This window comes from Mariniflexile sp. HMF6888 (assembly GCF_044335535.1).
Taxonomy (GTDB): domain Bacteria; phylum Bacteroidota; class Bacteroidia; order Flavobacteriales; family Flavobacteriaceae; genus Mariniflexile.
Window position 1 is genome coordinate 403698 of the sequence record NZ_JBIQVZ010000002.1, and the last position, 115343, is coordinate 519040.

93 protein-coding genes, 1 tRNA gene and 2 pseudogenes (2 of these 96 cut by a window edge) are annotated in these 115343 nt (G+C 34.7%); 42 read left to right on the forward strand and 54 right to left on the reverse strand.

The features are described from left to right. From mnmE to ACGLWY_RS07040, 6 genes are all read right to left on the reverse strand, one after another. Window positions 1–608, reverse strand: partial view of a tRNA uridine-5-carboxymethylaminomethyl(34) synthesis GTPase MnmE gene (gene mnmE / locus ACGLWY_RS07015; RefSeq protein WP_396618965.1) — the start only. It extends 784 nt beyond the left edge of the window; only the first 608 of its 1392 coding nucleotides appear in the window; its start codon is at window positions 606–608; its stop codon lies beyond the left edge, outside the window. Window positions 609–611: 3 nt separating this feature from the next. Continuing rightward, entirely contained in the window at window positions 612–1442 is an 831-nt protein-coding gene (locus tag ACGLWY_RS07020) for a S1 RNA-binding domain-containing protein (protein WP_396618966.1), read from the reverse strand. A 367-nt stretch (window positions 1443–1809) separates the two neighbouring features. Then, complete coding sequence (locus ACGLWY_RS07025) at window positions 1810–2148, reverse strand: DUF2853 family protein (RefSeq protein ID WP_396618967.1); 339 nt, start codon at window positions 2146–2148, stop codon at window positions 1810–1812. A 353-nt stretch (window positions 2149–2501) separates the two neighbouring features. Further along, on the reverse strand, window positions 2502–4262 hold the full coding sequence (gene menD / locus ACGLWY_RS07030) for a 2-succinyl-5-enolpyruvyl-6-hydroxy-3-cyclohexene-1-carboxylate synthase (RefSeq protein WP_396618968.1): 1761 nt from the start codon (window positions 4260–4262) through the stop codon (window positions 2502–2504). 50 nt (window positions 4263–4312) lie between these two features. Beyond that, the gene (locus tag ACGLWY_RS07035) at window positions 4313–5425 is read right to left on the reverse strand and encodes a chorismate-binding protein (protein WP_396618969.1); all 1113 of its coding nucleotides are present in this window, start codon (window positions 5423–5425) and stop codon (window positions 4313–4315) included. 3 nt (window positions 5426–5428) lie between these two features. Continuing rightward, complete coding sequence (locus ACGLWY_RS07040; protein ID WP_396618970.1) at window positions 5429–5854, reverse strand: PaaI family thioesterase; 426 nt, start codon at window positions 5852–5854, stop codon at window positions 5429–5431. 112 nt (window positions 5855–5966) lie between these two features. On the opposite strand from ACGLWY_RS07040, the gene ACGLWY_RS07045 reads away from it, so the two are divergent. Together ACGLWY_RS07045 and ACGLWY_RS07050 are read left to right on the forward strand one after the other, a co-directional pair. After that, window positions 5967–6539 (forward strand): GNAT family N-acetyltransferase, encoded by a 573-nt coding sequence (locus ACGLWY_RS07045; protein WP_396618971.1) that lies wholly within the window; start codon window positions 5967–5969, stop codon window positions 6537–6539. 120 nt (window positions 6540–6659) lie between these two features. Then, window positions 6660–8723 (forward strand): DUF3857 domain-containing transglutaminase family protein, encoded by a 2064-nt coding sequence (locus ACGLWY_RS07050; protein WP_396618972.1) that lies wholly within the window; start codon window positions 6660–6662, stop codon window positions 8721–8723. 57 nt (window positions 8724–8780) lie between these two features. Here the strand turns inward: ACGLWY_RS07050 and ACGLWY_RS07055 are convergent, their stop codons facing one another. Next, window positions 8781–9767 carry an aldo/keto reductase gene (locus ACGLWY_RS07055; RefSeq protein ID WP_396618973.1) on the reverse strand — a complete coding sequence of 329 codons (987 nt, stop codon included), beginning with the start codon at window positions 9765–9767 and terminating at the stop codon, window positions 8781–8783. Between the two features lie 157 nt (window positions 9768–9924). Here ACGLWY_RS07055 and ACGLWY_RS07060 point away from each other — a divergent pair, with 157 nt between their 5' ends. After that, window positions 9925–10299 (forward strand): hypothetical protein, encoded by a 375-nt coding sequence (locus ACGLWY_RS07060; protein WP_396618974.1) that lies wholly within the window; start codon window positions 9925–9927, stop codon window positions 10297–10299. Window positions 10300–10528: 229 nt separating this feature from the next. Here the strand turns inward: ACGLWY_RS07060 and ACGLWY_RS07065 are convergent, their stop codons facing one another. The 3 genes from ACGLWY_RS07065 to dnaK all read right to left on the reverse strand — a co-directional run bounded on the left by ACGLWY_RS07065 (window position 10529) and on the right by dnaK (window position 14411). Next, on the reverse strand, window positions 10529–11476 hold the full coding sequence (locus tag ACGLWY_RS07065) for an NAD(P)H-dependent flavin oxidoreductase (RefSeq protein WP_396618975.1): 948 nt from the start codon (window positions 11474–11476) through the stop codon (window positions 10529–10531). Between the two features lie 136 nt (window positions 11477–11612). Then, complete coding sequence (locus tag ACGLWY_RS07070) at window positions 11613–12131, reverse strand: hypothetical protein (RefSeq protein ID WP_396618976.1); 519 nt, start codon at window positions 12129–12131, stop codon at window positions 11613–11615. Between the two features lie 372 nt (window positions 12132–12503). Continuing rightward, window positions 12504–14411 (reverse strand): molecular chaperone DnaK, encoded by a 1908-nt coding sequence (gene dnaK, locus ACGLWY_RS07075; RefSeq protein ID WP_396618977.1) that lies wholly within the window; start codon window positions 14409–14411, stop codon window positions 12504–12506. 429 nt (window positions 14412–14840) lie between these two features. On the opposite strand from dnaK, the gene ACGLWY_RS07080 reads away from it, so the two are divergent. From ACGLWY_RS07080 to ACGLWY_RS07105, 6 genes are all read left to right on the forward strand, one after another. Beyond that, window positions 14841–16265: an L-serine ammonia-lyase gene (locus tag ACGLWY_RS07080; protein WP_396618978.1), complete on the forward strand. Its 1425-nt coding sequence runs from the start codon at window positions 14841–14843 to the stop codon at window positions 16263–16265. 151 nt (window positions 16266–16416) lie between these two features. Beyond that, a complete protein-coding gene (locus tag ACGLWY_RS07085) occupies window positions 16417–17745 on the forward strand; it encodes a glycoside hydrolase family 28 protein (protein ID WP_396618979.1) in 1329 nt (442 codons plus the stop codon). Between the two features lie 516 nt (window positions 17746–18261). After that, window positions 18262–19080, forward strand: coding sequence for a 3-methyl-2-oxobutanoate hydroxymethyltransferase (panB, locus tag ACGLWY_RS07090; RefSeq protein ID WP_396618980.1), 819 nt, complete (start codon window positions 18262–18264; stop codon window positions 19078–19080). A gap of 78 nt (window positions 19081–19158) precedes the next feature. Then, window positions 19159–19512, forward strand: a complete 354-nt coding sequence (locus ACGLWY_RS07095; protein WP_396618981.1) for a four helix bundle protein — start codon at window positions 19159–19161, stop codon at window positions 19510–19512. A 27-nt stretch (window positions 19513–19539) separates the two neighbouring features. Beyond that, complete coding sequence (locus ACGLWY_RS07100) at window positions 19540–20235, forward strand: RluA family pseudouridine synthase (RefSeq protein WP_396618982.1); 696 nt, start codon at window positions 19540–19542, stop codon at window positions 20233–20235. A 196-nt stretch (window positions 20236–20431) separates the two neighbouring features. Then, entirely contained in the window at window positions 20432–21811 is a 1380-nt protein-coding gene (locus tag ACGLWY_RS07105) for an aldehyde dehydrogenase (protein ID WP_396618983.1), read from the forward strand. 103 nt (window positions 21812–21914) lie between these two features. On the opposite strand, the gene ACGLWY_RS07110 is transcribed toward ACGLWY_RS07105, so the two are convergent. The 5 genes from ACGLWY_RS07110 to ACGLWY_RS07130 form a co-directional block, all read right to left on the reverse strand. Then, on the reverse strand, window positions 21915–22292 hold the full coding sequence (locus ACGLWY_RS07110; protein WP_396618984.1) for a GxxExxY protein: 378 nt from the start codon (window positions 22290–22292) through the stop codon (window positions 21915–21917). A 92-nt stretch (window positions 22293–22384) separates the two neighbouring features. After that, entirely contained in the window at window positions 22385–23224 is an 840-nt protein-coding gene (locus ACGLWY_RS07115) for a sensor histidine kinase (protein WP_396618985.1), read from the reverse strand. 6 nt (window positions 23225–23230) lie between these two features. Next, window positions 23231–23941, reverse strand: a complete 711-nt coding sequence (locus ACGLWY_RS07120; RefSeq protein ID WP_396618986.1) for a hypothetical protein — start codon at window positions 23939–23941, stop codon at window positions 23231–23233. Window positions 23942–23947: 6 nt separating this feature from the next. Continuing rightward, window positions 23948–24454 (reverse strand): hypothetical protein, encoded by a 507-nt coding sequence (locus tag ACGLWY_RS07125; RefSeq protein ID WP_396618987.1) that lies wholly within the window; start codon window positions 24452–24454, stop codon window positions 23948–23950. Window positions 24455–24684: 230 nt separating this feature from the next. Next, window positions 24685–25149, reverse strand: coding sequence for an Lrp/AsnC family transcriptional regulator (locus ACGLWY_RS07130; RefSeq protein ID WP_396618988.1), 465 nt, complete (start codon window positions 25147–25149; stop codon window positions 24685–24687). A 159-nt stretch (window positions 25150–25308) separates the two neighbouring features. Between ACGLWY_RS07130 and ACGLWY_RS07135 the strand changes: the two genes are divergently transcribed. Then, entirely contained in the window at window positions 25309–26508 is a 1200-nt protein-coding gene (locus ACGLWY_RS07135) for an aminotransferase class I/II-fold pyridoxal phosphate-dependent enzyme (RefSeq protein WP_396618989.1), read from the forward strand. Window position 26509: 1 nt separating this feature from the next. On the opposite strand, the gene ACGLWY_RS07140 is transcribed toward ACGLWY_RS07135, so the two are convergent. Beyond that, on the reverse strand, window positions 26510–27532 hold the full coding sequence (locus ACGLWY_RS07140; protein WP_396618990.1) for a metal-dependent hydrolase: 1023 nt from the start codon (window positions 27530–27532) through the stop codon (window positions 26510–26512). 100 nt (window positions 27533–27632) lie between these two features. Here ACGLWY_RS07140 and nhaC point away from each other — a divergent pair, with 100 nt between their 5' ends. The 4 genes from nhaC (at window position 27633) to ACGLWY_RS07160 (ending at window position 30510) form a co-directional block, all read left to right on the forward strand. Next, the gene (gene nhaC / locus ACGLWY_RS07145; RefSeq protein WP_396618991.1) at window positions 27633–29102 is read left to right on the forward strand and encodes a Na+/H+ antiporter NhaC; all 1470 of its coding nucleotides are present in this window, start codon (window positions 27633–27635) and stop codon (window positions 29100–29102) included. Window positions 29103–29306: 204 nt separating this feature from the next. After that, window positions 29307–29951, forward strand: coding sequence for a peroxiredoxin (locus ACGLWY_RS07150; RefSeq protein WP_396618992.1), 645 nt, complete (start codon window positions 29307–29309; stop codon window positions 29949–29951). A gap of 6 nt (window positions 29952–29957) precedes the next feature. Continuing rightward, complete coding sequence (locus ACGLWY_RS07155) at window positions 29958–30272, forward strand: thioredoxin family protein (protein ID WP_396618993.1); 315 nt, start codon at window positions 29958–29960, stop codon at window positions 30270–30272. Beyond that, complete coding sequence (locus ACGLWY_RS07160) at window positions 30253–30510, forward strand: DUF6952 family protein (RefSeq protein ID WP_396618994.1); 258 nt, start codon at window positions 30253–30255, stop codon at window positions 30508–30510. Before ACGLWY_RS07155 ends, ACGLWY_RS07160 begins: the two co-directional genes overlap by 20 nt. A gap of 82 nt (window positions 30511–30592) precedes the next feature. Here the strand turns inward: ACGLWY_RS07160 and katG are convergent, their stop codons facing one another. Then, entirely contained in the window at window positions 30593–32797 is a 2205-nt protein-coding gene (gene katG / locus ACGLWY_RS07165) for a catalase/peroxidase HPI (RefSeq protein ID WP_396618995.1), read from the reverse strand. A 502-nt stretch (window positions 32798–33299) separates the two neighbouring features. Here katG and tpx point away from each other — a divergent pair. The 6 genes from tpx (at window position 33300) to ribB (ending at window position 40533) form a co-directional block, all read left to right on the forward strand. After that, window positions 33300–33803 (forward strand): thiol peroxidase, encoded by a 504-nt coding sequence (gene tpx, locus ACGLWY_RS07170; protein ID WP_396618996.1) that lies wholly within the window; start codon window positions 33300–33302, stop codon window positions 33801–33803. 14 nt (window positions 33804–33817) lie between these two features. Further along, the gene (locus tag ACGLWY_RS07175) at window positions 33818–34189 is read left to right on the forward strand and encodes a diacylglycerol kinase family protein (RefSeq protein WP_396618997.1); all 372 of its coding nucleotides are present in this window, start codon (window positions 33818–33820) and stop codon (window positions 34187–34189) included. A gap of 63 nt (window positions 34190–34252) precedes the next feature. Then, on the forward strand, window positions 34253–36652 hold the full coding sequence (locus ACGLWY_RS07180; protein ID WP_396618998.1) for a DNA translocase FtsK: 2400 nt from the start codon (window positions 34253–34255) through the stop codon (window positions 36650–36652). A gap of 10 nt (window positions 36653–36662) precedes the next feature. Beyond that, a complete protein-coding gene (locus ACGLWY_RS07185; RefSeq protein ID WP_396618999.1) occupies window positions 36663–37307 on the forward strand; it encodes an outer membrane lipoprotein carrier protein LolA in 645 nt (214 codons plus the stop codon). A gap of 81 nt (window positions 37308–37388) precedes the next feature. Continuing rightward, entirely contained in the window at window positions 37389–39356 is a 1968-nt protein-coding gene (locus ACGLWY_RS07190) for an LptF/LptG family permease (protein ID WP_396619000.1), read from the forward strand. 31 nt (window positions 39357–39387) lie between these two features. Continuing rightward, a complete protein-coding gene (ribB, locus tag ACGLWY_RS07195; RefSeq protein WP_396619001.1) occupies window positions 39388–40533 on the forward strand; it encodes a 3,4-dihydroxy-2-butanone-4-phosphate synthase in 1146 nt (381 codons plus the stop codon). A 2-nt stretch (window positions 40534–40535) separates the two neighbouring features. Here ribB and ACGLWY_RS07200 read toward each other — a convergent pair whose 3' ends face one another. Further along, complete coding sequence (locus tag ACGLWY_RS07200; protein ID WP_396619002.1) at window positions 40536–41729, reverse strand: DegT/DnrJ/EryC1/StrS family aminotransferase; 1194 nt, start codon at window positions 41727–41729, stop codon at window positions 40536–40538. Between the two features lie 199 nt (window positions 41730–41928). Next, window positions 41929–42558 (reverse strand): NAD(P)H-dependent oxidoreductase, encoded by a 630-nt coding sequence (locus ACGLWY_RS07205; protein WP_396619003.1) that lies wholly within the window; start codon window positions 42556–42558, stop codon window positions 41929–41931. Window positions 42559–42702: 144 nt separating this feature from the next. On the opposite strand from ACGLWY_RS07205, the gene ACGLWY_RS07210 reads away from it, so the two are divergent. Next, a tRNA-Ser gene (locus ACGLWY_RS07210) sits at window positions 42703–42787 on the forward strand. Between the two features lie 112 nt (window positions 42788–42899). On the opposite strand, the gene ACGLWY_RS07215 is transcribed toward ACGLWY_RS07210, so the two are convergent. Further along, complete coding sequence (locus ACGLWY_RS07215; RefSeq protein WP_396619004.1) at window positions 42900–43112, reverse strand: transposase; 213 nt, start codon at window positions 43110–43112, stop codon at window positions 42900–42902. Between the two features lie 47 nt (window positions 43113–43159). Between ACGLWY_RS07215 and ACGLWY_RS07220 the strand changes: the two are divergent. After that, window positions 43160–43528: pseudogene (locus ACGLWY_RS07220) on the forward strand (DUF2461 family protein); the annotation flags it as partial. A gap of 184 nt (window positions 43529–43712) precedes the next feature. Here ACGLWY_RS07220 and ACGLWY_RS07225 read toward each other — a convergent pair. From ACGLWY_RS07225 to ACGLWY_RS07390, 34 genes and pseudogenes are all read right to left on the reverse strand, one after another. After that, window positions 43713–45938: a tetratricopeptide repeat protein gene (locus tag ACGLWY_RS07225; protein WP_396619005.1), complete on the reverse strand. Its 2226-nt coding sequence runs from the start codon at window positions 45936–45938 to the stop codon at window positions 43713–43715. A 166-nt stretch (window positions 45939–46104) separates the two neighbouring features. Continuing rightward, window positions 46105–46233 (reverse strand): annotated as a pseudogene (locus tag ACGLWY_RS07230) (galactose-1-phosphate uridylyltransferase); the annotation flags it as partial. 148 nt (window positions 46234–46381) lie between these two features. Then, a complete protein-coding gene (locus tag ACGLWY_RS07235; protein ID WP_396619006.1) occupies window positions 46382–47842 on the reverse strand; it encodes an arylsulfatase in 1461 nt (486 codons plus the stop codon). A 51-nt stretch (window positions 47843–47893) separates the two neighbouring features. After that, window positions 47894–49054, reverse strand: a complete 1161-nt coding sequence (locus tag ACGLWY_RS07240; RefSeq protein ID WP_396619007.1) for a hypothetical protein — start codon at window positions 49052–49054, stop codon at window positions 47894–47896. Between the two features lie 178 nt (window positions 49055–49232). Beyond that, window positions 49233–50729: a glycoside hydrolase family 28 protein gene (locus ACGLWY_RS07245; protein ID WP_396619008.1), complete on the reverse strand. Its 1497-nt coding sequence runs from the start codon at window positions 50727–50729 to the stop codon at window positions 49233–49235. Window positions 50730–50789: 60 nt separating this feature from the next. After that, on the reverse strand, window positions 50790–52373 hold the full coding sequence (locus tag ACGLWY_RS07250; protein WP_396619009.1) for a glycoside hydrolase family 28 protein: 1584 nt from the start codon (window positions 52371–52373) through the stop codon (window positions 50790–50792). Window positions 52374–52395: 22 nt separating this feature from the next. Further along, on the reverse strand, window positions 52396–54648 hold the full coding sequence (locus ACGLWY_RS07255) for a glycoside hydrolase family 3 N-terminal domain-containing protein (RefSeq protein ID WP_396619010.1): 2253 nt from the start codon (window positions 54646–54648) through the stop codon (window positions 52396–52398). Between the two features lie 28 nt (window positions 54649–54676). Further along, window positions 54677–57067 (reverse strand): glycoside hydrolase family 2 TIM barrel-domain containing protein, encoded by a 2391-nt coding sequence (locus ACGLWY_RS07260; protein WP_396619011.1) that lies wholly within the window; start codon window positions 57065–57067, stop codon window positions 54677–54679. 13 nt (window positions 57068–57080) lie between these two features. Next, window positions 57081–58682: a glycoside hydrolase family 28 protein gene (locus tag ACGLWY_RS07265; RefSeq protein WP_396619012.1), complete on the reverse strand. Its 1602-nt coding sequence runs from the start codon at window positions 58680–58682 to the stop codon at window positions 57081–57083. Window positions 58683–58688: 6 nt separating this feature from the next. Beyond that, window positions 58689–59984, reverse strand: coding sequence for an acetylxylan esterase (locus tag ACGLWY_RS07270; protein WP_396619013.1), 1296 nt, complete (start codon window positions 59982–59984; stop codon window positions 58689–58691). 66 nt (window positions 59985–60050) lie between these two features. Beyond that, window positions 60051–60806, reverse strand: a complete 756-nt coding sequence (locus tag ACGLWY_RS07275; protein ID WP_396619014.1) for an alpha/beta fold hydrolase — start codon at window positions 60804–60806, stop codon at window positions 60051–60053. Between the two features lie 2 nt (window positions 60807–60808). After that, complete coding sequence (locus ACGLWY_RS07280; RefSeq protein WP_396619015.1) at window positions 60809–61774, reverse strand: hypothetical protein; 966 nt, start codon at window positions 61772–61774, stop codon at window positions 60809–60811. Further along, entirely contained in the window at window positions 61758–62957 is a 1200-nt protein-coding gene (locus ACGLWY_RS07285; RefSeq protein WP_396619016.1) for a glycoside hydrolase family 88 protein, read from the reverse strand. Before ACGLWY_RS07285 ends, ACGLWY_RS07280 begins: the two co-directional genes overlap by 17 nt. Before the next feature lie 8 nt (window positions 62958–62965). After that, window positions 62966–64465 carry a sulfatase-like hydrolase/transferase gene (locus ACGLWY_RS07290; protein WP_396619017.1) on the reverse strand — a complete coding sequence of 500 codons (1500 nt, stop codon included), beginning with the start codon at window positions 64463–64465 and terminating at the stop codon, window positions 62966–62968. A gap of 73 nt (window positions 64466–64538) precedes the next feature. Continuing rightward, the gene (locus tag ACGLWY_RS07295) at window positions 64539–65936 is read right to left on the reverse strand and encodes a sialate O-acetylesterase (RefSeq protein ID WP_396619018.1); all 1398 of its coding nucleotides are present in this window, start codon (window positions 65934–65936) and stop codon (window positions 64539–64541) included. Window positions 65937–65986: 50 nt separating this feature from the next. Next, complete coding sequence (locus ACGLWY_RS07300) at window positions 65987–67507, reverse strand: arylsulfatase (RefSeq protein ID WP_396619019.1); 1521 nt, start codon at window positions 67505–67507, stop codon at window positions 65987–65989. A 21-nt stretch (window positions 67508–67528) separates the two neighbouring features. Continuing rightward, the gene (locus tag ACGLWY_RS07305; RefSeq protein ID WP_396619020.1) at window positions 67529–69466 is read right to left on the reverse strand and encodes a sulfatase; all 1938 of its coding nucleotides are present in this window, start codon (window positions 69464–69466) and stop codon (window positions 67529–67531) included. 12 nt (window positions 69467–69478) lie between these two features. After that, window positions 69479–70948, reverse strand: coding sequence for a nucleoside hydrolase-like domain-containing protein (locus tag ACGLWY_RS07310; RefSeq protein WP_396619021.1), 1470 nt, complete (start codon window positions 70946–70948; stop codon window positions 69479–69481). Window positions 70949–70991: 43 nt separating this feature from the next. Beyond that, window positions 70992–71708: an SGNH/GDSL hydrolase family protein gene (locus ACGLWY_RS07315; protein ID WP_396619022.1), complete on the reverse strand. Its 717-nt coding sequence runs from the start codon at window positions 71706–71708 to the stop codon at window positions 70992–70994. A gap of 224 nt (window positions 71709–71932) precedes the next feature. After that, window positions 71933–72637 carry an SGNH/GDSL hydrolase family protein gene (locus ACGLWY_RS07320; RefSeq protein WP_396619023.1) on the reverse strand — a complete coding sequence of 235 codons (705 nt, stop codon included), beginning with the start codon at window positions 72635–72637 and terminating at the stop codon, window positions 71933–71935. Window positions 72638–72644: 7 nt separating this feature from the next. Further along, a complete protein-coding gene (locus tag ACGLWY_RS07325; protein ID WP_396619024.1) occupies window positions 72645–74153 on the reverse strand; it encodes a glycosyl hydrolase family 28 protein in 1509 nt (502 codons plus the stop codon). Between the two features lie 48 nt (window positions 74154–74201). Continuing rightward, complete coding sequence (locus tag ACGLWY_RS07330) at window positions 74202–75506, reverse strand: polysaccharide pyruvyl transferase family protein (RefSeq protein WP_396619025.1); 1305 nt, start codon at window positions 75504–75506, stop codon at window positions 74202–74204. 311 nt (window positions 75507–75817) lie between these two features. Further along, entirely contained in the window at window positions 75818–77839 is a 2022-nt protein-coding gene (locus ACGLWY_RS07335) for a chitobiase/beta-hexosaminidase C-terminal domain-containing protein (RefSeq protein WP_396619026.1), read from the reverse strand. A gap of 944 nt (window positions 77840–78783) precedes the next feature. Beyond that, window positions 78784–80595 carry a RagB/SusD family nutrient uptake outer membrane protein gene (locus ACGLWY_RS07340; protein ID WP_396619027.1) on the reverse strand — a complete coding sequence of 604 codons (1812 nt, stop codon included), beginning with the start codon at window positions 80593–80595 and terminating at the stop codon, window positions 78784–78786. 10 nt (window positions 80596–80605) lie between these two features. Continuing rightward, a complete protein-coding gene (locus ACGLWY_RS07345; protein WP_396619028.1) occupies window positions 80606–84064 on the reverse strand; it encodes a TonB-dependent receptor in 3459 nt (1152 codons plus the stop codon). A 241-nt stretch (window positions 84065–84305) separates the two neighbouring features. Beyond that, on the reverse strand, window positions 84306–85502 hold the full coding sequence (locus ACGLWY_RS07350; RefSeq protein WP_396619029.1) for a FecR family protein: 1197 nt from the start codon (window positions 85500–85502) through the stop codon (window positions 84306–84308). Between the two features lie 82 nt (window positions 85503–85584). Further along, window positions 85585–86139: an RNA polymerase sigma factor gene (locus ACGLWY_RS07355; protein ID WP_396619030.1), complete on the reverse strand. Its 555-nt coding sequence runs from the start codon at window positions 86137–86139 to the stop codon at window positions 85585–85587. A 345-nt stretch (window positions 86140–86484) separates the two neighbouring features. Then, the gene (locus tag ACGLWY_RS07360) at window positions 86485–87945 is read right to left on the reverse strand and encodes a sulfatase (RefSeq protein ID WP_396619031.1); all 1461 of its coding nucleotides are present in this window, start codon (window positions 87943–87945) and stop codon (window positions 86485–86487) included. A 129-nt stretch (window positions 87946–88074) separates the two neighbouring features. Then, on the reverse strand, window positions 88075–89484 hold the full coding sequence (locus tag ACGLWY_RS07365; RefSeq protein ID WP_396619032.1) for a hypothetical protein: 1410 nt from the start codon (window positions 89482–89484) through the stop codon (window positions 88075–88077). Window positions 89485–89584: 100 nt separating this feature from the next. Continuing rightward, a complete protein-coding gene (locus ACGLWY_RS07370; protein ID WP_396619033.1) occupies window positions 89585–90664 on the reverse strand; it encodes a sugar phosphate isomerase/epimerase family protein in 1080 nt (359 codons plus the stop codon). Then, complete coding sequence (locus ACGLWY_RS07375) at window positions 90651–91808, reverse strand: Gfo/Idh/MocA family protein (protein WP_396619034.1); 1158 nt, start codon at window positions 91806–91808, stop codon at window positions 90651–90653. The genes ACGLWY_RS07370 and ACGLWY_RS07375 overlap by 14 nt, the downstream gene beginning before the upstream one ends. 9 nt (window positions 91809–91817) lie before the next feature. After that, window positions 91818–93044, reverse strand: a complete 1227-nt coding sequence (locus ACGLWY_RS07380) for a nucleoside permease (protein WP_396619035.1) — start codon at window positions 93042–93044, stop codon at window positions 91818–91820. A 42-nt stretch (window positions 93045–93086) separates the two neighbouring features. Continuing rightward, window positions 93087–93989, reverse strand: a complete 903-nt coding sequence (locus ACGLWY_RS07385; RefSeq protein WP_396619036.1) for a sugar phosphate isomerase/epimerase family protein — start codon at window positions 93987–93989, stop codon at window positions 93087–93089. A gap of 123 nt (window positions 93990–94112) precedes the next feature. Beyond that, on the reverse strand, window positions 94113–95576 hold the full coding sequence (locus ACGLWY_RS07390; protein ID WP_396619037.1) for a carbon starvation protein A: 1464 nt from the start codon (window positions 95574–95576) through the stop codon (window positions 94113–94115). A 929-nt stretch (window positions 95577–96505) separates the two neighbouring features. Between ACGLWY_RS07390 and ACGLWY_RS07395 the strand changes: the two genes are divergently transcribed. The 20 genes from ACGLWY_RS07395 to ACGLWY_RS07490 form a co-directional block, all read left to right on the forward strand. Beyond that, the gene (locus tag ACGLWY_RS07395; RefSeq protein ID WP_396619038.1) at window positions 96506–98230 is read left to right on the forward strand and encodes a GMC oxidoreductase; all 1725 of its coding nucleotides are present in this window, start codon (window positions 96506–96508) and stop codon (window positions 98228–98230) included. A gap of 11 nt (window positions 98231–98241) precedes the next feature. Next, the gene (locus ACGLWY_RS07400) at window positions 98242–98838 is read left to right on the forward strand and encodes a gluconate 2-dehydrogenase subunit 3 family protein (RefSeq protein ID WP_396619039.1); all 597 of its coding nucleotides are present in this window, start codon (window positions 98242–98244) and stop codon (window positions 98836–98838) included. 240 nt (window positions 98839–99078) lie between these two features. Next, on the forward strand, window positions 99079–100524 hold the full coding sequence (locus tag ACGLWY_RS07405) for a sulfatase (RefSeq protein ID WP_396619040.1): 1446 nt from the start codon (window positions 99079–99081) through the stop codon (window positions 100522–100524). A gap of 256 nt (window positions 100525–100780) precedes the next feature. After that, window positions 100781–101554, forward strand: a complete 774-nt coding sequence (locus ACGLWY_RS07410) for a DeoR/GlpR family DNA-binding transcription regulator (protein ID WP_396619041.1) — start codon at window positions 100781–100783, stop codon at window positions 101552–101554. A 74-nt stretch (window positions 101555–101628) separates the two neighbouring features. Then, window positions 101629–103044 (forward strand): L-fucose/L-arabinose isomerase family protein, encoded by a 1416-nt coding sequence (locus tag ACGLWY_RS07415; protein ID WP_396619042.1) that lies wholly within the window; start codon window positions 101629–101631, stop codon window positions 103042–103044. A gap of 38 nt (window positions 103045–103082) precedes the next feature. Continuing rightward, a complete protein-coding gene (locus ACGLWY_RS07420; RefSeq protein WP_396619043.1) occupies window positions 103083–103907 on the forward strand; it encodes a transketolase in 825 nt (274 codons plus the stop codon). Between the two features lie 4 nt (window positions 103908–103911). Further along, complete coding sequence (locus ACGLWY_RS07425; protein WP_396619044.1) at window positions 103912–104883, forward strand: transketolase family protein; 972 nt, start codon at window positions 103912–103914, stop codon at window positions 104881–104883. Window positions 104884–104910: 27 nt separating this feature from the next. Beyond that, on the forward strand, window positions 104911–105870 hold the full coding sequence (locus tag ACGLWY_RS07430; RefSeq protein ID WP_396619045.1) for a D-ribose ABC transporter substrate-binding protein: 960 nt from the start codon (window positions 104911–104913) through the stop codon (window positions 105868–105870). Window positions 105871–105890: 20 nt separating this feature from the next. Continuing rightward, on the forward strand, window positions 105891–106514 hold the full coding sequence (locus ACGLWY_RS07435) for a DUF2291 family protein (RefSeq protein ID WP_396619046.1): 624 nt from the start codon (window positions 105891–105893) through the stop codon (window positions 106512–106514). A 3-nt stretch (window positions 106515–106517) separates the two neighbouring features. After that, entirely contained in the window at window positions 106518–108038 is a 1521-nt protein-coding gene (locus ACGLWY_RS07440; protein WP_396619047.1) for a sugar ABC transporter ATP-binding protein, read from the forward strand. A gap of 35 nt (window positions 108039–108073) precedes the next feature. Beyond that, window positions 108074–109045, forward strand: a complete 972-nt coding sequence (locus ACGLWY_RS07445) for an ABC transporter permease (RefSeq protein ID WP_396619048.1) — start codon at window positions 108074–108076, stop codon at window positions 109043–109045. After that, a complete protein-coding gene (locus ACGLWY_RS07450) occupies window positions 109035–110537 on the forward strand; it encodes an FGGY family carbohydrate kinase (RefSeq protein WP_396619049.1) in 1503 nt (500 codons plus the stop codon). Before ACGLWY_RS07445 ends, ACGLWY_RS07450 begins: the two co-directional genes overlap by 11 nt. Before the next feature lie 59 nt (window positions 110538–110596). Further along, complete coding sequence (locus ACGLWY_RS07455; RefSeq protein ID WP_396619050.1) at window positions 110597–111187, forward strand: sigma-70 family RNA polymerase sigma factor; 591 nt, start codon at window positions 110597–110599, stop codon at window positions 111185–111187. A gap of 49 nt (window positions 111188–111236) precedes the next feature. Further along, window positions 111237–112145 (forward strand): sterol desaturase family protein, encoded by a 909-nt coding sequence (locus tag ACGLWY_RS07460; protein ID WP_396619051.1) that lies wholly within the window; start codon window positions 111237–111239, stop codon window positions 112143–112145. A 47-nt stretch (window positions 112146–112192) separates the two neighbouring features. Then, entirely contained in the window at window positions 112193–112762 is a 570-nt protein-coding gene (locus ACGLWY_RS07465; protein WP_396619052.1) for a Crp/Fnr family transcriptional regulator, read from the forward strand. 89 nt (window positions 112763–112851) lie between these two features. Beyond that, window positions 112852–113715, forward strand: coding sequence for a DMT family transporter (locus ACGLWY_RS07470; RefSeq protein ID WP_396619053.1), 864 nt, complete (start codon window positions 112852–112854; stop codon window positions 113713–113715). Further along, window positions 113702–113980: a hypothetical protein gene (locus tag ACGLWY_RS07475; RefSeq protein ID WP_396619054.1), complete on the forward strand. Its 279-nt coding sequence runs from the start codon at window positions 113702–113704 to the stop codon at window positions 113978–113980. Before ACGLWY_RS07470 ends, ACGLWY_RS07475 begins: the two co-directional genes overlap by 14 nt. Before the next feature lie 89 nt (window positions 113981–114069). Beyond that, window positions 114070–114468, forward strand: coding sequence for a DUF1348 family protein (locus ACGLWY_RS07480; protein WP_396619055.1), 399 nt, complete (start codon window positions 114070–114072; stop codon window positions 114466–114468). A 123-nt stretch (window positions 114469–114591) separates the two neighbouring features. Continuing rightward, entirely contained in the window at window positions 114592–115134 is a 543-nt protein-coding gene (locus ACGLWY_RS07485) for a 4-oxalocrotonate tautomerase family protein (RefSeq protein ID WP_396619056.1), read from the forward strand. A gap of 110 nt (window positions 115135–115244) precedes the next feature. Beyond that, window positions 115245–115343: the 5' end (the start) of a hypothetical protein gene (locus ACGLWY_RS07490; protein ID WP_396619057.1), read on the forward strand. The gene runs 288 nt beyond the window's last position; 99 of the gene's 387 nt are visible here — the first part of the coding sequence; it begins with the start codon at window positions 115245–115247; its stop codon lies beyond the right edge, outside the window.

The following is a 115343-nucleotide window of genomic DNA, read 5'->3' on the forward strand; positions in this document are numbered from 1 at the left end:
CTAATGCGTTCTACCAATTCCTTAAACTGTGTTCTATCGGCAAATTCGACATCTTCTTCAGCAAAGTCTAATTCCAATTCTATTAAGGAAGCAAAATTTAAAAGTTCTTCACGAAGTTTTGCTATTTCAGACGAGAAACCGCCACGCATTTGTTGCATGGCTATTTGGTGGGATGCTTCGTTTTCACTAGAAATTAAATCGGCAACCGCTTCGGCTTGGCTTAAATCCAATTTCCCATTTAAAAAAGCCCGCAAGGTAAATTCGCCTGCTGTTGCCATACGGCAGCCTTTCCTAAGGAATAACTGTATAATTTCCTGCTGAATGTAGTTGGAACCATGACAAGACACTTCAACCACATCTTCCCCTGTATAAGAATTTGGGTTTTTAAATACCGAAACCAACACCTCATCAATCGTTTTATTACCGTCAATAATATGACCTAAATGAATGGTATGTGTTTTTTGGGCGCTAAGTGTCTTTTTACTTTTTATGGATCGAAAACAACTGTCTGCTATAGAAATAGCATCGTTACCAGATAAACGAATAACAGCAATGGCACCGGCACCAGATGGGGTAGCTAAGGCTACTATGGTATCTTGATCGATCATAATTTAAACTAAGTAAATACCGTCTGGTTTAATCTCAATCTGTTTCTGCTTATACAGAGTACCTACGGCTTTCTTAAAGTTCTTTTTACTCATTTGAAGCATGTCTTTTATAACTTCTGGATCAGATTTATCGGTAAGGTTTAAATACCCACTATTATCGTGAAGTTCATGCATAATACGTTCGGCATTAGGTTCTATGTTTCTATAGCCTATTTGCCCTAACGAAATATCTAATTTATTACCGGGACGAATCTTTTTTACGATGCCCTTTAACTTATCACCAACACTTAAATCGGTAAAAATTTGGTCTTTGTATATGAGTCCTGTATGTACTTTATTAACGATCACATTCATACCAATATCAGATGGATGGGATACGATGATATCTACTTCATCAAACTGATTCACGGTAAGTACTTTATTATCTAAAAAACTATTGGTTTTACTGGAAGCTACCAATCTTCCCGTTTTTTCATCTAGATAACAATATACCAAATACCAGCCTTTTGGTTTCATTTTAAACGCTTGTTCTTTAAACGGACAAAACAATTCTTTTACCAAGCCCCAATCTAAAAAGGCACCATATTCTGTCACAGCATTGCAACGCAACAAGGCAAACTCACCGACCTTAATGTACGGCATATCGGTAGTTGCCACAGGACGTTCTTCGTTGTCCAAATACACAAATACGTCTAACTTATCCCAAATCTTGAACGATTCCGGCACATACCTATTTGGTAATAAAACTTCATTATCTTCTGTGTCTACCAAATACGCGCCATGCTCTGTTTCGCGTAGTATTTCTAATGTATTTACTTCCCCAATTCTTATCATGCTGCAAAGGTAATCATATTAGTTTTTAGACAATGAACTCATTTAAAGTTTTTCAATTGGCTGAAAAATTGCTGATTTCAGCTCTGTTCTTGCCTTTTCTTCCTTCCGTAGCGCTACTACAATGTTATTAAGTTAAGCTTTTTTTATGTCATTTCGACGAAGGAGAAATCACATAACGTGAGCAAAAAGTGTGATTCCTCATGCTTCGGAATGACAAAACAGAATCTGTTTTCCCTTAATGACATTGAGCGCTGCTATGCAACTCAAAAAAGCGTTACAATTTTAATTTGCAACGCTCTATAATTATAAACTCTATTTTTAAATAAACAATTTCTTGAAACGAACAATCCCCGAGGAATTCTTTATATTAATAAACAGATTCTTTTTTGAAATGCTTAGTCAACAAATAATAAACAACTGCTCTGTATTTATTACGATTAGTCTTACCATATTGCTCCATAACAGCATAGATTCCTTTATCTAAATCGGCACTGTCTTTCAGTCCTAATTTTTTAATTAAGAAATTGTTTTTTACGGTTGTAAGTTCAGATTCGTCTGTTCCGGAAACAGCTGAAGAGTCCGCATTGTAAATTGAGGGGCCACAGCCAATTGTTACTTTAGTTAATAAATCCATGTCTGCTGTTATGCCACATTTTTCCTTTAAATCAGCAGCATACTTAGCAATAAGTTCGTCACGTTTATTCATAATAAATTTTTGTTTTAATGGCTTTAAAGATAACTTTTTTTACAAATTAAACTCATTTAAACTCTTCAAAATTGGCTAAAAAATAGTCCTTTTCACTCACTTCAATCTAAAAAGTTTAAATAAACCATGGACTTGAAGTCCATAGTTTTATTTGCAGACTAAAAGTCTCCAAGGTTAGTTTGCGAAATTAATCGGTGAAATTTTACCGCAAATTCGCAAATTTTTAGCGTTTTTGGTAATCTGCGAATTTGCGGTAAAAATTTTTAGACCCTAAAAGGTAAATGCACTAAAGTGCATAGTTTTAACTATTTCTGTGACCAATAAATTCTGAAAAAAGAAAGTCACAACGTCTTCTATTTTAAATATTCAAAATATTGAAGAAGTACTTCGTCATTAATATCTTTGGGTGTGAATATTTCTAAAAGTTTAGGACGTCCGTCTTCCACAAAAAATTCTTTTAAATAATATTCTAATGGTTTTTCTTTTGAAACACTTTTGTAGGTAAACCCATACATCCTGCACAAATGTCTTGCATTCAAATTGTGGGTGGTTTCAAAAAAAGTTTCAAAATTATCAGAGTTTTTGTGTCCCGGAAGAATTCTAAATATCCCACCTCCCTGGTTGTTTATAACAATAATCCTGAAATTCTTAGGGATGTAGTTATTCCATAGCCCATTGCTATCGTATAAAAAGCTTAAATCTCCCGTTATTAAGGTGGTTGGTTTAGCGTTCACTACCGCACAACCAATAGCGGTTGATGTACTACCGTCTATTCCACTAGTACCTCTATTACAAAATATCGTGTTGTTTTTGTTAATATCGAACAACTGCGAATAACGAATCGCCGAACTATTGCCTATTTGTAAAATATGGTTACTGGGTATATTTTTAAACAGTATATCAAAAACTTTTAAATCGGAAAAAGGAATCGTTTTTAAATATGCGTTGTGTTTTTTTAAACGGTGCTTTTTTACAGCAGTCCAATGAGCATTATAATTGCTTTTTACATAATGCGTTATTTTTGGTAAAAAGGCCGAAAAAAACTGATTAGGCGTCACATCAATATGATTGCTTAAACAGAAAAACGTGTCGTTGGCACTTTTTTCATCAACATGCCAATGATATTTAGGCTGAAATTTTCGTAATAATGTTTTTATTTTTTTTGAAACAATTAAACCACCAAAGGTTAATAAAATCTCTGGTTGAAGTGCTTTTTTTTCTTCTTCAGTTAAAGGTGCAATGATTTGGTCGATGGACGGAAAAAAACTTTCATGATATAAATTTGACGTTGTTTCGGTAAACACAACCACACTGTCATCATCTGCCAATTCATTCAACCATTTCTTATCAATTTCATTTGGATAATTAGCACCCACAAGTACCATTTTCTTAGAAGCCGTATTCCAGTCTTCCAAACACTCATTAAGCACATAATCTTCAATAACTTTGGCCTTTAAAGTTGATTTTGTCGACTTCGGGGTCACCCGTAATTTATCAACGGTTTCATAAAGTGGTTCGTCAAAAGGAATATTAATATGTACAGGCCCTTTTTTTACCAATGCAAAATTTAAAGCTTCATTGATTTCTTCTTCGTTATGCGTTTGAATATCTTTTTGCAAACCTAAAAAACGTTCTAATTTGCCTTCAAGGTTTTTCAACATGGGCAATTCTTCGTTTTCAGGAATATTATTTTCGTCTTTTATATCCAGTTTTAAGTTTACGGAATATAAAATATGGTTTTGAAAAACATTCTTCTGGTTAATGGTTTGCCCATCTCCAATTCCAATTAAATGTTTTGGTCTATCTGCAGATACCACAACCAATGGAATATCGCTATAATAAGCCTCTGTAACCGCTGGATAATAGTTTACCAAAGCACTACCCGATGTACAAACCACCGCGGTAGGCACTTTTAATTGTTGTGCGATACCCAAAGCAAAAAAGGCGGCACAACGCTCGTCTACAATACTGTAACAAGTAAAATATGGATTGTTGGTAAAACCAATGGTTAATGGCGCACTTCTACTGCCTGGAGAAATAACAATATGTTTTATACCCTTAACTTTAAAAAGCTCTATAACGGTTTGTGCGAGAGGGATTTTTGGATAAATCATATAATTGAATCAATGTGTAAAAGTAATAAATAGGGCTTAAATTAAGCCAATTACAAAATGTTTTTAATAATTAAAGATTTTGATACGGTTTCTTCCCATTCACTTTCAGGGTTAGAGTTGGCGGTTATGCCACCTCCAACATATATAATGGCTGTATTGTTCTTTAGTTTCATACACCGTAAATTCACATACAATTGCGTGCTTTTTTTGGTAACGGCATAGGCTCTGTTTTCTATGTTTCGCTTACTGGAACGTGGTGCAGTAGTGGTTTCAAAATTTAACTCACCTAAAAAACCTGTATAAAACTCCCGGTTGTAATGTTCATTCTTTAAAATGAATTGCTTTGCTTCTTCCTTTGGAAACCCACAGACTGCCGGTGTTGGATGTATGGTACAAATAACATCTTTTAATGTGGAATCTGGTTTTAAACGTGCCGAAACCATGGTTTTTAAATGTACCAAATTACCTGCTTTTACAGTTTCTGTCTCTGAAACATTTAAGCTTTCTATGGAAGGTTGTAAACTATCAACAATAAAATCCGTTACAAATTTTTGTTCCTGTTTTTCTTTGTCTTGCCAAACCACATCTAAATTTCCTTTGTAAACCTGTGTGCCTGCCAGCGCCATAATAGAAAACTGGCTGCCTTCAATCTTTATAAGTGTTTCAGGTGTTGCCCCCAACCATAATCCTACTTTGGGGTGGTACCAACAATAAATAAAAGACGATGTGTACATGCTTAAAAGTCTTTTAAAAATAACAATAGGATTGGTCTCTGTTATTGAAACATGTTCTTGTCTTGACAACACAACCTTTTTAAAATCCTTAGCCTCGATAGCTTCGACTCCTTTTTTTACAAGCTGTATGTGTTGTTGCTTTTCCTGTTCGTCTATATTTTTTTTGTTTTCAGTAATTTCAATGTCATTTGGCATTGATGACAAAGAAATAACTTGAGAATCATCAAAAGGCATCAATACCGAGGTTTTTGCGTTATCAAATGGGGCAAAGACAAAGCCCTTTTCAGTAAAATTCTTTGTGGAAATTAATTCATTATGAGACTGAAGCAATCCATTAACGTCACTTTTATTAGGCTTTCTGTAAACAACAAAGGGCAGTTCATTGTGGTATTGTTGTTCAATACGTTTAAAAAAATCTTCCGAAGTCATTAATTAGTTCTTTTTTGGCAACGAAATGGTGGTTAATTTACAAACCGCTATCAAATTATTAGCATCGTCTGTTACTTTAATATCCAATAATTGTGTGGTTCTGCCTTTATGCATAAACGTTGCTTTAGCATATACAAACCCTTCTTTAACGCTTTTTAAATGATTGGCAGTAATTTCGATGCCCCGTACAAAAAACTGTTCAGTATCTATAAAAATATGGGAAGCAAAACTACCTACGCTTTCAGCCAAAGCTGCGGTTGCACCACCATGCAGCACGCCATCAGGCTGATATACTCTAGAATTTACGGGCATACGTGCTACTAAAAAATCATCACCATAATCTACAACCTCAATATGTAAGGTTGCCATTAAGGTATTTTTACAAGCTTCATTGGCATTTGCTATAATGACTTCTTTGGTTAATTGCATAGAAATATTGTATTTTTATTCGCGCCTGTAAAAGTACAAAATACACTTGTAACAGATATAAAATTTAAGGTTCAATTTAATATATTCCTGCCTACACAAAATTAACAAAACGATGCTAGTACCAACTTTAGAAAACGACCATGTAAAACTCACTTTATTGGGTTTAAGCAATTATAAATATTTAATAGAAATTGCCCAACAACCCAACCTAGTGCAATACTCCCCTAGTAAAATTGATACACCAGAAAATTTAAAAGAGTATGTGCAAGATGCTGTAGATTGCTATTACCAAAAAGCAGCCATTCCTTTTATTGTTTTTGATAAACGAACAAGTAGTTACGCCGGTTGTACACGTTTTGGACATATCAATTGGCATAATAAAGTGTTGCATATTGGATGGACATGGATAGGCACCCAATTTCAAGGTACTGGATTAAACAAACACATAAAATTTTTAATGCTACAGTATGCTTTTGAAACCTTGAATTTTGATAAAGTTGAATTTCGGATTGATGAACGCAACATAAAATCTAGAAAAGCGGTTGAAAAATTAGGTGCTAAACTTGAAGGTATATTGCGAAAAGACACCTTGATGCTTGATGGTTTTAAACGAAATACTTGTTGCTATGGAATTTTGAATGAGGAATGGATTGGTATAAAAAATGATGTTTTTAAAGGATTTTAGAAGCCGTATTAGCAAATCGATAACCGATTGGGTTAAACGGATGAAAATGATTTTCAGCATAATAAATTTGTAAGCAAATTACAAACGATTACATTTGTTCATGATAAAATACTACAGTTTATGAGAAACATTTTTATTGGTTTATTTGTTGTTTTCTGTTTTTCTTCAAAAATTTTCGCTCAAGTAACAAAAGAAACCGAACCCTCTTGGATTGATAACATAAGCTATTCCAAATCTAAAATAGAAAAGAGCGACGTTGCAGCAGGCACACACATTTTGCTATTCGACACCCAAATAAATATTCCCAAACAAATAGCTTTTAATAGATTAACGATTAAAGTTACTGATAATGTTGGTATTCAAAATGCATCAACCATAAATGTGAGCTACGACCCTAGTTATCAAAAATTAAAGTTCCATAAAATAAATATTATCCGAAATAATGACGTGATTGATAAATTGAATATTTCAGACATTCAAGTCATGCGACGTGAGTTAAATGCCGAAAACCACCTATATGACGGCTCTTTATCTGCAGTAATGAATATTTCTGATGTAAGAACAGATGATATTATTGATTACTCCTACTCCATTATTGGTTTTAATCCGATACATAAAAATATTTTTTCCAGTCATTTTTATTTGAATGATGTTGAATCCACCGGAAAAATAAATGTGACGCTCCTATCTCAAAACAAACTAAAATATAAATCTTTCAATACATCTGTAAAACCTATAATTTCTAAATCAGGTAATCTACATAAATACACTTGGACTGCCCATAATACTAAAAAGTTAGATTATGAAGAAAACATCCCTGTATGGAAACTCGTTTACGAGTCGGTTTTTGTAAGCGAATTTGACTCATGGAAAGACGTTATAAATTGGGGAGTCGATGTTTTTAAGACCAATGAACCTATAGACCCGGAATTACAAGCAAAGATTGATGAAATTAACAATTCCAATGCATCTAATGGTGAAAAAATTAAAACTACTTTAGATTTTGTACAAAATGACATTAGATATTTAGGTTTGGAATCTGGAATTGGAAGTTATAAACCATTTTCTCCAAATCAAGTTTTTAAACAACGGTTTGGCGATTGTAAAGATAAAAGTCTGTTAATGACAGTTATGCTAAACAAAATGAATATTGAAGCATACCCCATGCTTGTAAATACCTCATTAAAACAAAGCATTAAAGACTTGTTACCATCCCCCAAGCTTTTTGACCATTGTGTTGTTAAAGTTGTAGATGGCAACACGCATTGGTACGATCCTACTATAACAAATCAAGGTGGCGAATATAACAGCACCCATTTCCCTGATTACGCTTTGGGATTGGTTCTAAAAAAGGACAATGATGCTTTTGATGAAATTAAGCCTTATTCTGAAAATAAAATAGAAATATTTGAAGAGTACACCATCAAAGAAATAGGAAAGGGAGCTACTTTAAAAGTGGTTTCAACCTATTATGAATCTGAAGCAGATAATATGCGGCATTATTTCAAAAATAATAGCATCAATTCAATAGAAAAAGAATATGAAAAATTCTATTCAAACTATTACTATAATGTGTCCTCAGTAAAGTCACCACACTTTGAAGATAAATTAGTCAGTAACATTTTCAAAGTTTACGAAGAATACCAATTGGATAGTATTTGGGAACCAATGATTGAAAAAGAAAACTATATTTCTGCAACCTTTATCCCTAGCAGTCTTTTAAATTCATTGTACTTGCCTACTAAGGACAAAAGAGATTCTGAATTATCCATAATATACCCCATAATTAGAGAACATCAAATTAAAATAAACCTTCCAATGGATTGGGGCATTGAAAACGAAAAGCTATACGTTAATTCCCCTGGATTTTATTATGAATGGAAAGTAGATTATAATAGAAAACAAAAAGCAGTAAACCTTTATTACTATCTAAAAACACAAAAAGACAACATAACTAAAGGTGAATACAAACAGTATATTCAAGATGTTAAAAAAATAGGCCAAACTACTTCCTATCTTATCTACACGCCCAAAAATTACTCAAAATCGCTGGTTGCAACAGGTAATAATAATTTATTATCAAGTGTGGCTACCATTGTTAAATTTTCATTGGCGCTTTGTGCCCTTGTCGTTTTAGTTTTATTTGTGTTTTGGTATTTTGGAAAGAAAAATACTAAAGTGTAATGCTTTTAATATTACTGTTAGTTATCAACAAAACCCAATAGGTTATTTACAAAATCATTAATAACCACCACGTATGCTATCATGTATTTCAGACTTATATAACTGTGCCAAAGCTAAATGCGTTTCAGGTGATAATGCTTTAATATTTGAAACTTCGGCATTTGAAATGACTTGCTTTGTAGAACTTGCTCCCGGAATAATACAACTAACAGCTTGGTGGTCTAAAATCCATCGTAAAGCCAGTTGAACCATGGTTAAATTATCTGGCAATATGCTATTTTTAATAGTATCAACAAACTCTAATCCTTTTTCAAATGGCAAACCAGCAAAAGTTTCCCCTACGTTAAAAACATCGCCGTTTCTGTTATAATTTCTATGATCGTTTTCTGGAAAGCGTGTATTCTTATCAAATTTTCCTGAAAGCAACCCACTTGCCAATGGCAAGCGCACAATAATGCCAACGCCCTTTGCTTCCGCTTGCGGAAATAGTTCGGTTACCAATTTTTGTCTGAAAACGTTAAAAATGACTTGTAACGATAGCAACCCTTCTTGTTGCATACATATTAAACCTTCTTCAACCGTTTCTACACTGGCACCAAAATGTTTAATGAGTCCTTCTTGCTGTAAGTCGCGCAACCAATCAAAAATCCTTCCTTCTTTTAAATAGTGTGTTGGAATGCAGTGTAATTGTAACAAATCTAACGACTCTACGCCTAAACGTTGTAAAGAACCTTCAACAGATTTTCGTAAAACGTCTTTTGAGTATTTATCTGGATACGCATCCCCTGCTCTACCAAATTTTGTAGCCACACGTATAGAAACATCACACGTTTTTAAAAATTCACCTATAACCGTTTCACTTTTTCCATTGCCATACACATCTGCAGTATCAAAAAACGTGATACCATTTTTAACAGATTCATTTAAAATATTTAAAGCAGTTTCATTTGAAATGTCTTTACCCCAATCGGCTCCTAGTTGCCAGCAACCTAAACCTACTTCACTAATATTAAATCCGTTAACTCCTAATTTTCTGTTTTTCATTGAATGTACTTGTATTAATTTCAAAATTGAGTGCAAATAACACCTGCCTGTGTTAAAAAAAGACTCTTTACCGTATAAATATTATAAAAAACGAATATATAACATTTTTAAAGTTTTAATCTATAGATTTAATCAAACCAACTTTAAACTAAGTATTATGAAAACTACAAACAATTCTTTAATTATATTTTTTTTGAGTTCGAGTATTGGTCATGCACAGTTTATTTCGACCGATGACAAGTTACACTTTGGTGCGGGTGCTTTAATTTCCGCAACCACTTATGCCGTTGTTTATACAACCACTAAAAATAAGAAAAAGGCTTTTTGGTATAGTCTTGGAGCCTCTGTGCTTGCTGGAGCTACTAAAGAACTCTATGATAGTGTAAGAAAAGGTAAAGAAGGCTATTCTTATTATTGGGATACCGGTGAATTGATAGCCTCTTCTTTAGGTGGGTTAACAGCCAGTACGACTATTAGTCTATTTGTTGGAAAAAAAAATAAGGAACGAAAAAAAATAGCGTTGGTGAATTAATATTCATGTTATCCGATAAAACTTTTACAATTCACTGCAAACACAGTGATAATGACTTTTTAAAGATTACTGATTTGTAGCCTTGCCTTTTGTAATAATAAGTTACTCAGTGATTATAAAAAACAGAAAAGTAAATCAATTTGTTGGCATTTAGTCTATTTGTCAATCATTCTCTCTTTGTCAATTTTCTATTTGTCTCTTATCTCTTATTTCTTGTCTTTTGTCTTTATTATTCTATTAACCGTTTTACTATAGCTTTTACAGGTAATATACTATGTGTATGCTCAATACTAGGACCTGCAACCCAAACCGTTTTATAGGTGACTTTGGTTGCGGCATTTTTGGTAGCATTCATTCCTATCGAAAAACGAATCATCTTCACCCATTTTTTAAGTTTTTTATGCTTGTTTAAAACAGATTCTAACCAAGTAGCCTTAGTTCCTATTTTTTGAACATAGGGTGTATTGATAACAGTACATGGTGTCCCCGAAATACGCTCGGTCATTACAATGTCTTCTGCTCCGTATTCCACACATGCTTGTTTATATTCGTCTGTGACATTAGCTTCAACCGATGCGATAAACGGACTCCCAACAGAAACGCCAGCAGCTCCATAACTTAACATGGTATCAATATCTGCTTTGCGGCCCACACCGCCTGCCGAAATAATCGGAATCTGGCAATTGGAAACCAACTCTTTTATAAGATTCTCTGGTGACAGATTTCCTCTGTGCCCACCGGCTTGATTATTAACAGCAATGACAGCATCGGCTCCCAATCCCTCTACTTTTTGCGCAAACTTTAAATCGACCACATCACAAAACACTTTTATACCTACTCGATGTGCTTGATTTATGGTTTCCTCCGGGCTTCCTAAAGAGGTTATTATAAAATCGCAACCTTCCTCACAAAGTATGCGTAATTGTTCCTTATATTTAATATTCGATTTATTTACTATAAGATTAAATCCAAACGAACCGCCTGCTACTTTTGCCTTTTTCAACTCAATAATAGCTGCTCTTAGTTCTTCCAAGGTTCTATAATTAAGTGCAGGAATACATCCAGCAATACCACATTTCATAGCTTCAATAACCATGGCGGTATTTGATACCAAGAACATAGGCGCCTGAATTATTGGGTATTTAATTTCTAAAAGTTGAGTAAGTTTCGTTGACATTTCTAAAATTGATTTCGACAAATATAACAAATATTATGCATGCATAGTATATTGTTTTGTTTTGAAATTAATCAAATGAAAACAACTTTCTGACAGGAATTAGAAAGTTGTTTTTAAATAAAATTAAACTGTATTTTTATTTTTTCCGTGTAAACGTCACTTTAACTACTATTGTACTTGTAATAGTTGCCCCTTGTTCTGATAAATCTTCAATGGATTCTACAAATAGAACAAATTCATCTTGTGTTAATTTTTCAATTGTCCCTTCAGTTTCTTCACCTTGCGATTCAATTATAAGCCTATTACCATTTTGTTCCCAAGAGCCATTTTCCAGAAACTCAACATTCTCAACATCTTCAGTAAAAGTTTGTCCAAGAACAGTATTAGTTAAATGAATACTATAACTTCCATCTGAAATATATGTTTTTGGAGAATCATTAAAAGTAACTGTAAAATCAATATCATATCCTTCTCCAGTGAAAGTGTTTGTTAAAGATTCTCCTGAAACTTCAGTAACGGTTTGTCCTCCATAATCTACAGAGGTAGCAATCCAAGTACCAATAATATCAGAAGATATTTCGGGGGCAACATCCTCAGTTGAACAAGAACATAAAACAAAAAATGTTGCAATAATAAATAAATTGATTTTTTTCATTTGTATATGGAATTATTAGTTTTTTTTAATATGCGATTTAGCATTTATAAATATTTGAGCGAAAATACATTATTATTTTTATAAAACAACTATATAACGTTTTTTGGTTTCATCGACATAAAATATTAAACAAAAGCGCAACCTTTTTGTGAATCATTCATCCTATGAAAATCAAACATATCCTTATAGTTTCTTTTATCCTTTTAAGTTTTTCATGTTCTAATGATACTGAGGTAAGAAAACAACTTGTTGAATAAAAAAACGCAACCATTTCTGGTTGCGTTTTTAGTTTTATTTGGATTCCTGCCTTCGCAGGAATGACCGTTTATTTCACTTCTTCGAAATCTATACTTCGACTTCGCTCAGCACAGGCTACTTGACTTCTTCGAAGTCTACGTCTTCAACATCGCTAGATTCTGCTTGTCCATTTTGACCTGCAGCATCTGGTCCTGGTTGTGCACCACCTTGTTGTGCTTCGGCTTGTGCTTTGTACATTTCTTCACTAGCAACTTTCCAAGCTTCATTTATTTTCTCTAAAGCTGGGTCTATAACCGCTACGTCTTTAGTTTCAAAAGCTTTCTTAAGTTCTTCTAATGCTTCTTCAATTGGTTTCTTTTTATCATCAGATAATTTATCACCAAATTCCTTTAACTGACTTTCGGTTTGGAAAATCATGGCATCAGCAGCATTTAATTTTTCTGCTTTCTCTTTGGCTTGTTTATCTGCCTCAGCATTAGCTTCTGCATCTGCTTTCATTTTTTTGATTTCTTCTTCAGTTAAACCAGAAGATGCTTCTATACGAATATCTTGTGTTTTATTTGTAGCTTTATCTGTTGCAGTCACATGAATAATACCATTGGCATCAATATCAAACGTTACTTCAATTTGTGGCGTTCCTCTTCTTGCTGGTGGAATACCATCTAAGTGAAAACGGCCAATGGTCTTGTTATCGGCAGCCATAGCTCTTTCACCTTGTAATACGTGAATTTCTACAGATGGTTGATTATCGGCAGCTGTTGAGAATACTTGGGATTTCTTAGTAGGAATCGTGGTATTAGCCTCAATCAACTTCGTCATAACATTACCCATAGTTTCAATACCTAATGATAATGGCGTTACGTCCAATAACAATACATCTTTTACATCACCAGTTAATACACCACCTTGAATACCAGCACCTAAAGATACAACTTCGTCTGGGTTCACACCTTTACTTGGAGATTTTCCAAAGAATTTCTCAACAGCAGCTTGAACTGCAGGGATACGTGTAGAACCACCTACTAAAATAATTTCGTCAATATCGTTTTTACTTAAACCTGCTGCTTTTAATGCAGATTCACATGGTGCAATGGTACGTTTTACTAAATCGTCAATTAATTGCTCAAATTTAGATCTTGTTAATGTACGTACTAAGTGTTTTGGTCCACTTGCAGTAGCCGTAATATATGGTAAGTTGATTTCTGTTTGTGCAGAAGATGATAATTCAATCTTAGCTTTTTCAGCAGCTTCTTTTAAACGTTGTAAAGACATCGGGTCTTTACGTAAATCCATACCTTCTTCAGCATTAAACTCATCTGCTAACCAGTTGATGATTTTTTCATCTACGTCATCACCACCTAAGTGGGTATCACCATCAGTAGATAATACTTCAAATACACCATCTCCTAATTCTAAAATAGAAACGTCGTGTGTACCTCCACCAAAGTCAAATACCACAATTTTTTGGTCTTTACCTTTTTTGTCCAAACCATAAGCCAATGCAGCAGCTGTAGGCTCATTTATAATACGTCTTACCTTTAAGCCTGCAATTTCACCAGCTTCTTTAGTAGCTTGACGTTGACTGTCGTTGAAGTACGCAGGTACCGTAATAACTGCTTCTGTAACTGTAGTTCCTAAATAATCTTCAGCAGTTTTCTTCATTTTTTGAAGAATCATAGCAGATAATTCTTGAGGTGTGTATAAACGCCCGTCTATATCTACACGAGGCGTATCGTTATCACCTTTTACTACCTTATATGGTACACGTTCTGCTTCTTTTTTAGATTCAGAATATTTATTACCCATAAAACGTTTAATAGAATAAACAGTTTTTGTAGGGTTTGTTACTGCTTGTCTTTTTGCTGGGTCACCAACTTTAATTTCGCCGCCTTCAACAAAAGCAATAACCGATGGCGTTGTTCTTTTACCTTCTGCGTTTGGGATAACAACGGGTTCGTTACCTTCCATAACAGAAACGCAAGAGTTGGTTGTACCTAAATCGATTCCAATAATTTTACTCATAATATATTTTTTATTTGTGTTGAATGTTCATTTTTGAATTCGATATGTAAAAGTCAATGATTATGCCAATAAATGAATGCTGACATGATGTCATATTGATAAATTTAATGATTGTGTTTCTTAATTATAAGATCCTTCTTTCAGCAGGACTATGGAAGGAAGAAAAGACAGGACAGAACGTTAAGAAACCGTAAGGTTCACGAACACGTATTTTTCAAATAATTAAGTGTCGTGAGTAAACAGTCAGCAGACTGTTTTAGTGAAATCGAAGATTCGGCATAGCCAATGAGCCGGGTGGCATATGGCCAAAAAAAGAATCATTTTTAGCCAATTATAAAAAGTTTAAACGAGTTCTTTTTAAAGGCTGTCAAAAATCAATAGGCAGCCTTTTTATTTAAACTATATTTGCTTCTCTTATTTTCTATAAAAATGGAATGTATCTCTGTATTTGATATGCTTAAAATAGGTATTGGACCTTCAAGTTCCCACACATTAGGTCCTTGGCGTGCCACCCAGCGTTGGATAAAAGAACTAAAAGACCAAAATAATTTTGATAAAGTTGAAACCATCACTGTTGATTTATACGGTTCATTATCTTTAACAGGAAAAGGACATGCTACCGATTATGCCATTATGTTAGGCTTAAGTGGAGAAAATCCTGAAACCATTCCAACGGAAGCAATACCTTCCCTTATTTCAGAAATTAATAACACCAACACCGTTTGTTTTAACGCTGAAAAAAACATAACATTCAACCCAAAAACGGACATTATATTTAATAGAAAATTTTTGCCATTTCATGCCAATGCGTTACAATTCTCTGCTACAGTCAACGGAAAAAAAATAAAATCCATTTACTACTCCATTGGAGGTGGTTTTGTGGTTCAAGAAGCACGAAAAATTTCAGAAGCCAATAAAATCATTTTTTACTGTACGTTTCCTTATCCTATTGAAACAGGAACCGATTTATTACAGTATTGTAAACAATTAAATAAATCGATATCTGAAGTTGTTTTAGAAAACGAAAAATCAATAAGACCCATTGAAACCATTGATTTTGAACTGCAACGTATATGGAACACCATGCTAGAATGCATCTACACAGGTTGCCATACCGAAGGATACCTACCCGGAGGCTTAAACGTTAGGCGTCGTGCTTTCGATACGTACCAAACATTAAAAGGGAATTCACCGTATAATTCGCCACAAGAATGGATAAAAACCATTCGAAAAACCAAAGTTAAGTTTAGGCAAATATTAAAGTGGGTTAGCTGTTTTGCTTTAAGTGTAAATGAAGTGAATGCCTCCTTAGGTCGTGTAGTTACAGCACCAACTAACGGAAGTGCTGGAGTTATTCCTGCTGTTTTAATGTACTACATGGTTATTGAAAATCATAAAGCAAATTTTAATCATATAAAACAATTTTTACTGGTATCCGGAGAAATTGGCAGCATTTTTAAAAAAGGAGCTACTATTTCTGCCGCTATGGGTGGCTGTCAAGCTGAAATTGGCGTATCGTCTGCCATGGCCGCTGCTGCTTTATGTGAATTAATGGGTGGCACGCCCGAACAGGTTTTAGTAGCTGCCGAAATTGCCATGGAACACCACTTAGGCCTAACTTGCGATCCCATTGGGGGCTTGGTGCAAATACCATGTATAGAACGCAATGCCATGGGGGCCATAAAAGCAATAAATGCTGCTGAAATGGCTTTAGACACCGACCCGAAAAACGTAAAAGTGCCACTAGATAAAGTAGTTGCAACTATGTGGGAAACCGCAAAAGATATGAATACAAAATACAAAGAAACCTCTAAAGGTGGTTTGGCTGTTAGTGTAAACTTATCCGATTGCTAATCAAATTATTAACAGAAAAAGCGTCTAAATAAAAGACCATTAATACTACTAAGCGGTAAAATAACTTCTGTTTTTAGTATTTTTACACCTATTGCACAAAAAGCGACGGTTAACTTGGTTAAACACCGCACTAAAAAAATCAACTTTACCAATGAAAAACATTTATTTACTAATTATTACAGTAATACTCGTATCATGCAATCAAGAAACTAAAATAGTAGAAACCAACCTTTTTCCTGACGGAACTAAAATTCCTGATTGGTTTTTTGACTATTCTAAAATAAACCCTGCCGATTTAGGAACTTTTTATACCATTACCGATTATGGTGTTAGTAACGACAGTACCATAATACAAACAGAAGCCATTCAAAATACTATAGATGAAGCTTACAGAAATGGTGGCGGTGTTATTGTAATTCCTAAGGGAACTTTTTTAAGTGGTGCACTGTTTTTTAAACCGAATACCCATTTACATGTCGCCGAAGGTGGTGTTTTAAAAGGTTCTGATAATATTGCCGATTATCCTTTTAAACCTTCTAGAATTGAAGGGCAAAGTATTGAATATTTCTCGGCCTTAGTAAATGCCTTTGGTATAGACGGGTTTACCATTACTGGAAAAGGTACTATTGACGGAAACGGTTTAAAATATTGGGAAGCTTTCTGGCAACGTAGAAAAGAAAACCCTAAATGCACCAATTTAGAAGTATCAAGACCACGATTGGTATTTATTTGGAAATGCAATAACGTACAAGTACAAGATGTGACATTACGAAACTCTGGTTTTTGGACCAGTCATTATTATCAATGTAATAACGTAAAAATTTTAGATTTACGCATTACTTCGCCACATGAACCAGTAAAAGCTCCAAGTACCGATGCTATTGATATAGATGTATGTAGTAACATGCTAATTAAAGGTTGCTACATGGCAGTAAACGACGATGCCATTGCATTAAAAGGTGGTAAAGGCCCTTGGGCAGATAAAGACCCTAGCAATGGCGAAAACACCAATATTATAATTGAAGATTGCGAATTCGGATTTTGTCATGCCGCTTTAACAAACGGAAGCGAAGCCATACACAACAAAAATATAGTGATGCGGAATTGTACCGTAAAAGAAGCCAAGCGTTTATTATGGCTAAAAATGCGCCCGGATACAGCTCAAAAATACGAATACATAACCGTTGAAAATATTACAGGTGAAGCCCACAGCTTTATTTATATTAAGCCTTGGACGCAGTTTTTCGATTTAAAAGGAAGAAAGGATGTGCCTTTATCATATTCAAATCATATTACCATGAGAAATATTGACTTAAAATGCGATATTTTTTATGATATGAAGATTACCGAATATGACAAGCTTTCCAATTTCACATTTGAAAACATAAAAGTTGAAGCCAAAGATGGTACTTACGATAAAAGCATCATTAATGGCGTTACTTTTAAAAATGTTGAAGTAAATGGCGAACTCATTAAATAACCTGTTTCTACCTTAAAAAATGTTTGACATAAGTAGATTCAGGGCAAACGCACACTTTTTCTCCACGAATTTGCTTCGCCTGTTCGCTGTCGCTCGGGTCACGAATTAACACAAATCTGTATCTGCCAACAGGTGAATTTTAATGATTTTCAAAAATAAATGACACTAATTTTTCGCTTTTAGCGAATTTGGATAATATTAAAAGATCTCTATTAGTGTGGATTGGTGTAATTAGTCAGGGCAAACTCATACTTTTATTAGAGAATTAATTAGCCACGAATACACGAATAAAACTTAGCGTTATGTGAAAATATTATCATCACGAATAAAAAATCTATAGATTTTTTTAAGAAATTAGTGATAATCCTTTTTGTTTTACCAAAAAATAGAAAAATTTGTGAATTCGTGGCTTTCCTTTCTATTAAAGTATGAGTTTGCCCTGATAAGTAGATTTCATTTTTTATTTCTTACGAATTTGTTTTACTACTTTTGCTATCTATTAGAAAAAACAAAAATATGTCCACTGCAAAAAAAGAATATAAACGTGTTACCGTAAAAACACTGGTTGATATGAAAGCCAATGGTGAAAAAATATCCATGCTGACAGCCTACGATTACACCATGGCAAAAATAGTAGATGGCGCCGGTATAGATGTTATTCTTGTTGGTGATTCGGCTAGCAACGTTATGGCAGGGCACGAAACCACATTGCCTATTACTTTAGATCAAATGATATACCATGCATCTTCAGTAATTCGTGCTATAGACCGTGCTTTAGTGGTGGTAGATTTGCCTTTTGGAAGCTATCAAAGTGACCCGAAAGAAGCCCTGCGTTCTGCCATTAGAATTATGAAAGAAAGTGGCGGACATGCTGTAAAACTGGAAGGCGGAAAAGAAATTAAAGAGTCTATAAAACGTATTTTAAATGCTGGCATCCCTGTAATGGGTCATTTAGGTTTAACACCACAATCTATCTACAAATTTGGAACTTACACCGTTCGTGCTAAAGAAGAAGAAGAAGCGCTACGCCTCATAGAAGATGCCAAAATGCTTGAACGCATTGGTTGTTTTGCTATTGTTCTCGAAAAAATACCTGCCAAACTTGCTAAAGAAGTTGCCGAAAGTGTTAGTATCCCCATTATTGGTATTGGCGCTGGTAATGGTGTAGATGGTCAAGTTTTGGTTTTACATGATATGCTAGGGATGACACACGAATTTCATCCACGTTTTTTACGCCGCTATATGAATTTGTATGAAGACATGACCAGTGCTATTTCCCAATATGTTGATGATGTAAAAACATTAGACTTCCCAAATGATAATGAGCAGTATTAATTTAGATTGTTAGACTTGTTAGATTGTTGGACTTGTTAGATTGATGGAGGTTTTAGATAATTAGACTTATTTAGTTTTATGCATAGATTTAAAGAATTAGAAATATGGAAAAGAGGTCGACATTTTTGTACTGGAATATATTCTTTAACTTCTAAGTTTCCTGAATCGGAAAAGTTCGGATTATCAAATCAACTTCGAAGAGCCTCTGTTTCAATTCCTTCTAATATTGCCGAAGGTTCATCTAGAAAATCAAATAAAGATTTTTCTAGATTTTTAGAGATTACTTTAGGTTCTTGCTATGAAATTGAAACGCAATTGCTTATTGCTTTCGATTTAAAATTTATTTCTTTTGAAGAACTAAATCTTATTTCAAAAGAATTAGAAGAAATAATAAAAATGATTTCTAAATTCAAATCAACACTAAAAATCTAAATAGTCTAAGTAGTCTAATAATCTAATATGTCCAAATTGTCCAATAAAAACAACCTACAGGTTTTATATGAAGATAACCATATCATCATTATAAACAAACGTGCAGGTGATATTGTGCAAGGTGATAAAACAGGTGACAAACCATTAAGCGATATTGTTAAAGCATACATAAAAGACAAATACAGCAAACCTGGGGATGTCTATTTAGGGGTTGTGCACCGTTTAGACCGCCCCACGACAGGTCTTGTTATTTTTGCAAAAACCAGCAAAGTATTACCCAGATTAAATGCCCTGTTTGTTTCAAAAGATATTGATAAAACCTATTGGGCTATTGTAAAAAACGAACCACCAAAAGCAAAAGACACTTTGGTAAATTGGCTAAAAAAAAATCCAAAGAACAATAAATCCACAGCTTATCCAAAAGAAGTCAAAGACAGTAAAAAAGCCATTCTTCATTATAAAACATTAAAGAAATTAGACCATTATTTCTTGCTTGAAATTAATTTAGAAACGGGCAGACACCATCAAATACGTTCGCAATTATCAACTATTGGTTGCCCCATAAAAGGCGATTTAAAGTACGGATTCGATAGAAGCAATAAAGATGCCAGCATCCATTTACACGCAAGACATATTACCTTTATACATCCTGTAAAATTAGTTCCTATAAGTATTACTGCACCATTGCCAAATGATCCAATTTGGGATGCTTGTAATGGTTAGAAGTTGCAAAGCTTCAAAGCCTCAAAGTTTCTGATATTCAGACTAAGTATCTCTTCTATTTCCCCTATTCTCTATTGCCTATTTGCCTATTTGCCTACTGCCTACTTCTATTTTCTATTGTCTATTTTTTTAAATCGCTTCGTATTATGTGATTAGAATAAATCAAGGATGTTCCATATCTTTATGAAAAAACATTTTGGATAGTATTAGTCACATTATTTTGTCTCAAAAGGCATTTTTTAATTCACAAAAAACAAAATCGGTAGCAACCAGATTGATTTATTTAAAGGCTTTGAAAAATGAAATCATTTCAAAAGAACAAGCTATTTATGATGCATTAAATAAAGACTTTAAAAAGCCGGAATTAGAGACTTTTCTTAGTGAATATGGACTTGTCATGTCCCAATTAAATTTGGTTATTAAAAACCTTAAGAAATGGTCAAAACCAAAACGGATTAAGTCGTCTATCCTAACATTCCCCTCTAAAGATTATATTTATAAAGAACCCTACGGAAACGTGTTGGTCATTGCTCCTTGGAATTATCCTTTTTTACTAGCTTTTGAACCTGTTATCATGGCAATTGCCGCAGGAAATACGGTCATTTTAAAACCAAGCGAACTTACCAAACACACCTCACAATTAGTAACCGATATATTAACGACTGTTTTTCCAGAAGCGTATGCTAAATCGATACAAGGTGATGCTAATGTAGCAACAGAATTATTGACCCAAAAATGGGATTATATTTTCTTTACAGGAAGTGTATCTGTTGGTAAAATAATCGCACAAGCAGCCGCAAAACATTTAACACCAGTTACTTTAGAATTAGGCGGTAAATCACCCTGTATTGTTGATGATACGGTAAACTTAAAGCTTGCAGCAACAAGAATAGCTTGGGGTAAATTTTTCAATGGTGGACAAACATGTATCGCACCCGATTATATTATTGTTAAACGCAATGTTAAACAGGCATTTATGGTGTTTTTAAAAGATGAAATAACTAGGTTTTATGGTGAGAACCCTAAAGAATCGGTAGATTTCCCAAGAATTATAAATACTAAAAATACCTTGCGAATCGCTAATATGCTAAAAGACGCTCCCGTTGTTTTTGGCGGTACTATTGATGAAACGAACAATTACATAGCCCCTACTTTAATTGATGAACCTTCTTTAGAAAGCGAGGTGATGAACAATGAAATTTTTGGTCCTATTTTACCAATTCTAACTTATGATACCGAAAAAGACATAGACCGTATTATTACAAATTTTGAAAAACCTTTGGCATTGTACACCTTTTCGAATAACAAAACCTTTGTAGAATATATATTAAACACTTACAGTTTTGGCGGTGGCGTGGTTAATGATGTTTTAATTCATTTTGGAAATCACAGACTCCCTTTTGGTGGCGTTGGAGCTAGCGGTATGGGCATTTACCACGGAAAATATGGATTTGACACCTTTACGCATAGTAAAGCCATTATAAAGCGGGGGAATTGGATGGACCCTTCGTTAAGGTATCCGCCATATAATGGCAAACGCAATCTTATAAAAAAACTTTTTAAATTCTTTTCGTAATTATAATATTGAGTGTTATTTATCAGTCTGTTTTTTAACCGCAAAAACGCAAAGGTTTCCGCAAAGTACAGCAAAGTATGACCTGAGCAAAACCGAAGGGAACTCACAGATTATTTACTACTCTTTTTATTCCGTTTTTCAACAATGCAACATTGAAGTTGATCAACAATCCAAGTTTGAAATTGCCAAGCTTCATATAAGTTAGTGTTTGTGCCAAATGAACATCATTTAATGCTTCCACACTTTTTATTTCAATAACCAGTTTATGCTCTACCAATATGTCAATTCTGTAACCACAATCTAATTTAACCTCTTCAAAAACTAAAGGCATGGGCTTTTCCTTTTCTGCAAACATTCCAGATTGAATGATTTTGTACATTAAACATTCTTTATACGCGCTCTCAAGTAACCCAGGCCCTAGTGCCTTATGAACTTCAATGGCCAAACCTATTATCTTATTAGCGATTTCGTTTTCTGTCATACTATTTTTTTAACGATTACGGTTTCGCAAAGAATTCAAAGTAAACTTTTGCGAACTTTGCGATTTTTCTTTGCGTTCATTGCGGTTGTTATTTAATACTGATTAGTTGCCATTGGATAATTTAAAATTAATTTTACACCTTCACCTGGTTGGGATGTTAATTCTAATTGAGCATTTATTAACGACGCTCTACTTTTCATATTAATTAAACCAGCCCCCTTTTCGATTTCATCTAAATTAAACCCTTTACCATCATCTTTTGCGGTAATCACTAAATTATCAGGTTGATAATCTAAAACAATAAGTATGTTTTTTGCTTCAGAATATTTTACTGAGTTTGATAAAAACTCTTGAAGAATTCTAAAAAGAATTATTTCATGCTTTCTTTCTTTAAAATCGATACTTTCCCCTATTGTTTTAAGTTCTGCCGATTCGAATGTCATTTTTTTCATTCGGTTCAATTCGTTAGTAATGGATTTTTCAAAACCAACGTTTAGTACCACCTCATTGTTTAGGGTTTTTGAAAGTGCCCGTACTTCGGCCAAGCTTTCTTTTAGCGCATCGGCAGTGTCTTTAAATTTTTCTTTCACATCGTCCGCCACCTGCATTTTTAAAATACTTAACTGCATATTCGCAAACGATAGCAACTGCCCAATATTATCGTGCAACTCCCATCCAATATTTTTCAAGGTTTGCTCTTGGGTTTCGGTTTGTGCCTGTGTAATTTCTGCTTCAAAAGCTTGTTCTTGTCTTATTTTATCGAATAATAATTTATTCTTTCTTCTTAAAAAAACCACAAAAAATACAATAACCAATGTGGTTACAATAACCAAAACAGCAATCATATACACTAATAAATAGCGTTCAGAAGCGGTGCTAGCCAACCGTTCGGTTTGTTGTATTAAAGTCGTATTAAGTAAGAGTTCGGTCATTGCTATTTATTGTTTGGCTGCTTCGGGTTTACAAAAAATTAATGCAAATGTGAATGTCAAGTACATCACTATGTTTGCAAACAAATAGATTTGCCATTTTAGGAATATAAAATTCCAATCGTAATGGGAATTATAAATATCGTAAAATACCAAAGGCGTAATAATAAGCCACCAAATAAATATGGCAGCACTTATGTAAAAATTAATGGATTTGTAAAACGTTAATATTTTTTCGCTGCTTAATATTTCAAAAAAATAAAATGCCGTACATAAAAAAATAATGACCGCTCCTAGAATGCTTATTATTGGGAAAAACTGAACAAAATAATCATCCCAATTGAATAGTATGTAAATAATTGAAAAAGCTAAAAAGCAACAACTACTGTATTTTACAATTCTTTTAAATCTTCTATTAATTAAAATGCCATAATAATAGAAAGAAAAAAATAGAATAGCGCCTATTTTCCAATACAAGGTTGACCACCAAAAATTTCTAATAAAAACAGTGTCTTCTAAAAAACTTAAAAAACCACCGTTCTTTATATAATGTACATAGCTGGCAAGAAAATCACAAACAGACAAATACACTAAAAACCATATAAAATATTTAGCAGCTGTTTGTTTATACTTGTTATAAAACAATAAACCTGTAACAGCTGCTAAAAATTCTATGCTGGAAGTAATAGTACTATTATATTCTAATAAAAATCCATTCATTAATTATTATTGTGGATAGCCCCCTTGTCCTCCATTTCCATCATTTAAAGGATCCCCTCCAGGAATATCTCCATCATTCCCTCTAAAATTAAGGTTTAAACTACTTGCTGTAGATTTTTTCCCTGTGGGCACTATAAACATGGTGGTTAAATCTTTTTTGGTTTGCCCTGCATTTTTTCCGTAAACACCTAAATAAACACGCACACCAGTCATTTGGTAGCCCAAACTATCTGCTTGGTTTTTTGCATAACCTAAATAATTTTCAATATCTTCTAATGACCAATATGTAGAGCGGTCATCCTGGTTTCTTCCTTGTTTCTGTGCTGCCGAATCTACCGCAGCTTTTCGATGTAAAGTCCAATTAGCATTCAATTCTTTAGCCTTTTCAACAGAAATGACACCTTTTGGTTTTACTATTGTTACTGAATTCTCACTGATTTGTTTCGGACAAAAAAAATAGGTTGCCAAAGCACCTATAATGATCCCTAAAATAATGTAGCTTAATTTTTTCATAATAAAAAGTTTAGTTAGTGAACTCATCTCGACTTTTTTTGCTTCAAAGCAAAAAAAGTCGAGATGAGTTCAGGTTATAATAGCAGTTTAAAAGTAGTAAAAAAAGTTTTAATTATAAGAAATAAGAGTCACTATATTAAAAAGCCTTACATGGTTCACCCCTTCCAAGTACTCAGACTCAAGATTCAAGATTCAAGACCCAAGACCATCAACCTTTCACATCTCACTATTCACGAATTAAAATTAATAGCCGTGCTATGTTTTACTTCATTAATTACAAACATACTATGAGTACTACCAATATGGTTGATAGATGTTAACTTTTTTACCAAAAACTCCCTAAAAGCAGCCATATCTTTTACCAATACTTTTAATAAGTAATCGTAATCGCCACTAATATGGTAACACTCCAACACTTCGGGCAAATTAGCAACTTCTTTTTCAAATTTAACCACATATTCTTGTGCATGTTGAATGAGCTTAATATGGCAAAAAGCTACAAACGATTTTTCTACATGATCTTTATTGACCAATGCCACATAACTATTAATAAACCCTTCTTTCTCAAGTTTTTTAATCCGTTCGTAGACTGCCGTAACAGAAAGATTTAGCTTATTTGAGAGCTCTTTATTGGTCTGTTTGCTATCTATCTGCAAATATTCCAATAGCTTTTTATCAATATCGTCAAATATCATAACTGAATAAAATTCGTTAAACTACCGTTTCTTTTATGTTTTACAAATACATAATCTATAAAAATACATAAATATAGTTTTATTTACTGATATAAATCATATATATTGTTTTTTAATCTATTAATACTGAAATTTGTTAGATAACCAATATTTAACATCATGGGCTTTAAACCTGCAAACCGCATACAGGATCTACAGTACTTTGGAGAATTTGGAGGTGTAAACCCGTCTATTTCCGATTCTTCTACCTATACGTTTTTATCAGCAAAAACCATGTTTGATACCTTTGAAGGTAATGCTGATGGATGCTATTTATACTCACGCCACTCCTCACCTTCTAATCTGTATTTAGGTGAAGCGCTTGCGGCTATGGAAGGTACCGAAACCGCCAACGTTTCAGCATCGGGTATGGGAGCCATTACCCCTGTTTTAATGCAGCTATGTGGTGCTGGCGATCATATTGTTTCTAGCCGAACTATTTATGGCGGTACCTATGCGTTCTTAAAAAATTTCATCTCCAGATTCCACGTTGAAACATCTTTCGTTGATATTACAAAATTAGATGCTGTTGAAGCTGCCATTACCAAAAACACCAAAGTGTTGTACTGTGAAACTGTCAGTAACCCGCTTTTAGAAGTAGCCGATATAAAAGGATTAGCTGCTATAGCTAAAAAACATAAGCTAAAATTGGTGGTAGATAACACGTTTTCTCCGTTATCCATTTCGCCAGCTATATGGGGTGCCGATATAATAATTCACAGTTTAACCAAATTTATTAACGGTTCCAGCGATACAGTTGGTGGTGTCGTTTGCAGTACACAAAAATTTATTAATGATTTACGTAACGTAAACCAGGGGGCGTCGATGTTGTTGGGTTCTACCATGGATAGTTTAAGAGCCGCTTCCATATTGAAAAACCTGCGTACACTTCATATAAGAATGCAGCAACACAGCAAAAACGGCTTATTTTTAGCTCAAAAGTTTGAAGCCGATGGTTTAAAAACCGTCTATCCCGGACTAAAATCACATCCTTCGCACGAACTGTTTAAAAGTATGATGAATGCTCAATATGGTTATGGCGGAATGCTCACTATTGATGTAGGCACTTTAGAAAAGGCCAATGAATTGATGGAACTTATGCAAAACAGAAACTTAGGCTATCTTGCTGTTAGTTTGGGTTTTTACAAAACGCTGTTTAGCGCTCCAGGAACTTCTACATCGTCTGAAATACCTGAGCATGAACAAAAAGCGATGGGCATAAGTGATGGTTTAATTCGTTTCTCAATTGGGTTGGATGATGATATTGAACGCACCTACCACATGATGAATGCCTGCATGAAAGAACTTGGTATTCTATAAACTAAATCCCTTGTAGTCGTTTCCAAATACGAACCATTACCTTGTTAAAATCATTGGTATTTGGCTCAAAAGGCTTCATGTTTAAGCGACCTTTTTCTTTAAAAAGCAACATGTGAAACACAGAAGAATTAGGTTTTTTTCCATCTAATAAGGGATAGCGCAAATCATTATATTGGTATTGGTTATTGCCTATTTTATAAACACTGTAGTATTGATTGCTAAACCTCGCTAAATTTTTAATATCGTCAAACGCTTCAGGTTGTAAATCGCGTTGTTTTGGCAATTCAACAAAGTCTAAAAACCTATTTTCCGTATCTAATAATGAGTAATATGAAACATAATAAGATGTTTCCGTTTCTGCAATTCCGTACCACAAAACATTATTAAATAGAGTTGGTTGCGTACTAAATCTAATCATCTTCAAATTACTTTCTGCTATTGATTTTCTAAAAACAGCATCAACATATAGTTTGTTTGCAATAGTTAAAACCATATAAATAGAACTAATACCCAACCCCAACTTCAACCAAAACCGTCTTCTAATATCTTTTCTGTTGAAAAACATTAAAACTATCATACAAATTAGAAATGGTAAGGTATAAAAAGGGTCAACCACTGCTATATTATTAAAAGCAAACCTATAATCACTAAATGGTGCAAAAAGCTGTGTTCCGTAAGGTGTAAAACAATCTAATATGATATGCGTAAACAGCGACCAGAAAAACAATGATATCCAATCTTTTGAGGGGGTAGTGCCAATTCGATTTCCAGAATTATATAATTTGAAAACACCCCAACCCAAAATGAAAGCTGCTAAAATCGAAAACAAAATAGAATGCATAAACCCTCTATGAAAAAGCATGGCATCAATTTCATGGTTATAAATTATATTACCAAAATAAACATCCAAGTCTGGTATAGTGCCTCCAATGGCGCCAAATAACAATGCTTTATTGCCTATTTTCTTCCCTAAAACAGCTTCACCACAAGCAGCTCCTAAAACAATTTGAGTTAATGAGTCCATTAATTTTTATAAATAATAAATAGAAGAAACAAAAGTACACATTAAATCCATTTGCATACATTCATCTAAAATTGTAACATTACAGAACTAATTATACACAATGCAAGACGACAAAAATATTTCCAAAATAGAAATCGAGAATCAACACATTATAGAAAACAAAGAACTCAACATTTGGGAAGCTATAATTCCAGTAGTTATTTTAATGGGAATGCTTGCCTACAATATCTTTTTTGTTGAAGATCAAGAATGGTTTGGCACGTACACCAACCAAATTATTTTACTTCTTGGTGGATTAGTTGCTGCTACTGTTGGTTTGTTCAACAAAGTAACTGTAGAACGTATGTTAAAAGAAATTTGGGAAAACCTAAAAAGTGTTTTTATCCCAATCATGATTTTGTTTTTAGTGGGTGCTTTGGCAGGAACTTGGTTAATTAGTGGTGTTATTCCCGCCATGGTGTATTATGGTTTACAAGTTTTAAGTCCGTCTATATTTTTACCCGCATCGGTAATAATTTGTGCCGTTATTTCAATAGCAACAGGAAGCTCTTGGACTACTTCGGCAACTGTAGGTATTGCACTAGTTGGCATTGGTACTGCATTAGGTATAAACACGGGTATGATCGCTGGAGCGGTGGTTTCTGGTGCCTATTTTGGTGATAAAATGTCACCTTTAAGTGATACTACCAACTTAGCCCCTGCAATGGCTGGCACCGATTTGTTTACCCATATCAGATACATGACTATTACAACGGTTCCTACGCTTATTGTAACACTAATTGTTTTTGGTATTATAAGTATGAATATTGAACCATCGGGAAGCGCCGACTTAAGTAGTCTTCTATCAACCATCAACACAACGTTTAATACTTCGCCTTGGCTTTTTATAGTGCCTCTGGTTGTAATAGCGTTAATTCTTTTAAAAACAAAACCATTAATTGCTTTGGGTACAGGCGTTTTGTTAGCTGCTATTTTTGCCTTTATATTTCAACCCGAAATTTTAGCCCATTTGTCTAATTCAAAATTAAAATCCATAACCACCTCTATATTAACAGATACACAAATCACTACCAACAACGAAAAATTAAACGCCCTGTTTTCCTCAGGCGGCATGAAAGGTATGCTCTGGACCATCTATTTAATTATTTGTGCCATGGTTTTTGGTGGTATTATGGATGGCATTGGTGCGTTATCAAGAATTACAAAAGCTTTACTTTCTGTTGCTACTACTATTTTCGGACTCTTTGCAAGTACCGTTATAAGTTGCTTGGGTTTAAATGCTATAGCATCCGACCAATATTTAGCTATTGTGATCCCAGGAAAAATGTTTAAAAAAGCCTATGAAGACCGAGGTTTGGCTCCTGAAAATTTAAGCAGAACATTGGAAGATTCAGGTACAGTTACTTCTGTTTTAATTCCTTGGAACACCTGTGGTGCTTACCAAAGCGGTGTTTTAGGAGTTGATACACTTCACTATGCAGGTTATGCCGTATTTAATTGGTTAAGCCCGTTTACAACACTACTTTTTGCCGCCCTAAGAATAAAAATAAAAGAATTGTCAAAAAAGTAACTTACAAAGTGTACTGTATTTGTCAATTCATTGTGAAGTTGACAATATAATACCAGCTATTTTGTCAAATTAACAAAAATAGCCCTACAATTTTAAATCCATTTTTATTAGCTATTACTCCATAAGTTTTACTAATTGAAAAACGATTGAAATCGCCATAACGAGTCTTAAGTTTGCATCAAATAAATTATTAAAAATTTCAATATGGCATTAGTAGGAAAAAAATTCCCGAATTTAAGCGTTAACGCAATGAACGACATGGGCGATACTTTTAAAGTAAACGTTCTTGAAGAAGCAGTTAACAATAAGAAAAAAGTAGTTTTATTTTGGTATCCAAAAGATTTCACCTTTGTTTGTCCAACCGAGTTACATGCGTTTCAAGCTGCATTAGGTGAATTTGAAAAAAGAAACACATTAGTTATTGGGGCTTCTTGTGATACAGCCGAAGTTCACTTTGCATGGCTAAGCACTCCTAAAGACAATGGAGGTATTGAAGGTATAACGTATCCATTATTGGCAGATTCCAATAGAAACTTAGCATCTAATTTAGGCATTTTAGACATCATAAACGAACAATTCAACGAAGAAACGGGTATCATAACTGTTGAAGGTGATAATGTAACTTACAGAGCTACCTATATTATAGATGAAGAAGGTATCGTACAACACGAAAGCATTAATAACATGCCACTTGGTAGAAATGTAAATGAGTATTTACGTTTAGTTGATGCCCTAACACATGTTCAAGAAAAAGGTGAAGTGTGCCCAGCAAACTGGGAAGAAGGCAAACAAGCGATGCAAGCGAATGCTAAAGGAACTGCTGAGTACCTTAAAACGCACTTAAACTAAGTTAATATGCTTAAAGAATTAGAACAAGATAACTTAACCGAATTGGTATCAAATAACGGTACCGTAATTGTTCAGTATTCTGCTAGTTGGTGTGGTAATTGCCGCATTATGAAGCCAAAATTTAAAAAGCTAGCAACAGAAAATGAAACCATTACATTTGTTATGGCCGATGCCGAAAAGTTTCCGGAATCTAGAAAATTAGCGACTGTGGATAATTTACCTACGTTTGCAACATTCAAAAACGGTGCTTTTGTAAATCAAGTTCAAACAAATAAATTCGAAGTTTTAAAAGAATTAGTTGATGAAGTTACCAGTAATTAAGCATTTAACACAGTTTATTGAAGACAATGATGAAGATTTCATCATAGAAACCATTGAAACTTTAGAAGCATTAACAGAAGTACCATCGTTAAAAGATGAAGAATTGGACGTTATTGGAGAGCTTATTTCCAATATGTATGGTGCTGTTGAAGTTAATAAAATGATTAAAGACGGTACCCCTAAAAAAGATGCTCTTAATAACTTTATGAGTAGGGTTTTAGGTTCTATAGATAAATAATGTAAATTATTTTAAGCATTTAAAAAGCCACTTTTCGTAATTTAAAAAGTGGCTTTTATATTTCTTTAAATGATCTCTGATGTTAATCTAAATCAAAACGATCCAGATTCATTACTTTATTCCAAGCAGTAACAAAATCATTTACAAATTTTTCTTTTGAATCTTCACAAGCGTAAACCTCGGCAATAGCACGTAACTCAGAGTTTGATCCGAAAATTAAATCGGCTCTCGTTCCCGTCCATTTCAGGGTCCCTGTTTTTCTATCACGTCCTTCAAAAACTTCATCAGATTCTGAAGATTTTTTCCATTCAGTACCCATACTTAATAAATTCACAAAGAAATCGTTAGTAAGCGTTTCTGGTTTATTTGTAAATACACCGTTTTTAGATTGATTAAAGTTTGTACCCAATACACGCATACCACCGACAAGAACCGTCATTTCAGGTGCGGTTAATGTTAAAAGTTGTGCTTTATCAATCAATAATTCCTCGGTTGACACATCAAACTTTGTTTTACGATAGTTTCTAAATCCATCAGCATAAGGTTCTAAGTATTTAAAGGAATCTACCTCTGTTTGCTCTTGCGATGCGTCCATACGTCCTGGTGTAAAAGGCACTTCTATAGTATATCCTGCATTTTGTGCCGCTTTTTCAACGCCTGCACAACCTGCCAGTACAATTAAATCGGCTATAGATACTTTTTTATCACCATTGGTAAATTCTTTTTGTATGCCTTCAATCACCCCTAAAACTTTTGCTAACTGAGAAGGATTATTCACTTCCCAATCTTTTTGAGGTACTAAACGGATACGTGCACCATTGGCACCACCACGTTTATCAGAACCACGAAACGTTGATGCCGATGCCCAAGCTGTAGATACCAACTCAGATACCGATAAACCTGAATTTAATATTTTAGCTTTCAAACTGGCGACATCATTTTTATCTATCAATTTATGGTTAACAGCAGGAATAGGATCTTGCCAAATAAGTTCTTCTTTAGGTACTTCTGGTCCCAAATAACGTGCTATTGGTCCCATATCACGATGTGTTAACTTGTACCAAGCCTTTGCAAAAGCATCTGCAAATTCATCAGGATTTTCATAAAAACGTCTCGATATCTTTTCATAAGCAGGGTCAAAACGCAAAGATAAATCGGTAGTTAACATAGTAGGCAGATGCTTTTTAGATGCATCAAAAGCATCTGGAATGGTCGCTTCTGCATTTTTAGCTACCCATTGTATGGCTCCTGCTGGACTTTTTGTTTGTTCCCATTCATAACCAAACAAGTTTTCAAAAAAGAGATTGCTCCATTTTGTTGGGGTTTGTGTCCAAATAACTTCAGGCCCACCTGTAATAGCGTCAGGCCCCTTTCCAGATTTATAAGTATTTTTCCAACCAAAACCTTGCTCTTCAATAGCTGCTGCTTCCGGTTCAACACCTACATACTGCCCAGGATCTGCTGCACCATGGGTCTTACCAAACGAATGGCCTCCTGCAATAAGAGCCACGGTTTCTTCGTCATTCATAGCCATACGCTTAAAGGTTTCTCTAATGTCTACAGCAGCCGAAAGTGGATCACCATTACCGTTAGGTCCTTCGGGATTCACATAAATCAATCCCATTTGCACAGCGGCAAGGGGATCTTCCAAATCACGTTCACCAGTATACCTTTTATCATCCAACCAAGTATTTTCGGAACCCCAATATACATCTTCTTCCGGTTCCCAAACATCTTCACGACCACCTGCAAAACCAAACGTTTTAAATCCCATCGATTCCAAAGCTACATTGCCCGATAATACCATAAGGTCTGCCCATGATATTTTTTTACCATACTTCTGTTTTATTGGCCAAAGTAGTCTCCGTGCTTTATCGAGACTCGCATTATCTGGCCAACTGTTGAGCGGTGCAAAACGTTGTTGACCTGCACCTGCACCTCCACGACCATCACCTATACGATACGTACCGGCACTATGCCAAGCTAAACGGATAAATAGCCCTCCGTAATGGCCATAATCTGCTGGCCACCAATCTTGTGAATCAGTCATTAAATCTGTTAAGTCTTTCTTTAACGCGTTAAAATCTATTTTTTTAAACGCTTCGGCGTAACTAAATCCATCTCCCATAGGATTAGATAAGGCTGAATGCTGACGCAGTATGTTTAATTTCAATCTATTGGGCCACCAGTCTAGATTTTTCGCACCACCTCCAGCAGCTTGCTTCGGAGCAGCCCCTGAAAACGGACACTTTTCTCCAGATACACTTGAATGCTTACTATTTTCCATTTTTAAAATTTTTATATTATTCTGAATACCCTAAAGTTAAGAATTACCAAATAAAAAACAGCATAACCTTATCTATATAAATTATGTAATAATTGACAAAATTTATTTGTGATAATTATCAACCCTATAAAAACAAAAAAACAACTTCAAATAAATGAAGCAGATTTTAACTAATCTAACTTAGGTACTTAGTAGTACATACCAGCCATTTTAATATCTCCTTTCATCATTTTATTTTGAGTTGTTAAACCTTAACCAACAAAGAGTATGATTGCAAAAACAGTAGCAGTAAATAAATTTGATTTTTTATGACAATATTTTTTATTTATCCCCACGAAGGTGAGAATCTCATTCAAAATAAGTGTAAAATCTTAATAAGTGTAGGTTTTCAAAAACCAATCCTTTAACAGAATATTAACAAATGAATTTAAAAATTATAAGCCCTATTTCAACTTAAGACTTAATAATTACTATTTTTATACCATAATTTAAAAACAATAGAATGGCTACAGTAACATTAAAAGGAAACCCTATAAAAACCTCTGGAGAACTACCTAAAGTTGGAGCAAAAGCACCTGATTTCACATTAACAGCAACCGATTTATCTTCAAAAAGTTTAAGTGATTTTGCTGGAAGTAAATTAGTTTTGAACATTTTCCCAAGTGTTGATACTGGTACTTGTGCACAATCTGTAAGACAGTTTAATCAAGAAGCCAGTGAACTGGAAAACACAAAAGTGCTTTGTATATCCCATGATTTACCTTTCGCTCTAAATCGTTTTTGTGGTGCTGAAGGATTAAATAATGTTATAAGCCTATCTGATTACAAAGACGGAAGCTTTGGAAAAGCATACGGATTAAACTTTATTACAGGTCCTCTAGAAGCATTACACTCGAGATGCGTCGTTGTTTTAGATGAAAATGGTACTGTTTTATATTCCGAACAAGTTGCTGAAATCGTAGACGAACCTAATTACAAGGCGGCATTAGAAGCTTTACACGCTTAATTGAATAAGATTAAATGACCAAAAAAGAATCCCCCTTTGTTGTTAACCGAATAAAAAGTGTTGGTTACGCTTTTAAAGGTGCTATCATGCTTTTAAGGAATGAAGCTAGCGTAAAAGTTCAGTTTACAATAGCCTTACTTGTTACAGCTGCAGGATTCTTTTTTGACATTTCTTTAAACGAATGGATTTCGCAACTACTGGCAATAGGTTTGGTTATGAGTATGGAAGGCATTAATACGGCAATAGAAGAAATGGCTAATTTTATTCATCCAGAGCATCATAACAAAATCGGCTTAATAAAAGATATAGCTGCTGGTGCGGTATTTTTTTCTTCTATTTTTGCTATTATTATCGGATTTATTATCTATTTACCAAAGATTTTTTAAATACTATAACCTATAGGTTAACCGTTAGTAATTTGTATTTTTGTTTAAACTAACAGTGCATTAATGGCGAAGAAAAAAAACGACACCAACAAACAACCAAGAAAAAAATTTAAAATGCCAAGTTTTAAGTTATCGAGCCAGCAAAGACTGGTATTTGGTAGCTTTTTAGTCATCTTTGGCTTTATACTTTTCATGGCATTTCTTTCGTTTCTTTTTACTGGTGAGGCAGACCAAAGTAGTTTATCTAATTTTGCATCACGCGGTGTGAAAACAGAAAATTGGGTGAGTAAATCTGGTGCTTGGTTAAGTGACTTCTTCATTCAGCGTGGGTTTGGGGTTGCTTCATTCATAATTTCTGGACTTATATTTTTATCGGGGATTTATGTTTTAATGAATCTTAGTAAAGCCAAACTAAGAACACACTGGTTTTGGGGTATGTTTATTGTCATTTGGCTATCCATTTTATTCGGTTTTTTTGGAAACACAAACGATGTGCTTGGTGGTACCATTGGTTTTGAAGTTAATATGTTCCTTCAAGATTACATAGGAAAAATAGGTACTTCACTCCTGCTCTTATTTGGATTGATTACCTATTTAGCTATTCGATTTAAAGTCACTTTCGAAAGTTTTACAACTATTTTCAAATCGGCAAAAAGTAAGATCAAAGATGATTTTTACAATCCAGATGGTGATGAATCAATTATTGCTTTAGATAATAACCTGTCAGAAGAAGCTACTGCTATTAAATCGGCTTTCAAAATTCCTTTAGAAGATACTGAATCTGCTCCAAAAAAAGAAGCAAATCTTGTTACTGAAACAGCACCTTTAGTAGTTAAAACCCCCATAAAAGAAGATCTTGAAGATGATAATTTAGACTTAGAAATAGAAGTTGAGAAAGTAGCCGAAGAGCAATCTGAAACCAACAACCTTTCGGATAAATTAGTTGAAGATTTTGGGCTATTCGACCCCACACTCGAATTATCAAAATACCAATTCCCTCCGTTAGACCTTCTTAAAAAATATGATTCCGAAGGTATTACTATCAACCAAGAAGAATTAGAAGAAAATAAAAATAAAATTGTAGAAACCTTAAAAAACTACAATATTGGCATTGCGAGTATAAAGGCAACTATTGGACCAACAGTCACCCTATATGAAATTGTACCCGATGCTGGTATTCGAATTTCAAAAATAAAAAATTTAGAAGACGATATTGCCTTATCACTTTCTGCACTAGGTATTCGTATCATTGCGCCAATTCCTGGAAAAGGAACTATTGGTATTGAAGTACCTAATAAGAATGCTACTATTGTATCCATGCGTTCAGTAATTGCCTCGAAAAAGTTTCAAACATCTGATATGCAATTGCCTATTGCTTTAGGAAAAACCATTAGCAACGAAACTTTTGTGGTTGATTTAGCTAAAATGCCCCACTTGCTTATGGCAGGTGCAACCGGACAAGGAAAATCCGTAGGATTGAATGCAGTACTTACCTCATTACTTTACAAAAAGCATCCAGCCGAAGTAAAATTTGTTTTAGTAGATCCTAAAAAAGTTGAGTTAACCCTTTTTAATAAAATTGAGCGTCATTATTTAGCTAAACTGCCCGATAGTGAAGATGCTATTATAACCGATAATACCAAAGTAATCAATACATTAAATTCATTATGTATTGAAATGGATAACCGCTACGAGTTATTAAAAAATGCTTTATGTAGAAACATTGCCGAATACAATGTAAAATTCAAAGCTCGTAAATTAAACCCTAACGATGGTCATCAATTTTTACCATACATTGTTTTAGTGGTCGATGAGTTTGCCGATTTAATTATGACAGCCGGTAAAGAGGTTGAAACCCCTATTGCTCGTTTAGCGCAATTAGCACGTGCCATTGGTATTCACTTAATTATTGCTACGCAACGTCCGTCGGTAAACGTTATTACAGGTATTATTAAAGCCAATTTCCCGGCACGTATCGCATTTAGAGTAACCTCAAAAATAGATTCTAGAACTATTTTGGATGGTTCAGGTGCCGACCAACTTATAGGTCGTGGTGATATGTTATTCACACAAGGCAACGATTTAATTCGTGTACAATGTGCTTTTGTTGACACACCCGAAGTTGAAAAAATTACCGATTATATCGGGTCACAAAAAGCATACCCAGAAGCCTATTTGCTTCCTGAATTTGTTGGTGAGGAAAATGGCACAAGTCTTGATATAGATATAGAAGACCGAGATAAATTATTTAGGGAAGCTGCCGAAGTTATAGTTACAGCACAACAAGGTTCTGCCTCTTTATTGCAACGAAAATTGAAATTAGGCTATAATCGTGCCGGTAGATTAATTGACCAATTAGAAGCCGCAGGTATCGTAGGGCCGTTTGAAGGCAGTAAAGCAAGACAGGTGTTAATAACCGACTTAACGGCTTTGGATAAACATTTAGAAAATGAAACTTTATAATAAAAATAAAATGAGAATTAAGAATATCCTATTGGCTTTAATAATAACAGCAGCATCGCTTAATGGTTTTGCCCAAAATAAAGCTAAAACACTTTTAAATCAAGTCTCTCAAAAAGTAAAAAGCTATGATAATATTTCTATAGAATTCAAATATGTTTTAGAAAATACTGCCGAAAAAATAAAACAAGAAACTAAAGGGGATGTTATTATGCAAGGTGAAAAGTATAAACTGAATATACTTGGTGTAACACGCCTTTTTGATGGAAAAAAACTTTACAGTATTAGCATTGAAGATGAAGAAGTTACTATTTCATCTGAAAGTGAAACTGATGAAGGCGCCATAACACCTAGCAAAATGTTATCTTTTTATGAAGATGGCTATACCTACGCCATGGATATTGTGCAAAATATAAACGGTAGAAAAATACAATTGGTAAAACTGACCCCAATTGATTCTAAATCTGAAATAAAATACATTCTTTTAGGGATAGACAACCAAACAAAACACATTTACAACTTAATGCAAATTGGCAAAAACGGCACAAAAACCACATTAACCGTTAATTCTTTTAAAACAAACGAGCCTTTATCAAAAACCTTATTTACCTTTGATGCCAATAAATACAAAGGCTATTATATTAATAAGCTTAATTAAACTCAAGTTATTGTATTTACTTGGCATATAATCTGCTTAAAATAAAGCCGATTTGATAATTATATTATTGAAATTCAAAGGGTGAAAATACTAGACCGATACATACTAACCACTTACCTTAAAACTTTTTTCAGCGTGTTTATTATACTCATGCTGATTTTTGTTTTACAAACCATCTGGCTATATATTAGAGAACTATCTGGCAAAGATTTAGACATAGTCGTCATCTTTAAGTTTTTGTTTTATTTCATGCCCAAACTTATACCGCTAGTATTACCACTAACCATCCTTTTGGCTTCTATTATGGTATTTGGCAGTTTTGCTGAAAACTACGAGTTTGCTGCTATGAAATCTACAGGTATTTCGCTTCAACGTGCTATGTCTGGTCTTAGTATTTTTATTGTTATACTGGGAATCGTTACCTTTTTCTTTTCCAATAACGTTATTCCTTGGGCAGAACTTAATTCTTTTAACTTACGCACCAACATAGCCAAACTAAAACCTGCTATGTTACTTGCTAAAGGACAGTTTAATGAAGTTGAAGGAACCTCATACAATATTAAGTTTGAAGATAAGCATGGTGATAGAGACCAATATCTTGATAATGTAACCATTCATGTTAAAGGCAGTGATGGCAGAACCAATGCCACAACCATAAAATCCAAAAGCGGTGAACTTGCCAATGAAAAAGATTCCAATGTTTTAAAGCTTATTTTATTAGACGGGAATTATTATACCGATGTATCTACCAATAACATAAAATCCAGAAACAAAAAGCCTTTTGCTAAAAGCTCTTTTGAAAAGTATATTATAAATATCGATTTGTCACAAATGAACAATGTCGATTTTGATGAACAATCCCAAACAGATAAATACAATATGCTCGATGTGGTTGGTTTACATAAAACCATCGATTCTTTATCTAAAAAAGAAATAACATCCCACGAAATACTATCAAAAAATTTGTTTCAACGCTCTAACGTTATTGCAATCAAGAGAAAAGAAAAAAAAGTTGCCGATTCTACATACTTAGGTCCTATTTTAGATATTTTCAACACTAAAGAAAAATACGAGTTGGTTGATGCTTCCTTAAAAACCGTAACAAGCTCTAAACAAGTTATTAAAACAAATGAAGCTACTAGAAAAAGTTCTAAAGAATGGTTAAATAAACATATCATTTCTTTACACGAAAAATTTGCCCTAGGCTTTGCCTGTATTATTTTATTCTTTGTAGGCGCTCCACTTGGTGCTTTGATACGTAAAGGTGGTATAGGCCTACCCATGGTTATAGCCATTATACTCTTTTTAACCTACCATTTTATAGGTATTTTTGCAACAAACAGTGCAAAAAATGGAAGTTTCAACCCTATATTGGCGAGTTGGTTTTCTACACTCGTAATGTTGCCTCTCGGTATCTTTTTAACACGACGTGCTACTGCCGACAAAGGCTTGTTTGATTTTGATGGCCTTATTGAACCCATTAAGAAAATGCTCAATATAAAAGAAAAAGATAGTATTGATTATAAGTTTCTTTCATCTTATAAAAATGACGAATTAATTGATGTTATCAATAACTATGAAACTCTTGGGCATTTAGAAGATAGCCGGTATGAAGCTTTAAAAATATTAAATGAGCGAGGCCTAACCAAAAAACAATTGCGAGACGAAGGTTTGGAAATAAATACTATTTATGATGATTCTGAACGTATTGCAAAAGATTATAAAGATCATGCTAAATTAGCTATCGTATTATATAGTATTGGTGTAGTTTTACTTATCCTCCACTTTGTTTTTAAAAACAATAAAATGCCATCATTAGCATCGGCTTCCATACAACTTAGTATGACATCGCTATTGTTGTATTTGGTTTATTACGTAAAATCGTTAATTAATGCCTCTAAGTTTTACAAGCACATTAACAAAAAAGAGAAAAGGCCAAACCCAATACTTATAATTATAGGAATCCCTTTATATTTTATTGCCTATCTGTTTTTAGGCGATAAAGTGAAGGAAGACTTAAAGCAAAATTGCTTAGAATCTTTAAAATAAGCAATATCTTTACAAAATGATTAATGATACCATGACAAAAAACACGAGTCCTAAGTTTAAACTTGATACCATTCACGATGCCATTGAAGCCATTAGAAATGGTAAAGTAATTATAGTTGTAGATGATGCCAACCGCGAAAATGAAGGCGATTTTGTAGCTGCTGCCGATAAAGTAACCCCTGAAATGATAAACTTTATGGCCACTGAAGGTCGAGGTTTAATATGTGCACCACTTACCGAAAACCGTTGTAAAGAATTAGAATTAGGCATGATGGTGCGCAACAATACCGACCATATGGAAACGGCCTTTACCGTTTCGGTAGATTTAAGAGGTCAGGGTGTTTCAACAGGAATTTCAGCGAGTGATAGAGCCAAAACCGTAAAAGCACTTACAGACCCGAATACCAAATCCTTTGATTTAGCCAGACCAGGACATATTTTCCCTTTAGTCGCTAAAGAAGGTGGTGTATTAAGACGTACAGGGCATACTGAAGCTGCTATAGATTTTGCAAGACTTGCAGGTTTAAAACCTGCTGGTGTTATTGTTGAAATCATGAATGAAGATGGTACCATGGCGCGTTTGCCAGAACTCATGAAAGTTGCTAAAAAGCTGGATGTTAAAATAGTCTCCATTGAAGATTTAGTGGCCTACAGAATGCAACACGACTCATTGATTGAGAAAAAAGAAGATTTTGAAATAGAAACCCGGTTTGGAAGTTTTAGATTAAGAGCCTACAAACAAACAACTAATAATCAAATACATATAGCTTTAACAAAAGGGTCTTGGAAAGATAATGAAGAGGTACTTACAAGAATAAATTCAACATTAATAAATAATGATATTTTAGGTACGCTTACCAATAATGTTGATGCCCAATTAAATAATATGTTTCAGGTGATTAATAATGAAGGTAAAGGTGCTATCATCTTTATTAATCAAGAATCACAATCCATGAACATACTAAACAGGTTATCTGTAATAAAAGAAAACCAAAAACCTAATATCGTATATAAAGCACCAAAAATAGATATGGATGCCCGCGATTTTGGTATTGGCGCTCAAATATTACACGATCTAAACATTCATAAACTGCGTTTAATTTCTAATACAAAACAAACCAAACGTGTTGGTTTGATTGGTTATAGTTTAGAAATTGTAGAGTATGTAAATTACTAAAACTACAAAGATGCTTTAATAATTTCAACCATTTTAGACGCTCTGGCTTTTACTTCGGCTTCTGTCCATGATAGTTTTATTAAACAGGACAGATTTCTACCAATATAATGGTCAGATTGTGGAAATTCCTTGATTTTAAGAGATTCCAGTCCGTTTTTCACCTCTGTAGGTATTGGGAATAATGATTTTATCTCTTTTAAATGATCCCATTTCCGAATGTAATGCCAATTGTTATTATAGTATTGAAAACAAGCATCTATGCCTTGGGTTTTAAATGCTTCTGAAACTTTTAGCGAGGTTTCTAAATCTGGTAAAAAGAAATTTAAGAAGCTATAGTTTTCTTCTCCACCTTCAGGAACTGTTCTAAAAGTTACTTCAGGAATTTGGGACAATGCATCTCGTAAAATGGTATAATTTAACTTTTGGACTTTTAAAATTTCAGATAAGCGTTTTATTTGTGCTAAACCAACCGCTGCATGAAGTTCTGAAATTCTGAAATTGTACCCTAAAAATGGGTGTGATTCCAATCCCCTATCATTACCAATATGATCGTGTCCATGATCGCTGTAATGGTCGGAATTAATATAATAATCTTTATTATTTGTTATTACCGCACCTCCTTCACCACAGGTAATGGTTTTTACAAAATCGAACGAGAAACACCCCAAATCGCCGATACTCCCCAGAGCTTTGTTTTTATAAGTAGCACCAATGGCTTGACAGGCGTCTTCTACCAATAACAGGTTGTGTTTACTACAAATATCTTGAAGTGCGTCTATATGTCCCATACTACCACACATATGGACTACCATTACCGCTTTTGTTTTTGGCGTGATGGCATCTTCTACTGCTTTTGGGCTAAGTGTTAAGGTATCGTCTATCTCCACCAAAACAGGGATGGCACCAAGCATCATAACAGCTTCAAAACTGGCTACAAAGGTAAAGGTTGGTAAAATAACCTCATCACCTGCTCCAACGCCAGCTACTGCCAAGGCTACCGATATGGCTGCGGTACCACTTGATACTAATTGTGCATGGTTTACTTTAAAAGTAGTTTCTAATGCCCTTTCCAATTCTTTGGCTTTCCAATGGCCATTACGCATCCCATCGAATCCGTAGCGCATGAGCACGCCATTTTCTAATACATCGTTTACTTCGTTTCTTTCTAAATCTCCAAATAATTCAAATCCTGGCATATTTATTTTCTTTAGTGTTTGGTGTGTTTGCGTTAGGGGTTGCAGCGGCATCTTTTTTTGCGAAACGTAGGAACAATACACATTTATTGAACCGAACGTATATGGATAGCGAGATCCTGAAACAAGTTCGGGACTGCTTCGCAGAAAGATATAGCGGAAAACCCGACCCTTGCGGTAACGCCCAAATATTTTGTATTAATTATAATTCTATTACTGCTTCGTTTATTGATTTTCTAACTTTAATAAAGTTGGCAAAAATATCGGTTTCGTCTCTATAACCTACAGGCAGCAATAATACCGATTTTAAACCCATTTTGCTTAATTGTAATGTCTTATCTATAGCTTCTGGCAAAAAACCCTCCATTGGGCAGGAATCGATTCCCTCTATAGCACAAACTGTCATTAAATTACCTAGCGCAATGTAAGCTTGGTTTTTGGACCATTGTAGACGTTCTGTGACTGACATGTTTTGCATCATTTTAATGAGGTCTTCTCTATAAGGTCGTAAAATGGTCTCAGGGGTGTTCCTTGTGGTTTTTATATTATTATAATAAGCAACAACGTCTGTGTCCAAAATGTCTTCCTGCATGCAAATAACCAATAAATGTGAGGCTTCTAAAACTTGCTTTTGGTTATATGCATGTGCGACTAAGGATTGCCTTAATGACTCATCCTCTACAATTATTAATTTGATGGTTTGTAACCCGAATGATGTTGCTGTTAAATTGAACGCTTGCTTTAAAATATCCAGTTTTTCTGAAGATAGTTTTTTGGTTGCATCGAACTTCTTTGTTGCATAGCGCCACTTAAGCTGCTTGATAATATCCATTTATTGATTTTAGTTTTTACAAAAATAAGCTAATAGTAAAAGCATGGAAATTTATTTTTAAAAAAATAGAATTTTATTTGAAAGAATTAAAAAAGGGTTCTATATTTGCACCCGCATTCAGGGAATACCTGATGAGGCACTCAAGGAGAAATGGCAGAGTGGTCGAATGCGGCAGTCTTGAAAACTGTTGAGGGTCACACCTCCGGGGGTTCGAATCCCTCTTTCTCCGCTAGGAAATAATCAAATTCCTATAAAACCCTGTAAATTAAATGTTTACAGGGTTTTTAATTTTCAATAATGTCAAATATCACCATTAAATAGGATTTAAGCATAAATTCTGGTTAATCTAAAAAAAATTCTACATTTTTAACCCCTCTAAACTGCGCTCTAAAGGCTTTAATTTTGGCATTAAAAGATTCAGCCGACGCATTTGTGCTTCGATTTATGAAGTAGTTCAGTATTGACCTGTAGTTTATTGTTATTGTATTTGCAATAGTATTAAAAGCCTTGAACCTTGTTAGTTCTACATCTTTAAAACGCCTTATAAAAACCACGTTTCTGCAATGATAGTACTGGTGGACGGTATGATAAAACAACCCCAGGTCTCTACTTTGAATTATCGGGAGAAGAATTTAGAATTTACAGCGGTTGCTTTAATTTAACTACTAATCAAATTGAAAAAATAAGGTCACACATCCACAACAATTTAAGCAAGTTTGATGCTCTAATAAATGACACTGATTTCAAAAATACCTTTGGTGAAATCAAAGGAGAAAAATATAAACGTATTCCAGTCAAATATCAAGATTCAATAGAAATACAACCATTACTATTAAATAAAACGTTTTCTTTTTATAAAAAATATGAAACTGATTTAGCATTAAAGTCTGAACTTTTGGAAACCATATTAAACGATTATAATAAATGCTTAGACATAAATAAGTTTTTGTTGGAAGCATTGGAGAACTAATGCCAGTGTACAACACAGAACTGAGTTTAAATTTCTTTATTCTACAATGTTAATTATGATTTTCTTAAAATTTTAAACCCTTGTAATACAATATCTTAAACACTATTACTCAAGTATGGTTCACCTAATTGCATACTAAAGTCTATAAGAACATGTTATTATTTTTTACACCAAAGAACCTTTCTTAATTTAAACTTTGCAAAAAACTTTTATACTGTGCATTATTTGGATACAATTGAACTAATTTCATCAATATGTTTTTAGCCTTTTCTATTTCTCCCATCTTATAATAATGAAATGCTAATGCATACAACAGACTTTCGTTGTTTGAATCAATTTTCAATCCATTAATGAGTGTTTTTTCTGCTTTGGATGACTCTTGGATTTTGTCATATAGCAAGCCTAAATTGTAATAAACCCTGATGTTTTCAGGCATTAAACGATTTGCTTTTTGCATCTGATCAATTGCTTCATCAGTTCGTTCCAATTCAGCATATAATAGCCCTAACGAATAATAAGCAGGCCCATATTTTGGTTCTTGTAATATAACCATTTTATAGGCCTCTTCAGATTTTTTGAATTCTTGGTTACTGTAATACAGGTTTGCCAAATCCAATCGTACATTATTGTTGATATTGTCTATTTGCAATGCTTTCTCATAACCTTCTATTCCTTTTTGGAGATTCCCTTGTTTTAAATAATATTTAGCTCTTCTTGCTTGTCCTCCTACAAAATCTGAATTTGTTTTTAGGTAATCATAAAATTCCCTTTTCACCTTTTGATAATTGGTTTTATATTTTTCTGGCACTTGTGTTTCTGGCAAACCACCAAGGCTATAAAATGCTTTAATGCGAACCGTCCTCTTGTTATCATTTAAAAGAGGGAGAAGGTAGTTGTTGTAATCTGTAGTATTTATTTCACCCAATACATCTAAGGCAGTTCCACGTACCAGTGCAGACTCATCATTTAAATACGATATAAACTTGTCAATCAACACTTTTGCTTCGTAATGGGATAATGCCTTGACTGCCGAAGCCCTTACAAAATCAGATTGTTTTTTGTCATTTATTAATTCTGATAAGCCTACAGCTCCATTATGCTCGCCTAAAATTCCAGGGACTAATTTATCAGAAAAATGGGTGGAGTCAACTTGCCCGAACAAATTCTTAAACTCAGCCCAAGCCCATTCGTCTGTTTTATCCTTGTGGCAGCCTGAACAAGCATTGGGAGTTCCATATTTTAAACTTAAGTCCGGTCTGGGTATTCTAAAACTATGGTCCCTTCTAAAATCATTCCCCATATAATATTTGCCAGGCATATGGCAATTTACACACTTGGCACCTTCTGTGTTTTCTTCATGAAAATGGTGTTTAGGTGTATTGAATTTTTCTGGCAAATGGCATTGTAAGCACAGGGCATTTCCTTCAAACCGTAACTTTAGGGAATGGGAATTGTGGCAATTATTGCAGGCAACATTGTTTTGGTACATTTTGCTCTGAACAAAAGATCCATATACATAATCCTCGTCCAAGATTTGTCCATCTGAATGGTAAATAGGTTCTTCTATTAATTGCGGGAAATAATGGTCTAATAAAGTCCCTGCAAAGTTGAAATTCGAAGAAAACTGTTCTCGTCTCATATGGCACCTGGCACATTGGTCTACCAGTTCTTTTGGTGCCATTCCTACGGTCATATGCATGGTGCCTGAGCTTTTATACTTATCACCAAATTTTTTGACATCGTCTACATGTTGTTTTCCAGGTCCATGGCAAGCTTCACAGCTTACATTGATGAGAGCGTATTTTGTGTTATAACTGGTTGTTTGCTCATCATAGTTCTCCCTTACATTGGTAGAATGGCAATCAGAACACATATTATTCCAGTTTAAGCCTCCTCTGGACCAATGAAGCCATTCTGAATGCACCACTTTAAAATCCGGATACAGGTCAAACCATTTCTTCTTAACCACATCCCAAGCTGTTCTAAGGCATTGGTAATGTCCATCAGGAAATTTTACAATATATTGTTGTAATGGTCTTACCCCAAAAGTATAAACAATCCTATAATCATGGTTTTTGCCATCAGGGCCTTCCGTGTTAACAAAAAAACCTCCATCTTTTTTAAAAAAATGAGAAGTGATTCCTTGGCTTGTAAATTTTTCTCCATTAAAATGGGCTAAAACAGATTTGCTATCTGCTATTTGCATGGCCTTATCATGATCGGAACCTTGCCAGTCCTTAAACTCTTTTTGGTGGCATTCCTTGCATTTTTGGTCTCCTAAAAAATGACTATCTGGAATTGCCTTTGCAGATATAAATGAATTGTCCTTTGTTATTTTCTCATATCTTTCTTCTTTTTTACATGAAAAAATAGTGCATATAAATAATAAATAAAATATTCGAAGTTGCATAAATTTGATAAAAAAATGAATGATAAAACTACAAATAACGTCTATTATTTTTACACTCCCAGACTGATAATAAAAACATCATTTAATTTGGCTTGCTCTAATAAAAAATATAATTCTTCACAACTCACTTGTATTGTTTTTGATGTCCGTCATGTTTGGGTCGTTACTCATTTAACACAGCTTCATTCTGCCCTTGCCAAGGTTTTTTTACGCGATGCGGTGAGACCAACACCCATTCCCGGGTAAGTATATTTAATCGCTTATGTGGGTAATCATCGTATAAATCCGTATTCATATTGATAATCTATGGTACTTTTAATGGTTTATAACCCCTGTTCCATTTAATAATTTAACGTAATAAATCTAGCATTCTTTATTAAACTCCTTTTGTAAGCTTCAGAAATAAAAGTTTTGAACGACTAGGTCTCTGATTTATGAATTTATTATCTGAAGACCCCTCCAGAATATTGAAAATGCTCACTTTCTTCACTTTCACTCTTAAAAAGTGCATTTGCTTTTTCTACTATTTCAGGGTGCTGTGATGATATATCATTTTTCTCGAATAAATCTTCTGTTAAATTATAAAGTTCTGTATGATAATTATCCCCTCGTCGAACGGCTTTCCATTTGCCCTTTCGAACGGCTTGACTAAACCCTTCTATGGAAGGTCCTTCTTGTATTTCCCAATATAAAAAATCGTGTTGCTTTTGAGGTTTGCCTATTAATTCTGGCATGAACGAGATGCCATCTATTCTGTGAGGGATGGTAGTATTGGCAACCTCAGCCAAAGTTGGCATGACATCATAGAACGTTGCTTGATGGTCGCTCACTGCGTTTTTACTAATTTTTCCTTTCCAATAAGCAATCATCGGAACACGTATGCCTCCCTCATACATGTCACGTTTTTTTCCTTTCAAACCTCCCGAACTTTTAAAAAATAAATCATCGTGGTAGTTTTCTTTATGGGGACCGTTATCACTACTAAAGATAATAAGGGTGTTATCCAACTCACCTATCTCAATTAATTTGTTAAACAGCCTTCGTATCTGTGAGTCCAACATTGTAATTCTAGCAGCATGGCGACGTTCAATTTCAGGCCACTCTTGTATTTTATCAGCATATAAATCTGTTTCGCTCAAGAAAAATTCATGGGCGTGCGGTATACGGTAAGACATATAAAGAAAAAACGGCTTGTCAGTGCTTTTATCGTCTAAATAATCAAGAGCAAAATTTGTTCTAAATTCATCAAGGCATTTATAGTTATTATAATTGTAAAAAACCGAATCCCGATTATTGTTAACCCAATGAACACGCTCATCAATTTCATCACCTTTATTATTTGTTCCCCACTGCTCTTGTACTGCATAATCAAATCCCCTGCTTTTGGCCCAAGTGGATATATCTTCAGGCACACCTAAATGCCATTTACCAATCATTGCTGTTTGGTAACCTGCTTCTTGTAGCATTTCACCAATTGTTTTTTCAGACTTCTTTAAAGGCACTCTATTCCATGAACCATTTATTCTACCTGCATTGCCACGAATAGTTACGTGACCCGTGTGTAAACCCGTCATTAATACGGCTCTTGAAGGTGAACATACGGAGGTTCCCGCATAAAAATCCGTAAACCGCATGCCTTGAGACGCTAGGGAATCCAAGAATGGTGTTCTAATTATTTTTTGACCATAGGAGCCTAATTCCCCATAGCCCATGTCATCAGCTAAAAGAAAAACAATATTAGGTTTCTTCTCTGAATTGGATTCTTTATAAAGAACTTTTTGAGCGAAGGTACTCGATTCCTTACATGATAAAGCATTAAAAGATATAATGAATATTATTAAAGTATGAAATGTTACTGAAATACAATTAAATCTTGAATTGAAAATGTTGTTTATTTTTAACATACTATAATTTATTTAATAATTTACTTTTCTAAATCCTTTCATTTGAAAATTCTAATCATTAGGTATTGAGAATGTCCCCATATTCAGTTTTCCTTCATCAGAATAAAACAAATAAAAAGTATTATTTAGTGCTATTAATTTAGGAATAGACCTACCTTCTCCTGCATTGGTATATCTTTCTGTACTTTTTGTTTCTGTCCAATGATTTCCACCATCTATAGAGTATTTATAAACTATTTCCCCTTTATTCATTTTGGCAATACATGATTCATCATCATCACACAAGTCTGGTCTGCTCTTTAAAGCTATAGCCATTATAACCTCGCCTCCAGAAAGGGTAAAAACGGCTGATAAGCCACTAGATAAATGCCATTCTCCTAAATCTGAAAACAATAGCTTATCGTCAGTATATAATCTATTTCCATTCTTTATTAAGTTGTAATAAACGGACTGAAAAGCACCATATGAATAAATACCGATACCGTCTTCATTAAAAGTTATATCTGGATTAGATTTTCTACCTATTCCTTGAGATATATTATTTTTGGAATTCTCCAGTTGGTTTATAAAATCCGTTCCTTCCAAGGCATTAAAATACCAAATACTTCCATCTGGCCAAGGGTTACCCGACAGCATATATACTTTCCCATTATTATATCGCATTTGAAAATTAGCATCCAATCTACTATAACTTGTCTCAAACTTTCCTAAGCGTTGAATTCCTTTAGGTGTGACCTCATAAAAGCTAAAAAGATTTTTTATATCTTCTTGTCCTGTTGGGTCAGTATGTACCAAATACGCATCTCCATTATCCAATGCTGCAAGTCCTACAACATAATTTCTTTTTACAGGCTCAGAAACCTGCATATTTCTTATAAGCCAATTACCAGTAGAATCCTTTTTACTATAATTTAGAATATGACCTTCATTCCAATTACCTCCTTCTCTTGTTAAGGTATGAACTGTTCCATTTTTACTTACTCCTATAGCGGGTTCATAATCCATTGGTTGCTGTCTTGAATCTGCAATCCTATTATCTTCAAAGACAATATTACCCACAGTATCTAGCTCATAGTAATGGGCAGCGATGATATGTATTTTATTTTTAAAGGAAACTACATCAAATTGATTCCCTTCAACAACACTGTTAGTAAACTTCCATTCTTCCTGTCCAAATGTGACGTTTAATCCAAAAAAAAATACAAGAAGCATACAAGTTGTTTTATATTTTAAACAGTTGAAATCATTAGATGTTATTTTAATATATGTTTTCATCATTTTATTAAATATTTTATAATTAATTTTTCAATTAATTTTTATTTACAATTGAATTTAGCTTGCTATTAGATTTATTTCTGAACCCTAAACTTATCTGAAGTATTTATTTTGATTATTTTTCATTAACAACAGAAGCACCGTATAACCAATTATTGTCCAACTTTAAATTCTCTGTGTTTTTTGATTGCAAAAATATTTCTGTTGATTCTTTGGTATTACAATTATGAATATAAATGTCATTACTATTGCTTAATTTTATAATTGCCTCATTGTTCTCTATATTTTCAGATTTAAAACCATCAATATCAACAGTTTCTCCATTGTCAATAGTTAAAGGATTTCCGTTTTCACAGTTAACAGTGACATCTATGAATTTGGCATTTTCTATAAAACTAGTTTGAAATCCGTTTTTGGAAGTAAAGTTTGAGTTTACTATAGATAAACCCTCAACAGGAGCCTCTGGTAAGCCTTTTACAATAAGAGCATTTTCAACATTAACAGCAGTAATATTACTTAACTGAATATTCTTAAAAAACGGTGTTTCAATGGTAACCGGTAATTTAGCCGTATCCTTATTCCCATAATACATGTCAATGGAAATAGCAGTTGTAACATTATTCATTATAATATTATCAGCCCTATAATTTTCAACAACACCTCCTCTTCCTCGACCTGTTTTAATTCTAATACCACGTAAAGTTCCGTTAAAAACACAATTAGAAATAGTTACATTTCTAACATCCCCGGACATTTCACTTCCTATGCCTATTGCACTATGCCCATGGGCAAAAGTGCAATTGCTAATAACGATATTCTCACACGGTTTTGCCACCCTTCTTCCATCTTCATTATATCCCGATTTAATTGTAATACAATCATCCCCACAATCAACAAAACAATTTAATATCCGTACATTTTTACACGATTCCGGATTGATCCCATCTGTATTTGGCGAATCATAAGGTTGAATTATTGATATTTTTTCTATGGTTACATTTTCACAGTACACAGGGTGAATGGTCCATGAAGGTGAATTCACTATAGTCAATTCAGAAATCAAAACGTTGGTACAATTATAAAGATTTATCATTCTTGGTCGTGGTACTCTTAATGGACTTCCGACAGGATTGTCAGGTTCCCTTTCTGTTATTCCATTTTTTGCTCTAATATCTCGGGTTTTATAAAATGCTTCCCACCAAGCTTCACCTTGTCCGTTAAGCATTCCTCTTCCGGTAATGGTAACATTTTGTAAATCATGTCCCGTAAATAAGGAGGCATACACTTTCCTTTCAATCCCTTCCCATCGTCCATCAACAATGGGGCAGTTTTCAATAGTATCATCAAATAGAAGGGTAGCGCCAGAATAAACCTCAAAATAGATATTGCTCTTTAAAAACAATGCCCCTGTTACATAATTTCCCGGAGGCACTATAACTTTTCCACCTCCATTGGCATTACAACTGTCTATGGCTGTTTGAATGGCATGGGTAGATAAGGTTGAACCATCACCTACGGCCCCATAATCCTTTATGTTATATATTCCATTTTCTTGCGAAAAACCTAATACTGGAAGACATATAATTTGAATAAGTAGTATGAATCTTTTCATAGTTTAAATAATTTTAAATAAAAGTGTATATGCTATTAAATCTTGTTTGTTTAATTATTTTTATTGCTTTATAAAAACCTCATCCTTAGGCACCTCCTCACTAACATCTACATGAATAGGATTGTCTAAATAATTATAAAGAATTATGTTTTTTGTAGTTTCTCCGAGAATTTTATACCGTTTTGGAGATGTAGAATTTACTATAACATCTACATCTATAGCGTCTTCTAAATTTATAATCTTGTTGTCGCTATCTCTTACTGTTAATCCTTCAATACTCAAATTTTTAATATACTTTCCATTTAAAATATCTGTAGCTTCTGAGCGTATCAAAATATTTTTCAATGAAAGTCCATCCACATTTTTGATTTTCATCCCCTCAACGGAGCTAATGTCCATATTGCTAAAACTAATGTCCTTAAAATTGCTTTCTCCCAATCCATACAAAAAAGCAGGATACTTAATATTGGACATGGTTATGTTTGAAAAATGAATGTTTTCAAGTTTTGGTGTACTCTTGTTTATGGGCATATACTGAATGGAATCTTTATCGTAATACATGGCATTAATATGTATCGCTGCCGGAACCCCATCATAACAATAGAGAATATCCTTGATAATAACATTGTTTACCCTTACATTTTTGATATAGCCCCCACGATCCCTGTTGGTTTTAATATGAATTCCTTTTCCCGTATTTTCCATAAAGCAATTACTAATTACCACGTCTTCAATACCTGCAGACATTTCACTGCCTATTGCCACGCCCGCGGCGCCGTGTTTCATGGTACAATTACTTATCTGAATGTTTTTTGAGGGTTTATAATTTTCGCGAGCCTCAGGTCCTTTTCCCGATTTAATGGCAATGCAATCATCACCAACATCGATGACACAATTGGTGATTTTTACATTTCTACTGGATTCTGGATTAATACCATCTGTATTTGAAGATTCTTCAGGGTTTTTAATATAAACACCGTCTACGGTCACATTTTCACAATCTACAAAATGAACGGTCCAAAATGGAGCGTTTATTATTTTGATATCTTTTATCTTAATACGGGAGCTGTTTAAAAATTGAATAAAAAGTGGTCGTTGAAATCCGGACTGGTCTAAACTCTTTTTCTCAGGATTGTTTTTGGCAAAAATCCTCTGCCATTTATTTGGTTCTCTTTTAATTCCTTGTTTTTTGTCTTTTCGTATGTCCATAATAGCCTTTTGCCATACCGCTCCTTGTCCATCAACAGTGCCCATACCTATAATTGAAACATTTTGAAGATTGTTCCCATAAATCAAAGGTGAAAACCCCATACCATTTGCTCCCTGAAACCTCGTTGGAACCATGGGAAGGTAATCATCAAAATCCTCACTGAATTTTACAATTGCCCCTGCATCAATGTGAAGCGTGATATTGTTTTTTAAATGGATTGGTCCAGTGAGATAATCACCCGCGGGAAAATAAACCGTTCCTCCTCCTTGTGATGAAGCTTTTTCTATAGCGGCTTTTATCGCCAATGTATTTTTATATACACCATCATTTTTGGCTCCATAGTCAAGTACATTTATAACATTTTGTGCATGTCCTATCGTTACAACAAAAAACAGAATCATTCCAAGTAATAGGTTAAAAAAAATCTTATTCATAGTTACTTATTAAATTAAATTGTTATTTTAATTGAGTTGCAGCCTTCATCTCATCTACCATTATTGTAAAGCTTCCCTTTTCTACAACGCGTTCCATTTTTTGGTTCCATAATGAAAATGTTTTATATGGAATTTTAATTTCAATGGGCCTTGTTTCATTTGGTAATAATTTAACTTTATAAAAAGCCGCTAAGGACTTCACAGGTGTTGTCACTGATGCATAGTCATCACTTACATAAACAAGTATAGTCTCTTCGACAGGCATATTGCCGCTATTAGATACATTAAACTTAACGCTTACTGGCTGTTCATTCGTAATCTCATCATCTACAACTAGATTATTATATGTAACTGTAGTATAATGCATACCTGAGCCAAATTCATATAAAAATTCGGTTGGCTCATCGTTATATTCCCTGAAATATGCTGCGGGCCTATAATTATAAAACGCAGGCAACTGACCTGAGCTTAACGGAAAGGTTATAGGTAGTTTGCCAGAAGGATTATAACGACCAAAAATAATATCGGCCAAAGCTTGCCCACCAAACTCTCCTGGTTCCCATGCGTAAATTACGGCACTGGCCAACTCTTTTGCTTTTTTAATAGCTCTCGGTTTACCTGAAATAATAATAACTACAACAGGTTTGCCTGCATCATAAGCTGCCTGTATCAGTTCTTCTTGTCTACCAAATAAATTTAAATTTGCACTATCTGAGTTTTCTCCACTAGTTCGGACAACTTCTGTACTACGAGTAGGATTATCACCCAAGACCAAAACGGTAATATCCGATTCTGATGCCCGTAATTTGGTCTCTTCAATATCCTTATCAGAAATGTTACTATGGTCTCCACTTGCATAGTAATCTAAAGTTATTTGTTCATTTTTAAAGGCTTCCAAAATCGTGATAATTTGATCATCCTCCTGGCTTGCCGACCAATCTCCAAGTATGGTTTGGTTGTTGGCATTAGGGCCTGTTAAAAAAATACGGGTTTGTTTTAAACTCTTTAATGGTAATAGATTTCTTTTGTTTTCCAGTAATACCATAGACTTTTGTGCCGCTTCCAATGCTATTGCCTTTGCTGTATCTGATCTTAAATTAACTTTAGAGGGATCCACCAATACGTTCTCAAAAAGGCCTAACTTAAACTTATAAGCTAAAATACTTTTTACAGCTTGCTCAATTCGTTTTTCCGGAATTTCACCTTTCTCTACTTGTGATACTACAGTTTCGAAAAAACCTGGACCATGCATGTTCATATCAATTCCTGCATTCACGGCCAGCCTATTAGCTTCCTCTTGTGAAGACGCTATTCTATGTAATGAATGAAGTCGTTTCACATCCATCCAATCACTGACTATAAATCCATTGAAACCTAATTCATCCCGAAGTCGTGTTTTAAGCAAGTATTCGTTAGCGTGACAAGGAATGCCATTCAAATCATGGTGAGCAGCCATTATGGTTGCACATCCCTCATTAACAATGCTCTCAAACGGAGGTAGCCAAATTTCATTAAGAGCTCTTTCTGAAGCATCCATAGGACTAAAATTGAGACCTCGCAAAGGTTGGCTTCCAGCCACAAAATGTTTTCCACAAGCTAGAACACTTGTTTCTAATTCATTATTTTGATATCCTTTAACCATAGCACGTCCCATTTCTCCAACCAAAAACGGATCTTCTCCAAAGGTTTCTCCGATACGTCCCCAACGTGCATCTCGACCAACATCTACATTTGGAGAAAACGTCCAGTGACAACCCGTTTGCCTCATTTCTATAGCCGTAATAGTTGCTATTTTTTTTACCAATAAGGTATCAAATGTACTGGCCATACCAATTGGTGTAGGAAAAACGGTTGCGCCTTCATATCGGGCGTGACCATGTATGGCATCTTCTGCAATAAGTAATGGGATTTTAAGTCTAGATTGCAATGCAATACTTTGAAGAAAATTAGCTTCATCCACTCCTTTAACAAGTAAAAAAGACCCAATCTCCCCATTTTTTATCCGAGCTTTTACATCATTAACACCTAGACCTGGATAGAACTCTTTTTTACCTTGGTTCTCTATATCATCCAATTGATCTGCACTTGTTAAACCTTGCATGTACTTCAATCCTACATACTGCGTCATCTGACCAACTTTTTCTTTTAGTGTCATCCGACTATAGAGGTCATCAACACGTTCTTCAACCGGAAGCTGAGGGTTGAGATACTCTTGGGAAAACGATAAGAAAACGTTTCCTGTTAAAATGATAAAAATTATAGCTTTTCGAACCATTTGTTTTCTATTTAAATTGGTGTTTTTATTATTCAGTTGACATTTTAGATTGAACGATTAAAGTCCCTTGAGCCTGTATATTCTTGTAATGAGCCACTATTTTAAATTCTGTTTTATTATTACCTGTCTTTAAGATAATTGATGATATGCCAGCTTTAATTTCAGCAGGATTATCGCCTATCAACTTGCCATCATTACCTGAAATAATCGTAAACTGAACTAGCCCTTTTTCATAAGGAAGTATGGTTCCGTTTCCATCCTTAACCACTGCCCTAACAAAAATTTCATCGTTGGTAGAGGCTTGAATGCCACTCTCATCAAACTCAATAGTCATATTTTTGAACTCATTTGGCGTACTTACAGAATCACGGGCAACAGGTTCTCCTTGTATATAACCAATAGCTTCAAGAGTGCCTGCTTGAAATTCTTCTATTTTGAATGTAAATGGTGGATTTTTAAGATTTGTTGAAATTCTGTTGACATCTGGCTTTTGTTTGGCTATTTGCTCACCATTTAAAAGCAAGGCAACTTCATCACAATTACTAAACACCCTAACATCTAATGACGATTCTGGAGTCCAATAACTAGCAATAGAAACCATTGGTGACGCCTTCTCTTCTAGAGTACGTTGACTTCTATAAAAATCGTAACTGAATTTTGGAAGTCTATCGATACTCATAATTCCGGAAGCTTCCAAATCATCATGATAGCCTCTATTATAATCAAACATTACCCAATAACCATCAGCATGCGCTGGTGTATAAAGGTTGTCGTTATGTGCTTCTTGAATGTTTGTAGCCTGTTGCAAAAGTGCCTTTTCTCCAAATTCCAGCAATTGCCTACTGGTTCGGTCAGATTCGTTAAGATCGTTCCAACTATCTTGATTTAAACCTGCGTTTTGAGCATAGTATTCCCAGTCTCCATATTCTGATACATTATATGGTTTCTTAGTTTCAACAGTATTATCATGTCTATGTTGTCTAGCTTGCAAATAAATATCATATCCATATTCCATCCATCCAGCAGTCAGTGGCTTATCATTAGGATATTCCTCTTGTACTGCTTTAATTAATCTATCTATAAACGCTTTTGGCATTTGGGTCTCATTTAAAGATGCTTCCCAAGCTAATACGCAGGGGTTGTTGCGATCTCTTCTAATCATATCTCTTGTTGTTTGTTCTATTTGGTCTGCGAATTTTGGGTCTTCATTAAAATATTGCCAACCAGGTATGGCATCCAAAACAAACAACCCTAACGAGTTACATGCCTCCATAAATGCAGGGGCATGTGGATAATGGGACAGCCTAACATAGTCGAAACCGCCTTCTTTTATTTTTACTGCATCGCGCCATTGGCTATTATCACTTATAGCATAGCCTAAATAGGGATAATCTTGGTGCCGGTTAACACCACGTAGAAACATTGGTTCTCCGTTTACGTAAAGCTTTTGCTCTTTAAATTCTATCTTTCTAAAACCTATGGTGTGGGATTCTTTATCAATAATTTGACCCGATTTAGAAATGATGCTCGTTACTAAACTATAGGTTTTGGGGTCCATTGGGCTCCATAAATCTGGAGATGGCACACTCATTTTAAGAATAACCTCTTTATCTTGGGAGGGGTCAAGGTGTTCTTCCGTCGAAAGCGTTTTTACTATTAGTTTATCTTCTTTATATAACTCGGATAGAACTATAAACTGCTTATCTACATCATACTCATTTCTTACATGAACTTTTATTGAAGCCAATGCCTCATCTTTTGATATCTTGGGATAGGTTACAAATACACCTCCAGATGCCGGCTTATTTTCTAAAATGGGATCTGTAATGTATAATTTATCTTTCACAATAAGCCATGCATTTCTATACAAACCACCATAGGTATTAAAATCTAAAATTTTTAAAGGTTTTGGCCCTGTTATTGGGCTATCCTCATTATTAAGTTTAACAGATACTACATTTTTCCCTTCATTAAGAAATTTGGACATATCTACAACAACGGGTAAAAAACCACCTAAATGTTGAGTCACATGACTGTTATTTATCCAAACATCCGCCACATTCATGGCGCCATCAAGTTTTAACCAAAATGTTTTGCCCAATTGATCTTTAGTGAGATCAATGGTCTTTCTATACCAACAAATGCCCTGCCATTGTTCTAAGGTAACATAAGGTTCGAGGTTAGCCGTATGCGGTAAAGTAACTGTTTTCCAATCTTCATCAGGAAAATCAACCCCTATTGGAAGCATTTTATTATTTTGATCTTGTGCCTCCAATCTTATAAACTTCCAATCTTGATTAAAAAGGAACGTCGTTTCGATTTCCGACCCCTTTTTAACATTGGACGTTGAATTACAGGAAAAAACCAGCACTAAAATTAAATTGGCTAAAACTGATAAAAAATTGGACTTAAGTTTCATATTGATTTATTTTTCAATCTTGTTGCGTAACTAACTCTACTTTAACATTTTGCATTGATATATCTTGAACATTCTGAATACTAAAACCGTCTAGAGACTTGACCATCATATCAGTGAATGAAACCTGTTGAATTGGAAGTTCAGCAAATCCAGCAATATAGATACCTCTCCCAACAGGATTATTTATCCTGATATTCTTAAATTGGATATTTCTAAAGAAAGGTGTTTCTGGCGTAAGTGGCTGAAACACTTTTGGACCTTTATCTTCTGGAGCATAATAATACTGATCTAGAGCTATTGGGGCATGATTCCATTTTCTATCTATATGTTTGGTGTTTATATAGGTAATATTTTCCACCCTTACATCTTCTACAAAAGTGTACGAGGCGTCTTTTTTTGTTTTGATGTTTGCTATACTGGCGGCATCAATAAACGTACAATTCTTTACCAAAACACCTTTAACCTTACATCCACTCCCTATAGCAAAGCCAAGAGGTGATGCTCCTGGAGCTGCATTACCATCAAAGACACAATCCAACACTTTAATATTTTCACAAAAGCGGCTTTTACCATCTCCTTTTAACGCAATACTATCATCTTGATTCCCAAAGAGACAGCCCACAATGGTTACATTTCTTGAACCATACGGATCTAGCCCATCACCATTACGTCCTTCTACTGTTGAATATTTTAAAATTTTAACATCTGAATAAATGACATTATCGATATAAATAAGAACATTATTAAACTTTGGTGAATCTTGAAATGTCACACCCTGAACGAGAATATTTGACCCTTTTACCAATTCTAGAAAACGTGGACGCGTTTCACCATTTACTTTTTCTAGACCTACTGGAAAATGTGGCCACCAAGTTTCTCCATTGGCATCTAAAACACCTTCTCCAGTTATGGTTAAATCATGAATGTTTGATCCATAAATCAAACTTTTTCCCGTATGGATTTTGTCTCCATCAGTGTGAGCCAATGTGGTTTTGAACCTCTTCAAAACCCCGATATCGTCATAACCAATAAATGTAAGAAATGCCCCTTTTTCGATCTCAAACGTCATATCACTCTTTAGTTCGATTTGACCAATAAGGTAAGAACCGGATGGAACTAAAACCGTTCCTCCTTTATCACAACTATTAATGGCATTTTGTATGGCTTCGGTGTCCTCTACTTTTCCATTGCCAACTGCTCCAAAATCTTTTACATTAAAAATTTTCCCTGCCTTTTTTGTAGTAACATTAATAGCATTTTCTTCCAGAAATTTATGTGCTTTACTTTTTGTAACACATACTGAAAAACTATAGTTGTGTTCGGGTGAAAGGTCTTTTACCGTATAGGTATGCTTATTTGCCGTTGCTATTTTTACACCATCTTGATAAATATCATAAGACAATTTGGAGTTAGAATAATCTTCAAGCATAACGTTTGGCTCGTATTGGTCATCCCAAAGAAGTAACACCGTAGACGAGGTAACACCCAGTGAAGGGGCCCTTAGGTTCTTAATAAAGTTTGAAGTATTTTGTCCCCATCCTTGAAATCCAATGCATAGAAAAACAAGTAATAATTTATTGATACTAATTTTTATGTTCTTGATTTCTGCGATCATAAGTCTTTACTTTTTTAGGTTTTTATAAAACCATTCATTCGCCTTGTCCCATTGTTCTGGAAATGTCCAATGTCCTGTTTCTAAATAGATATTCAGTTCTTTCGGTGCATCTATTATATTATAAGCAGCAAACATGGACGTTGGTGGGCATGTCGGGTCATTATAACCCCACGAATACCATCCTGGAACTTTTATCCTTTTGGCAAAATTCACCGCATCGTAATAAGGGGCTACCTTTATCCAGTTTGGACGTTTTGCCTCGTTATAATTTTTGAACATGTGGGGCCATCCTCCTGCTCTTCCTTCTAAATACCCCGTTAAATCACATAGCGCGGGGTAAAAGGCAGCTAAATATTTTATTCGTGGATCTAAACCTGCAGTAATAAGGGACAATCCTCCACCTTGGCTAGCACCATTAACGGCTATATTTTCCCCATCAAATTCTTCCATGGAAAAAATATAGTCAACAGCCCGAACACAGCCCAAATAGACCCGTTTATAATAATAATCGTCTAAATCATCTAATTTACTGGTCCAATATGCTTTAAGCGCTCCATTCTTTAAATCACTATAAACCCCATCATCCAGTCTCACCGGAATACCATGTATCCCTATTTTTAGGGTAATAAAACCATCCTCTGCCCGAAGGTCCGCATCATATGATCGAACACCGGCTCCCGGCACTCTTAATATTGCTGGATATTTACCAGAGGCTTTAGGTATTGATAAAATACCATATATTCTACTGTTCTTAATATTACCTATATTGAGTTGATATACATTTATTTTTGAGGTACATAACTCTGGAAGCAGTGTTAGCTTCGGATCTATAGGCACCTTTGCTAATTCTGCCTTTGCTTGTGACCAAAATGCATCAAAATCGGAAGGGTTTTTTACGGTTGGTAAAATATTTTGTGGTTCATAAGCAGCTCTTCCCCTTCCTTTATAGATTCTGTCATTCACTTCTATAGATACCTCACATTCAAGAAAACCAGGAGTATTGATTTTCATTCCATCTATATGAGCCCGTCCAGATTCAGACATAATATCATCTTCTTTCGTATGGGTCATTTTTTCCAATCCGAATGCATAATGGATTTTAACATTAGGTACTAGCTGCCCATCTTGCAAAACTTGAACATTAAAATTGGCTTTTTCTCCTAATTTATAGTTCCAATTGGTATGGTCTGGTGTTACTATAACTTGTACTCTTGATTGGCTTGGCTGGGCATAAAGTGTGTTGATACTTTTAAAAAAAAGTATGGCAACGACACAAAATATTCTTATTAACTTTAGTTTCATTTCTTAAGAATTTTATAATAGTATCTGTGTCATTAATGGAGCATATAAAAAATACTATCTGTTAGTTTATTGGTTTTCTATTTCTTTCAGCATTTTAACAAACTCCTCTGGAGCCGACCATTGCGCATTATGATCTGCTTCTAGTTGTATCATATTCCACCCTTTTTTGTTCGCTCTTTCAGCATGTGGTGCAAAATCATCTAACTTAGGATCAGCACCTTTATCTACAGTAAGAATATATGTTGTTGGTATGTTAAGTCTTTCGGAATTTTTTAAAGAAATTTTGTCTGTCCAAGTTTTTAAAGCATGCGGAACATCCGTAGGAGGTAATTTCCCTTCTAAAACCCACGTTGGAATTACAAAGCCATTTACAGCTTCATAATTTTTAATACTTTTCCCTTTAATTAACTCAATGCTTTCATTATCATTAGGAACGAAAGCATCAATGTAAATTAGCTTTTTAATTCTTTCAGGTATACTATCTGCGACACCAGTAACAACCATACCAGAATAGCTATGACCTACTAAAATAACATCATGCAAATCTTCATAGAGAATTGTGTTCACAATATCCTTAATATGTGTATCTAATCCAACCTCCAAAGACGCCAAATGCACGCGCTCTCCCTGACCTGTTAAAGTAGGCCTATAAACCACACTCCCAGTTGCTGTAAGTAGCGAATCTACTTTTTTAAAAGCCCATCCACCACCCCATGCGCCATGAACAATTACAAATACAGATTTATTATTTGCTTGAGAAAATAAAGGTTGAAATGAAATGCTTGAAATAACAAACAACAAAATAATTTTATACTGTTTCATATTTATTGTTTATTAGAATTATCCCAAACTTCGTAGTCATCCCAATACACATGCGTAGACTTTCCTTTAGAGTTCATATAATTTATAATTTCTCCTGATGTATAAAGCTTAAAAGGATTATGATGAGTAAGCCCATCTGGATTAGGATTCTCAGGGTTGTATGTATAGTTGTGGATATTAAAAATTTCAATCTCTTTTCCATCAACGACAGCTATAAGTTGGAATATACCATGAACCTCATCACCTTCAACAAAATTTACTTTAAGTGTCATCCATTTACCTGTAGGTACAGCAAAATTATTTTGGGTTTCATCCCATATTACTTTACCATGTTTTTTAGTTTCCGGATTGTAAACCTGACCATGTATTGCAAATCTTAAAGAGTCAATGCCTTTGTTCGGCTTATGCAACCCAACTGATATTCGGAACCCCGTTTCTGGTTTTTCCCAAGGTGCATCGTTCCAAAACTCCATAAGTGTAAACCATGTAAAGGCATCTGGATAGGACTTTAGAACGTCCAAGTCTTTAGGTAAGAACAAACGAATGGAATAGGTTAAATTCTTAAATCCTTCTTTACAATTATACATATTGGCCTGGATACGACCTTTCTTCCCATTGAATACATTAGGCTTGTCAATTTTAAAATGAGCCACCTTGTTTTCTGGATTTATGGGGTCTGGGACAATCTTGGCAATACGCATGGATTCATCTCCATCCTGATAATAAATTTTAAACTCACAGTTATTGGGGTCGCCTTCAAGATTGGCTTCCCAATTTCCTTTCGAGGTATTTAAGGTATCTATGCCTTTTAATTCGGCATCTTTACGATCAATTTGAGTAACAGTGGTTCCTTCTTCAAAACCCGACCTGAAAATTAACTCACGCGATTGACCAAAGACAGACGTCCCAAAAAAAATGCATATCGCTATACAAACAAAATTGATCTTAATATTACTGTGTTTCATCATTATTCAATTTTAGTAATGCCTCTAAAAAATAATAGTCAGCATAAATTAATGGAGTATCTATTTCAGAATTCTTCGGAAAATGACCTACACTGTGCTTTAAAAGAAATCCACTGTTTGTTCCTTTTTCAGCCAAATATTCTGGACTCGATAATGTAGAAAGCATTTTCTTTGCAGATTCCACATACCGCAAAGCATCTTCTTCATTTACATAATCTTTCAGCTCTAAAAATGCGGAAGCCATAACGGCTGCTGCGGATGCATCACGTTTTGCCGTTGGAATATCGGGGGCATTAAAATCCCAATATGGCACCATATCATTTGGCATATTAGGATGGGTAAGAATATAATTGGCTATACCTTTGGCATGATTTAAATAACTTTGATCTTTCGTAAACCTATACATCATCGTAAATCCATAGAGTCCCCAACCTTGTCCTCTAGCCCATGCAGATTCATCTGCATAGCCTTGAAACGTGGTTTTCTTTTCAACTGCGCCAGTAATCGTATCGTAAGACACCACATGGTAACTACTAAAATCATCCCTAAAATGGTTTTGCATCGTCTTATCAGCATGAGAGATGGCAATCTTGGTCAAGGTGGAATCCGCAAATTCTTTTCCAGCCCACATGAGCATTTCCAGATTCATCATATTGTCGATAATAACTGGATACTCCCATTTATTGTTCCATGTTGAAAAATCCCAAGATCGGATACAGCCTACCACAGAATCAAAACGTGTAGCAAGTGAATAAGCAGATTCTTTTACTACATTTTTATAAGCTTCATTGCCAGTTATTCTATAAGCATTGCCAAAGCTACAAAACATCATAAAACCAAGATCATGGGTCGCTTTGTTCGTTTTTTCCTTTTCTAAAACCTTTAAACTTTTTTCAGCCTCTAAAAGTAATAGAGAGTCTTTTGTTTTTTCATAAACATAGAATAAACAACCTGGGTAAAAACCACTGCACCAATCATTTGATTTACGTGCAATTAACTTATTATCTTCAAAACTTCTGGGAAACTTATTATATGGAAGTAACCCTGCCAAGTCTTTGTATTGTGAGTTTGCACGCTCAAAAACAGAATCAATACCTAATCTGCTTGGGATACTCTTTTCTTTGTTCTGACACCCATAAACTACAAATAGTAATACTGTAAAGCATGTCAATCTTAATGTATTCATAATGGTTCTCAATTAAATCTCATTTTCATTTCTTTTGCACTTTCAACTCTGTCTATATTCACATCTTCATACATTTCTTCCAATTTGGAAACTAATTCTTCAAATAAAGAAGGGTTATTTTTGGACAAGTCATTTGTCATTAAAGGATCCGTCTCAATATCATACAATTTATAGCTGTTAGGTTTTAAATATAGCTTATCACTATAACCGTATAGCACAAAGTTGTCCTGCCTAATAACAACCTGTGGAGGAATCCCCTCTTTTATAGGTATATTCCCTATATACCTTTGGTTATAACCTTCTCCCTTCAATTCCCAATTCTGTCTACGTTTTTCAAACTGCCAGTATAAAGGATTTTCACGTTCAATTGGTTTATTGTTCACCAAATAATGGTACATACTAACACCGTCCGTTTTTACTTTAGAATTTAGGTTGATATCTGCAATATCACATATTGTTGGTAGTACATCATAGTTGACATTTGGGATGTCACATATTCTATGAGCTATTTTTCCCTTCCATGAGATCAATCCTGGCACTTTAATACCACCTTCATACAATTGCCTCTTTTGCCCCCGTAGAGGATAACTCGTCCCAAATGATCTGCCAGACGCGGGGTTAGTTCTCCACACTTCTGGACCATTATCTGATGAGAAAAAAATTATCGTATTTTCTCGTAACCCCATAGAATCCAAAGCTTCCATTAACCTTCCTATTTGATGATCCAGATAGGTTACATTTGCATAGTATTGGTCTTTATCAGGGTCCCCAGTAGAATACATATTGTTGTATTCATCTGGATTGGAAATAAATTCATGAACCGCATCATAAGACAGAAACAAAAAGAAAGGATTACTCTTATCTGTAGTTTTAGACAACCATCTTAAAGCATTATCAGTAATAATTTTACTTGAATACCCCTCTATTACACCAAGTGGATGTCCATCTAAATCAAAGAAATCTCCTGGATTTTTTTGTGAATTTTTCTCTAAAGCTGTTGTTAAATGAGGATTTTCTTTGGTTACCATTCCATAATCAAAACCCTGTTGTTTCGGAAAAGATCCTGTCCTACCTGTCCAAGCATTAGGGTCATTCCAATCAGCACCATTTAAATGCCATTTACCAAAGATGGCAGTACTATAATTTTTTTCCTTAAGAAGTTCTGCAATTGTAATCTCTTTTCCACTTAGAAAAATGCGATCATTATCTTTCTTATCACTTATAAACAAATCAATATTAACTCTATTCGGTATTTTTCCTGTCAAAAGACCTGCCCTTGATGGGGAACATACTGGAGAGGAGGCGTACTGTTGGGTAAAAACCACAGATTGATGTGCAAGTTGGGCTAAATTCGGGGTTTTTATATATGGATTGCTAAATTCACTAAGTCCTTGAATACCAAAATTAACATCCCCATACCCTAAATCATCGGCTAATATATATATAATATTGGGGCTAGGAGTAACGTCATCATTTGATGGAATCTTAAACGAATAAAAACTCGTCACTACCAGTGCAGTTATACCAATGACAATTAAAAATTTGTATTTATATTTATTAAACATACCTATCTTTTTTACTTTAATTCTTCCAATTATCCACCTGAAAAGATGACGCTGGCAATCCCTCTGTATTAAAAAGTTCGCCAACCACCCAATCTTGGTAAGCATAACGTACCGCTACAGGATGATCGACTCTATCAGCGAACAGAACGATTCCCTCTTTTGTTAAAAACCCCTTAGCTCTAAAAAATTTCTTGTTTTCACCTGCTATTTCAAAGTTCTCTAGAGGTTTACCGTAGGTTGTCAGTCCGTTCTGGGCATGATCAAAAGTCAATTTTAAAAATTTCCCTTCTGTTTTCATTTCCTTTAATACAGGACCAGAATATTCAATACCCTCTATACCATAAGTTTTATTTAAGGCAATGTATGCCAATCGTTCTCCTACAACTTTCTTGTTTGCTGGATGGATATTATCTTTTTCTCCCACATCCATTAAACAGGCCATACCGATTCCTTCTATATTTGACAGAGATACATCTAACATAGACTGTCTTATTTCAGCAGAATTAATAGTATCCATATAATCAAAAGGTGCAATTTGTGCGTAATAAAAATTCAAATCTTGATTATCCCATTGGTTTCTCCAATCCTTGATTAACCCAGATAAAAGTTTCTTGTAATTATCTGGTTCCTTTCTATTCGCCTCTCCTTGATACCAAAGAAATCCTTTGATACCATATCCCGCCATAGGATTTATCATCCCATTAAAAAGATACGTCGGGCGTCGGTGTTTACCTTCTTTTTCCATATCTTTTTGTTCTATAAATTTAAATTCTGAAATAGTATTAGCACTTATCCAAGGCTCTATTCGAGTACCGCCCCAACTGGATGATATAAGTCCTACGGGGACATTAAGCACTTTGTTAATCATACGCCCAAAGTAGTATGCTGCTGCACTAAAATTGGCTACATTTTTAGGAATACTTTCTTGCCATTCGCCTTTAAAATCACCTTGAGGCGTTTCACTAGTTACCTTATCAACCGTAAACAAACGTATGCTATTATTGGATGACATCACGATATCATTAAGTGCTCCCAATACGGGTTGGTTCGTGTAACCGCTCATGGGCATATACATGTTTGATTGCCCGGAGCATACCCATACCTCACCTATCAATACATCTTGTAATATTAATTCTTGGCCATCGTTTATTATAATTTCATAAGGCCCTCCTGCTTTTGGGGTAGATACCTTTAGACTCCAATTTCCATTCTTGTCTGAGTTGGCCGTATATTGATTATTATTCCATGAGGTAATAACCTCAATTATCTTTTTGGAATTCGACTTCCCCCAAATCTTAACATTGGATTGCTGTTGAAGTACCATACCATCTCCAAATATGGCTGGTAACTGCACTTGTGCAAAGCCTACAAATGAAAGTAGGAATACACAAAAACTTATGATGATTGATTTCATTTTATACTTTTTATTCATCTCAATAAATTTTATTAACTGCTACTTACTAGTTACTTTCTAAGTTTTATTTTGTTTAATGCGTCTTTCATTTCCTCTACCTTCTCTGGAAATTCACTAGTAACATTTTTAGTTTCTTCAGGATCATCATCTAAATTGAACAGTTGTGGTGTGGTCATTAATCCTGTTTCAACGTCTTTATTTAGCAACCAATCTGGTGTTGGTCGTTCTTGAGGCTCTATATACTTCCAGTTTCCCTTCCTTAATGCCAATGTAAAAGCTTCTTCAACCATAATCTCGCGCCCTTTTTCACTCTTTCCCAACCAAGCATCCAAATGGTTTTGGCTATCAGGAGCAAACTCTTCTGAAAATTTTCCTCCAGTTAAACTTGCCAACGAAGCATATAAATCAACCTGATTAAGCATTGCGGAACTTTGCCCCGATTCAACATTATTAGGCCAAAATACAATTGTGGGCATTCGGGTACCTGCCTCATAAATCGAGTATTTCGCCCCTCTATAAATACCTGCTGGTTTATGGCTTCCTAGCAACTCTACGGCCTTGTCAGCATACCCATCATCTAATATGGGACCATTATCACTTGTGAAAATCACCAAAGTGTTTTCGAGAAGCTTGGACTTCTTTAAATGATTAATTAACTCCCCAACGCACCAATCCATCTGAGCAATGGCATCACCACGTGGGCCCATAGAAGACTTTCCTACAAACTTTTCGTTTGGTGCACGGGGTACATGAATATCATGAAATGCGAAATAGAGAAAAAATGGATTTTCTTTATTATCAGTAATAAAGTGTTTGGCCTTATCTGTAAGTACAAATGGAAAACTTTCATCTGTCCATAATGCTTCCTCACCGCCATTCATGTAACCAATTCTACTGATGCCATTAATAATTGTTTGGCTATGCTGAGGATCAGCCAACTGTTTCAGTTTATCTGGGTTTTCAAGTCCTATTGGGTAGCCTTCTAATTTATGAGAATAATTGACTTCTATGGGGTTATCAGGATTCAAGCCCACTACCTTCTGATTTTCAACAAATACACAAGGCACACGGTCTCCCGTAGCTGGAATCAAAAAACTATAATCAAATCCTATTTCTTTTGGTCCTGGTGTAATTTCCTTGTTCCAGTCTACTTTTCCAAGACCCAAACCTAAATGCCACTTACCTATAACAGCTGTTTTATATCCAACTTTTTGAAGCATTGCGGGTAACGTTTCCTTATCTGGATTGATTATCAAAGGAGCATCTCCAGGTAGTACTTCAGCCTTATTACGAAATGCATAACTACCTGTTAGTAAAGAGTAACGCGATGGTGTACATGTTGCAGCAGAACAATGTGCATCCTGATGGTTTATTCCGTTTTGAGCTAAAAAATCAATGTTTGGGGTTTCCACGCCTTTCGCCCCATTAATTCCAATATCACCAAAACCAAGATCATCGGCATAAATAATAATGATATTAGGTTTAGAAACAGGTACTTCCTTTTTGTGTTGTTTAGATATACAACTGAAATTGAATATTAATAAAATTAGGTATATCGTGTATGCTTTCATTTTCATTTGTTCATAAAAGGTTTATTGTCTATAATTTGTATTATTGGGCACCAAATCCAAGCTTCCCAAAAAGTCCATACAGGCGGCCTTAACATCATAGGATCTTCCTTCTTTATCGTGCGCCAGTTTTATGGTCTCTATAAATGCTTCTTTTTCATCTACATATAAAAGAAAGTTCACCGCCATGAGCGCTAAATCCAGATTGTCGCCCAAACAATATGATTGCAATAATTGTTTTGCTTTGGCGTCTTTAAACTGCTGATAAGCTATGGCAGATGCAATCACAGAAACAGGAGCATAATCATCATCCATAGCATCTCGGATGTCTGAAGCATACTTTTGCATTATCTGTGTGCTTTGAGAACGCAGCCCCATTGCTGCCCAGTAGCGTACAATTTTGTTTTCGTCTTTTAAATATGTTATCTGTTTTTCGGCTACTTTACTATTCTGGTACCCCGATAAGGAAGCTACTTTGTATATTTCAGCAATGGGATATTTGGTGCCATCCAATCGATATTCATAGGGTGCAACAGCTTTCTTTACTAAGTTTAATTCATATTCGGGTAAGAACATGATGTCCTTGGATTGTAACACCTCATCTCTCAACTGAGCATCCATTTTATCTAATATTTCTTTATAGTCTGGGTTATTTGCTAAATTTTGGGTTTCCCAGGGATCTGATTCCAAATCAAAAAGAAAAACAGGTGGGCGCCGTTCAAAAAGGCTATTTTGAAGACTATCCAATATACCTGCTTTATAATCTTGACGCATTTGTTGTTTTATTTCACCTATTTCCATATAACGGATGTACTTAAGTTCTGGCATGTAAGGCATAAAATTTCTTGAGTACACATAACGTCCATCGGTTACGGTCCGTACCATATCTATTCCATTGTCTGAGCGGTCCGAGGAAATCACCAAATGGTCCGTTGGCTTTTGCCGTCCTTCCCCTAGAAGAATCCGCCCTGTTAAATGTTCCGGAACCTGTCCACCTACCAGACTAATTAACGTTGGGGCCAAATCGGTAAAATCGACCAACTCATTCGTGACAACCTCTGTACCCCAAGGAGAAAGTTCTTTATATTTTTCTGGAAACCATATCACAAAAGGTACTCGATATCCATAGTTAATCCCATTGGTTTTTCCTCTTGGCATTCCCTCTCCATGATCGGCGTAGAAGAAAATTATAGTTTCGTCCATGAGTCCATCATCCTTTAATCTTTGAAGCAATTGTGCGATTTTTTTATCGGTCAATCTTAAGGCATTGTAAACTCTTGCAAACTGTTTTCGCATCTCTGGACTGTCATGATAAAAGGGAGGCATTTCAAATTCATCATCTTTTATGATTTCTTCTTCATCTAAATTGGCTAAAATGTTTCCTTTATACCATTCAAAACTTTCTGTCATGGTACGTGACTGGTGCGACTCCGTAAAGTTAAAGACTGAAAAGAATGGCTGGCCTGTTCCTCTGTTCCACCAACCAGCTTTACTAGAACTTTCATCCCAAGCCTCAGCGATAAAACGCTCTTCGTCTTTTACATTATAGTCTGTTTTTTTATTGTTGGATGTATAATATCCTGCTTCCTGCAAATACGCAGGGAATCCCTTTATGTAACTTGGCATTTCAATATCACTGCGATGGTTTCCTGTACCTGTTTTATAGGTCTTAACACCTGTAATAATTGCCGTTCTACTAGGAGAACAGACCGTGCCGGTAGAAAAAGCATTCGTAAACCGCACACCGCCATTTGCCAATTTATCCATAGTTGGGGTTCGCGCATCCTGGTTACCATAAACCCCCAAAAACTGTGGCGATGTATCTTCAAAGGTAATCCAAAGGATATTTGGTCTAAGCTTTTCTTCTTTAGTACAGGCAGTGATAAACAACACCAAAGAAGCTAAAACATATACCTTAGCATTTTGGACTAATTCAACAAACAAACTATAACGCTTTTTCATTTTTTCATTTAATTAAACAACATTAACAATTAGCCTCCTATAAGAAACTAAATTAGGACTACCATTATCCTTAACTTCTATGATAATATGTATCTCTCCCTTTGGTGCTTGCTTGGGTATATTAACTTTTATTTTGGCTTTATTCTTGTTACTTATAATTCCATATGTTGTGGAGGCATCATGATATATCCACCAATTGAACAATAGTCTATTTCCATCTGGATCTGAACTGGCATTGGCATCAACACTAATGGTCTCTCCGGATTTTGCTTTTAGAAAAATGATTTTTTTGCTCGAATCACCATTGATTGAAACCTCTGGATTGTGGTTAGCTTCTTCAAAAGAAGACACACACCACTGCATTCGGGCGGCAAAGTCGTTCTGATAAGCTTCTCTCCAACGAGCGACCGTCCATTTTCTGCATAATGCGCCATCATGTTCGCCCGACCAATGATCATCTTGGGCATCAATAAAGTGGTTGCCAGAAAAGTGCTCAAACCGGCCACCCCATCCACCCCATTCTGGATGGTCAGGCTCACTTAATCCATTATGCAAAAAATAAAACCAAGATGGCGTATCCCCTTCCTTGATTCCTTTGGTATTTCTAGAAGTATTAGGGTTTTGGTTGACGATTGGATAACCTTCTCCCAATGTCCCTTTATTAAGAATATTGGACTCTAGCCATTCTTCAGAATTATAGGTTTCAACACCCGGCTTTACGAGAGGCAATGTTACATAATCCCCTCCTTTACTATCATTTTGGTACATCCCACGAAATGAAGCAGCCTTTGTGTCTATAAAAGAAGGACCACTTTCTACATAAAAAACTGATGGAAAGTTTCTATAGATCCATTCACCTGTTCCTATATTAAATCCATTAGGATATTGATCTGCAATGGCATATACACGAATTTTTGAAATAAATGTTTTTAAATCTTTTTCGGGTCTAGTGTCTTTTACATTTAATAGTGCTTGCGCCAAATCATGCGAACCACCCCATACCACAATATTGAGTTTTTCGTTACTGCTATCTACCGTTTTAATAATATGTTCTGTTCCTGGCGTACTTTTACCTGATTGTAAATTACCACTACCGGCATTGGCTTCTCCTTCAAAAACCAACGCTCTTAAAAACTCTGCTTTTGGATACCCAGATGCATGCTGACTAAGCTTTTTTTGAACCAGTTGATAGTCATCAATAATCGAATCAATTAAATATTTATTTATTTTAAGTTTGGGTTGGTGTCTATTACCTGATGCTGTTGCAATAATACCAGTTAATCTGAATTCATTGGCATAAAGCAATAAACGTCTTAAAGACTGTATATCATCAGGATCGGCACCAATATCAGTTAGTACCAATAAACGTGGTTTGTCCTCTTTAAAAAACTGCTGTGCTGAAGCACAATTTACCGTCATAAAGATCATTAAAAGAAAGTAACCATAGCTCCAAATCATATTTAAAAGACTTTTTTTAATCATTATTTCAAACATTTGCTGTACTACAAATAAGACACATTCTAGCTTAATCAGTTTTTTTCTTTCCGTAAATAGCTCTTAATGAACCTGCTATGTATGCTGCCTGAAGTTCACGAACTTTGTCGTTGTAGTGAACATGGTCGATATAGCTGCTATCGCCACCAATGTTTTTTGTAAATGTATACAGGTCAATTACCGGGATATTGGCATCGTGCATCAAACTATCGGCAATTTTATTGTAAGCTATCACATCTGCAGCATGTCGTTGAAAAGAATCTTTCCGTCTGGGTGGATTATGAATAGAATCGACAACAGCCGTTGTTCTAACCCAAACCAGTTTTACATTTTTATCTTTGGTTAATCCTAAAATTGCTTTTAGATTTCTTTTATAATCTTCTGAATTAACCTGATAGCTCCCATCCTTTGGATTTACTTTTATATCGTGAAGTCCGCAATTAAGCAATAACACATCCGGAGAAAAAGAAGGTTCTTTATACCTCTCGGTTAAATAAGCAAGGGCACTTCTGGAATCTCCTCCATTACTTCCTCTCATGATACCAGCAGATTTAGGTAAGCCTAAATCATCTCGCTTTCTATCAAAGGAAAAATCTTCTTTTAAATAACCTTCCAAATACTTTCCATAATGTTCTGATATACTATCTCCCAACACAAATAATTCTGATTTTCTTTCCTGTAATCCCATTGAAAGCATTAAGAAAACCAGGGGTATTCCTAATAAATGCTTTGTTTGTTTTGATTTCATTTTATTCCTAATTTTCAAATTCAACTTTTATATTTTCAATTCTCGATTTATCCTTTGACAAACAACCAATTAGCTCTAAATCTTTAAGACTTTTTATCTGTTTGCCCTCCACAACAAGGTTTATAAAGGTGATCTTACAATCGTAACCCGGTTCTGCATGTAGAAATAGTCCTGCGAACTGTTCCTTGTATCTTCCTTTCCAGTCTTATACACCGTTAAATTTTCTATTTACCATAAATAGATCTTAATGAACCTGCGATATAAGCTGCTTGAAGTTCTCGAACCTTGTCATTGTAATGAATATGGTCTACATAGCCATTTTCGCCAGCAATATTTCTGGTAAATGTATACAGGTCAATTACAGGTATATTTGCATCGTACATCAAATCATCTGCGATCTTATTATAAGCTACCACGTCTGCAGCATGTCTTTGAAACGAATTTTTCCGTCTGGGTGTATTATGAATAGAATCTACAACAGCCGTTGTTCTAACCCAAATCAATTTTACATCTTTTTCCTTGGTTAATTCTAAAATTGCTTCTAGATTTCTTTTATAATCTTCTGAATTGACCTGATAGGTCCCATCATTTGGACTTACTTTTATATCATGACTTCCGCAATTAAGTAGTAACACATCTGGTGAGAAAGAAGGGTCTTTAAATCGTTCTGTTAAATAAGCAAGGGCACTTCTGGAATCTCCGCCATTACTTCCTCTCATAATACCACTAGATTTAGGCAGGCCTAAATCATCTCGCTTTCTATCAAATGAAAAGTCTTCCTTTAAGAAACCTTCTAAATATTTCCCATAATGTTCTGATATACTACTTCCTAAAACAAATAATTTTGCCTTCTTTTCCTGCATTCCCATTGAAAGTGCTAGGAAAATTAAGGGTAACATTAAAAAAAACTTCGCTTGTTTTGATTTCATTTTATTATTAATTTTTAAATTCAACTTTTACATTTTCAATTTTTGACCTATCCTTTGGCAAACAGCCTATTTGCTCTAAATCTTTGAGGTTCTTTATTTTTTTACCTTCTACAACTAGGTTAACAAAGGTGATTTTACAATCATAACCTGGTTCTGCATATAAAAACAGTCCTGCAAACTTTTCTTTATTATCTTCTTTTCCAGTTTTATATACCGTTAAATTCTCTATCGTCATACTGATATTCCCTCTAAAAGCCTTAGTAGTTCCCATAAAATCAACGGCACTTATTTGCAATATTGAATGTTCGGCATACTCAATCGTTGCGTTTTTAATAAGGAGCGACTTGATATCACTTTCCTTATTTCTGTCACTAAACTTAAACTGCCCTGTATGAATCATATCTAAACCATCTACCACAATGTTGCTTATATCGCTTGAAGCCTGAGTACCAATTTTAAAACCACTGGCCTGGCCGTTTCGTACAACGTTATTGGTTATCTTAAAATCAGTCATCGGAACATAAGGTACTTCCATCGTCTTAGGACAAATAGCATCATCTCCAGTTAACAGAATATTATCTGAAATTTCAACATGCTGGCAATTGTCCGGATCTATACCATCCGCACCATGTGGATATCGTAAAACAGCAATGTTATGTATTTTAAGGTAGTTACAATAATGAGGAACAACCGCAAAACCACCTCCTCGTATTTTTACACCATCTTTATGCACTCGGGCTCCTCCCATGCGTATTATGATTCCTTCTATAGTGAGATTATCACAATTTCTAGGCTCTAGCACAAATTTGGTCGATGGAAAGTTGGTTTGAAGCGACCCTCTTCCTCTTAGTGTAATAGAATCCTTGTCTTTTATGACTAGCGGGGTTTCATTACTGCTAATAATTGCTCCACTTTCCAAATACACAGTCGTATTACTATTTTTTACAGTAAACTGTCCTCTATAAATACCTTTAGGAAAATAAACGGTTCCCCCCGAAGGACACTGATCAAAAGCACGTTGCGGACTCGAATAATCCAAAACGTTCAAAACATTGTCATCAGAAACATTAGGAATATTATCTTCCTTAGGCATCGCAATAATTGCTAAAATTCCTTCTCTTTCAACATCTTGATTCTTATCATTAGCCGTGTTAATTCCCAAGATTAGCTTTTGAGGCTTATCAATAGTAAAGGTCAAAACCTTACCAGTAATTTTATAGGGAATATTTCTTCGCAAAGGGCTCAACCAAGTGGTATTTGGATCAATCAAATCCTTAAAAGTAACCTCTACATCCACGGGTTGGCTCATATCAAAATGAACATAACTAACAAAATTATACTCTATATCGTAGGCTGGTTCATACACTTTATAGTGGTGCACATACACTTCTTTTCCATTGAGTTTTACAGAATAAAAAGAACTACGGGAATCAATGTGTTCACCACCATGCACCTTCACCTGAGCAAAGGATAATAATGACGTGAGTAGTAGTGTTATATATATAAATATTTTCATTGCAATGTGTTTTAATGATTGGAAACTAAACAAACTCTTTACTGAAGTCTATATCACTTTAACTGACTTGGCATAAATATGTCTAATTTCCTCATTGGATGCTTCAATTTTCTTTTTTGCAACATCATAACTATCATGCACAGTCATTAGCCTATCTGCAATTTGAGAACCCGTAACATCCATGATTTCAAAAATCCAATCGTTGTATCCCAAATCGTAGTACATCTGCCCCTTAATGGTATCCTGTGGCTGGCGTAAATAAAAAGCTGGGGTTCCATTAGTTAAAGCTATAATGGGGGAGTGACACTCAAAACTAAGCACACTGTGAGCATCCTTATAAACAGAGGCAGCTTCATCTGGCATCCAATAGCCTCGTTTAACTACATAAGGTTTCACATCATCTGGTAAAGGATCTATTAGGAGTTCATCCATAATATCCACCTCATAAGTCATTTCCGGACAAACCAATACTTTATTGCCCGTTTCTCTCACCCACCGTATCATTACCTCCCGCAGTTTTGCATGGTCTTCTTCCATGTACTTTAAGTTTGTTTCATCTACATTTTTTATTCGTTCTTCTGACCATTTCCAATTGGTGAACTTGTAATAAGGTGCATAACGTAACCTTGGAATAACGCAAATAAATTTCTTTGGTTCTAAACCATTTTCTGATAAGAATGATTTTCCCTTCTTGTCATCCCGAATATCCATAAAAAAAGTAGCATCGGGCACAAATGAAACATGTTTTCCCGAGATACCATTTTTTGACAATACCTCTAAAGATGCTGTTTCTCGTGGATATATAAAGGAAGCTTTAAGAAGTAATTCTTTTAATGATTTGTTTACAGATTGTATGGTAACTCCAAATATTCCAAATGGTTTTCCTGTAGCCTCTACCCAAGCCTCTAAATGTTTTTGACCTTGAACAGAAGGACCAGAACCATGAATCATGATATCTGATTTCTCAAATGCTTCAAGCACCACATTAGTAGTTACTTTTTTGTTTTCATCTACATCCCCATAGATCACTTTAACATTAGGGAAATTTTTATGGAGAAGTTCTTTTACAGGTTCTATTGCTACACTCCTTTTCCAAAGTATAATTTTGGCTTTTGGTAAAAAGGTTTGTAATACATTGATGATTCCTGGTGTATGGGCTATATCCCCAATATTGACATCCTGCCAGCCCGAAAGCAATAGGATTGTTTTACCTTTACCAAAACTTGCAAAGTCATCAACAGTCAACTTATCAATATCCTTAAATTCCAACATAGCAGGAGTAATAAAGCCTGAGGATAACAAAACTGTTGCAATGGCTGGAATCGATCGTTTTATAAATTTTCTTCTTTTCAATGTTAATGTGTATTTTATTAATCAATCATAATTGTGAAATCTCCCTTTTCCACAAATCGTTCCATATTAATATCTCTGTGTTTTTTTCGTAAACGGGCTTTTTATCGCTCTAAATCTGTCATTTTGGGAGTACCATGTCCTGTAAAACTATTTGCTTCATAAGTTTTAAATTCTTTGTCGTACTTTTTTCAATTTTGGTTCATGATTTTAAGTCAATGATTTTATTGATTAACTGAATGTCCAGTAAAATGTATCACTTCCAATTCTAACAACATATAGCCTCAAAGCATCTATATTTAAAATATCAATATCTATTTTTTAATGAGTTTATAGATTTTTGACTTTTCATCTATCATAAAACTAACCAGATATATTCCCTGTCTTAACTGTGAGATGTCGATTTTAACAGAATGGCGACCAGGCTCGAATACACTTGCTTTCTTCAATAAAACAAGTTTGCCTGACACTGAACTTATCTTGTATTCAAAAGAGATAAGCTTGTCTGGTTCCAATTCAACGAAGAATTCATTAATTGCAGGATTTGGGGATATAGAAATAATTTCCGGTACTTGACTAAAAATGTCTAATGCCAATGTAGTATCTGTCAATTTCAAGTAGTCAAGCCCCAGTTTCGCCTGATTAGACAGGGGGTCTCTTCCTATACAAACAAAGCTAAAGCTGTGTTCCCCTGCGGTGAGTGTTACTGCACCTAAATCTACTTCTGAATAAAGGGTTCCGGAGCCTTCTGAATAACAATTTATCTCTCCTCCCTGGTCAACATCATCTATTTTCAACTGATAGATTCCCCGGTTATCCCGGGTAGTAATCATGGCCTTAATATTAAAAGTGCCCGCTTCTGATACATTGATCGAATATGTCGCATAACTTCCTTCAAAGTTTTCAGAAGGTGGGCCTAAAAGACTATACGAACCATTACTTGCATTCACATCCTCAGGATTCTTAATGGTGGAGGCGGCATCCGAACTAACTGTTAATAATTCTGCCTCGTAAACCGTGAATTCTCCTCCAGAGATAATGTCATAACTCCCGGAGATAACAAGACTCTCCCTATTTTCAGAATTATATGCAATCGTTTTAAGGATTGTACTTTCACTAATACTAATAGGGGCAGAATAAATTGTACCGTAGCTTTTACTTGGATTGCTACCATCAGTAGTGTAGCGAATTGTTACTCCCTGACTATCTGAAGAAATCATAACCAGTTGTGTATCCGAATATGTTCCCGGACTTGGGCTAAAAATAGGTTGTGGCAATAAAATTACATAATCGGCGCTGGTAATAGAGCTATTGTCCATGTCGGCTTTATAGGCAATTGCTTTTAAAGTGGTAGTAGCACTAATTGTAACAGGAGAAGAATAAATTATCCCGTTGGTTTTGCTGGGTTCACTGCCATCAATAGTATAGCGGATTGTAGCCCCTTCGGTGCCCGTGGTGATGCCAACAGATTGTGAATCGAAATAATTTCCGGTAGGAACACTAAATACAGGAGTAGCAACTCTTGTTTCATTATTTTTAGGCGCAACGTCCGCGTAACTACCTCCTTCACCCTTCCAAATACGGTAAGCATCGTATAACAATTCTCCAGCCACGCTCTCGTTTCCAGTACCATAATACATTCCAATTTTCTGATATTGTTGGGTAGTCCTTAATCGTCCGCCTCTATCATATCTGTAAACTGTAGGACCAGTAATATCTACTACTTTTTCTTCATTCATCCACACCTCAATAAAGCCAGTTTCATCCAACGCATAATTAAAATGAAGCACAAAATCATACCAAGTACCAACAGAGTAGCCTTTAGTAACACTTTGAGTACCCCACCCTGCACTATCTGACCCCGGGATTACATCCACATTGGAAGCATTTGTTGATGTTCTTATTTCCAAGTTTTTGTCGTCTATGATTTTAATGGTGAAGGAATTGGGACCGGAACCAAATTCGTCCCATTGCATTGGAATTGAATGGTGCTGACAAATGACTCCGTAGCCATAAGTTGGTTGAACTATGCGTAAACTAAAACCGACCCAATATTCGGTTCCCCAGTCAAACTGACCAAAACCGTCATTTATCACCAGTTCACTGCGCTTATCCCCTGCTACGGGCAAAAAACGGATGGATTTGATTCCTTCTCTACTCATGTCAGTAAAGCTATAATTTGCGGGAGCCGGTTTCCATGCATCAATTCCGTCTTCGAAGCCTTCCTCAAAAATGAGTTGTGCCTGAGAAGTATAAAACGACAACAATATGAACAATATATTAATGGAATATAATCGAAAATTGTTTGTTAAACATTTGAAATTTGTTTTTTTCATAACTACTTTTTTTTGTTAACGTTAATTGAAAAAGTCATTTGTGCTTTGATTATTTTTATTCTCCTTATTTGTGATTTTATTACATTATATTTAATAATAAGTGTTTAACCAGTTACTAACAAGACACCAATCATTCTACAATAATCGAATCACCATGTAGTTAAATACTTTCTAATTTTAAATTCGCTATATTTTTCGAAATTAAAAATGTAATATTGATTGATTAGTCCGACTATTTAGTATATAAACCTCATTACTATTATTCAACTTTATAATAGCTTCATTTCAATAATCACTATTTAATTATGAAACTATACTACATCAATTCTATCGCCTTGTTCAATAGTTTACGAATATCCTTCTTCGTTATTAATTGTATCCTCGAACCAGGCATTCTTTAGGTGTGAAATATCTAATCCGTTTTTGGATGTAGAGTTTGTGTTTACTAAATAAAAACCGTCAACAGGTGCTACTTACTTCTGATAAAAAGGTTTGCAATACATTCAATAATCCCGGAGTATGAGCTATATCTCCAATATTAACATCTTGCCAACCAGAAAGAAGCAATATGGTTTTCCCTTTACCTAGTCTATTGAAATGAAATCTGTACTTTCAGGATTAGTAAGGTTAAGAGCAGACAATAGTGTTGGCTTTAAAAGTCCTGATCCTACCATTACTGCTCCAACTACTGGAACAGTTTTCTTTATAAATCTTCTTCTATTCAATTGCATATTATTTTAAGCATTCTGTAAACAGTTATTGTTCACAGAATGCCTTATTGTATATCAAATATTTGTAAAAAAAATTAGTGTGGAACGGTGCATCAGTTCATCAATTAAAAAACTAAACTAGCTATTAACCTTTTTCTATTAAAATTCGCAATTGATTCTTTATCTTAAAATAGAACTATGCACCGACCACTAACTCACTCTTGACCAACTTAATTATTCTCCCCAACCAGGGTTCTGGTCTATATTAGGATTTAGTACAATTTGATTTGAAGGTATTGGATACAAATAATAATAATCCGGAAATGCAGGAGGTGCGCCAAAATAGGATATATAACCCTCAGAAGCTCCATTTTGGATAGGTATTTTATCATTGTAATCACTGGATACTATATACATTCCAAGTTTTTCTTTAGCAGCATAAGCACCCATTTTTTTCCAACGGCGTAAATCATTAAATCTAAAGTTTTCACACATCAGCTCAACAGCTCTTTCCCTTCTTATTTCCCATAAAACAGGATCAACAGTTGGGTCTCTTGACGGGTCAAAACCAGCATCTATATTGGATACGACCATATTTGCTACATGTCCTCTAGCTCTTAATTTGTTAATGGTTACATCGGCTACAGACTGATTAAATTCGCCTAATTCCCATTTTGCTTCGGCATAGTTTAGCAATACTTCTCCCATTCTAAAAATAGGAGCATCCGTACTATGTTGTCTTATATCATTATCTCTATTATAATATTTCCATAGTCTATAGCCTGTTCTGGTAACCATGTTACTATTTCCTTCATTATATTCACTAAAATGGGGAGCAGTATTTAATATGCCTCCTGTAGCCTGTCTTTCTGGCAAAAACTTGTGTGTTTCATCAGATATTGAAGCCATTAAATCTATGTATTCTCTTTCTTGAGGATTGGAAGTGTATTCAAAAGCCTTTGAGTTTCCTGACACTGGATTAACCCTATATGGAGGTGTAACTGTGTAATAAAGTCTATAATCACGATTTCTAAACTCATCATAAGGGTTCATTTCCCCATCAAAAAGAGGACTTGTATATCTACTCTGACCATCTTGCATCAAGTATAAATTCACAGCACTTTTAGTTAAATCCCATCCCACTGTAGCAGTTGGACTTCTAAAATAAAACGTTAAATCATGTTGAAGTACACCAACTTCATATTGCTTATATAATATGATGCCAGGAATACTACTTAAATCTTCAGAATTAAATAATTCATCATAATTAGGATGTATATTTGGATATGAGTCAATAAGTTCTTGTGCTGCATTGGCACTCGCTCTTAAATAAGTATCTTCTCCACCTAAACCATGATATTTACGCCATGTGCCTTCATGCAGACCAAATCGTGATAGTAATACCCGAACAGCATCTTTTCCAATTCTATTTTCAGGAATACCGTTAGTACCTGGCTCTAAAATATGCTCTTCAGCATACAGTAAGTCTTCCAAAACGTGCGCCGCTACCTCATTTCTTGGTGTTCTGCTTGCATATAAAACATCTTCATCTGCATCTGATACAACTTTATCTATCCATGGCACATCTCCAAAAGTTAAAAGCTTCTCATGATAATCAAGTGCTCTGAAAAAATAGCCCACACTTCTCCAATGATTTATTTGAACATCGGTCATACCTGATTTTTCAATATTCTCTAACATTAAATTTACACGTCTTATTGTTGAAAAATTCCATACGCCAGAATTCGTTGGAACCGTAATTCTATCCCATAACCAATCTGAACCTTGTGGGGAAGAATTATCAAGGAGAAGATCTCCATTAAACTCGCTATAAAAAGTTTCTCTATGCTTATCGTAACCGTCAAATAAGCCATAAAAACCTAACGCATATGCTTGTGTACTAGCAAAATTTGCAAAGGCATTTGTTTCTGAAAATGAAAGCTTTGGCTCTGCATCCAATGTATCCTTTATACAACTTGCAAAAAGCAAGGTTGAAAAGACTAAAAACAAACTGAATAGTCTATTAAAATTATTATATTTATTCATAGTATTTTTTTTAAAAAGTTATATTTACACCTGCACTAATGTTCTTTAAATACGGGTAATTACCCTCTTTACCAGTTACCAAATCTAGTTCTGGATCAATTCCATCAGGAAAATGGTCAAAATTTAAGAGATTCTCTCCTGTAACAAACACTCTAAAATTTGAAACCTTAAGACTATTCATTAATTTCTCAGGTAAAGTATAACCAAGTGTAATATTCTTTAATCTTAAATAAGCACCATTCTTTAAATACTTGGTTTGAACAGATCTGTTTGTTTTATAATTACCTTTTCCATTCACATAGTTTCTAGGATAAAAAGCATCTGTGTTCTCTGGTGTCCAATAGTCTAATTGATGCTTGTAAACAGTTGTGAATTGGTGTGGTAAAGGGAAATCTTCTACGCCACCCATCCAAACATCTCTTTTACCAACTCCTTGAAGGAAAACACTAAAATCAAAGTTTTTATAATCGGCTGTTGCAGTAATACCATATTGATATCTTCTAGAATCGTTTCCTATAATACGCAGGTCGCCTGGGTCTTCCAAAGTTTTATTACCTTGCCATATTTGACCATCTCCATCAAGATCTACATATCTAACATCTCCAGGGTTTGGTTTTTCTTTTCTAAATGGTGCTATACCATCTAAAAGTGTTCCTCCTGTAAGATTATCATTTAGTGTACCTGGCTCAAAATCATCCACTGTAAAAAAACCATCAGTGGTATAGCCCCAAATTTCTCCAATAGTTTGATCCACATAATATCGGTTAATAAGCCCTGACTCATTATTGTATTTAGTGATTTTAGTTTGAGAATCAAAAACATTAAAGCCTAAGCTATATTTAAAGTCTCCTATATTATCTCTAAAAGTAACACTCAACTCCCAACCTTTAGTAGAAAGGTCTGCAACATTGCTTAAAGGAGCGCTCCCACCAAGTACTGCTGGCAATTCGGCGCCTGGCGCCAACATATCAAGTGTTTCTCTTTCATACCAATCAAAGGTTGTTTGTAACTTATTATCAAAAAAACCAAGATCCACTCCAAAGTCTAAAGTTCTCACCGTTTCCCAAGTAAAGGAATTACTCACCAAATTTGGAGACTTAATACTTACACCAAGTGCCCCTGTTTGTGTATTGATCCAATTGGTTTCATATGGATTCATTGTTGGTAGATATGGATAATTATTTGAAAATCGATCTTTCTTCTTTTTACTCAAATCTTGATTCCCAATTTCCCCATAAGAAACGCGTAATTTAAAGTTTGAAACAATCGGTTTAAGCGTACTCATAAAATCTTCTTCAGACACTCTCCAACCAGCACTTGCTGATGGGAAATAGCCAAATCGTTTACCTTTTGCAAATCTTGAAGAACCATCATAACGTCCATTCAACTCAAAAAGATATTTATCTTTATACGAATAATTAAAACGAGAGAAAAAACCAACTACGCCGTAATCCGAATAAAAGTCAGAGGCGTTAACAAGACCAATCCCAGTACTTAAACCAGGTAAATCTGGAGAAAGAAGTACTTGTCTATCTGCATCAAACCGTTTTAATTGGTTATATTCTTGATTATACCCCAATAAAAGCTTAAAACTGTGGTCTCCTAAATCCTTACCAAAACTCCCATAAATATTCACAGCACTATAGACTTCTCTTGAATTTGCGGTATAATAACTTGATTTATTAGCGTTATATTCATTATAATCAAATGATTTAGGGTGAATAAATGATGGCGTGTATGAAGGTGTTTCTTTATTATTAATAGAACTTTGATAGGTATACTCTGCGTTTACAGAAAAATCTTCAGTAAAATCATAAGTTAGCTTACCAAACAATCTAACAACTTGATCGTATGCTTTAGATACTGGAGATAAAAGTACTCTATTAGCAGGTGTTCCATAAGGTGCTAATTCCCCGGATTCTAACATACCATAACCTGATGGTATCGCCGAATAAAAGTTAACAGCATCTTTATATAACTGTTTCCATGCCCCACTTACAGGATCCTTTCTCAATGCATTTTTATACAATGAATTCACTGTAAAGTTTAACTTTGACGTTAAGTCAGTTGAAATAAAAGTATTAAGGTTGTACCTCCTATAAGTATCTTTCTTTCCTACCATAATACCATCTTCATCCGTAACGCCAAAAGACACTCTATAAGTGGTTGATTCAGACCCTCCATTTACTGAAATGTTATGCAATTGTTGAAACCCTGCTTGGTCTAAAAAATCACCTATCACATCAGTGCTACGAACGGTATATTTCAAACCGGAATCCTCCGTTATAATCCCATCTGGATATGCTGAAGGATTTGCTTCGTATTGATCAATATATCCTAACCAAGTATCAACATTCTGATTCCCAAAATTGGTATAGCCCCAATCTTGAAGAGCTGTTACAAATTCTCTAGGAGAAGCTTTCTCTAAAATAGTACTAGCCCTATTCCATCCTATAGTACTTGAGTAATTAAATTTAGGCGCTTGATTCTTTTTGCCTTTTTTAGTTGTGATTAATACCACACCAAATGCAGCTCTTGCCCCATAAATTGATGCTGATGATGCATCTTTTAAAACAGATACATTTTCAATGTCCCTAGGATTGACATCATTCAAATCCATAGGAACATTATCTACCAAAACAAGCGGCTCACCACCATTAATGGAAGTAAAACCGCGAATATTAATATCTACATCTTTCCCTGGTTGTCCTGAACCGTAGGTTATTTGAAGACCAGGAACGCTTCCTTGAAGTGCTTTTCCTGCGTCACTAACAGGTCTATCTCCCAAGACCTCATCCATTTTCACAGAGCTAACCGCTCCAGTTAAGTTTACCTTTTTTTGCGTACCATAACCCACAACAACGACCTCGTCCAAACTAGAAGCATTTTCCGATAAAACAACTTCAATGTTGTTTTTACCAGTAACAGAAATTTCTTTGGTAAAATAACCTATATATGAAATAACAAGGACTGCATTTGCATTGGCTACATCCAAAGAGAATTTGCCATCAAAATCCGTTTGGGTGCCATTTGTTGTTCCTTTTTCAAGGATATTGGCTCCTGGCAAGGGTTGCCCGTTTATATCGGCAACAACTCCTGTAATACTATATTTCTGTATTTCTATATCAATGATAGGCTCTTGAATGACTAGCCCTATTTCTTTGATTGGATTTTCTTTGTTTTTTAATACCACTTGTGTATCATCTATCTTATAATCTGTATTAGTATTATAAAACAACATATTTAACACGGTTTCAATTTTGACATCTTCAACCTTGATTGAAATTCTTCGGTTTAAATCAACAAATTTTGTATTGTAAACAAACCTGTACTCGGTAGTTGCCTCTATTCTATCTATAACCTTAGACACGGTTTTATTTTCAATACTTAATGTAACAGACTGCGTGTAGCCATTATTGGCTAGAACGCTGAAAATAGAAGCAAAAACAAAAAGTATTGTGAATTTCATTTTTAAATCAAATTTTAAAAAAGGTATAATCATACCCCTCTTTTTATGAAGTTTTTTCATATTTTTATGATGTTTAATTAGTGAATGACTTAGTTTAGTTAATCACTTTTTTCAATATGCCGGAAGATGTTGGTCCATTTTCCGGTTTTTTATGTCCAATTGAATGGTTAAAAAGTGATGTAAAGTTCGTTGTTTGTTTAGTTTGTATTATTTATTTCATAGGCTTCTGTTGGTTTATGTATTAATTAATATATATGTTATCTCCTTCTATTCTATATTCTAAAAGGAAGCTTTCTTTGAAGTAACCCAAAACATTTTCAATAGGCTCTTCTTTAAAATGAGCGTTAAATATTTCGTTTTTAAGTGCTTCATCAGTAATCATTATTTTTTTATTATAATAGCGTTCTAGTTTTTTCGCAATATTTTCAAAAGACATGTTTCTGAAAAACATCTCTCCATGCATCCAAGACGTATAAATTTGAGTATCTACTTTTTCTGTAGATATAGTTAAATTTTCTTTATCCAACGAGCCCTTGATCCCAGGAACCAACATTATTCTTTCTTGTTCATTAGCAACATTTGTGTACATTGACACAGAACCTTCTACTAAAACAACATCTGCCTCTTTATCTTCTGAATAGGCAGACACATTAAATACAGTTCCGTACACTTTTATATTCAAATTTCCTGCCTTTACAATAAATGGATGATCAGGATCTTTAGCCACATCAAAATTGACCTCTCCATTTACAAAAACTTCTCGGTTCTTACCTTTTATAAAGTTGGTGGGATACCTTAGTGAGGTTCCTGAATTAAGATGAGCAACAGTACCATCTGACATTTTTATTTCATACCTTTTCCCATAAGGGATTGTTAGTGTATTATAAACCAACTCTTCTTCATTCGGGTTATAGTTATACACTAATTGTTGTCCATTTTGCATGCCTATAACATGACCCCATTTGTCAACTATCTGTTTAGAACCATCTTCGTTAAGAATCTCAATTTTCCCATTTTCTAACTGAAGTGTAATGCTATCCTCTGGAATTGTGGTAGTATTGTTTTGAACCAAAAGACCATTTGAATACAAATAGGCCACACCTAAAAATAAAACAGCTACAGCGGCGTACTTGTAAAGAATTGGAACTATTGAATAAGGAGTACTTTTTTGAATTGATTTTTTAGAATGCAATTCTTGTTCAAGTGGCATGTTCAATTTTGATACAATACTATTCCATGTAGCATCCTTATCAAACTTTTTAATAAACTTTAGTCTTCTGGCTTTTTTGTAAATCAACAAATAATCAGAAAATAATTTTCTATTATTAGGATCCTTATTCAACCATTCACTTAATTCATCAAATTCTTTTTTACTAATATCCTTAGATATGTATGCAGAAATCAGGTTTATTATCTTTAGATTATTATCACTCATCATGATTGTGCTATATTAATATTAATATATGCTATATTATCATAATGGAAAAAGACACAAAATGGGTGACAAAAAATATTTTTTTTTAAATAAATAATAACATAATGATTATTCCAACAGTGCTTCGAAGTTGTTTTAGAGCCCTAGAATAATATGTTTTTACAGTATTCACACTAATTCCATATTTTAAGGCAACCTCTTTATATTTAAGATTTTCTAATACAATAGACAATAGAACTTCTTTACTTCTTCTAGGTAAACTTTCAATTTTTTGATGTAACTTTTTCTTTTCTTGTTCAACAAATTCCTTATCTAAATTTTCTTCGACAAGAACACTATCTACCTGATTTTCTATATCTTCAAACCGATATTTTGCTTTTGATTTAATAGCTTGTAAGGCATTGTTTTTAACAGCCTTAAAAAGATAAGGTCCAATAAATTTATCAAATTTCAAATACAGTTTATCATCCCAAAGTTTAACAAATAAATCCTGTACCACATCTTCTGCCATAGCAAAAGAATCACAATATTTTAGAGCATGTGTGCTTAGCGGTAGATAATACAAATCAAATAATTCCTTAAATGCACCAGAATCTCTTTGCTTGAGTCTATTAAGTATTTCGAAATCATTTGTATTCATAATACATAAATTTACATTTTTTAATCATTATAATTGTGATTTTGATAAAAAATATTTAATAAATGGCTTGCTTATTTTATCGTATAGATGTTTTTAAAAGTAATTTCTTACTAAGTAATTTTAATCAATCTTATACTTATCAAACGTCTGGAATATGCGTAGTACAGAATTTTCAGGCAATTCATTATCAAACCGTTACGATGTTTATTAAATGCTTTAAACTTCAAATTTTCTATATCGCCCCGCATTACATATATTTATTGTTGTTCTTTTCGTACTTCGCATCAAAAAGTCTTTCATTTTTAGCATACAGATATATTATAATTCCTCAGATATCTTACATTACTAATTTTCTATTTTTCCAATTTCTCTGTTTTCGTTTCCCTTTTCGATTCCAACATTTAAATCGCCAAGTTCTTTACGTGATTTTTCTACAATTTTCATTAGTTCTTGTACTTTTTCTGGATAGTATTCAATAACATTAAATCGTTCACCTGGGTCTCTCATCATATTATAAAGCTCAGGTTTCTCCACTGCTGTTTTAATCATTTTTCCACTGTGTCCGTCATTGCCTGGTTTTGCATTATACGAAGCATAGGTATGTGGTAAAACCAGCTTCCAATTTCCTTTTCGTACACCATTTAAATTGTTTTTACCATAGTAATAAAGAATGGTTTCTCGTGGTGTAGCTTCAAAATTGCCTTTCCAAAGTGATGTAATATCTACACCATCAATTTTATTGTCAGATAATTTACCATCTGTTATTGCGGCTAATGTTGGTAATATATCAATTGCACACGCTAATTTATTACATACAGTTCCTTCAGGTATATTACCCGGCCAGCGAATAATAAAAGGAACTCGCTGTCCACCTTCCCAGCTCGTAGATTTCCCTTCTCGTAAACCTCCTGAAGATCCTGCGTGGTTTCCAAAATTAAGCCATGGGCCATTATCTGTTGTAAAAATGAAAATTGTATTATCTGTTAACCCATTTTTTTCTAGCGCTTTGCTAATTTCACCAACAGACCAATCAATTTCCATCATGACATCTCCATATAAACCTTTTTCGCTTTTGCCTCTAAATTTATCTGAGACTCCGAGAGGAACATGTCCCATTGTGTGCGGAACATATAAAAAGAATGGATTCTTTGCATTTCTGTTAATAAAATCAACCGCTTTTTCGGTATAAAGCGTTGTTAGTTTATCCTGATCCTTTAAGCTAGTAATTCTTTCTACAATTTCATTTCCCTCTATTAATGGCAATTCCGGATATTTTGCACTTTTCTTATCATCAGACAATCTTTCACCTGTAACATTGCTATGTGGCCACATGTCATTGGAATAGGGTAAACCTACATACTCATCGAAACCTTGTTGCAATGGTAGAAACTCTTTTTTACTCCCTAAATGCCATTTCCCAAAGCAGGCAGTTGCATAAGCTTGTTCTTTAAACATTTCGGCTATAGTGAGTTCTTCTGTATTCATTCCTATCTTATGATTTGGATATAAAGCTCCTGAGAATCCAATTCTATTTGGGTAACAACCTGTTAATAGTCCAGCTCTCGAGGCACTACATACAGGCTGAGCAGCATAGAAATTTGTAAATTTCATTCCTTGGCTTGCCATTTGATCTAGATTGGGTGTTTCGAAACCCGTTGCTCCATAGCATCCTACATCACCATAGCCTTCATCGTCTATCAATATAATTACAACATTGGGTTTTTCGTTGTTTTGCTTTCGTTTTATTTGATTACAGCTAATAAATAGAACAGCAATTAGTAAAATCAATGTGATAGATTTTCTCATTTTTTAAAATTGTTTATTTGTATCTACTTTTCTTTTTATATATGTATAACTATGTTCTGGAATAATGTTGTTTTATGAGTACAATCTCTTCCTTAGCATGAAACACAACTATTTAATAACATGTCCGTTTTATTGTTTTATCAAAATTACAAATGACCCATTTTCATACTCCGATGTAAGTTTTAATGTTTGCTTCCCTTTTACTTTATTTTTTTTAATCCAACTAGCATTTTGGATATCTATGGAATACATATCAAAAGTCCCAGAAGCTTCATTAAGATTCAATAAAACAGAACCTTTACTAGGAAAATATATAATATAACTCTTACCAAGAGAAGCTGTGAGATAAGCTTCATCAGGATCACAATCTAAAAGTAGCCTCATGTTGGGTTGCAAATCCCAAAACTTGACTTTTTCTTCCACCATACGTACAGATTTAATACAATTTATTGAAACCTTACTTAATCCCAGTCCGGCTGTAGGACGATGAAAACGACTTGAAGCCAATCCTCCTACAATATTTCTAAAAAACACTCTTGCTGCATGGCTTGAATTTATACCTTCTTCTGCACTTTTATGGGTGGATGATCCATATATTTTTACATGATTGATAGGTCTTGCATTCTTTGAAAGATACGCTTTAACATTTTGAGCCCCTAGCCAATTTTCATAACCTTGATTCCAACTGTTCTGGGAAATATCAACATAATCATACAGTTCAGGGTGATCAAATGTGCGTTTATGTTCATCACTTGTAAGATCATGCGCATTCCACATTTCAGTAACATATATCTTTTTATCTCCTGCTTTTTCCTTAATATATCGCGCCCAATATGCGCCCCAAGCCTCTTCGGCACTGGTCTCGTTATCTATACAATAAAGCACGTTGCTGTATTTTAAAGAAATAGACAGTAATTTATCAACATAAGCCTTCTGGTATTTAAAAACAGTTGCATTGTTCCGCAGATTTGGCGTGGTAAAAAAGAATGGCTGAGTATTTTTCCCTGGATGCTTGGGATATTCTTCAACAAAACCAGATGCTTCGTAAGTATAGCAAACATTATTGACTGGGTTATATGGATTAGGTTTCCATTCCTCACGGGAATAATCAAACCTATCCCAAATTTCAATTTGTACAATGATGTTTCTTTTTGCTGTTTCTTCTAAAAAAGCAGTAAAACGATTCCAATAAGCATCGTTCCATTGTCCAAGATCATACATTCCATTTGGTAATTTCAAAAATGGATATACTTCAAAACCCATAGCCTTTCTATCGCTCATTGTATTTCGCACATAGTTGGCTCCTACATCTACCATTGAGTCTAAATGAGGGACAAGCTTTTCTATTGGCCATTGAAACAGGTTATCATCATTGCTGCCTCCCAATAAAAGTGTTGGCTTGCCATTATATGTCCAATAACCAGCATGTTCTTTTCTTATCTCAATCCCGTTGTCCTTGGATGAACAACAAGAAAGCACTATAAGTAACATAAAAATTAAAAAGATTTCAGTTTTATGTGCTTTCATTTTCCTTACCATGCCTTCTTTATTAAAAAAATTGTTTGTACCAATATTTTATTATTATTTATATGAGTAAGAATTTTTCGAAAAATTCATGCTCATATATTTCTAAATGCGTTTATTTTTCTTTCTTGTAACCAGTATTAGAGACTCCCAATATCTTTTTTAACTGTTGCTTACCTATCTGACCTCCCACAAAATCATCAAACGTTTTATCTGTCGCTTCAATAATATGATCAGAAATAAAAGCAACGCCTTCTCTGGCTCCCTGTTCCGGGCTCTTAATAACACATTCCCATTCTAAAACTGCCCAAACATCACATCCATGTTCTGTTAACTTAGAAAATACCCTCTTGAAATCTACCTGTCCATCACCAGGGGAACGGTATCTCCCAGCTCGGTCCCTCCAATCATTATACCCTCCAAACATTCCTTTTTTTCCTGTTGGATTAAACTCTGAATCCTTTACATGAAAGGCCTTTATAAACTCATGGTAATGGTCTATGTAAGTTATATAATCCAATTGCTGTAACACAAAATGGGAGGGATCATATAAAATATTGACCCGCTTATGATTCCCTGTTGCCGTAAGAAATCGTTCAAATGTATCCCCATCGTGAATATCCTCCATAGGATGCACTTCATAACAAACATCAACGCCATTTTCATCAAATGCATTTAATATAGGTAACCAGCGGTCTGCCAATTCCTTAAAGCCCAGCTCAACCAATCCTTTTGGCTGCTGGGGCCATGGATGGACCATAGGCCACAATAATGACCCAGAAAATGTAGCATGTGCCTTAGTTTTTAACCTTCTACTTGCAATGGCCGCATTTTTCATTTCTTGAATGGCCCATGCGGTTCGCTCTTTTGGCTTCCCTTTTAAGTGGTCTGGCACAAAAACATCGAACATAATATCATGGGCGGGATGAACCGCCACCAACTGCCCTTGTATATGTGTGGACAATTCGGTTAGTTCCAATCCATAGGAATTAATTTTTCCTAGAAGCTCATCGCAATAGGTTTGGCTTTCCGATGCTTTTGCCAAATCTATCAATCGCTTATCCAAGGTTGGCATTTGAATGCCTTTATACCCCAAACCACTTGCCCATTTGCATAACCCATCCAAAGAATTAAACGGGGATTTGTCGTCCATAAATTGAGCTAAAAATATAGCTGGCCCTTTAATTGTCTTCATTGTCTTCATTTTCTATGGCCACCCAAACATTGCCTTTGTGGTGGGATTCAACTACCTTTTCAATAAAACCGATCCCTCTCACCCCATCCATCATTGTGGGGAACTCGCCTTGGTCATACGGCTCTTTGTTAATGGCCCTTGCTACTCCTTTGTAAATATTCCCCATCGCATCAAATATACCTTCAGGATGTCCTGGCGGTAATTTAGTTCCTTCCAACGACAAACCGGAATTATAAGAATGCCCCGGTTTTAAAACACGAAGTGGCCTGCCTTCTTCCATCAAGTACAAATGATTGGGGTTTTCTTGCTCCCATTTCAGGCCCGCCTTATCCCCGTATACCTTGACTATAAAATTATTTTCTTCCCCTGTTGCTATTTGGCTTGCGCATATAACACCTTTAATATTATTGGTACAGCGTAACAAAACTGTCCCGTCCACATCCATCTGGTTATCCGTATATACATAATTCAAATCTGCCAGAACGGATTCTATTTTCTCTCCAGACACATACTCAAGCATGTCAAATGCATGTGTGCCGATATCGCCGATACAACAACTAATTCCTGCCTTTTCAGGGTTCAACCGCCATGTCGCTGATCGTTTTTCCTTATCATGGATAATTGGGTTGATCCATCCTTGATAATATTGGGCATCTATTTTATGGATGTTCCCTAATTCCCCATTTTTTACCATGTGCCGCATTTGACGAACCATTGGATAACCGGTATAGGTATAGGTTACCGCAAATACAGTCCGTGATTTTTTTAATGAGGCTTTTAAAACCTTTGCTTCTTCATAAGTTGTTGTTATTGGTTTTTCACAAATGACGTGAAAACCATTGTCCAACAGCTTTTTAGCCATTGGAAAATGAAGAAAATTAGGGGTAAGAATCGATACGGCCTGCATTCTTTCTTCCCTTGGAAGTTTTAGCTCTTCTTCAACTAGGGTATCAAAATCTTTATAAATCCTGTTGGTTGGCACCCCTATTTGTTCGGCAAAACCTAGATTTTCTTCCCATACAGGGTTAAAAACACCTCCAACTAGTTGATATTTACCGTACATGGTGGAAGCAATTCTATGGAGCACCCCAATTAAAGAGTCTCCGCCGCCGCCCAATATGCCCAATCTTATTTTTTTACTCATTAATATATTTTAAGCTTTATACACTACTTTCTCATTCTTAAAAAAGATGGCAAAAAATACAAAAACCCCTATAGCAAAAAGAGCAGGAAAGGTCCACACAGCTTGCCAACCATGTTCCCCTGTTTTTAAGAGGTTTCTGTCAACTATGTTCCCAGCTACCCAAAACCCTACCAACATGCCTACTCCGTAGGTTGTCAAGGTAATCAAGCCTTGGGCTGCATTCTTTATTTTATCTCCCGCTTTGGAATCGGTATAAATCTGTCCGGACACAAAAAAGAAGTCATAACAGATACCATGTAACGCGATACCTATTACCAGCATAAAAAACAAATCCCCCCTATTGCCTAAAGCAAACAGCCCATATCGGATGGCCCAGGCCAACATTCCAAAGAGAATCGTTCTTTTGAACCCGTACTTTTTAAAGAAAAAAGGCAACAGCAACATAAAAGCGACTTCTGAAAGCTGACCTACAGAGGCCCATGCTGTTGAATTCTCTACTTTATATTCTGTTAAGAAGGGGCTAATGTTCTGGTAATAAAACGCCAACGGAATGCAGATCAAAACCGAGGACACAAAGAACACCAAAAAGTTCCTGTCCTTTAAGAGTTCTAACGCTTCCAAACCTAGGATGTCTGAAATGCCCACTTTCTCCACTTTTCCTTTGGGAGGTGTTTTGGGCAACGTGAAACTAAAAACGCCCAATAAGGCGGATGCCACTGCTACCATTATAAATGTGTTTGAGAGCATGCCATGTCTTATGCTTTCTATTGAGTCCCATTTAAAGACAAAACTTATGGCTAAACCTGCCAAGATCCATCCCATGGTCCCAAAAACCCTTACCCTTGGAAATTGCTTTGCGGGGTCATCCATTTGATTAAATGACACTGAATTCACCAAGGCCAACGTTGGCATATAAACTATCATATACCCTAAAACATATGGATAGAATACAGCAAACTCTGTTGATTCCGACATTCGATACATTAAAAAAGCCCCCGCAAGATGCAGTGCCCCCAAAATTTTTTCAGCATTGAAAAAACGGTCGGCAATTAAACCAATTACAAAGGGCGCTATAATGGCACCCCATGATTGGGTGGAATATGCCATGCCCGTTTCCGATCCCGTAGCACCTAGATCGTTCCCTAAAAAAGAACCCAGTGTCACGAACCATCCGCCCCAAATGAAAAATTCGAGGAACATCATCAAGGACAATTCATATTGGGTCGATCTTTCCATCTGTTTTAGTTTAGTTAGTTTTGTTTGTTTGTTTTTCTGGTTTTATTTTAAAGACTCTGCTGCATTTAACAAAAGTGCCTTAGTAGCTAGAGTCCCTTCTTCCTCACTTAACCTATCCCCTTCATATTCAACACCTATATAACTGCTATACCCAGAATTCTTTACTATTTGCAACATCTTATAATAATCAATTTTAGTTTCATTGCCCTTTTCGTCAAAATCATATGACTTGGCACTTACTCCTTTGGCCATTGGCATCATTTCCTCTACCCCTTTATACCTGTTATAATCTTTTCCCCCTGCACAGGTATTATCTTCGTTCTTTTCCATACAAAAATTACCGAAATCCGGAAGCACCCCTACATTGGGCAGGTGCACTTCTTGAATGACCTCTACAAGCATCGCTGCATTGGATGAGAACCCACCATGGTTCTCTACAATAATATTTATATGCTTATCGGCTGCGTACCCTGCCAACCTTGAAAGTCCTGCTACTGAGGCTTCTTCCCATTCTTTTGCTCCTGACGACCCACGCAGATTAACACGTATGGAATGGCACCCTAATCTCTGACCGGCATCTACCCATTTTTTATGGTTTTCCACAGCTTCATTCCTATCGGCTTCATCTGGAGATGCCAAATCACCTTCTTCATCAACCATGATCAATACATTTCTTACCCCACTTAACTCACTCATTGCATTCAAAGAATCTATTACCTTGTCAAATCCTAATTTTTTTATTTCTTTTAAATATAACATACTGACATATTCCACACCTTCAAATCCCATTTCTTTCGCTATAGGAGCAAATTGAAACAAATCCTTTTCCTTTTTCCTGAAAGATCTGTGCAAAGACCATTGTGCCAATGACAATTTGAAGAAAGGTACTTTTTGAACGGATTCTATAACATCACTTTGAAGTTGTTCCGGTTTTTCATTGCTCATATTTTTACAACTGAAAAACAGAACAATTACCAATAAAGTAATTGATAGATAAATTATTATATAGGTTATTCTTACAAAAGCTTTTAATTTCATTTTTTAATATTTATTTTTTTTCTAATAAAATCATAATCCAGGTCCCTTTAGTTTTAAACTTTTAACTTCATTTTTATTCTTAAAAATGTATGAACGCCAAAAACCAATAAAAACCAATATAGTTGAAATTGTCCCGCCCATATAAGACCATTGATTATCCAACTGAAATCCTTCCGGAGCAATTAATATATAGGTACTAGATACCATTGTCATAAAAACAGCTGGAACCAAAGAAACCCAATACGGCTTATCCTCACCTACAAGATAAGCCGTAATTGTCCATAAAACAATGGTAGCCAATGCCTGGTTACTCCATGCAAAATAGCGCCAAATAATACCAAAATCGATTTGAGTGAGTAGAAATGCAATAATAAACAGAGGCAAACTAACATAAATCCTTTTAAAAATATTTGTTTGGTCAAATTTGAATATATCTGCTATAATTAGCCTTGCAGATCGAAAAGCGGTATCACCAGAAGTTATGGGTGCAGCAACAATTCCCAAAATAGCCAAAACGCCCCCAACGCCTCCCAGCATTTTTAAAGATATTTCATTAGCTGCCCAAGCAGCATTATTTCCATTACTTAACATAGCATGATTTAAGCTTTCTACACCACCAAAAAAAGCCATAGCGGCAGCTGCCCATATTAATGCTACAATACCTTCTGTAATCATAGCTCCATAAAATATCTTACGCCCTAATAATTCAGTTTTCATACACCTAGCCATCAATGGAGATTGTGTCGCATGAAATCCAGATATCGCACCACAAGCAATGGTAACAAACAATATTGGAAATAATGGTGTACTGTCAGGATTAGAAGTCATATTCCTAATGTTGGCAGGAATTAATTCAGGAATATGGTATTTTCCAAAAAACAATGCTGCTAATAACCCTACAGCCATAATTAACATAGCTATACCAAATACAGGATACAACTTGCTAATGAGTTTATCAATTGGTAACAAAGTGGATAATAAATAATAAATCAAAATTACAAACACCCAAATCCATACACCATAAGAGTGCCCAGTCATACCATCAATAATCTTAGCTGGTCCCATTAAAAAAACAGTTCCCACAAATATCAACAACACAATGGTAAAAAGCCTCATAAACTGTTTTGCACTACTACCGAGGTATATACCTACGACTTCACTAATGCTCAAACCATTATGTCGTAATGAAAGCATACCTGAAAAATAATCATGTACAGCACCCGCAAAAATACTTCCTAAAACTATCCACAAAAAAGCTGAAGGACCAAACATGGCTCCTGAAATCGCCCCAAAAATAGGGCCAAGACCAGCAATGTTAAGAAATTGTATTAAAAAAATACGCCATGCAGGAAGTGGTGTAAAATCCACATCGTCCCTCAAACGTAATGCAGGTGTGACCCTATCTTTATTTATGTCAAAAACATTTTCAACAAACTTTCCATAGGTGAAATATCCAGCTATTAAAACACCAATAGATATAATAAAAGTTATCATCTTTATAGTTTAGTTTTTTTATTCATTAAAAAAATATATAAGAGTTTCCATCAAAGTATTATGAAATCTTAATTTATATTTCGAAAATTTCTGATTAGTTAAATTAGAGTTCAAAAAAAATTGAATAATCACTACTATTAACAAACATGCTTCAAAAAACATGTGTCAGATCAGCGTTTATTAACAAAATTTACAAGAACTATCTTTATAAATTTTATTTTGATGTAAATATATAAATTTTATGTAATCGATTACTATAAATTTAAAAAAGAAGGAAATCAAAATTTTAAAATTGGTTTCCTCTTTTCAAAATGATATTAAAAACCGTTTTGACTATCAAGGATTACTTGATAAAAAAGCGATTATTGATCCTCTTAACAAAAACAATTACTAAGTAATTTCAAGAGACTGATTTAAAAATATAGACCCCACATAATGATTGCCCAAAATGTATCAAACTTAAAAATTATTTGAAACTCTTAAAAAGAATTTAATTAACCTAATTATGGTTATTTAAATCTATCCTAATTGCAAAGTAGATACAGTAAGTCACCTTATACAATTTGAAATTAATATCTAAAATCGAGAATAAATTAATACCAAATCTTTAAAAGAAAATTACATAGGCAAAATATACAGTTTTCTAAACATCAACAGATATAATAGAAAAACAACATCATATAGTTAAAAAAAAGTCTTTTTTTGTCACCCATTTTTCATTTTCTTCAATTACATATAATAAAACTTGGTTTATGATCATAAAAATCTTTTGATTTCAATAATCAAATACAAATAAACACAAACCAAATACAAATAAACAAAATTAATTGAAAATAAACGAAAATATTCGAAAAAATAAATTAAATTAGCTAAAATTTGCTTTACACCAATTCTACAACAAAACACAATAAATAATTTCACATTTATCAATGAGTCACACAGAATTTAAAACTTCAGAAGAAGACTATGATGCCATTGTCGTTGGCACAGGTATTTCTGGAGGATGGGCAGCCAAAGAACTTTGCGAAAATGGTTTAAAAACACTCGTTCTTGAACGTGGCAGAATGGTTAAACATATTGAAGACTATCCAACCGCACATTTAGACCCTTGGGATTTCCCAAATGCAGGCGACGCTACCAGAGACATAAAACAGCGTAAGTTCAAACAGCACAGGGACAAGCATTTAACAAAACAAGAATGTGAACATTTTTTCGTAGACGACACTAAACATCCTTATAACGAAGATAAACGATTTGACTGGCTAAGAGGCTATCAGGTTGGAGGTCGCTCTTTGGTTTGGGGAAGACATAGTTATAGGCTTAGTGATATTGATTTTACTGCAAATAAAAAAGACGGCAATGGGGTAGATTGGCCAGTGAGATACAAAGATATTGCCCCTTGGTATGATCATGTTGAAGAATTTATTGGTGTAAGTGGTGAAAACCTAGGTTTGAAACAGCTACCCGATCAGAAGTTATTAAAACCAATGAATCTCAATTGTGTTGAAGAACGTTTAAAAGAGAAAATTGCAGAAAAGTTTGATGACGGAAGAGTTTTAACCATTGGTAGGGTCGCACATATTACAGAGGGCACAAAGCCAGGATTAGGAAGAAGCACCTGTCAATTTAGAAACAGATGTAGAAGAGGATGCCCGTTCGGTGCTTATTTTAGCAGTAATTCATCAACGCTGCCTACTGCTGAATCTACTGGAAACATGACTCTAAGGCCTAACTCCATTGTTCAGCATGTTATTTATGACGACAAAACTAAAAAAGCAACAGGAGTAAAAGTGATTGACGCCGAAACAAAAGAAACCTTTATATTTAGAGCAAAGGTTATTTTTTTATGCGCTTCCAGTATCGCTTCGGCTGCTATTTTATTACAATCGAAATCTGATCGTTTCCCAAATGGTTTAGGAAATGACAGCGGAGAATTGGGCCACAATATTATGGATCATCATTTTCATGTGGGAGCTGAAGGAATAGCCGTAGGTTTTGAAGACAAACTAGAAAAAGGCAGGCGCCCTACAAGCATATATATTCCTCGTTTTCGAAACATAGGCGAGGGCACAAATCTAAAAGAATTTGTTAGAGGCTATGGCTATCAAGGAGGTGCTACAAGAAAAAATATATCTGAGTTAGTTGCAGAAATGAAATACGGCCCTAAACTTAAAGAAGCTATTTTAAAACCCGGACAATGGAAGGTTAGTTTAAATGCTTTTGGAGAAACACTTCCCAGTCATGATAATAAAATGTATCTTGATTACAATAAACTTGACGATTGGGGACTACCTACAATAACATTCAATGCTGCGTTTGGCAAGAATGAACTTGCCATGAGAAAAGACATGAAAGCACAAGCCGTAAAGATGTTAAAAGCAGCAGGTTTTGAAAATGTTAAAGGATATGATAAATTTAATAAAATCGCCATGGGATATGGCATACACGAAATGGGAACCGCTAGAATGGGCAGAAATCCCAAAACTTCTGTTTTAAACAAATTCAATCAAATTCACGCCTGCACTAATGTATACGTGACAGACGGTTCATTTATGGTCTCATCTGGTTGTCAAAATCCTTCTTTAACCTATATGGCATTCACTGCCAGAGCTGCAAACCATGCCGCTGAACAGTTAAGAAAAGGTATTTTTTAATCACTTTTATTATGAAAAGACGAACGGCATTAAAAAAAATCGGGCTTGCCACAAGCTTTTTTGCAGCCACCCCTGCTATTATCAGCTTATTGCAAAGTTGTAAAAGTGATATCAAAACTTGGGCACCAGAGTTTTTAAGCATTGATCAAGGCATTGTGCTTATCAATCTTGTGGATATTATATTACCAAAAACAGAGACTCCATCAGCTATTGAATTAAATATCCCTCAGTTTATAGATAAATATATAAAGGATGTTTTTGATGATGAAGAACAAATCGAGTTTAAATCGGCTTTTACAAATATAATATCAATACTAAAACCCAATACTGAAAGTAATATTAATGAAATTCCACAAGAAACCTACAAAACCCTTTTAGATAAACACATGTTAATTGAAGAGGACATTGACGAAGAAAGAGAAGCAGATCCAGAGTCTTTAAAGATGACTAAATCAGAACTTTTAAATAGCATAAAAAATTTATGTGTTAGAGGCTATATAACTAATGAAGAAATTGGGGAGAATGTTTTAGCTTATGATCCTGTTCCCGGTGCCTACTATTGCGGAGACTTACAACTGTTAACAAGAGGAAGATCATGGTCTTTATAAATCATAACCTTAATTAGCTTAAATAAAAAACAGCATTCAACACTACAGACATAAAGCCATGCTTACTATGAATGAAATAGAATACGACTTTTAATGAACCTTATTTTTTGATTCAAAAGTTTAACGATAAGGGGACAATCTTGTATAAGATTAAATAGAAACAAACAGAGCCATAAGAGTTAAAGTTAAATTATAAAAGTCATCATAAAATATAGAAAACCATTACTGTAAAAAATAGAAATGAAAACCCACAAAATACTAACAATAGCTTTAATTACCTTAAGATTAAGTGCATTCAGTCAAGAAAAACCAAACGTTCTATTCATTGCAATTGACGATTTGAACGATTACGTGAATTGTATGAATGGTTCAATTAAAATACCTACACCGAACATAGACAAATTAGCTAAACAAGGCGTATTATTTACCAATGCACATTGTCAGGCTCCAATATGTGGCCCATCAAGAGCAAGTATTATGACAGGCCTATATCCTTCAACCACTGGGAATTATTTACAGTTAAATGATGTGGATATAAAAAAATCAAATGATGCAAGTAAAAATGCGATTTTAATGCCCGATTTTTTTGAAAAATACGGATACAAAACAATGGCTGTTGGAAAAATTTACCACAATGGAGATGCTGCAAACACCTTTGATGAATATGGGGGGAAGTTTGCGGGGTATGGACCAATGCCTAAGAAAAAAATGAACTATGATCCAACAAAAATTGAAGGTAAAATTGGTAATACCATGACTGACTGGGGAGCATACCCAGAACACGACAGCCTCATGTCTGACTACCAAAGTGCAAAATGGGCAGTAAAAAAACTAAAGGAATCACATGACAGTCCCTTTTTTCTGGCTGTGGGATTTATTCGTCCACATGTACCATGGTACGTTCCTAAGAAGTGGTTCGATATGTTCCCTATTGATAGTATTGAAACTCCACCATATAAAAAAGATGATTACGATGATATTCCTGAATTAGGAAAAAGAGTGACCAACGCTCCAATGATGCCAACAACAGAAGAGCTTATTCAATCGGGTGAATGGAAAAGTGCAATTCAAGCATATATGGCATGTATTGCGTTTGTGGATGCTCAGGTTGGGAAAGTTTTATCGGCACTTGAAGAATCAAAATATAATAACAATACCATTGTCGTTTTATGGTCGGATCATGGATATCATTTAGGTGAAAAAAATAGATTTGCAAAACAAGCACTATGGGAAAGAGACACCAGAACTGTTTTGATTTTTAAGGACATAAACACCAATGGTGGAATAACATGTGACAAGCCCGTCCAACTCTTAGATATATATCCAACACTACTGGAGCTTTGTAATCTACCTCCATATCAATTAGCAGAAGGACATTCTTTATCACGACAGATTCATGGTTCCGATAAAGACTGGTTACATCCTGCCCTTTCTTTTTATGGAAAAGGCAATGTGGCAGTAAGGGATGATCGATTCCGATTAATACAATATGAAGATGGTTCATTGGAGCTATATGATTTATTAAGCGATCCAAACGAGTGGTTCAATTTAGCGAAAGAAGGTGGGCACCAAGAAATAATAAAGACATTAAAACAATTCATTCCAACCCATTGGGCCGATAATTCTATTTATAGTCATTATGATTTTAATGAGTATTTTATTGAAAAATCAAAAAATGACCATTAATTTATTTATAATCAAACAAATATAACAAAATTAAAATTTCATAAGTGAATAGATAAAAAACAATGTTTATTAATCCACTGGACGTCATTTTTTAAGAAAAGTAATAGAAGAAATAATACAGATTTACTAATTGTTCATAAAAAAATAATCTAACCAAATTTTTCGAAGCAATTATGAATTTAAAAAACTTACAGATATATTATATGTTTTTTCGTTTATTTTCGTTTATTTGCTTTTAATTTTATTTTTAATAAATATGGCTATTTTACCTAATAAAAGACGTGAAAAAATAATTGAACTGATTCAAGAAGATGGTTCCGCAAAAGTAATTGACTTAGCTAAAATTTTTAAGGTTACAGAAGTTACAATTAGACAAGACTTAGAGAAATTGGAAAAGCAGGGATTAATTTTGCGGGAACATGGAGGTGCTTTTCTTAAAAACATCAAAGACCATGTAAGAAGCTTTTCTCTATTACAACAAGAAAATTTAGAAAAAAAAGAAACAATAGCACTTAAATGTCTAGAGTTCATAGAGAGTGGAGACACCATAATTCTTGATTCTGGAAGCACCACAACTGAAATAGCAAAAAAATTAATTGGTTACAAAAACTTAACTGTCATTACTAATGCACTTAACATTGCACTTATGCTAGGAACAGAATCCGGCATTGAAGTCATAATGACTGGAGGTGAATTTAAACCCCCTACATTATCATTGACAGGACAAAAAGCGGCCGACTTCTTTAAAGGTCTTAATGTTCAAAAACTATTTTTAGCTACCGCTGGGATTTCCTTAAAAGCTGGACTAACCTATCCAAGTATTAGTGATCTAGTTGTAAAAAGGGCAATGATAGAAGCTGCTGATATTACTTATTTAGTTGCAGATAGTACTAAAATAGGTAAAAGTGCTTTAGCAAGTTTAGGAGCTTTGTCTTTAATAGACTACATCATTACAGACTCAGGAATGGAAGAGAAAGATAAGCAAGTATTTAAGAATCATGAAATCGAGGTGATTTTAGCGGAGAATTAAAAAATCATTTTTTTGTCAAAATATAAATATCCGCTTCAATTAAAGAATAAACTTTGAATCCATAATAAATAGTTATGTCAAAATCTACATTAAGTATTGGAATAATAATTGGGAATAGGGATTTTTTTCCGGATAGCTTAGTTGAAAAAGCAAGAACTGAAATAATAGATGTTTTTGCAAAACTTAACTTAAAACCTATTCTGTTAGATACCACCGACACTAAACTAGGCGGTGTTGAAACCTATAAAGAAGCTCGAAATTGCGCTGATCTTTTTAAAAAAAATAGAGAAGAATTAATGGGTATTTTGGTGTTATTGCCAAATTTTGGAGATGAAAAAGGTGTTGCAGATACTTTAAAACTGGCAAACCTTAACGTTCCTGTGTTAATCCAAGCGTATCCAGATGAGCTCTCAAAAATGAATGTTGTTAATCGTCGTGACTCTTGGTGCGGAAAAATTTCGGTCTGCAATAACCTCTACCAATATGGTATTAAGTACACTTTAACAAGCAACCATGTCTGTTCACCATCTGAAGAAATTTTTCAGAAAGATTTAAAAGATTTTGTGGCAGTTTGCCGTGTGGTTAAAGGATTAAGAAACGTTCGTATAGGTGCGGTTGGTGCCAGACCTGGAGCTTTTAATACCGTACGCTATTCAGAAAAAATATTACAAAGGAACGGTATTACGGTTACCACGGTCGATTTATCTGAAATTCTTGGAAAAGCCAATAAACTTACAAAAGACGACGCTTCTGTTAAACAGCATTTAGATAAGATCAATGCATACGCTCCAAAAGGAAAAACGCCTAATGAAGCGATGATTCAAATTGCAAAATTAGATGTGGTTTTAAACGATTTTGTTGAAGAATATGCCTTAGATGCTACGGCTATTCAATGTTGGACATCGTTACAACAAAATTTTGGATGCAATGTTTGTACAAGTATGAGTATTATGTCCGAAAACATGCTGCCTTCTGCCTGCGAAGTAGATGTAACCGGCACATTAAGCATGTACGCTATGCAATTGGCTTCTGGCTCGCCTAGTGCACTGGTAGATTGGAATAACAATTATGCCGAAGACCCTAACAAATGTGTATTGTTCCATTGTGGAAATTGGGCAAAATCCTTTTTGCCCGATATCGAAATAAGCAACGCTCCCATATTAGGGACAACCGTTGGTGTTGAAAACACTTATGGTGCTTTGGATGGTCGTACGCCCGCCATGCCGTTAACTTATGGTAGAATTAGTACTGACGACCCTAAAGGAATCATAAAAGGCTATATAGGTGAAGGTGAATTGACAGATGACCCATTAAATACTTTTGGCAATAGAGCGGTTGCTCAAATTGGAAACTTACAAGGTTTAATGAATCATGTTTGTAGAAATGGCTTCGAGCATCATGTAATCATGAATGCTTCAAAAACGGGTGCTATTCTAGAAGAAGCCCTTGGTAACTATATGGGTTGGGATATTTACAGGCATAAAGGTTAATGCAGAAAAGACTTTGACTTTGTGTAAAAACTATTATCATGACAAATAAAGAAATAAAATTAAAATCTGTTTTTCTTCGCAAAAATTTACTTAAATATATTTATAAAGCCAAAGCTGGACATACTGGTGGTAGCTTATCCTGTGTAGATATACTGAATGTATTGTACAGTCGAGTACTAAATGTAGACCCGAAAAATTTCAAAAATCCAGATAGGGATAGGTACATTCAAAGTAAAGGACATTGTGTAGAAGCACTTTTTGTAACCTTAGCTGATCGCGGTTTTTTTCCAGAATCTGACCTAGAAACCCTATGTAAATACCAATCGCACTATATTGGTCACCCAACAAAAAAAGTAAATGGGGTTGAGCAAAATACAGGGGCACTAGGTCATGGATTGCCTATTTGTGTAGGTGAAGCTATTGCTGCAAAATTGGATAACAAAACACATCGTGTTTATACCCTTTTAGGAGATGGCGAATTGCCTGAAGGCTCCAATTGGGAAGCTTTTTTATCTGCTGCACATTATAAACTGGATAATTTGTATGCGATATTGGATTATAACAAACAGCAAATAACAGGCAATAACAGTGATGTTATGAATACTGATTCGGTTCGTGAAAAATTAGAGTCCTTTGGTTGGGTTGTAAAAGAAGTCGATGGTCATAATCTGGAAGAATTGGAAGAGGCTCTAAACAATGGCCCCTTAGAAATGGGTAAACCTAACTTTATTATTGCTCACACCATAAAGGGAAAAGGTGTAAGCTATATGGAAGGTAATATTAAATGGCATCATGGGGTGCCAACACCGGATCAATATGAATTAGCACTTTCAGAATTAACCGAAATAGAAGCATTAGTATAGAATCATGGAGTTAGATAAAATTGAAGAGAAAGATTTAAAAATGGGAAAAGCTAACCAAGAAGTTTTTTCAGAAACATTGCAGGCATTAGCCGAAACCGATAGAAATATTATTGCCGTAACCAGCGACTCTCGGGGTTCAGGAAAATTAGTTCCATTCGGACAAAAATACCCCAACCAAATAGTTGAAGTTGGCATCGCTGAACAAAACTTAGTTGGCGTAGCAGCTGGTTTGGCTTCCGCAGGCAAAAAAGCATTCGCTGTTTCTCCAGCTTGTTTTTTAAGTGCCAGAGCTTTGGAGCAAATAAAGAACGACGTTTGTTATTCAGATAATCCAGTAACTTTAGTAGGCATTAGTGCTGGTGTAAGCTATGGTGCACTGGGCACCACACACCACAGTTTACATGACTTTGCAGTACTTCGCGCGATAAACAACATCATAATTGTGGCGCCAGCTGATAACTTTGAAACTGAACAAGTAGTATTATTGGCCGCAAAAACAAACAAGCCAATTTACATGCGCTATGGCAAAAAAGCCATGCCATTTTTAAATGAAGACAATAAAACGTTTGAATTTGGAAAAGGCAGAGTGGTGCGTGAAGGTATTGATTTAACAATTATTGCAACCGGAGAGACCGTTTATCCTGCTTGGTTAGCTGCAAAAAAACTTGAAGATGCAAATGGTATAAAAACAACCGTTGTAAGTATGCATACCATTAAACCTTTGGACGTTGAACTTTTAGAAAAACTTGCCTCAAATGGCAAACCAATTGTTACCGTTGAAGAGCACATGGTAAATGGCGGCTTGGGAGAAGCTTGCGCTTCGCACCTCTTCCAAAAAGGGTTCAAAAATCCATTTCAGATTATGGGAATTCCAGACGAGTATACCGTAACAGGTTCTCAAGTAGATATTTTCAATCATTATGGTATTTCCAAAAATGGTATTTATAAAACCTGCCTAGAACTTTTTAACCGCTAAACCTCATCGACTAAACTAAACTGACACATGACCAAATTCAAATATGCATCTACACTAAAAAAAATAATGCTAGCAGTTGTTGCATTTGCCTGTTTTAGTTGTGTAAACCAAAAAGATGACGCACCAAAAAAAATAGCCGTTGTTATTTCAACATTAAATAATCCTTGGTTTGTTGTTTTAGGTGAATCGGCCGTTGAACGTGCCGGGGAATTGGGGTATGAAGCCACCATTTTCGATTCACAAAATAACACTTCCAAAGAGGCTGAGCATTTTGAGAATTTAATTGCTGCAGGATACAGTGCTGTGTTATTCAATCCAACCGATTCAGAAGGATCCGTATCCAATGTTAAACGAGCTAAACAAGCAGGGGTTTCTGTTTTTTGTATGGATAGAGAAGTCAATTCTTTAGATGCGGCGACGTCACAAATCATTTCAGATAGTTTTTCTGGTTGTGTAGAACTCGGTGAGTACTTTGTTAGGCAACTCAATAAAAAGGGTAAATATGTAGAGCTTCTAGGTTTGGTGGGTGATAATAATACATGGAACCGCTCCAAAGGATTTCATAGTGTGGTCGATCATTTTCCCGAATTAAAAATGGTTGCGCAACAAAGTGCCGATTTTGATAGAAGCAAAGCCATGGAAGTTTTAGAATCGATATTACAATCCAATCCAGACATCAATGCCGTTTTTTGTGGAAATGACGCCATGGCTATGGGAGCTTATCAGGCACTAATAGCCGCTGAAAAAGCCGATAACGTCATGGTTTTTGGTTTTGATGGGGCCGATGATGTTATGAATGCCATTGCTGATAAAAAAATTGCTGCCACCGTAATGCAATCACCAAAACACATGGCCAGAATTGCTGCTGAATTAGCAGACCAATACCTTAAGGGCAAACGCGATTTTAGTGCAAAAACGCCACTAGCTGTTCAAGTAGTTACGAAGGAGAATATTAATGAGTTTGGAACATTTGGTTCAAAAAATTAAACAGAAAACTATTGACACCAATGAAAAAAGCAATTAAGTATGTTATTGTTGCAGTAATTATAGGTATTTCACTTTACAATTCTGTTTATATAAAAGCTTTAGATGAAGTTAAACAGATGCAAACCAATACCGTCTTTAATGCTAAAACCTATGCCAGAGAATTTATAAATTCAAAAATTGAAACGCTTAAAAGTATTAATTCTTCAACTTTTCTAAACAACATTCAAAACAACGTTAAAAGCTATTGTGAAGAAAACGGAAACAAATTGGGCATAAGCACAGATTACTACTTCATTATAGATGGTAATGCTACTGTTTTAAATATTGAAGAAGAAGATGTTATTGTTGCACTTAACGAAAATAATCAACAAAAAATAAAAATTGCCACGGATTTTATTTTTGGAAATGCCATCCGTGAAGGTGCAAAAATGGCAAACATTGGAGACTACCAAAACACGATGGATTATAACAACATTTCTGTTGAACTTAATAATATTGTTAGAGAAACTATTGTGCCTCCATTCAAAAACAATATAAAAGAAGGAGACTCCATATATTTTAAAGGAGCCGTAAAGGTTAATATCAACAAGCCAAACCTTACAGAATTAAGACTGATTCCGCTTCATTTAAAAATTAAAAACTAAAAGGTGGAAAACCAACCAAGTATATTGCTAAAAGCACAAAACATAACCAAAAAATTTGGTGGTATTACGGCGTTAAACAATGTGAATCTAGAGGTTCATACGGGTAAAGTGAATGCTATTGTAGGCGAAAATGGTGCTGGAAAATCAACTTTGATGAAAATTTTATCAGGGGTGTATCCCGATTATGACGGAAAACTATTTTTAAATGGTGAGGAAGTAAGCTTCAAAAACCCAAAGGAAGCGATGCAGAAAGGAATTGCCATTATGCATCAAGAATTAAACTTAATTCCTTATTTAAGCATTACTGAAAATATATTTTTAGGCAGAGAAATAGAAAACCCCTTTGGCATGTTGGATTCCAAAGAAATGCATAAAAAAACAAAGGAATTATTAGAGCGTTTGCACTGCAAGTTGAGTCCAAAAACCTTGGTTTCTGATTTAAGAGTTGGCGAACAGCAACTTGTGGAAATTGCTAAGGCACTTTTGGAAGACGCCAAATTGGTAATTATGGACGAACCAACTTCAGCCATTTCTGATTCTGAAATAGAGGTGCTTTTTAAAATTATTGAATCGTTAAAAACACAAAATGTTTCCATACTGTACATTTCACATAAACTGGACAAGCTTCGCTTAATTGCCGATAGATTTATTGGTTTGCGAGATGGAAATACCGTAGGCACCATAGAAAATGTCAAGGAGGTTAAAAGAGACGATCTAATTAGGCTTATGGTTGGCAGGGACATAAGTAATATGTACAAGAAAGACACCGTTAGTTTAGGTGAGGAAGTACTAAGAATTGAAAATATATGCTTGCCCAAAATTGGTAACAAAGCATTTTACCTGCTTAATAATATCAACTTTAGCGTAAAAAAAGGAGAAGTTTTAGGACTGTTTGGATTAATGGGAGCTGGCAGAACGGAATTATTAGAAACACTATTTGGGCTTCATCCAAACCTTATGACAGGGACAGTTTTTATTGAAAACAAAGAAGTAAAAATTAGATCGGTTATGGATGCCATTAAAAACGGCATGGGTTTAGTGCCAGAAGACCGAAAGGAAGATGGTTTGGTATTGCAAATGGAAATAAGCAAAAATGTGAGTATGGCAACCGTTGATAGCGTTGTTAAAAATGGTTTTTTAAATACAGCCCTTGAATCTCTACTGTCAAAAAAATATATTGAATCCCTTAAAATAAAAACACCTTCAGAAAAACAATTATCTAAAAACCTAAGTGGTGGTAATCAACAGAAAGTAGTACTATCTAAATGGCTTGCCACCACTCCAAAAATACTGTTCCTAGACGAGCCTACCAGAGGTATAGACGTAAGTGCTAAAAATGAAATTTACCACCTTATAAATAAATTGGCTAAAGACGGTTTGGGTATTGTTGTAGTTTCATCTGAACTTCCTGAAATCATGTCTATTTCAGATAGGATTTTGGTTTTAAGTGATTCTAGAATTACAGGGGAATTCAACCAAGAAAATGCCAGTGAAGAGGCCATTATGAAAGCGGCCGTAGAATAATTGTAACATCAAACCAAACAAGACCACCACAAAAAATGACTGATATAAAATCTACTTTAACAAAATTCCAATCAATCATAGCGCTTTTGGTATTATGCACTATTTTAACCATACTATCAGATAAATTTTTCACTTTAGAGAATGGATGGAATATAGCCAGACAAATTTCAATAAACGTCTGTATTTCGGTTGGTATGACGTTTGTTATACTTACCAAAGGTATCGATTTGTCGGTGGGTTCCATGTTGGCTTTTAGTGGTGCTGTTGCCGCAGGATTATTAAAATTTGGACTAGAAGTTCCTGCTTTCAACACATACATAGGCTTTACCGTATTTGGAGCTATTCTTGCAGGTTTAATAATTGGTGGTGCGCTTGGTGTTTTTAATGGTTGGATGATTACACGCTTTAAAGTACCTCCTTTTGTAGCAACTTTAGCTATGTTAACCATTGCAAGAGGCGCTACTATGTTGTGGACTGGTGGTTTCCCTATTACCGGCTTGGGGGATAGTTTTGCGTTTATAGGCACTGGTTGGTTTTTAGGAATACCAATGCCCGTTTGGATTACAGCCATAGTAGTTGCTATTGCTGTTGTTGTAACAAAAAAAACAAAGTTTGGTAGGCATATTTATGCTATTGGAGGTAATGAAAGTGCGGCAAGATTATCGGGTATCAACATCAATAAAACAAAAATTTGGGTATACGCCATTGCTGGTATTTTAGCTGCAGTTGCTGGTATTATATTAACCTCTCGTTTAGATTCTGCTCAACCAAACGCTGGAATGAGCTATGAATTAGATTCCATTGCTGCTGTGGTAATTGGGGGCACCTCATTGTCTGGTGGTCGTGGTTCCATCATGGGAACTGTACAAGGAGCACTCATTATTGGGGTTTTAAATAGTGGTTTGGTATTGCTGAATGTATCTCCTTTTTGGCAACAAATTATTAAGGGCCTCGTAATATTAGGAGCTGTAATTATGGACCGATTAAATCATCCGAATGAAGACTAAATCTTATATATTGGCCATCGACCAAGGAACTAGTGGTACCAAAGCGATTATTTTTGATGAATATGGAACGGTTGTTATTAAAACCGAAGAACCCTTAAAATCTTATTACCCGACCCCTGGCTTTGTTGAACAAGATCCTTTTGAAATTTATCAATCGGTAGTAAATGCCGTTAAAAATTGTATTTCAAAATTTAATGAACAATTTCCGGGTGAAGAAAAAAATATTGTGTCCTGCGGCATTTCAAACCAAAGGGAAACCTTTGTTATTTGGGATAAAAAAGGAAACCCATTATACAACGCAGTGGTTTGGCAATGCAAACGCTCTATTGAAGTTTGCGAAAATTTAAGAGTAAGCAACCTAGAGGGTGTTATAAATGCTACTACAGGATTAACCATTGATCCTTATTTTTCGGCCACCAAAGTAACGTGGTTGTACGAAAACAATCAAAGAATAAGAGAAGCCATTAATAGTGGCAATGCTCTTTTTGGGACTGTAGATACATGGTTGCTTTATAAATTAACAGAAGGGAAAAGCTATAAAACAGAATATACCAATGCTTCTCGAACCTTGTTTTTCAATATTTATGACCTAAAGTGGGATAAAGATTTATTAAAAATATTTAAAATTGAAAATATAAATCTTCCCGAAGTCACTTTTTCTTCCGATTATTTCGGTCGTTCTACTTTTGAAGGCACTTTCCATGAACCACTTGCTATTACAGGAATGATAGGCGACTCTCAAGCCGCTTTTCTTGGTGAAGAATGTTTTGGAAACGGAATGGCAAAAGCCACTTTGGGCACTGGTTCATCCATTCTTTGGAATGCCGAAAACCTTTCAAAACAAACCACTAACGGCATGTTAACTACTATTGGTTGGAGTATTGATGGCCAAATTAATTATGCATTGGAAGGTGTTATAGTAAGTTGTGGTTCAACATTAGAATGGCTAAAAAATCAATTGGACACTTTTTCTTCCCACAATGACATTGAACCCATGGCAACCTCATTAAAATCTAACGAAGGTGTTTATTTAATTCCAGCCTTTAGTGGCATGGGAGCGCCTTATTGGCAAAAAGATTGGAAGGCATCTATACATGGCATAACTTTCGGCACCTCTAAAGAACATCTTGTTCGGGCTGGATTAGAGTCGATTGCGTTTCAAATAAAGGATGTTATTAATTCCATTGAAATCGAAACGAATACTTCATTAAAAGAGTTAAAAGTAAATGGAGGTATTACTGCAAACGAATTTTTAATGCAATTTATAGCCGATTTACTAAAAACGCCTATTGCCAATATGGGTATTACTGATGTGTCGGCTTGGGGAGCTGCTTTAATTTCTGGATTAGGTGCAAAGCTTTGGAAAAACTTAGGAGACCTGCCAAAATTACCAAAGGAAATTAATAAAAGATATGTGCCAAATGATCATCAAGAAAACGTTTTTGATTCCTATAGAAATTGGACAGAACTTATTAAAAACAAAAAAAGGTAATCCCTAAATATTTTTATTTAAAATCAAGTTTATAACTTTAAATAAGTATATAATAAGAGATGAACGAACAGTTATTGACTTTTGATAAAATCTGGAAAAACCATAAGGAACATCTTTTTAATTTTATTAAAACAAAGATTGAAGATCAATATGTTGCAGACGATATTTTACAGGAAGTTGGTATTAAACTGTATGGTAGCCTAATTAAAAATGTCAAAACAAAAGACTATAGAGCCTGGCTTTTTCAAGTAACTAGAAATACAATTGCCGACTATTATAGAGGACGCAAAGTGAATACCCCATTTAATGCAAATGCGGTTGTTACAAATGATAATTCTGGTACTTGTATTTGTGATTTATTAAGTTTTGTAATTAAAAAATATCTTCCACAAGAATATGGCGAGCCACTTTATTTAAGTGATATAGAACAAGTACCACAGCAGGAAATAGCAAGAACATTAAATTTAAGTTTGAGCGCCACAAAATCCAGAATACAAAGAGGTCGTAAAAAACTAAAGGAATTGGTCTCCACTTGCGTTGATGTGTCTTACAATAACAAAGGACAAATCTCCGACTTTCAACTAAAAAAAGGCTGTGAACTCCCAAAAGAGTTAATAGCTGAAATGGATCGAATAAATTTATTTCTATAATTATGCGTCTTTTTGTTTCTTTCTTACGACTATACAAGAAAGTAAAAAAATGAAACAAAAAATAGTATCTTCCATTGCAGTTCCTCTATTGTTAATTTTAACGGGGACTTTAAGCTATTTAGCAATCCGAAATAATTGGAATTTTGAAATTACGGCTTATTCTATCTTTTTGTTTACACTCATTTATATTCTAGCTTTTGAAAATATTATTCCATTGAAGGAAGAATGGAAAACAAAAAAGCTTGAGTTTTGGACAGACTTAAAGCATTTTGTTTTTTCAACAGTGCTTTTTGATGCACTGGGCAAAATGTTTGCACTATCAATAGTGGTTTATATTAAAGAATATTTTTTTAGTTCATCTAATTTTTGGGATACATTACCTTTTTTGATAACGTTTATTGTAGCAAACTTAATAGGCGATTTTCTTCCTTATCTGTATCACAGAATTAGTCACATAGGAAATTCGAATTCTTATGTTAGTTTACTTTTGTGGAAAATTCATTCCATACATCATTTACCAACAAGCTTAAATTGGTTTAAAACTAATTGGATTCACCCCATTAACATGTTTTTAAACACAGTACTTAAAATGATTCCTATATTACTTTTAGGATTTAACAAGGAAATTATTTTTTTGGTTGGTATTACACATGTTGTAATAGCATATCTTTCACACGCTAACATTCAAACAAAGAAAAGTTTTTGGGATTATTTAATTGTTACACCACAGGTCCACCATTTCCATCACAGCACAAAAATGGAAGAAGCGAAAAATTTCAGTAATATTTTTCCATTTTGGGATATTACATTTGGTACTTATTATAACAGAACTGGAGTTGTTGAAAAAGTTGGCATTGTTGAAAGGTTTGGGACTAATTATCCAGAAAAGAGAACATATTATAAACAATTAAAATTTCCAATAACAACTATAAAAGATTGTTGTAAGACAACAATTTAATAAATAAAAGGGTTTAATTTTGAACTCACACAAATAACTATTTTACAGTGTATAAAGAACTTGAAGGTTACATAAAAAGTCGTGTGGCCATTGAACAGGAAGAACTAGGAAAAATCACATCTTGTTTCAAACCAATAAAAACCGTTAGAAACGAGATGTTGTGCAATCTTGGACAAATATGTAATCATTTTTATTTCATTAAAAAAGGATGCTTAAGACTCTATGAAATAGATGATAAAGGAAATGAAATAACAGGCTACTTTGCATTAGAGAACAGCATCATTTCGGCAAACACCAGTTTTATTCTCCAAAAGCCATCTAGAGATTGTTTGGTGTCGTTAGAACCCTCGGAGTTGTTATTAATTAATCGAAATGATTTTTATAAATTAGTTGATACAGTTCCACAATTTGCTAGTGTGTACCATCAATTTATTGAATTTGCATTTATACACTCACAAATGCGTATTTATAGTTTTTTAGGAATGGAGGGAATTGATAAACTCCGTTGGGTCATGGAGCATGAACCTAAACTACTCTCCCGCATTTCTAGTAAAGCGGTTGCATCCTATTTAGGAATGACTAATTCTACCTTAAGTAAGTTAAGAGCCAAACTTTAAAACTGTAGTCATATGACAATTTTTATACAATAATAGATTTCAAGATTTGCGATTTAATTCTATGCGAGGAGAATATCCTTAAAAGGTATATGAAAGCAAATCTTTTTTTAATCATTGCAGCTTGTCTGTGGGGTTTAAACTTCCATCTTGGTAAAATAATATTAAATGAGGTCGGTTTTATTGAAGCCGGCTTATGGAGGTACTTCTTTGGGATTACGATGTTGCTACTGTTATCCATAAAAGAGATATCTTCTTTGAAGATTACTACCCAAAATATAAAAGGATTGTCTTTAGTAGGCATAGTAGGTTTATTTGGTTTCAATGTATTTTTCTTTCTAGGTCTTCAGCATAGTTCAGCCATAAACGCAGCTCTTATCATTAGTTTAAATCCCGCAATAACCGTTTTGCTATCCAATAGGATATTAAAGACATCAATAAGTAAAATAGATGTCTTCGGGATGGTTTTGTCTTTAATTGGCACCACCTACTTAATAACCAGTGGGAGTTTAGTTAACCTTCTTGCTGCCCATTTTAACTATGGGGATATTCTTATTTTTATCGCCAACATATTCTTTGCTTTTCACCATGTTTGGGTAAAAAAATATAATTATACTATGTCAAATGCACATTTCACGGTGTTAACAAGTTTACTTTGTATGGTATGCTTTCTATTTCTAATTCCATTTGCGGACACAGAAAGCATTGTAGAGCATACGTCTTCTTTCTGGCTATCAGTTATAGGTATTGGCTGCTTTGGAACGTCATTGGCATACACTTTTTGGAATAAAGGAGTAACGCTAACCACTGCTCATACTGCAGGGGCTTTTATGAACCTAGTGCCATTATCAACAACATTATTGTCTTTCCTTTTTCACGAAACACTATACCAATATCATTTTATCGGAGGAGGTATAATCATAATTGGTATTATAATCTTAAATGCTAAAAGATGATAAAAAAGGTTGTTCTTGGAAAAAAATCAATGACGGAATAAAAAAACAAGAGGGGTTTGTTAGAAAGACATGGCTTTCGGGATTAAATTCAGGAACAGTGGGCGGTTTGTATGAATTTAATTCGTTGGAAAGTGCCCAAAAATTTGCATGGGATTACTTTCCTAATGAACCAAGAGCCTTTGGTGTGAGCTTTCAAACAAAACTTTTCGATGGAGACATTGTAGAAGCAGCTAGTAGAGATATGGACTCTCCACACTACGATTAAATAGCTGTCATCATTCTAAAAAAAAACAAGAACCCAAATAATAAGAGGTTCTTGTTTTTTTGTTTAATATAAAGAGAAAGAAAATAATTATGAAAGAAAATAGATACCCGATTCCTCCTTTTAATATGGAAACAGCACAGCAGAAAGTGAAATTGGCAGAAGATGCTTGGAATACCAAAGACCCAGAGAAAGTCGCATTAGCATATACAATTGATTCAGAATGGAGAAATAGAGACGAGTTTATAAATGGACAAGATGAAATTAAAAAATTCTTAGAAAAAAAGTGGAAGAAGGAATTAAATTATAAGCTAAAGAAAGAATTATGGGCGTTTTCAGGCAATAGAATTGCTGTTAGGTTTGAATACGAATGGAGTAATAGTGAAGGACAGTGGTTTCGTTCCTATGGAAATGAAAATTGGGAGTTTGATGAACATGGCTTTATGAGTAAACGGTATGCCAGTATTAATGATTTATCAATAGATAGATGATTTGGATGAATTTCCATTAGGAAGAGATAAAGCGTTGTCATAGGACTACTTTTCTCAATTTAAGAATTATCAAATTTGTAGTCTTGTTGAGCAATAAAGCTCACAAGATTAAACATATATATTATGCCATTATTAAGAATAACTTACCATCGAGGTTCGATTACTGATTCACAAAAAAACCAACTAGCAGAAAAACTTACACCAATATTGATTGAAGGAGAAGTAGGCCAAGACAATGAACAAGCAAGGGCATTGGCCTATGTGATTTTTCAGGAAACGGACCCTCGATCTGAATGGTTTGTTGGAGGTAAACCAGACATTAATGCACCAAAAGGAGGTCGTTTTTTACTAGAAGTGTGGTATGTTGAAGGAGCAGCTACACAATCGGAAAAAACAATTGTTCATAGAAAAATGAATGAGGTACTTTCCAATGTAATTGGTGTAGACGGCACATTTCCAAACCGGTTAACAGATTGGGTTATAATCAACGAAGTAAAAGAAGGAGCTTGGGGTGCCAGTGGTGTCACGGTTGGTGTAAAAGAAGCCAATGAAGCATTGGGAGGTTCAGAGGGTAGAGCCGAATATTTTCAGCGCTTCTTGTCTGCTAAACAATCATTGTTCAAAGAACACGGATTTCCATCAGAAAGAGGTAAAGGGTTGTCATAGAACAATATTTATAATCGTCGTGCACGATAAATTTGTACCGTCGAAGAGCAATGAAGCTCTGAATTTAAAATAATTAGATTATGCCAATTACAGTAACATTAACAGAGGGAGTGATCCCTACGGAAAAACAAGGAAAAGTAGTAAAAGAGATTACAGATGCATTTTTGGAACATCACGGATTAGGAGGAAATAAAGTGATGACGCCTAAC

Bases quoted from the DNA above. Each gene is read 5' to 3' on its own strand.
- ACGLWY_RS07020 (WP_396618966.1), bottom strand. From the start codon at position 1,442: ATGATAAGAATTGGGGAAGTAAATACATTAGAAATACTACGCGAAACA.
- ACGLWY_RS07025 (WP_396618967.1), bottom strand. From the start codon at position 2,148: ATGAATAAACGTGACGAACTTATTGCTAAGTATGCTGCTGATTTAAAG.
- menD (WP_396618968.1), bottom strand. From the start codon at position 4,262: ATGATTTATCCAAAAATCCCTCTCGCACAAACCGTTATAGAGCTTTTT.
- ACGLWY_RS07035 (WP_396618969.1), bottom strand. From the start codon at position 5,425: ATGACTTCGGAAGATTTTTTTAAACGTATTGAACAACAATACCACAAT.
- ACGLWY_RS07040 (WP_396618970.1), bottom strand. From the start codon at position 5,854: ATGCAATTAACCAAAGAAGTCATTATAGCAAATGCCAATGAAGCTTGT.
- ACGLWY_RS07045 (WP_396618971.1), top strand. From the start codon at position 5,967: ATGCTAGTACCAACTTTAGAAAACGACCATGTAAAACTCACTTTATTG.
- ACGLWY_RS07050 (WP_396618972.1), top strand. From the start codon at position 6,660: ATGAGAAACATTTTTATTGGTTTATTTGTTGTTTTCTGTTTTTCTTCA.
- ACGLWY_RS07055 (WP_396618973.1), bottom strand. From the start codon at position 9,767: ATGAAAAACAGAAAATTAGGAGTTAACGGATTTAATATTAGTGAAGTA.
- ACGLWY_RS07060 (WP_396618974.1), top strand. From the start codon at position 9,925: ATGAAAACTACAAACAATTCTTTAATTATATTTTTTTTGAGTTCGAGT.
- ACGLWY_RS07065 (WP_396618975.1), bottom strand. From the start codon at position 11,476: ATGTCAACGAAACTTACTCAACTTTTAGAAATTAAATACCCAATAATT.
- ACGLWY_RS07070 (WP_396618976.1), bottom strand. From the start codon at position 12,131: ATGAAAAAAATCAATTTATTTATTATTGCAACATTTTTTGTTTTATGT.
- dnaK (WP_396618977.1), bottom strand. From the start codon at position 14,411: ATGAGTAAAATTATTGGAATCGATTTAGGTACAACCAACTCTTGCGTT.
- ACGLWY_RS07080 (WP_396618978.1), top strand. From the start codon at position 14,841: ATGGAATGTATCTCTGTATTTGATATGCTTAAAATAGGTATTGGACCT.
- ACGLWY_RS07085 (WP_396618979.1), top strand. From the start codon at position 16,417: ATGAAAAACATTTATTTACTAATTATTACAGTAATACTCGTATCATGC.
- panB (WP_396618980.1), top strand. From the start codon at position 18,262: ATGTCCACTGCAAAAAAAGAATATAAACGTGTTACCGTAAAAACACTG.
- ACGLWY_RS07095 (WP_396618981.1), top strand. From the start codon at position 19,159: ATGCATAGATTTAAAGAATTAGAAATATGGAAAAGAGGTCGACATTTT.
- ACGLWY_RS07100 (WP_396618982.1), top strand. From the start codon at position 19,540: ATGTCCAAATTGTCCAATAAAAACAACCTACAGGTTTTATATGAAGAT.
- ACGLWY_RS07110 (WP_396618984.1), bottom strand. From the start codon at position 22,292: ATGACAGAAAACGAAATCGCTAATAAGATAATAGGTTTGGCCATTGAA.
- ACGLWY_RS07115 (WP_396618985.1), bottom strand. From the start codon at position 23,224: ATGACCGAACTCTTACTTAATACGACTTTAATACAACAAACCGAACGG.
- ACGLWY_RS07120 (WP_396618986.1), bottom strand. From the start codon at position 23,941: ATGAATGGATTTTTATTAGAATATAATAGTACTATTACTTCCAGCATA.
- ACGLWY_RS07125 (WP_396618987.1), bottom strand. From the start codon at position 24,454: ATGAAAAAATTAAGCTACATTATTTTAGGGATCATTATAGGTGCTTTG.
- ACGLWY_RS07130 (WP_396618988.1), bottom strand. From the start codon at position 25,149: ATGATATTTGACGATATTGATAAAAAGCTATTGGAATATTTGCAGATA.
- ACGLWY_RS07135 (WP_396618989.1), top strand. From the start codon at position 25,309: ATGGGCTTTAAACCTGCAAACCGCATACAGGATCTACAGTACTTTGGA.
- ACGLWY_RS07140 (WP_396618990.1), bottom strand. From the start codon at position 27,532: ATGGACTCATTAACTCAAATTGTTTTAGGAGCTGCTTGTGGTGAAGCT.
- nhaC (WP_396618991.1), top strand. From the start codon at position 27,633: ATGCAAGACGACAAAAATATTTCCAAAATAGAAATCGAGAATCAACAC.
- ACGLWY_RS07150 (WP_396618992.1), top strand. From the start codon at position 29,307: ATGGCATTAGTAGGAAAAAAATTCCCGAATTTAAGCGTTAACGCAATG.
- ACGLWY_RS07155 (WP_396618993.1), top strand. From the start codon at position 29,958: ATGCTTAAAGAATTAGAACAAGATAACTTAACCGAATTGGTATCAAAT.
- ACGLWY_RS07160 (WP_396618994.1), top strand. From the start codon at position 30,253: ATGAAGTTACCAGTAATTAAGCATTTAACACAGTTTATTGAAGACAAT.
- katG (WP_396618995.1), bottom strand. From the start codon at position 32,797: ATGGAAAATAGTAAGCATTCAAGTGTATCTGGAGAAAAGTGTCCGTTT.
- tpx (WP_396618996.1), top strand. From the start codon at position 33,300: ATGGCTACAGTAACATTAAAAGGAAACCCTATAAAAACCTCTGGAGAA.
- ACGLWY_RS07175 (WP_396618997.1), top strand. From the start codon at position 33,818: ATGACCAAAAAAGAATCCCCCTTTGTTGTTAACCGAATAAAAAGTGTT.
- ACGLWY_RS07180 (WP_396618998.1), top strand. From the start codon at position 34,253: ATGGCGAAGAAAAAAAACGACACCAACAAACAACCAAGAAAAAAATTT.
- ACGLWY_RS07185 (WP_396618999.1), top strand. From the start codon at position 36,663: ATGAGAATTAAGAATATCCTATTGGCTTTAATAATAACAGCAGCATCG.
- ribB (WP_396619001.1), top strand. From the start codon at position 39,388: ATGACAAAAAACACGAGTCCTAAGTTTAAACTTGATACCATTCACGAT.
- ACGLWY_RS07200 (WP_396619002.1), bottom strand. From the start codon at position 41,729: ATGCCAGGATTTGAATTATTTGGAGATTTAGAAAGAAACGAAGTAAAC.
- ACGLWY_RS07205 (WP_396619003.1), bottom strand. From the start codon at position 42,558: ATGGATATTATCAAGCAGCTTAAGTGGCGCTATGCAACAAAGAAGTTC.
- ACGLWY_RS07225 (WP_396619005.1), bottom strand. From the start codon at position 45,938: ATGCAACTTCGAATATTTTATTTATTATTTATATGCACTATTTTTTCA.
- ACGLWY_RS07235 (WP_396619006.1), bottom strand. From the start codon at position 47,842: ATGTTAAAAATAAACAACATTTTCAATTCAAGATTTAATTGTATTTCA.
- ACGLWY_RS07240 (WP_396619007.1), bottom strand. From the start codon at position 49,054: ATGCTTCTTGTATTTTTTTTTGGATTAAACGTCACATTTGGACAGGAA.
- ACGLWY_RS07245 (WP_396619008.1), bottom strand. From the start codon at position 50,729: ATGAAAAGATTCATACTACTTATTCAAATTATATGTCTTCCAGTATTA.
- ACGLWY_RS07250 (WP_396619009.1), bottom strand. From the start codon at position 52,373: ATGAATAAGATTTTTTTTAACCTATTACTTGGAATGATTCTGTTTTTT.
- ACGLWY_RS07255 (WP_396619010.1), bottom strand. From the start codon at position 54,648: ATGGTTCGAAAAGCTATAATTTTTATCATTTTAACAGGAAACGTTTTC.
- ACGLWY_RS07260 (WP_396619011.1), bottom strand. From the start codon at position 57,067: ATGAAACTTAAGTCCAATTTTTTATCAGTTTTAGCCAATTTAATTTTA.
- ACGLWY_RS07265 (WP_396619012.1), bottom strand. From the start codon at position 58,682: ATGATCGCAGAAATCAAGAACATAAAAATTAGTATCAATAAATTATTA.
- ACGLWY_RS07270 (WP_396619013.1), bottom strand. From the start codon at position 59,984: ATGAAACTAAAGTTAATAAGAATATTTTGTGTCGTTGCCATACTTTTT.
- ACGLWY_RS07275 (WP_396619014.1), bottom strand. From the start codon at position 60,806: ATGAAACAGTATAAAATTATTTTGTTGTTTGTTATTTCAAGCATTTCA.
- ACGLWY_RS07280 (WP_396619015.1), bottom strand. From the start codon at position 61,774: ATGATGAAACACAGTAATATTAAGATCAATTTTGTTTGTATAGCGATA.
- ACGLWY_RS07285 (WP_396619016.1), bottom strand. From the start codon at position 62,957: ATGAATACATTAAGATTGACATGCTTTACAGTATTACTATTTGTAGTT.
- ACGLWY_RS07295 (WP_396619018.1), bottom strand. From the start codon at position 65,936: ATGAAATCAATCATCATAAGTTTTTGTGTATTCCTACTTTCATTTGTA.
- ACGLWY_RS07300 (WP_396619019.1), bottom strand. From the start codon at position 67,507: ATGAAAGCATACACGATATACCTAATTTTATTAATATTCAATTTCAGT.
- ACGLWY_RS07305 (WP_396619020.1), bottom strand. From the start codon at position 69,466: ATGAAAAAGCGTTATAGTTTGTTTGTTGAATTAGTCCAAAATGCTAAG.
- ACGLWY_RS07310 (WP_396619021.1), bottom strand. From the start codon at position 70,948: ATGATTAAAAAAAGTCTTTTAAATATGATTTGGAGCTATGGTTACTTT.
- ACGLWY_RS07315 (WP_396619022.1), bottom strand. From the start codon at position 71,708: ATGAAATCAAAACAAACAAAGCATTTATTAGGAATACCCCTGGTTTTC.
- ACGLWY_RS07320 (WP_396619023.1), bottom strand. From the start codon at position 72,637: ATGAAATCAAAACAAGCGAAGTTTTTTTTAATGTTACCCTTAATTTTC.
- ACGLWY_RS07325 (WP_396619024.1), bottom strand. From the start codon at position 74,153: ATGAAAATATTTATATATATAACACTACTACTCACGTCATTATTATCC.
- ACGLWY_RS07335 (WP_396619026.1), bottom strand. From the start codon at position 77,839: ATGAAAAAAACAAATTTCAAATGTTTAACAAACAATTTTCGATTATAT.
- ACGLWY_RS07340 (WP_396619027.1), bottom strand. From the start codon at position 80,595: ATGAATAAATATAATAATTTTAATAGACTATTCAGTTTGTTTTTAGTC.
- ACGLWY_RS07345 (WP_396619028.1), bottom strand. From the start codon at position 84,064: ATGAAATTCACAATACTTTTTGTTTTTGCTTCTATTTTCAGCGTTCTA.
- ACGLWY_RS07350 (WP_396619029.1), bottom strand. From the start codon at position 85,502: ATGATGAGTGATAATAATCTAAAGATAATAAACCTGATTTCTGCATAC.
- ACGLWY_RS07355 (WP_396619030.1), bottom strand. From the start codon at position 86,139: ATGAATACAAATGATTTCGAAATACTTAATAGACTCAAGCAAAGAGAT.
- ACGLWY_RS07360 (WP_396619031.1), bottom strand. From the start codon at position 87,945: ATGAGAAAATCTATCACATTGATTTTACTAATTGCTGTTCTATTTATT.
- ACGLWY_RS07365 (WP_396619032.1), bottom strand. From the start codon at position 89,484: ATGGTAAGGAAAATGAAAGCACATAAAACTGAAATCTTTTTAATTTTT.
- ACGLWY_RS07370 (WP_396619033.1), bottom strand. From the start codon at position 90,664: ATGAAGACAATTAAAGGGCCAGCTATATTTTTAGCTCAATTTATGGAC.
- ACGLWY_RS07375 (WP_396619034.1), bottom strand. From the start codon at position 91,808: ATGAGTAAAAAAATAAGATTGGGCATATTGGGCGGCGGCGGAGACTCT.
- ACGLWY_RS07380 (WP_396619035.1), bottom strand. From the start codon at position 93,044: ATGGAAAGATCGACCCAATATGAATTGTCCTTGATGATGTTCCTCGAA.
- ACGLWY_RS07385 (WP_396619036.1), bottom strand. From the start codon at position 93,989: ATGAGCAATGAAAAACCGGAACAACTTCAAAGTGATGTTATAGAATCC.
- ACGLWY_RS07390 (WP_396619037.1), bottom strand. From the start codon at position 95,576: ATGATAACTTTTATTATATCTATTGGTGTTTTAATAGCTGGATATTTC.
- ACGLWY_RS07395 (WP_396619038.1), top strand. From the start codon at position 96,506: ATGAGTCACACAGAATTTAAAACTTCAGAAGAAGACTATGATGCCATT.
- ACGLWY_RS07400 (WP_396619039.1), top strand. From the start codon at position 98,242: ATGAAAAGACGAACGGCATTAAAAAAAATCGGGCTTGCCACAAGCTTT.
- ACGLWY_RS07405 (WP_396619040.1), top strand. From the start codon at position 99,079: ATGAAAACCCACAAAATACTAACAATAGCTTTAATTACCTTAAGATTA.
- ACGLWY_RS07410 (WP_396619041.1), top strand. From the start codon at position 100,781: ATGGCTATTTTACCTAATAAAAGACGTGAAAAAATAATTGAACTGATT.
- ACGLWY_RS07415 (WP_396619042.1), top strand. From the start codon at position 101,629: ATGTCAAAATCTACATTAAGTATTGGAATAATAATTGGGAATAGGGAT.
- ACGLWY_RS07420 (WP_396619043.1), top strand. From the start codon at position 103,083: ATGACAAATAAAGAAATAAAATTAAAATCTGTTTTTCTTCGCAAAAAT.
- ACGLWY_RS07425 (WP_396619044.1), top strand. From the start codon at position 103,912: ATGGAGTTAGATAAAATTGAAGAGAAAGATTTAAAAATGGGAAAAGCT.
- ACGLWY_RS07430 (WP_396619045.1), top strand. From the start codon at position 104,911: ATGACCAAATTCAAATATGCATCTACACTAAAAAAAATAATGCTAGCA.
- ACGLWY_RS07435 (WP_396619046.1), top strand. From the start codon at position 105,891: ATGAAAAAAGCAATTAAGTATGTTATTGTTGCAGTAATTATAGGTATT.
- ACGLWY_RS07445 (WP_396619048.1), top strand. From the start codon at position 108,074: ATGACTGATATAAAATCTACTTTAACAAAATTCCAATCAATCATAGCG.
- ACGLWY_RS07450 (WP_396619049.1), top strand. From the start codon at position 109,035: ATGAAGACTAAATCTTATATATTGGCCATCGACCAAGGAACTAGTGGT.
- ACGLWY_RS07455 (WP_396619050.1), top strand. From the start codon at position 110,597: ATGAACGAACAGTTATTGACTTTTGATAAAATCTGGAAAAACCATAAG.
- ACGLWY_RS07460 (WP_396619051.1), top strand. From the start codon at position 111,237: ATGAAACAAAAAATAGTATCTTCCATTGCAGTTCCTCTATTGTTAATT.
- ACGLWY_RS07470 (WP_396619053.1), top strand. From the start codon at position 112,852: ATGAAAGCAAATCTTTTTTTAATCATTGCAGCTTGTCTGTGGGGTTTA.
- ACGLWY_RS07475 (WP_396619054.1), top strand. From the start codon at position 113,702: ATGCTAAAAGATGATAAAAAAGGTTGTTCTTGGAAAAAAATCAATGAC.
- ACGLWY_RS07480 (WP_396619055.1), top strand. From the start codon at position 114,070: ATGAAAGAAAATAGATACCCGATTCCTCCTTTTAATATGGAAACAGCA.
- ACGLWY_RS07485 (WP_396619056.1), top strand. From the start codon at position 114,592: ATGCCATTATTAAGAATAACTTACCATCGAGGTTCGATTACTGATTCA.